The following is a 112,500-nucleotide window of genomic DNA, read 5'->3' as shown; positions in this document are numbered from 1 at the left end:
GCGTCCCAGCCTCGCCCCCGGGACGCTGCGCGACGCGGTCACGGATGGCCGCGACATCGGCGACGACGCGCTGGCCGCGGCCGCGCGCACCACCGGGCTGGACGCCGTCGCCGCCGGGCTGCCGCAGGGCTGGGCCACGCCCGTCGGCCTGGGCGGCACGGGGCTGAGCGTCGGGCAGCGGCAGCGGGTGGCGCTCACGTCGGCGCTGCTCGACGGCGCCACGCCGGAGGGCGCCGCTCCCCCGCCCCTGGTGCTGCTCGACGAGCCCACCGCCCACCTCGACGCCCGCGGCGAGCAGGTCGTCCTCGACACCGTGCGCGCCTGGCGCGACGCCGGCCGCACCGTGGTGGTCGTCGCCCACCGCGCGTCGCTGCTGGCCCTGGCCGACCAGGTGGTGGACGTCGCCGCGCGCGCCGTCGGCCCGGCCGAGGCGGTGGCGTCGTGACGCGCGCCGGGCAGACTGCCGACCCGCTGCGCCGGGTGCTGCCGATGCTCGAGGTGCGCTGGTCCCGCGTGCTGCGGGCGGTGGTGCTGGGCACGCTCGCGCTCGGGTTCTCCGTCGGCCTGGCGGCCGCCGCGGCGTGGCTCATCGCGCGGGCGTCGCAGATGCCGCCGGTGCTGCAGCTGTCGGTGGCCGTCGTCGCCGTGCGCGCGTTCGGCACCGGGCGCGGCGTGCTGCGCTACCTGGAGCGCCTCGCCTCCCACGACGTGGCGCTGCGCGGCATGGCCGCCCTGCGCGCCAACCTCTACGACGCGCTCGCCGCCGGCCCCGTGACCCGCGTGATCGCGCTGCGCCGGGGCGACCTGCTGGCCCGGGTGGGCGCCGACGTGGACACGGTGGGAGACGTCGTCGTGCGCGCGCTGATCCCCGCCGGCGTGTCCGTCGGGGTCGGGCTCGGCTCGGTGGTCCTGGTGGGCGCGTTCCTCCCTGCCGCGGGCCTCACGCTGCTCGGCTGCCTGCTGCTCACGGGCGTGCTCGCGCCGTGGCTGGCGTCGCGGGCCGCGGCGTCCGTCGAGCGCCGCGGGGCGGCCGCCCGCGCCGAGGTCACCGGCCGGGCCCTCGAGCTGCTCGAGGACGGGCAGCAGCTGCGCGTCGCGGGCCGCCTCGACGAACGGCTGGCGGGGCTGCGCGCCGCCGACGCCCGCCTCACGCGCTCCACGCACGACGGCGCGCGCATCTCCGGCACGTCGGCCGCCATCGACGCCGGCGCGCAGACCCTCGCCGTCCTGTGCTCGCTGCTGCTCGGCGTGCCGGCCGTCGCGGCGGGCGCGCTGACGCCCGTCGAGCTGGCCGTCGTCGTGCTCACGCCGCTCGCCGTCTTCGAGGCCACGTCCACGCTCCCGGCCGCCGCCGTCCAGCTGCGCCGTTCCCGCGAGGCCGCTCGCCGGCTCGTCGCCCTCCTCCCCGACGCCGCCCCTGCCGGCCCCGCGCCCGAGCCGCCCCCCGTGGGCGGCGACCTGCTCGAGCTCGACGGCGTCGCCGCCGGCTGGGCCGACCGCACGGTCGTGGCGGGCGTGGACCTCACGCTGCTACCCGGCGCCGTGGTCGCCCTGGCCGGCCCGTCCGGCGTCGGCAAGACGACGCTGCTGCTCACCGCCGCGGGGCTGCTCCCGGAGCGCGGGGGGCACGTGCGCACCGCCGCCGGGGGCACGCTCTTCGTCGCCGAGGACGGCCACCTCTTCGGCACCACCGTGCTGGAGAACCTGCGCGTGGCCCGCCCCGACGTCACCGAGGGCGACGCCCGCGGAGCGCTCGCCGCCGTCGGCCTCGACTCCTGGCTGGCGGGGCTGCCCGACGGCCTCGAGGCGATGCTCGGCCCGGACGGCGCGGACGTCTCCGGCGGCGAGCGCCGCCGCCTGCTGATGGCCCGCGCGCTGCTGGCGCCGGCCCGAGTGCTGCTGGTCGACGAACCCGCCGAGCACCTCGACGCCGCGACCGCCGACGCCCTGGTGGGCACCCTCGCGGCCCACGCCCGCACCACCGGCCGGGCGGTCGTGGTGGCGTCGCACCGGCTCACGCCGCTGGCGTCGGCCGACGAGGTGCTGCTGCTCGGCACGGACCCGGCCGGCGGTCCCGCTCGCGTCGTCGCGCGGGGCCCGCACCACGACCTGCTGCGCGACGACCCCGGCTACGCGTGGGCCGCCACTCAGGAGCGGACGGTCGGGGCCCCCGGCTGAGCGCACGAATCAGGATGACCGGCCGGGCCGGGAGGCTCATGATGGGCCGGGACGCGAAGCACGACCGACGAGGAGACCGCGACGCATGCCCGTTCCCGCTGATCCGACGATCCTGCACCCGATGCCCGGCCAGCCGAGGGTGGTCCAGCTCAAGCCCCTGGTGACGTCCCCGCTGATCGAGGTCGGGGAGTACTCCTACTACGACGACCCCGACGACGCGACCGCCTTCGAGACCCGCAACGTGCTCTACCACTACGGCCCGGAGAAGCTCCGGATCGGCAGGTACTGCGCGCTCGGCACGGGCGTCCGCTTCCTCATGAACGGCGCCAACCACCGGATGGACGGCCCGTCCACGTTCCCGTTCCCCACGCTCGGCGGGTCCTGGGCGGAGCACGTCGACCTCCTCACCGGGCTCCCCGGCCGCGGCGACACGGTGGTCGGCCACGACGTCTGGCTCGGCAACGGCGCCACGGTGCTACCGGGCGTGCGCATCGGGCACGGCGCGATCGTCGGCGCCGGCTCGGTGGTCACCCGCGACGTGCCCGACTACGGCATCGTCGGCGGGAACCCGGCCGACGTCCTCCGCACCCGGTTCGACGCGCGGGACATCGCCCGGCTCCTCGCACTGGCCTGGTGGAACTGGCCCGTCGAGCACGTCACCGAGCACGTGCGCACGATCATGTCGGGGAGCGTCGACGACCTGGAGGCCGTCGCGCCGAAGGCGGTGCGGTCATGACCAGCAGGCTCACCGAGGTGGTCGTGCACTGCCACGACCCGGAGCGGCTCGCCGCCTTCTGGTGCGAGGTGCTGGGGTTCTCCGTCCTCGAGCGGCGCGACGACCAGGTGGAGATCGGCTCGTGGGAGCCGACCGTCGAGGGCGTCCGCGACCGCCAGGAGGCCCCCACCCTGGTCTTCGCGCGGGTGCCGCAGGCCAAGACCGTGCAGAACCGTCTCCACCTGGACGTCAGCCCGATCGACAGGAGCACCGACGACGAGGTCGCGCGGCTGCTCGCGCTCGGCGCCACCCGCGTCGACGTGGGCCAGGACCCCGACGCGAGCTGGGAGGTGCTGGGCGACCCGGAGGGCAACGAGTTCTGCGTCCTGCGCACCCTGGCCCCGCAGGGCTAGCCGCCGAGCGCCGCCATCGCCGCGGCGCGGCCGGGGACGCCGCTCACTCCCCCACCGCGCCGCGCGCCGGCACCCGCCAGCAGCACGCGCGGGTGCACGGTCTCGACGCCCCACGACCCGGGCCGGTCGAGGCCGGCCGCGTCGTCGTCCCGCGTGCCGTCGGCATCGCCGGCAGAGCTGTCCGGGGCCCAGGGCCACGACAGGTCGCGGTGGAAGATGTGGCCGCCGGGCAGCCCGACGTCGCGCTGCAGGTCCACGGGCGTGCGCGCCTCCAGGCACGGGCTGCCGTCCGGGGCGCGCAGCAGCACGTCCTCGATCGGCTCGGCGAGCACGGAGTCGAGCGACGCGAGCGTGGCGGCGAGCGCCCGGTCCCGGGCGGCGTCGTGCGCGGTCGGGCCGTCACCGCGGAACAGCCGCTCGGGCATGTGCAGGCCGAACAGTGTGAGCGTGTGAGCGCCGGTCGCGCGCAGCTCCGAGCCGAGGATGCTCGGGTCGGTGAGCGAGTGGCTGTAGATCTCGCACGGCGGCACCGCGGGGACCTGTCCGGCCGCCGCCTGCGCCTGCGCGTCCTGGAGCTGCGCGAACGACTCGTTGACGTGGAACGTGCCGCTGAACGCGGCGGCCGGGTCGACGCCGTCCCGCAGGCGCGGCAGCCGGCGCAGCAGCATGTTGACCTTGAGCTGCGCACCCTCGGGCGCCCGCGGCCCGGCACGGCCGGAGGGCGCCGCCCCCGCCGCGGCGAGCAGGCGGTCGAGGGTGGCGGGCGCCGCGCCGCACAGCACCGCGCCCGCGGCGACGTCGTGGTCACGACCGTCGTCGTCCGTCCAGGAGACCTGGGCGTCGCCGCCCTCGCCCGGATCGACGGCGGTCACGTCGGCACGCGTCACGACCGTGGCCCCGGCCGCGAGCGCCGCGTCGCGCAGCGCCCCGGACACCGCGCCCATGCCGCCCACCGGCACGTCCCAGTCCCCCGTGCCGCCGCCGACCACGTGGTACAGGTAGCAGCGGTTCTGCACCAGCGCCGGGTCGTCGAGGTCGGCGAACGTGCCGATGAGCCCGTCGGTGGCGACCAAGCCGCGCACGACGTCGGAGGAGAACCCCGCGCGCAGAGCCTCCCCCAGTGGCCGCTCGACGAGCGCGTCCCAAGTGGCGTCGTCGTCGACGAGGGCGCGGGCCTCGGCGCGCGACGGGAGGGGCTCCGTGAGCGTGGGGAACAGGCGCCGCGCGAGGCGGCCGGTGGCGGCGTACCAGCGCCCCCACGCTTCGTGGTCGGTCACGGGCGCGCCGACGGCGGCGAACGACGCCCGGGTGGCGGCGTCGTCGCCGGTGTCGACGAGGAGACCGGCGTCGCCCACCGGCGTGTACGAGGAGTACCGCCGGCGGCGCAGGGTCAGCGGCAGCGCCAGCTCCCGGACGATCCGCCGCGGCAGCAGGGACACCAGGTAGGAGTACCGCGACAGCCGTGCGTCGACGCCCGGGAACACCCGGGCGGAGACCGCGGCCCCGCCGAAGTGGTCGAGCCGCTCCAGGACGAGCACGGCCCGCCCCGCCCGCGCGAGGTACGCGGCGGCGGTGAGCCCGTTGTGCCCGCCGCCCACCACGACCGCGTCGTACCGGGCGGCTGGCACGGCGCTCAGCCCTGGCCGAGCCGGGCGAGGAACAGCGCCTCGCCCACGGCCAGGTTCTCGATCTCGCTCGGGTGCACGCTCTCGTTCGGCGCGTGGATGAGGCAGGCCGGCTCCTCGACGCCGAGCAGCACGATCGACGCGTCCGGGTACTGGCTCGCCAAGATGTTGCACAGCGGGATCGACCCGCCCTGCCCGGCGGTCACGGTGGCCTTGCCGTAGGCGTCCGCGAGCGCCGAGGACAGGGTCTCGAAGACGTGCCCGTCGGTGCGGGCGGCGAACGGCTGCCCGACGGCGTCGCGCTCCACGGTGACGCGCACGCCCCACGGTGCGTGCGCCTCGAGGTGGGCCACGAGCTTGTCCTGCAGCTCGCGGGCGTCCGCGCCGGGCGGCACCCGCAGGTTGAGGCGGGCGGCCGCACGCGGCTGGATCGCGGCCGCGGAGCCCACGACCGACGGCGCGTCGATCCCGAGGATCGTCACCGCCGGGCGCGCCCAGAGCATGTCGGCCACGGCGCCGTCGCCGAGCAGCCGCGTGCCGGGCAGGGCGCCGGCGTCGCCGCGGAACTGGTCGGCGTCGTACCCGACGCCCGGCCAGGTGCCCGACGTGTCCACGCCGTCGATGGTGGTGTTGCCCTCCGCGTCGCGCAGCGACGCCAGGATCGCGACCAGCGCAGCGAGCGCGTCCGGGGCCGCGCCGCCGAACATTCCGGAGTGGATCTCGCCCTCGAGCGCCTCGACCCGCAGCACCACGGTGGTGGCGCCGCGCAGCGACACGGTGAGCGTCGGGAGGCCGAGGCGGGCGTTGCCGGTGTCCTGCACCAGCATCGCGTCGGCGGCGAGCGCCCCGGGGTTGGCCTCGACCCACTGGTCGAGGCCGCCGGTGCCCTGCTCCTCCGAGCCCTCGATCACGATGCGCACGCCCACCGGCAGGTCGTCGCCCACGAGGGAGCGCAGCGCCCGCAGGGCGGTGAGGTGCGTGACGACGTTCCCCTTGCAGTCGGCCGAGCCGCGCCCGTAGTAGCGGCCGTCCCGCTCGGTCAGCTCGAACGGCGGCGTGGTCCACGCGGCGTCGTCGAGCGGGGGCTGCACGTCGTAGTGGGCGTACAGCAGCACGGTCGGCGCGCCGGGCGGGCCGGGGCGGTACCCGACGACGACGTCCGAGCCGTCGGGGGTGCGCTCGCGGCGGGCGTCGTCGATGCCCTCGGCGCGGAACGCGTCGACCACCCACTGCGCCGCGCGCTCGCACTCGGCGCGCGGGTAGAGGCGCTCGTCCGCGACGGACGGGATGGCGACGAGGGTGCGCAGGTCGTCCAGCGCGCGGGGCAGCAGCGGCGCGACCGCGGCGCGGACCGCCTCGACGTCCGGGGCGGCGGTCATGAGCCCTCCTGAGTGGTGGTCGTGTCCAGGTTGAGGGAGTCGACGTACGCGTCGAACTCGTCGAGCTGGTCCGGGCAGTAGGTCTCGATGACGAGGCGGTCGCCCGCCAGGCGCCGCTCGTCCAGCACGGACGGGCGGATGCCCGGCCCCGCGGCGCCGTTGGCGGACCCGAGGTTGGCGGTGGCGTCGACCAGTGCGGCCGGGTCGGTGCAGAACCCCCCGCCGTCGGCGCCCAGCACGCGGGCGATGGTCTCCTCGGAGAAGGCGGTGATCCCGATCTCTGCGAACGCGGCGTGCAGCGTCGCGGCCTTCTGCTCCGCCTCGCGCTGGTCCTGCCGGTCCTGGTGGCCGGCGAACTGGATCATCATCACCGCGCCGAGCAGGAGCAGCAGCACCGCGGCCGCGGTGTACGTGATCCAGCGCTTGCGCCCCTGTGCCCCGCGCTCTGGCTCGTGCGACGTCGTCGTGGTCATCTCACGCCTCCGTCCCGGTCGTGGCCGGGCCCGCCGACTCGTCCGCCGACGGCTGCCGCCACGACGGCTTGCGCAGCTTGAGGAAGAGCCACGGGATCAGCAGCCCGATGACGCCGAGCCCGCCGCCCACGATGAGGATGTAGAGCCCCACGGACCCGCTGGAGAACTGCGCCGGCGGCACGAAGCCGATCACGAGCGCGGCGATCGAGGCGACGAAGCCCACCACGCACAGCAGGCCGAGGGCGGGGGCGCGGTAGCCGCGGGGGTGGTCGGGCGCCGTGCGCCTCAGCCGCATCGCGGCGACGAACAGCAGCAGGTACATGATCAGGTACACCTGCGTGGTGATCACCGACAGGATCCAGTAGGCGCTGGAGACGTCGGGGATGAACGCGTAGAGCAGCGCGATGACCGTGGTGAACACGCCCTGCGCCACGAGGATGTTCTGCTGCACGCCGTGCTTGTTGAGGCGCTGCAGGAAGGGGGGCATGTAGCCCTCCTCGCGCGCGACGGTGAGCAGGCCCTTCGACGGCCCCGCGAGCCAGGTGAGCATGCCGCCGATCGACGCCACGATGAGCATGAGGCCGAGGATCGGCGTCAGCCACGAGACGCCGAAGTTGGCGAAGAACGCGTCGAACGCCTGCATGACGCCCGCCGTGAGGGAGAGCTGGTCGGCCGGGATCACCCAGCTGATCGCCACCGCCGGGAGGATGAAGATCACCAGCACCAGCCCGATCGCGAGGAACATCGCCCGCGGGAACTCCTTGCCGGGCTTGCGCAGCGTGTTCACGTGCACGGAGTTCATCTCCATGCCCGCGTACGACAGGAAGTTGTTGACGATGAGCACCAGCGACGCGATGCCGGTCCACTGCGGCAGCAGGTGCGAGGAGTCCATCGGCGCGGCCGACGCGTGGCCCTGCCCGAGGAACACCATGCCGAGGACCACGAGGATCGCGGCCGGGATGAGCGTGCCGATGATCAGCCCCGCGCTGGACAGGCCCGCGACCGTCTTCGTGCCCTGCGAGGACACCCACACGCCGGCCCAGTAGATGACCATGATGACGATCGCCACGTACACGCCGTTGGACGCCAGCGCCGGGTTGATGACGTACGCGAGCGTGCTGGCCACGTACCCCAGCAGGCTCGGGTAGTAGAAGATCGTCATCGCGAACTGGCACCACACCGCGAGGAAGCCGAGCGGCTTGGAGAGCCCCTCCGCCACCCAGCGGTAGACGCCGCCCGACCAGCCGGACGCGAGCTCCGCCGAGACCAGCGACGTCGGCAGCAGGAACACGATCGCCGGCACCACGTACAGGAACACCGCGGCGAGCCCGTAGACCGCCATCGTCGGCGCCGCCCGCAGGCTCGCCACCGACGACGTGATCATGAAGGCGAGCGTGAGCCACGTGATGTAGTTCCGTGGCGTGCGCGCGGTCATCGCCTGCCGCACCTGCTCGCGGGTCGGCGGTGCCGTCCCCGTCCCTGACGTCGTCATGCCGACCTCCCGACACCCGTGCCTCCCGGCGGACGCCGGACCTCTCGAACGATAAGAGGGCAGGTCACAGGCCGCACGGCGAACGGGACGGAACCACCCCGCGGCCGGGCTGATAGCGTCCCGAGGCGTGAAGATCCTGGTGCCCGGCAACGTCCCCTTCGACCTGACGATCGACGTCCCGGGCGTCGAGGTGGCGCACTACGTCATGCGCGACCCGGTGCCCGAGGAGCACGCCGACGCCGACGCGCTGGTCACGTGGTCCAGCCCCCAGCGCGTCATGGAGGACGCCGCGCGCCGGATGACGCGGCTGCGCTGGGTGCAGACCCTCAACGCCGGCCCCGACCAGGCGCTCGCCGCCGGGTTCGCACCGGACGTGGTGATCGCCTCGGGCCGTTCCCTGCACGACACGACCGTCGCCGAGCACACCCTGGCGCTCGTCCTCGCGTCGGTGCGCCGGCTCGACCGCACGCTCGCGGCGCAGCGCGAGCACGTCTGGGACCGCGACCTCGGCCGCGAGCAGGCCCGCGACGAGGCGCTGTTCACGCTGCGCGGCGCCCGCGTGACCGTGTGGGGCTTCGGCTCCATCGCCGCCGTGCTCGCGCCGCTGCTCGCCGCGCTCGGCGCCCAGGTCACGGGCGTCGCGACGAGCCCGGGCGAGCGCTACGGCTTCCCCGTCGTCGGGTCGATCGACGAGGTGGCGCCCACCACGGACGTGCTGATCTCCCTGCTGCCGGCCACCGACGACACCCACCACGCGCTCGACGCGCGGGTGCTCGGCCTGCTGCCCGCGCACGCGCGGTTCGTCAACGCCGGCCGCGGTGCCACGGTGGACGAGGACGCGCTGGTCGCCGCGCTGCGCGCCGGCACCCTCGCCGGGGCGGCCCTCGACGTCACCGGCACCGAGCCGCTGCCGGAGTCCTCGCCGCTGTGGGACGCGCCGCACCTGATCCTCACCCCGCACGTCGCGGGCGGGCGCCCTCAGGACGCCGCCGCGTTCGTCACCGCGCAGCTGGAGGCCTGGCTGGCCGACGGCGCGGCGGGCCTGCGCAACGTCGTGGCGCGCTGAGGGCGGACGGCGGAGAGGACACCCGTGAGGAGAACCGTCCGGCCGATCGGGCCACGACGCCGAGGGCCTTCGTCAGCGACAGCCTGCTCGACCACCCCCGGATGGACCGGGGCATCGACGCCGTCCTGATCGGGCTGGCCGCGCTCGGGCCCGGCCTCTACCTGGTCGCCCACGACCTGCCGGAGACGTCGAGCTGTCTGGCGCCGATCATGCTCAGCGGGCTACCGACGCGTCTCCCGGGTCGCGGCCGTCCACTACCGCAACGCCGCCACCATCAGGCCGCTGTGGGACCGGGCCGACCTCCACCGCGCCCTCGTCGTCCGTCTCGCGCACCCCTGGACCTGCCGCGAGTGCGGACGAGGCGCGGCGGACCGGCGGGGCCGGGCGGGCGGGCCCGCTACCAGCGGCCGGCGCGGGGCCGCGGCTGGCAGACCGGGCAGGTGTACGACGAGCGGTTCATGAACGCGTCGCGCCGGATCGGCGTGCCGCAGCGCGGGCACGGCTCGCCCTCGCGCCCGTAGGCGGCGAGGCCGCGCGCGAAGTAGCCGGACTCGCCGTTGACGTTGACGTACAGCGCGTCGAAGCTGGTGCCGCCCTGGGCCAGGGACTCCGTCATCACCTCGGTGGCGGCGTCCAGGGCGCGGCGCACCTCCACCGGCCGCAGCCGGTCGGTCGCGCGCGCGAAGTGCAGGCGGGCCCGCCACAGCGCCTCGTCGGCGTAGATGTTCCCGACCCCGGACAGCAGGCCCTGGTCGAGCAGCGCGCGCTTGATCCCGGTGCGGCGGCGACGCACCGCGGCGACCACCGCGTCGGCGTCGAACGCCGGGTCCAGCGGGTCGCGGCCGATGTGCGCCACGGGCTCCGGCACGGCCGGCAGGTCGCTGCCCAGCCCGCCGGCCGCGCCGTCGGGAGTCGGCTCCAGGTCGACGACGGACAGGTGGCCGAACGTGCGCTGGTCGACGAAGTCGAGGTACTCGGCACCCGACGGAGCGCCGCGCAGGTGCAGGCGGACACGCAGGTGCGGGTGCGCCCAGTCCCCCGCCACGCCCGGGTCGCGCACCAGCAGCTGGCCGGACATCCCGAGGTGGGCGAGGAGGGCGGCGCCGTCGCCGGACGCCGCACCGGCCCCGGCGGGCGCGCCCAGGGGCAGCCAGAGGAACTTGCCGCGCCGCACGGCGGCGTCCAGGCGCCGGCCGCGCAGCTGGTCCACGAACCCGGCGGGGCCGCCGTCCTGGCGGCGCACCGAGTAGTCGCGGAACACCTCGACGTCGCGCACGACGGCGCCCACCACGAGGCGGTCGAGGCCGTCGCGGACGGTCTCGACCTCGGGGAGCTCAGGCACCGGCGGAGTCGGGCGCCGCGCCGGGCACCGGCAGCTCCTGGAGGGCGTGGTACGCCTCCTCGGCGGCCGCCTGCTCGGCGTGCTTCTTGGCCGTCCCGGTGCCGAGGCCCAGCACCGGCCCGGCGGCCACCTGCGCGTGGAAGACGCGCGCGTGCTCGGGGCCCTCGCCCGTCACGTCGTAGACGGGGGCGCCGAACCCGCGCTCGGCGGCCGCCTCCTGCAGCGACGTCTTCCAGTCGAGGCCAGCACCGAGGTCCGCGGCGGCGTCGAGGGTGGTGTCCACGAGGCGGTGCACCAGCGCGCGCGCCGGCTCCAGCCCGTGCGACAGGTAGGCCGCGCCGATCAGCGCCTCCACGGTGTCCGACAGGATCGAGTCCTTGTCGAAGCCGCGCGTGCGGATCTCGCCCTTGCCCAGCAGCACGAAGGCGCCGAGGTCGAGGCGGCGGGCGATCGCCGCGAGCGCGCGCTGGGACACGGTCGCCGCGCGCATCTTCGCCAGCTCGCCCTCGGACTGGTCCGGGTGACGCCGGTAGAGCGCCTCCGTGACCACCAGGCCGAGCACGGTGTCGCCCAGGAACTCGAGCCGCTCGTTGGTCGGGATGCCCCCGGCCTCGTGCGCGAACGAGCGGTGCGTCAGGGCAAGCACGAGAAGCTCGGGATCCAGGTGGATCCCGAGCTTCTCGAGAAGAGCGGTCGGCTCCGGCTGCTGCCGGGTGCCGCGTGCAGGCATGTCAGCCCGCGTGCTCGGTGCGCAGCGCCTCGGCGTACTGACGGCCCTTGTAGGCGCCGCAGGTGGGGCACGCGGCGTGGGACAGCTTCTGCCCCTTGCAGCTCGGGCACGTGGTGAGGACGGCCGCGGTGGTCTTCCACTGCGAGCGACGCGCCCGGGTGTTGCTGCGCGACATCTTGCGCTTCGGAACAGCCACGGCTAGCTCTCTTTCGTCTCGTCGGACACGCTCGGATCGTCGAGCATGGTCTGCAGTGCCGACCAGCGAGGGTCGACCAGATCGTGATGGTGGTCAGGATCGTCGGCCAGCCGCGCCCCGCAGACGGAGCACAGGCCAGGGCAGTCCTGACGGCACAGCGGTTGAAATGGTAGTGCAGTCACGAGCGAATCCCGAACCGCCGGCTCGATGTCGGCCAGGTCGTCGACCAGCACCGCCTCGTCCTCGGCCTCGTCGTCGCCCGCGTCCTCCGCCGCCTGCGCCCTCTCGGGGTAGGCGAAGAGCTCCTGCACGCGCACCGTCACCTGCTGGGAGACCGGGTCGAGGCAGCGCACGCACTCCCCCACCGCCGTGCCGCGCACGACGCCGGACACCAGCACCCCCTCCAGGACCGACTCGAGCCGCAGGCCCAGGGTCAGGTCGTCGCCCTCGGGCACGCCGATGACGGCGGTCCCCATGTCCGCGGGGGCGGACACCACGCGGGCGACCTCCTCCATCGTGCCGGGTCGCCGAGACAGCTCGTGCGTGTCGAGCACGAGCGGCGAGGGCTTCGCGGTGGCGATGGCAGGCTCCAGGGACTGACGGGCAGGAAAGGGGGTCGGCCCGACTCGGGCCAGCGACCTAGTCTAGGCCATCCCCGCCGCAGGTGGCAGCACGCCCGGACGTGACCCGTCTCTCATGCGCGGGTCGGGGGCGCGAGATCAGGACTGCGCGCCCTGCGGCCACCGCGGGTCGGCGACGGCGTCCCACCGCACGCGCGGCGCCCCCTGCTCCAGGCGGTCGGCCAGCTTCTCGCGGCCGGCACGCACCTGGTTCGTCAGGGCGTCCAGGTCCTGCTGGAAGTCGGCGAGGCGGCCGTCGCAGTACGCGTCCGCGTCCGTGCGCAGGGCCGCCGCCCGGCGCTCCGCCTCGGCCACGATCTCCGCGGCACGGGACTGCGCCTGCACCACGACCTGCTCCTTCTGCACCAGCTCGATGGCGCGGGCGCGGGCCGACGCCACGATCTCCTCCGCCTGCCGGTGCGCGTCGTCCAGCGTGTCCCGCGCGGAGGCGAGCACTTCGTCGGCGCGCGCCACCTGCGTGGGCAGCGCGTCCCGCAGCTCGTCGACCAGCGCGAGGGCCTGGTCGCGATCCACCTTCACGTTGGCCGACAGCGGGACCGACCGCGCGTTCTCAACCAGCGCCGCCAGGTCCTCGAGGATGTCCAGGAGGCCGCCCGCGGGGTTCTCCTGGTCGTCGTGGCCCCGCACGGCCGGGGTCTCGGTCGTCTCGCTCATCCCTTGCTCCCTCGCTCCAGTGCCTCCCGCACCGCCGCGGCGACGCCGGGCGGCACGAGGTCCTCGATCGGCCCGCCGTACCGTGCCACGTCCTTGACCAGCGACGACGCGACGTGCGCGTAGCGCTGCTCCCCGGGCACGAAGACCGTCTCCACGCCCGTCAGGTGCCGGTTCATCAGGGCCATCGGCAGCTCGGCGTCGAAGTCCGCGCCGCCGCGCAGCCCCTTGACCACGGCGACCGCGCCGACCTCGTGGCAGAAGTCGACCAGCAGGCCCGGCACGACCTCGACCCGCACGTCGGCGGTCTCCGGGTCGGCGGCGAGCGCCGCCCGGGCGAGCTCCACCCGCTGCTCCGGGGCCAGCAGCGCGTTCTTGGACGCGTTGCGCGCCACCCCCACCACGACCTCGTCGAACATCCGGCGCGCGCGCCGGACGATGTCGAGGTGGCCGAGGGTGATCGGGTCGAACGACCCGGGGCAGACGGCGATGCTCACGCCGTCACGCTAGTACAGGGGGTGGGCGATCCCCGGGAGCCCGGCCGGGCCCGTCGCGGGGTGCCGCCGGCGCCCCTCGGGGACACCATGGGGGCATGGCCACCGCCCCCGGTCCGGCGCCCGCCGTCGTCCCCCTCACCACCGACGCCCAGCTCGCGTCGCTGTGGCGCGACGTGCTCGAGCCGTCCTTCCCGCCCGCCGAGCTGATGCCGCTGGAGGACCTGCGCGCCGGCTGTCGCGCCGGGGAGCAGACCGCACTCGGAGTCGAGCGCGACGGCCGCGTGACCGCCGGGATCGTCGCGTCGTGGTCGCCGTCCACCCGGGTGCTGCTGGTCGACTACCTCGCCATCGCCCCCGGCGGGCGCGGCGGCGGCGTCGGCGGCCTGCTGCTGGACCGGTCCGTCGCGGCCTGGCGGGCGGAGCGCTCGCCGGCGCTGGTGCTGGCGGAGGTCGAGCACCCCGCCCACCACCCCGCGCACGCCCAGCACGGGGACCCTGCGGCCCGCCTGCGCTTCTACGCGCGGCACGGCGCGCGGGCCCTGGCGCTCCCCTACTTCCAGCCCGGCATGGGCGGGCCGGGCTCTCCGCGCGTCCCGGCGATGCTGCTCGTCGCGCTGGACGTGGGTGAGGTCCGGGGCGGCGACCCGGTGCCCGGCGACTCGGTGCCCGGCGACTCGGTGCCCGGCGACTCGGTGCCCGGCGACCCGGTCCGCCGGTTCCTCGCCGAGCACCTCGTCGCGTGCGAGGGCTCGCTGGTCGACGACGACGCCACCCGGCGGCTGCTCGGCGCCGCGTCCGCCGACCGCGTCCCGCTGGTCGACCCCGCGGACCCGGACGCGCTGGCCGCCGTCCCCGTAGCGACGCTCGAGGGCGCCGAGCGGTACGCCCCGCCGCGGTCAGCCGGCTGAGCCGCCGCCGCCCTCGGTCGCGACGTCAGGCTCGGTCGCGACGTCGGGCTCTGTCGCGGCGTCGGGCTCTGTCGCGGCGTCGGGCTCGGCGTAGTGCACCGCCGTCTCGCCGTAGTCCTTGCGCGCGAACGCCGCCAGGCCGGCGGGCCAGGCGGGCTCGGGGCTGCGCGCCGAGCGCTCGACCACGACGACGGCACCCGCGGCGAGCACGCCGGGCGCGGCGAGGTGCGCGAGCACGGTCGCGAGCGCGTCCTCGGCCAGGTCGTAGGGCGGGTCGAGGAAGACGACGTCGAACCCGCGACCCGCCGAGCCGCCCGTCGAGCCCTCGGCGGGCGCGGCGCCCGCCGCGAACCGCTCGGCGGCGTCGGCGACGACCCGCACCTCGCGCTGCAGGCCCAGGGTCGCGACGTTGCGGCGGGCGACGTCCGCCGCGCGCCGGTTCGCGTCGACCAGCACCACCTCGGCGGCACCCCGGCTGGCGGCCTCCAGGCCGAGCGCGCCGGAGCCCGCGAACAGGTCCAGCACCCGCGCGCCGTCGAGCACGTCGAGGTGGTCCAGCCGGGAGAAGATCGCCTCGCGGACCCGGTCGCTGGTGGGTCGCGTGCCCTTCGGCGGCACCTGCAGCGAGCGCCCGCCGAACCGGCCGGCCACGATCCTCGTCATGGCGGTGAGCCTAACCAGTCGACGGGTCACGCCCGCTCGAGGAACTCCTCCTGCTCGTCGTCCAGCTGGGCGGCGATCGCGGCGCGCAGCTCCGGGTGGTCGACGAGCTCCAGGTCGGCGCCGACCACCGCGGACGCCTCGCGGCGGGCGTCGGCGATGAGGTCGGCGTCCTGCACCACGCGCAGGAGCCGCAGGGAGCTGGACCGCCCGGACTGGGCGGCGCCGAGCACGTCCCCCTCGGCGCGCAGCTCCAGGTCGAGGGTCGCGAGCCGGAACCCGTCCGTGGTCTCCGCGAGCGCCTCCACGCGCGCCGCGGCGGGCGTGCCCGGCTGCGCCGTCGACACGAGGAGGCACAGGCCGGCCGCGGCGCCGCGCCCCACGCGCCCGCGCAGCTGGTGCAGCTGGGACAGGCCGAACCGGTCGGCGTCGAACACCACCATCACGGTCGCGTCGGGGACGTCGACGCCCACCTCGATCACCGTCGTGGAGACCAGCACCTGCAGCTCGCCGGACGCGAACCGGGCCATCGCGGACTCCTTGTCCGCGGCCGCCATCTGCCCGTGCAGCACCCCGACGTCCAGCCCGGCGAGCGCGGGCGTCTCCCGGAGCATGTCGGCCACCTCGAGCACGGCGCGCAGCGGCGGTCGGTCGTCCGCGCCCTCGGCGTCCATCAGCTCCAGGAGGTCGGGGACGTCGTCGAAGTCCTTGGCGGCTGCTCCGCCGCCGGACGGCAGGTCCGCGTCCGGGTGGATCCGCGGGCACACGACGTACGCCCGGTGCCCCTTGTCGACCTCCTCGCGCACGCGCGCCCAGGTGCGCTCCATCCAGCGCGGGTTGCCGGCGGGCACCACGTGCGACGTGATCCCGGCGCGCCCGGCGGGCACCTCGGTGAGCGAGGACGTCTCGAGGTCGCCGAACACTGTCATCGCGACGGTGCGCGGGATGGGCGTGGCGGTCATGACGAGCACGTGCGGCGCCACGCGCCCCTTGGCGCGCAGGGCGTCGCGCTGCTCGACGCCGAACCGGTGCTGCTCGTCCACGACGACCAGCCCGAGGTCGGCGAACTGCACCTGGTCGCCGAGCAGGGCGTGCGTGCCCACGACGATCCCCGCCTCGCCGCTCGCCGCCTGCAGCAGCGCCTCCTTGCGCGCGGCGGCGCCGAGCGAGCCGGTGAGCAGGGCCACGCGGGTGCCGTGCGCGGCGCCGCCGAGCAGGCCACCTTCGGCGAGCGGCCCCAGCAGCTGGCGCAGGGTGCGGGCGTGCTGCGCGGCGAGCACCTCCGTGGGTGCGAGGAGCGCGGCCTGCCCGCCGGCGTCGACCACCTGCAGCATCGCGCGCAGCGCCACGACCGTCTTGCCGGAGCCCACCTCGCCCTGCAGCAGCCGCTGCATCGGCCGCGCCTGGGCGAGCTCGCGCTCCAGGTCCTCGCCGACGGAGCGCTGCCCGTCGGTGAGCGTGAACGGCAGGGCCGCGTCGAAGTCGGCCAGCAGGCTCGCGGCGCCCGGCCCGGCCAGCGGCCGCGCGGTGGCCTCCTGCTCCGCGGCGTGCGCGCGGCGCTGCGCGAGCGCCGCCTGCAGCACGAACGCCTCCTCGAAGCGGAACCGGTGCCGTGCCCGCTGCCACGCGCGCTGGTCGTCCGGCACGTGGATCGCGCGCAGCGCCTCGAGCCGCCCCGGCAGCCCGGCGCGCTCCCGGACGTCGGCGGGGACCGGGTCCTCGACGTCGGCCTCGGTGAGGGGGTCCAGCACCGTGCGCACGGCGCGCTGGATGCGCCAGCTCGGCACCGACGACGACGCCGGGTAGATCGGGATGGGGCGGCTCGCCTCGAACATGGCGGCCTCGGCGTCGTCCGCGTCCACGCCGACCAGCACGTAGTCCGGGTGCGTGAGCTGCCGGGTGCCGCGGTACTCGCTGACCACCCCGGTGAACAGGCCGACCCGGCCCGGCCGCAGCTTGTCCTCGTGCGGCCGCAGCGCCCCCGCGCGCTTGGCGAAGAACGTCAGGGCGAGCTCGTGCCGCCCGTCCGTCACGACCGCCTGCAGCATCGCGCCCGCCCGCGAGCGCATCGTCCGCACCGTTGCGTGCGCGACGCGGGCCATCACCGTGACGTGCTCGCCCAGCGCGAGCCGGTCCATGTCCGTCAGCGTCCCCGGGTCCCCGTAGCGGCGGGGGTAGTGCCGCAGCAGGTCCCCCGTCGTGACCAGCCCGAGCTTCTCCAGCGGCGCCGCGCTGCGCGCCCCGAGCACCTTCGTCAGGGCCTCGCCCTCGCGCCCGGTCACGACTCGGTCCCGATCGACTCGACCCCGACCGTCTCGACCCCGATCGTTACGCCCGCGCCGGGGCGGCCGGTCGCGAGCACGACCACCTCGGCGTCCGGCGCGCCGGCGGCCGCGGCCCGCACGACGTCGTCCAGCGCCCCGGGCGGCGCGGCCGCGTCCGCCAGGACCGTCACGAGCTCCGCGTCGGGCGCCGCCGCCAGGAGGTCACCGAGCGCGCGTGCCGCCGCCGCACCGTCGCCGGCCCACGTCGTGAGGCGCGCGAGCGCCGCGCGCACGGCCGCGGGAACCCCGCCGTCGCCGTCCATGTCGCCACCGCCGTCGCCGTCCTCGTCCTGACCGACCTCCGCGAGCGCGGCGACCGCGGTCACGACGCTCGCGTCGTCGGGCGCGTCCAGCAGGACGACGGCGGGCTCGGCCGCGCCGGGGTCGCGGTGCGCCGCGAGCGCCCGATCCAGCGCGCCGGCACCGCCGGGCACCGGGCCGGGCAGGACGAGCACACGCTCGGCGGGCACGCCGAGCGCGGCCTGGGCGAGGTCGTCGGGGGTCACGGGCAGGTCCAGGTCGAGCAGGACGACGGCCCCGCCGCGGGCCAGCTCGCCGGCGAGCGCGGGGGCGCTCGTCGCGACCACGGCGCCCCACGGCGCGTCGGGAGCGACGCCCGACCCGGCCCCGTGCTCGCCGAGCACCGCGAGGTGCCGCACGTGCACGCGCGAGACGGCGCCGTCTGCGGCCCAGCGCCGGGCGACGTCGAGCCCGCCCGCGAGGTCGGTCGTGTGCACGTGCGCCTGCCAGAGCGACTCGTCGCCGGGGACCGCCGGCTCGTCCGGGACGTCGAGGTCGTCCGGCTCGTCGGGCTCGTCCGCGCCGCCCACCACGACGACCGACTCGCCGACCGCGTCCAGGTCACGGCGCAGGGCGTCCGCGACGGCCCCGGGGCCGAAGTCCGCCGCGGCGGCGGGGCGGTGCAGCACGAACATCAGCTCGAGCGCGTCGTCGTGCGCGGGCGCGTCGGCGGCGGGGCCCAGCGACTCCGCGTCGCCGTGCCGCGGCTCGCCCTGGCGCAGCTCGACGTCGAGGGTCACGGTGCCGGTCACGGGCGCCATCGTGCCGGGCGCCTCCGACACGGCCCGGTGCGCCTCGGCGAGCGCGCCGAGCACGAGCAGGAGGCCGCCGGCCCCGGCGTCGAGCACGCCCGCGTCCCGCAGGGCAGCGAGCGAGCCGGCGCTGGTGAGCAGGGCCTCGCGCGCACCGGCCCGGGCGGCGTCGAGCACCTCCTGGCGGCGGTGCAGGTCGCTCCCGGTCACGACGGCTCCGGGCCGGCCGTCCGGGGCCGCCGCGCGCGCCGCCACCGCGGCGGCCTCCGCGGCAGTGAGGATCGTGCCCGGCGCCGGACGGGCGACGGCGAGCCGGGCGGTCCGCGCAGCCGTGCCCAGCGCCCGCTCGACCGGCTCGCCGCGGGTCGCCGCGGCGGCCAGGCCGCGCAGCCACTCGCTGAGGATCACTCCCGAGTTGCCGCGTGCGCCGAGGAGGGCGCCGCGCGCCAGCACGCGCAGGAGCCGCGCACCGCCCGCGCCGCCCGGCTCCTCCTGCACGGTGTGCGCGCCCTCGCGCAGCGTGAGGTACAGGTTGGTCCCGGTGTCGCCGTCCGCGACCGGGAAGACGTTCACGCCGTCGAGCGCCGTGCGCGCGCCGCCGAGCGCCTCCACGGCCGTCCGGACCCACAGCCGCACGACGGCCGCGTCCCGCAGGTCCGGGTCCGTCACGTCGCCTCCCGCTGGCTCTCGAGCACCCCGCCATGCTCCCCTGGCCGGGCGGTGTCCGCGGCCCACCGTAGCGGTGAGGCACCCCACGTTGAGGGGCACCCTCAGCATCGGCTATCCTCGTGTGGTTGCCCGGGCGGTTCCGGGCTCCCCCAGACCACTCACTTTCACGTCCTGCTGCCCTGGCGCGGGACGTGTCACGACGATTCAGGAGAGACCGTGGCTGCCAACTGCGACGTCTGCGGCAAGGGCCCGGGCTTCGGGCACAGCATCTCGCACTCCCACATCCGCACGAAGCGCCGCTGGAACCCGAACATCCAGCGCGTCCGTGCCGTGGTCGCGGGTACCCCCAAGCGAGTCAACGTCTGCACCTCCTGCCTCAAGGCGGGCAAGGTGACGCGCCAGGCCTGAGCCTGCGCGCCGGGCACGCGCCCGGTCGTCGACGCTTTTCGCGAGACGCCCGTCGGGATTCTTCCCGACGGGCGTCTTGTCGCCCCCGCCCAGGTCACGGGCTCTCCGTTGCCCGCCGCGACCGGCAAAGAATTCGTGAAGGATTCACCAAACCACCTTGGCCAGGGCGGTGCCGTCGTGGCACCCTGGGCAGATGATCGTGCAGACCGACAGCGACGTGGAGATCCGCCCCGCCGACACGACGGACGCCGGGCGCATCGCCCAGGTGCACGTCACGTCCTGGAAGGGCGCCTACGCCAGCGTGCTGCCGGCCGAGTACCTCGACTCCCTCGACGTCGCCGACCGCGCCGCGCAGTGGCAGCGCATCCTCGACGAGGGCACCCGCACGACGCTCGTCGCCGAGGGCGACGGCCGGCTCCTCGGCTTCGCGTCCTACGGCCCCTCCCGCGACGAGGACGCCGAGGACGGCGACCTCGAGCTCTACGCGATCTACCTCGACCCGGAGTCGTGGGGGCGCGGCGTGGCCCGCGACCTCATGCGCACCGTCCTGGCCGACGTGCCGGACGGCGTGCCGATGTCGCTGTGGGTGCTGACCCAGAACGACCGCGCCCGGCACTTCTACCGCCGCCACGGCTTCCAGCCCGACGGCGTGGAGCGCATGGACGACATCGGCGACACCCCGGTCACCGAGGTCCGCTACCGCCGCGGCTGACCCGCTCCGGTCCTCCCCGACCACCCGGCCTCCAGCTCAGCCCGCGAAGTGGTCCCAGCCCGCGCCGGTCGTGGGCTCGTCGCCGTCCACGGTGACGCCGGGCTCCGAGGCGTCGATCACCCGCCCGATCCGCCGGAACCCCTCAGGCAGCGCGACGTCCGGCGCGAACGCGGCGAGCAGGCCGTGGTCCTCTCCCCCGGACAGCACCCAGCCGAGCGCCGCGCTCCGGTCCGCGCCGTCGTTCAGGCCGAGCGCCCGTGCCGCGGGCACCAGCCGCGCCACGTCGTCCTCGAGGGCGGCGGTCTCCAGGTCGACGCCCACCCCGCCGGCTCGGGCGAGCCGCCCGGCGTCGCGCAGCAGCCCGTCGGACACGTCGAGCATCGCGGTGGCGCCCGCGGCCGCCGCACGCGGCCCCGCGGCGAGCGGCGCCTCGGGGCGCAGGTAGCCCGCCACGCACGGGGCGAGCTCCCCCACCGCTCCCGCTGCTCCCGCCCTGCCCGGTGCGCCGGTCGCCGGGTCGGCGGCGCCCGCGTCGAGCAGCGCCAGGCCCGCGGCGGACAGGCCGCGGTTCCCCGCGTACGCGAGGACGTCGCCCGGCCGCGCCCCGGCACGGGTCACCGGGGCGAGCCCCTGCAGGTCCCCGTGCGCGGTGACCGCGACGACGACGGCGTCGCCCCCCGACAGGTCCCCGCCGACGACGCCCGCCCCTGCCGGCGTCGCGACGTCCGCCAGGCCGCGCGCGAGCCCGGTCACCCAGCCCACCGGCAGGTCGCCGGGCACCACCAGCGAGACCACGAGGGACGTCGGCCGCGCGCCCATCGCCGCGACGTCGGCCAGGTTGGCCGTCGCCGCCCGGAAGCCCACGTCGTACCCCGTCGACCAGCGGCGGCGGAAGTGCCGGTCCTCGACGAGCACGTCGGTCGTGACGACGAACCGGGCGTCGGGGGCCGCGACCACCGCGGCGTCGTCCCCGGGGCCCAGGAGGGTGCCGTCGGCGGCCGGCAGCAGGGGGAAGATCCGGGCGAGGAGCTCCTCCTCGGACAGGTCGCGCACGAGGGGGTGGGTGGCGTCGGTCACGGCACGACTGTAGGCGGTCGCCGGCCCCTGGCCGCCCGGTAGCGTGGGCGTCGTGCCCCGCCGTTCCCCGCTGATCAGCGTCGTCCGCAGCCCTGCCGCCCGTGCCGTCGCGCTGGGCGCGGCCCTCGTCGTCCCGCTCGCGGCCTGCGCGCCCACCATCGGCACCAACCCCCCGGCGCCGGACGCCGCCGACCCGGCGTGCGCACCGGTGATGCTCGCCCTCCCGGACACGCTCGCGGGCGACCTGCCGCAGCGGGACACCAACGCCCAGGCCACCACGGCATGGGGCGACCCGGGCGCGGCCGTCACGCTGCACTGCGGCGTGGAGGCGCCCGGCCCGTCGGCCGACTGCCAGCGCGTCGAGTCCGCCGCGGGCGCGGTCGACTGGATCGTCGAGGCCGGCGAGGACGGCACGTGGCGGTTCACCACCTACGGGCGCCAGCCCGCCGTCGAGGTCGTGGTGCCCCCGTCCGTCACGGCGGACCACTCCACGGCGTTCGTCGGCGACCTCGCGCAGGCCGTGAGCAACGTCCCCGCGACCGCGGAGTGCAGCTGAGTCCGCGGCCGACCCGCCCGCGCCGTCGCGACTGTCGGTCCCTCGTGCCACGGTGGGCGGCATGGACCAGCGCGTGAGCCTCGTCACCCTCGTCGTCGCCGATCTCGCCGCCACCCGCCGCTTCTACGTGGACGGGCTGGGCTGGGAGCCGCTCCTCGAGGCGCCCGGCGAGGTGCTCATGTTCCAGGTGGGTCAGCACCTCGTTCTGTCGCTGTGGGACGAGGCGCACGCCGTCGAGGAGATCGGGCCGGTCGTGCGGGGCGGCACCGCGCCGCTCACGCTCGCGCACAACGTGGGCGCGCCCGCGGCCGTGGACGCCGTGCTGGCGGACGCACGCCGGGCCGGCGCGACGTCCGTGCGCGACGGCCTGCACCGGGAGTGGGGCGGGTACTCGGGCTACTTCACCGACCCGGACGGCTTCCTGTGGGAGGTCGCGCACGCGCCCGGGCCGCTGGGCGACCTCGTCGTCCCGTGACGCGACCGGCGGGGAGGGGTCAGCGCAGCCCGGTGGGTCGCTCGAGGGCGAGCTGGATGAGCTCGTCCACCAGCTCGGGGTAGCTCATCCCGGAGGCCTCCCACATGCGCGGGTACATCGAGAACGGCGTGAACCCGGGCATCGTGTTGATCTCGTTGACCACGACCCGCTCGTCGGGCGTGACGAAGACGTCCACGCGCGAGAGCCCCTCGGCCTCCACGGCCTCGAAGGTGCGCACGGCGACCTCGCGGACCTCCTCGAGCACGTGCGGGGGCAGCTCCGCGGGGCAGCGCAGGTCGACGTGCGCCTCGTCGAGGTACTTGGCCTCGAAGTCGTAGAACGCGTGGCTGTCGTGGTCGACGACGATCTCACCCGGCAGCGACGCACGCGTCGGGGCGCCGGCGCGGCCGCCGAGCACGGCGCACTCGATCTCGCGGCCGTCGATGCCGGCCTCCACGATCACCTTCGGGTCGTGCACGCGCGCGGCCTCGACCGCGGCGGGCAGGTCGGCCAGGTCGTCCACGCGGGTGATGCCGAGCGACGACCCGGCGCGCGCCGGCTTGACGAACAGCGGCAGCCCCAGCGGCTCGACGGCGGCGGTGCACGCCGCGGGATCCTGCTCCCAGTCCCGGGGCCGGATGACGACGTACGGCCCGACGGCGAGCCCCTGGCCCGCCAGCACGAGCTTCATGAAGTGCTTGTCCATGCCGACGGCCGAGGCGAGCACGCCCGCACCGACGTAGTGCACGTCCGACAGCTCCAGCAGGCCCTGCACCGTGCCGTCCTCGCCGAACGGGCCGTGCAGCAGCGGGAAGACGACGTCGACCTCGCCGAGCAGCGCCGGCACCTGGCCGGGCTCCAGGACGCGCAGCGTGCGCTCGCCCTGGGTGAGGGACAGCACCACCTCGGCGCCGGACTCGGCGGTGACCTCGGGGAGGCGGCCGTCGGCGATCTGCCAGCGCTCCGGGTCGTCGGCGGCGATGACCCAGCGGCCCTCGCGCGTGATGCCCACGGGCACGACGTCGTACCGGTCGCGGTCGATCGCGCGCAGCACGCCGCTCGCGGTCGACGCGGAGATGGCGTGCTCGCCCGAACGGCCGCCGAACAGCACGGCGACGCGCGTCTTGCGGGGGGCGTCGCCGCCCGGCGTCGGGACGGCGGGGACGGGGCTCGTGGACGGAGCTGAGGTGGCGTCGGACATCGCCGCCCAACCTACCGGACCGCCGCCCCGTGCTGTGAGCGGGAGACACGCCCTCGACACGCCGTCGGCCGGGGCCAGAATCCCGCTCACAGCATCGCGGCGGCTCAGCGGGCGCGCAGCTCCTTGCGCAGGATCTTGCCCGCCGCCGACTTCGGCACCGCGTCGACGAACTCGACGACCCGCACCTTCTTGTACGGGGCGACCTGCTCGGCGACGAACTCCTGCACGTCGCCGGCCGTGAGCGTGCTGCCCTCCGCCCGCACGACGAACGCCTTCGGCACCTCGCCGGACTCCGGGTCGGGCACGCCGATCACCGCGGCGTCCACGACCTCGGGGTGGGTGAGCAGCAGCGCCTCCAGCTCCGCGGGCGCCACCTGGTAGCCCTTGTGCTTGATGAGCTCCTTGAGCCGGTCCACGACGGTGAACGCGCCGGCGGCGTCGACCGTGACGATGTCGCCGGTGTGCAGGAAGCCGTCCGGCTCGAGGGTGTCGCGGGTGGCCTGCTCGTCCGCCAGGTACCCCACCATGACGTTGGGCCCGGCGCACAGCAGCTCGCCGGGCGCGCTGACCCCCGCGGCGGGCTGCGGGATGGTCTCGCCCGTGGCCGGGTCCACGATCCTGGCCAGCATGTTCGGCACGAGCATCCCGACCGTGCCCGGCGAGACGTCGGTGCGGTCGACCGGCACCACGTGCGAGACGGGCGACATCTCCGACATGCCGTAGCCCTGCAGCACGCGCGCGCCCGGCAGCCGGCGGCCCACCGCCTCGGCCAGGTGCTCGTCGAAGGGCGCCGCTCCGGACATGAGCATCCGCACGCTCGACAGGTCGCGGCCGGCGGCCGCCGGGTGCTTCGCGAGCGCCAGCGCGATGGGCGGCGCGACGAACAGCACGGTGGCGCGGTGCTGCTCGATGACCCGCAGGTACTCCGCCAGGTCGAACCGCGGCAGGGTGACGAGCGTGGAGCGCTGGTAGACCGCCCCGTTCATCAGCACCGTCATGCCGTAGATGTGGAAGAACGGCAGCACCGCCGGGATGACGTCGTCCGCCGCCAGCGGCAGGAACGCCTCCGTCTGCACCACGTTCGCCACGAGGTTGCGGTGGGTGAGCATCACGCCCTTGGGCAGGCCTGTCGTGCCCGACGAGTAGGGCAGCACCGCGAGGTGGGTGCGCGGGTCGAACGTGACGTCGGGCGCCGCGTGGCCGCCCGCGAGGAGCTCGCCGAGCGACGGGTGCCCGTCCGCGCCATCGAGAACGACGACGTCCGCGGCCGCCATCCCGACCGCGTCGGCGCCGGCCTCGGCCGCGGGCAGCAGCGCGGACACGGTCACGAGCGCCTTCGCCCCCGACGACCCGAGCTGCTTGGCGACCTCGCGCCCGGACGCGAGCGCGTTGATCGTCGTCACCGTGACGCCTGCCCGCAGCAGCCCGTGGAACACGGCGACGAACGCCGGCACGTTGGGGCTGTGCAGGGCCACGACGTCGCCGACGCCGAGCCCGCGCGCGGCGAACGCGCCCGCGATCGCGTCGACCTGGGCGCGCAGCTCGGCGTAGGTGGTCGTGGCGCCGCTCGGGCCGTCCACCAGGGCGACGCGGTCGAGGTCGGCGCCCGAGAGGGGAGCGAAGAGGAAGTCGTACAGGCTGACGTCGGGGATCTCGACGTCGGGATGGAGGCTGCGGATGATGCCGTCGTCTGCCGGGCCGGTGGCGGGGCTGGCTGCGGGGCGGGCTGCGCTGGTGTCGGGCATGGCGGTCCCTTCGTGCGGCACGGTCCTCGTCGACCGTGTGCCACCGGAGCGTAGCGCCGGGAACCGATCGCGCGACGCTCGCGTTGGGGCGTTCGTGGACATCACCCTCACGACGGAAGCCGTCACGGCGCCCGCGGCCGACGAGGCCGCCGCGCCCGCCGACGACCCCAGCCATAGTCCGGGCTCCCCGCAGCTCCCTGCCCCCCTCGGGCGTGAGGCGGTGCGCGTCCGATGACCGCCGTCCTCTCGCTCCTCCTCGGCCTCCTGGTGATCCTCGTGATCACCGCGGCGACGGCGTACTTCGTCGCCCAGGAGTTCGCCTACATGACCGTGGACCGCTCCCGGCTCGCCGCCCGCGCGGAGGCCGGTGACGCGACCGCGCAGCGCGCCCTCGCCGTCACGAGACGCACGTCGTTCGTGCTCTCGGGCGCCCAGCTCGGCATCACTGTGACCGGCCTGCTGGTCGGCTACGTCGCCGAGCCGCTGGTGGGCGACGCGCTCGGCACGCTGCTGGGCGGCGTCGGCGTCCCGACCGGTGTCGGCGTGGCCGTCGGGACCGTCGCGGCGCTCGTCGTCTCGACGCTGGTGCAGATGCTGTTCGGCGAGCTGTTCCCGAAGAACCTCGCCATCGCCCGGCCCGAGCCGACGGCGCTGCGCCTGGCGGGTTCGACGACGGCCTACCTCACGGTGCTCGGCTGGCTCATCGCCGTGTTCGACAAGGCGTCGAACGCGTTGCTGAAGCTGCTGCGCATCGAGCCGGTGCACGACGTCGAGCACTCCGCCACGGCCCGCGACCTCGAGCACATCGTCGCGGACTCCCGCGACAGCGGCGACCTGCCCGACGACCTGTCGATGCTGCTGGACCGCATCCTCGACTTCCCGCAGCACGACGCGCGCCACGCGATGATCCCGCGCTCGCGCGTCGGGACCGTCGAGCCCGGGCTCACGGTGGGCGAGCTGCGCACCCTCATGGCCGGCGGCCACTCCCGCTACCCGGTCGTGGACGGCGAGGACCAGGCGATCGGCGTCGTGCAGCTCACCGACCTGCTGCGCACGCCGCTGGCGGACGACGCGCCCGTGACCGAGCTGATGCGCCCGGTCACCGTGCTGCCCACGCTGATGCCGCTGCCCGCGGCCCTGACGGAGCTGACGCGCTCGCGCAACCAGCTCGCCGTCGTCGTCGACGAGTACGGCGGCCTCGCGGGCGTCCTCACCCTCGAGGACCTCGCGGAGGAGCTCGTCGGCGAGATCACCGACGAGCACGACGACGACGAGACGGCCACCGTCACGGCCGAGGCCGACGACACCTGGGTGATGGGCGGCGACGTGCACCTCGACGAGGCGGAGCGGGCCCTCGGGCACGACCTGCCGCGCGGGGACCACGAGACGCTCGCCGGGCTGCTCATCGCACAGCTCGGCTCGCTGCCCCGCGCGGGCGACGCCGTCACGGTGGAGCTGCCGCCCGACCCTGCCGACCTCGCGCACGACGAGCCCGTCTCCCGGCGCATCGAGGCGGAGGTGCTCGCCGTCGAGCGGCACGTGCCGCACCTGGTGCGCGTGCGCCTGGTCGAGGCCACCGGTGATGCTGCGCCGGACGCCGCGACCGCCACCTCGACCCGCACCACGAAGGAGGAGGACCGATGAGCGACCCCTGGGTCGTCCTCGCCGCGACCGTCGTCATCATCGCGCTCAGCGCGTTCTTCGTGGCCGTGGAGTTCGCCCTGCTCGGGGCGCGCCGCCACCGGCTCGAGGACGCCGCGCCCACCAGCCGGTCGGCGCGCGCCGCGCTGCGCAGCTCGTCCGAGCTGACGCTGCTGCTCGCAGGCTCGCAGCTCGGGATCACCGCCTGCACCCTGGCCCTCGGCGCCGTGACCAAGCCGGCGGTGCACCACTGGCTCACCCCGCTCTTCGCGGGCTGGGGCGCGCCGTACTGGGTGGCCGACGTCGCGGGCTTCGTGCTCGCCCTGGTCATCGTCACGTTCCTGCACCTCGTCGTGGGCGAGATGGCGCCCAAGTCGTGGGCCATCGCGCACCCCGAGACGTCGGCCACCCTGCTCGCGCTGCCGATGCGCGGGTTCATGTGGCTCACGCGCCCCGTGCTGCGCTGGCTCAACGCCCTCGCCAACCGGTGCCTGCGTGCCGTCGGCGTGGAGCCGGTCGACCACATCGAGGCCGGGCACGACCCGACCACGCTGCGCCACCTGGTGGAGCACTCCGCGAACGTCGGGGCGCTCGACGCGGCGTACTCCTCGCAGATCTCCGGCGCGCTGGAGCTCCAGGCCCTCACCGTCGACACGCTCGTGGCCCCGGGATCGCGGCCCACGGCGGTGCCCGCCGGTGCCACGGCCGCGGACGTGCGGGCCGCGTCCGTCACGTCGGGCCACCTGCGCATCTTGCTGCGGTCGGGCTCCGGGCACGACGCAGGGGACGACGGCGGGGTGACCGGTGTCGTGCACGTGCGCGACACGCTGCTGCTCGACGACGCCGCCCCCGTCGCGCCCATCGCCCGGGAGCCCTTCGTGCTGGACGCGTCGACCACCGTGCACGCGGCCATCGCGCTGCTGCGCGAGGCGGGCGAGCAGCTCGCCCTGGTCCACCGCGACGGCCGCACGCTCGGCGTGATCACCCTCGCCGACGTGCTGCACCGCCTCCTGCCGGAGCCCGTGCCCGCGGGCGGCTGATCGCGCGCAGCCGGGTGACGGCGCGTCGTACGGTGAGGGCATGCCTGCGCCCTCACCGTCCGACGCGCCGTCGCCGTTCTCGACCCCCCGACAGATCCTCACCGACGAGCTGCTGGAGACCATCCGCGGCCGGGCGGCGACGCACGACCGCGAGAACACGTTCTTCGCCGACGACCTCGCGGACCTCAAGGCCGCGGGCTACCTCGCGGCGATGGTGCCCGAGCACCTCGGCGGCGCCGGGCTCACGCTGCGGGAGGCCGCGCGCGAGCAGGCCCGGCTCGCGGGCGCCGCGCCCGCGACCGCGCTCGCGGTGAACATGCACCACGTGTGGGTGGGCGTCGCCCGGTTCCTGCACGAGCGCGGCGACCGCTCCCTCGACTGGCTGCTCGAGGAGACGGCGCGCGGCGAGGTCTTCGGCTTCGGCTACTCCGAGGCGGGCAACGACCTCGTGCTGCTGGGCTCGCGCACCGAGGCGCGCCCCGACGGCGACGGCGGGTACTCCTTCCACGGCACCAAGATCTTCACGTCCAACTCCCCCGGCTGGACCCGCCTCGGCGTCATGGGGCTGGACGACACGACCGACCCCGACGACCCACGCATCGTGCACGCCTTCGTCACCCGCGACGGCGGCGGCTTCGAGATCAAGGACGACTGGGACACGCTCGGCATGCGCGCGTCGCAGTCCTGCACCACCGTGCTGGACGGCGCCCACGCCCCCGCCGACCGCGTGCTGCGGCGCATCGCGCCCGGCCCGAGCCTGGACCCGTACGTGCTCGGCATCTTCACCAGCTTCGAGATCCTGCTCGCGTCCGTTTACCTCGGCATCGCGGACCGCGCGCTGGCGCTCGCCGTCCAGGCGGTGAACAAGCGCCGGTCGATGAAGACGGGCAAGGCGTACTCGCAGGACCCCGACATCCGCTGGCGCATCGGCACCGCCGCGCTCGCCCTGGACGGCCTGTGGCCGCAGCTGGACATGGTGGCCGGGGAGGTCGACGCCCAGGTCGACGTGCGGTCCGGATCAGGCGCCGGGTTCTTCCGCTCGACGGCGGGGCTCAAGGTGCGCGTCACCGAGACGGCCCGCGAGGTCGTGGACGAGGCCATCCGCTGCTCCGGCGGGTCCACGTACTTCAACCGCTCCGAGTTGGGGCGCCTCTACCGCGACGTGCTGGCCGGCATCTTCCACCCGTCCGACGACGAGTCCGCGCACTCCACCGTCGCGCAGGCGATCCTCGGGCCGCTGGAGGACTGACCCGCCTCCCGAGCTGTCAGGGCCACACGCAGGTATACGTCACCGTGGCCCTGACAGCTCCGGGGTCAGGACGAGGCGCCGTCGAGCCGGGCGAGCTCGTCCGCGGTGAGCTCCAGCGTCATCGAGCGCAGCAGGTCGTCGAGCTGACCGGTGCGGCGAGCGCTGGCGATGGGCGCGACGACGGTGGGCTGCTGGCGCAGCCACGCCAGCGACACGGAGGCGACGGGCACGCCGTGGGCGGCGGCGACGTCGTCGAGGGCGGCCAGCACGCGGCGACCGCGGTCGTCGAGGTAGCGCGCGGCGCCCTGGGCGCGGGGGCTGTCCGGCGTCTCGCCGTCGCGGTACGTGCCGGCGAGGAACCCCGACGCGAGTGCGTAATACGGCAGCACGCCCAGGCCGTGCCGCTCCGCGGCCTGGCGCAGCCCGTCCTCGAAGCCCCGCTCCACGAGGTTGTAGTGCGGCTGCAGCGCGACGGGCCGGTGCAGGCCGCCCTCCTCGACGGCGGCGAACCACTCGTCGACCCGCTCCGGCGTGTAGTTGGAGACGCCGATCTCCCGCACGAGGCCGTCGTCGACGAGCGCGGAGAACGCGGCGGCGGTCTCGGCGATCGGCGTCTCGGCGTCGTCGAAGTGCGCGTAGTACAGGTCGATGCGGTCGGTGCCGAGCCGCTTCAGCGACGCCTCCGCCGCGGCCCGGACGTTCGTCGCGGCCAGCCCGCGGAACTGCGGGTGCGTGGAGACCTTGGTCGCGACCAGCACGTCGTCGCGGCGACCGGCGCGGGCGAGCCAGCGCCCGATCGTCGCCTCGCTCTCGCCACCCGAGTTGCCCGGCACCCACGCCGAGTAGCCGTCCGCGGTGTCGACCATGCGGCCGCCGGCGTCGGCGAACGCGTCGAGCACGGCGAAGGACGCCGCGTCGTCGGCCGTCCAGCCGAACACGTTGCCGCCGAGCACCAGGGGCGCCGCGTCGAGATCGAGGGAGCCGAGCGCGCGGCCGGCCGGGGCGGAGTGAGTCGTCTGGGTCACAGGTCGCACAAGCCCGACGGCGTCCGGATCATTCCCGCGGGAGCGCTACGATCCCCGCTCATGACGCTGCGCAGGGGCACGGTCGCCCGGTATGCCGTCGGGTCCGTCGGCACCGGCGGGTTCGCGACGCTGCCCGGGCTCGTCCTCGTCTTCTACCTCACGGACACCCTCGGCGTGACGGCCGCCCTCGCGGGCCTGCTCGTCACCGCGGCCAAGGTGTGGGACGTGATCATCGACCCTGTGATCGGCGCGGCCAGCGACCGGGAGCGCGCCCGCACCGGTCGCCGTCGCCGGCTCATGGTGGCCGGCGGCGTCGCCCTGCCCGTGTTCTTCGTGCTCACCTTCGCCGTCCCGGCCGGCCTCGCCCCGGCGGCGGGCGCGGTCTGGGTGCTGCTCGCGTTCCTCGCGGCGGCGACGGCCTTCAGCCTGTTCCAGGTGCCGTACATCGCCCTGCCGGCGGAGCTCGCGGACACCTACGACGCCCGCACCCGCCTGCTCACCGCGCGGGTCGTGGTGCTCACCGCCGCCATCCTGCTGTTCGGCGGTGGCGGCCCCGCGCTGCGCGGCCTCGGGGGCGACGACGAGCGGCTCGGCTACCTGGTCATGGCCGTGGCGGCCGGGCTGGTGCTCGGCGCGGCGCTGCTCGTCTCCTCGACCGTCGAGAAGTCCGCCGGCCCGCCCGCGCCGCTGCGCCCGGTCCCGGCCCGTACCCGGCTCGCCGCCCACTACCGCGAGGGGCTCGGGCTGCTGCGCGCCAGCCGCCCGTTCCGCACGCTGCTCGGCACGTTCGTGCTGCAGGCGCTCGCCACCGGCGCGATGCTCGCGGGCGCCCAGTACGTCGCCACCTGGGTGCTGCGCGACACCGCCGCGGTGACCTTCCTGTTCGTGGCCCTGGTCGGGCCGGCGCTGGTCGTGACGCCGGCGTGGGGCGCGCTCGCCCGCCGGGTCGGCAAGGAGCGCACGTTCCGGCTCGCGTCCGGGCTGTTCGCCGTCGCGGCGCTCGCCCTGCTGCCGCTGGCCTGGGCGCCCGGCGCCTGGGTGTACGCGCCGGTGGCGCTCGCCGGCGCCGCGTACGCAGGCATGCAGTCCCTGCCGATGGCGATGCTGCCCGACGTCATCGCGCACGACGCCCGCACCACCGGCGCCGACCGCGCCGGCGCGTTCGGCGGCGTCTGGACGGCGGGCGAGACCACGGGCATGGCGCTCGGCACCACCCTGCTGACCGTCGTCCTCGCCGTCACCGGCTACGTCGAGTCGACCGGCGGCCAGTCGGTCGACCAGCCCGGCGCCGCCGTCCTCGGCATCGTCGCGGCGTTCAGCGTGCTGCCCGCGGCGCTCGTGGCCCTCAGCCTGCTCCCGCTCGCCCGCTACCCGCTGCGCCGCCGTGACATCGACGCCGCCCGCCCCGCCGACCACCTCGGCACCCCCGGCACCCCCGGCACCCCCGATCACCAGGAGACCCCGTGAACCGCCCCGCCCGGCCCGACGCCGCCCTCGACCTGGAGCAGTCCCCGGAGGCGGTGCTCGCCGCCCTGGCCGCGCTGCGGCACCGGGACGCCCCCACCCACGGCGGGCGGGTGCTCAGCTACGTCTACGACCCGGGCGTGCCGGAGCTCGACGAGCTCGCCGCCGGCGCCGTCCGCGCCATGCAGCCGGTCAACGGCCTCGACCCGACGACGTTCGGCTCCGTGGCCGCGCTCGAGCGGGATGTCGTCGGCTTCGCGCGGGACCTGCTGGGCGGCGACGCCGACACCGTAGGCACGGTGACCAGCGGCGGCACGGAGAGCTGCCTGCTCGCCGTCCAGTCGGCGCGCGACACCTGGCTCGCGGCCCGGGGGCTGCGGCCCGGCGAGGCCCGGCCGCGCCTGCTCGCCCCGGTGACGGTGCACGCCGCGTTCCAGAAGGCCGCCCACCTGTACGGGCTGGAGCTCGACCTCGTGCCCGTCGTCGCGGACGAGCCCGGCACCGGGGCGGTCGAGGCGGCCGCGCTGGGCGCCCGCCTGCACGACGGCACCGGCGGGGCCGACGGCGTCGCCCTCGTGGTCGTCTCCGCGCCGTCGTACCCGCACGCCGCGGCCGACCCGGTGGCCGACGTCGCCGCCCTCGCCTCGGCCGCCGGGGTGCCGGTGCACGTCGACGCGTGCATCGGCGGCTTCGCGCTGCCGTTCTGGCCCGGCCTGCCCGCGTGGGACCTGCGCGTGCCGGGCGTGACCAGCCTGAGCGCCGACCTGCACAAGTACGCCTTCGCGCCGAAGGGCGCCTCCGTGCTGCTGCACCGCGACCGCGACCGGCAGCGCGCGCAGTACTTCGCCACCACCCGCTGGCCCGGCTACCCCGTGGTCAACCCGACGCTGCTCGGCTCCCGGTCCGGCGGCCCGCTGGCTGCCGCCTGGGCGATCCTTCAGGCCCTGGGGACGGACGGGCTCGCGACGCTCGCCGGCCGCGCCCGGCGCGCCACGCTCGCCCTGCACGACGCCGTGGGCGAGATCGACGGGCTGCGCGTCGTCGGTTCCCCCGTCGGGCCGCTGCTCGCCGTCGCCGCCGACGACGCCGTCCCCGCGGACCGCCGCGTCGACCCGCACGTCTGGGCGGACGCCGTCGGCGCCCGCGGCTGGACGCTCCAGGCCCAGCCCGGCATGGACCAGGCCGACGGCACCCGCCTGCCGCACACCACCCATCTCACCGTCACCCCCGTCACCGAGGGCGTGCTCGGCGACCTGGTGCCCGTGCTGCGCGCCGCCGCCGACGAGGTCCGCGGCGTCCCCCGGCCCGACGCCGGCGCGCTGCTCGGTGCGCTGCCGCCCGCCCTCCTGCCCGGCGACGCCCCCGCCGCGCCCCTCGACTCCGCGACGGCCGCCGCGCTGCTCGACGCCGTCGGGCTGGGCGCCGTCGGCGGCGACCCCGACGCGGCGCCCGGCGTCGGGCCGATGGCGCCGCTGCTCGCGCTCGTCGAAGCGCTGCCCGCACCACTCGTCGAGCGGCTGCTCGTCGAGCTGCTGGCCCGCCTCGTGGAGCCGCGCCCCGCCGCCTGACACGAGTTGTCAGTGGGACGGGGCGACGGCGGCGCGGGTCGGCGTCGTACCCTGCGGCCATGACGCACGACCCCCAGGGCTCCCTGTCCCCCGCCACGCTCGCCGTCACCGCGGGGCGTCCGCCGCGCACGCAGGGCGGCCCGGTGAACCCGCCGGTCGTGCTGAGCTCCACGTACGTGAACCAGGGCGTCTCCGCCCCGGGCGAGCTGCTGTACACCCGGATGGACACCGAGACGTGGCACCCGTTCGAGGAGGCCCTGGCGGCGCTGGAGGGCGCGACCCACGGCGTCGTCTTCGGCTCCGGCATGGCGGCCGTGATCGCGGCGGTCGGGCACGTGCCCGAGGGCGGAGCCGTCGTCGTCCCGCGGCACGCCTACCAGGTGTCGCTCGGCTACCTGGACGACCTCGCCGCCACGCGCGGCGTCGAGGTGCGGCGCGTGGACGTCGCGGACACGGACCAGGTGGTCGCGGCCCTGGACGGCGCCGCGGTGCTGCTGGCCGAGTCGCCCACCAACCCCATGCTCGAGGTCGCGGACCTGCCCGCGATCCTGGCGGCGGCGCGCGAGCGCGGGGTGCGCTCGGTCGTGGACAACACGTTCGCGACGCCGCTCGGCCAGCGCCCGCTGGACCTCGGCGCGGACGTCGTCGTGCACTCGGTGACCAAGTACCTGGCCGGGCACTCGGACGTGGTGCTCGGCGCGGTCGTGACGCGCGACGACGAGATCGCGGCGGGCGTGCGCGCCTACCGGACGATGCACGGCGCGATCCCGGGGCCGATGGAGGTCTGGCTCGCGCTGCGCGGCCTGCGCACCCTGCACCTGCGGGTGGAGCGCGCGAACGCCAGCGCCGCCGAGCTGGCCCGGCGCCTCGCCGAGCACCCGGGCGTCGCCGAGGTGCGGCACCCCTCGCTGCCCGGCGACCCCGGGCACGAGCGCGCCGCCGGCCTCATGAACGGGTTCGGCGCTGTGCTCGGCCTGCGGCCCCACGGCGGCCCCGCCGCGGCGGACGCCGTCGTCGCGGCGGTCCGGCTCTGGGTCCCGGCCACCTCGCTCGGCGGAGTGGAGTCCACGCTGGAGCGGCGCCGCCGCTTCGCCACCGAGTCGCGCACCGTGCCCGAGGACCTGCTGCGGCTCTCGGTCGGCGTCGAGGACGTCGAGGACCTCTGGGCCGACCTGGACCAGGCCCTGCGCGCGGCCGGCGCCTGAGCGGGGCCTGGCCGGGCGCCGGGCCCGCGCGGGTCAGGCGCCGACGCCCTCGGACTTCTGCGGCCGGGCGAGCAGGCCGCGGGCCATGTCCTCCACCGGCAGCCCGTCGTACAGGACCGCCACGACGCCGGCGGTGATCGGCATGTCGACGCCGTGCTTGCTCGCGAGGTCGAGCACGGACCGGCACGACTTGGCGCCCTCCGCCGTCGTCCCCGTGGCCGCGACCGCCTCCTCGAGCGTGCAGCCCTCGCCGATGCGGCGGCCCACCGTGTGGTTGCGCGACAGCGGCGAGGCGCAGGTGGCGACGAGGTCGCCCATGCCGGCGAGCCCCGCGAACGTCGCCGCGTCGGCCCCGAGCGCGAGCCCGAGCCGCGTGATCTCGACCAGGCCCCGGGTGATGACCGTCGCCGTCGTGTTGTCGCCGAAGCCGCGGCCCTGGGCCATGCCCACGGCCAGCGCGATGACGTTCTTCACGGCGCCGCACAGCTCGACGCCCGTGACGTCGCTGTTGAGGTAGGGGCGGAAGTAGGGCGTGGTGCACGCCTCGGCCACCAGGCGGGTCGCCGCCTCGTCGGTGCCCGCGACCACCGTCGCGGTGGGCTGCTCCGCCGCGATCTCGCGGGCCAGGTTCGGGCCGGACACGACCGTGACGCGCGCCGTCGGGACGCCGAGCGACTCGGCGATCACCTCGCTCATGCGCTGGTCGGTGCTCAGCTCGACGCCCTTCATGAGGGAGACGATCACGGCGTCGGGCTCCACGAGGTCCCGGAGCGCGCCGAGCGTGGCGCGCGCGACCTGCGACGGCACGGCGACCACGACGATCTCCGCCCCGTCCAGCGCGACGGCCGCGTCGGTGGTGCCGAGCATCGCCGGCAGCTCGATGCCGGGCAGGTACTTCTCGTTGCGCCGCGCCGTCGTGACCTCCTGGGCCACGGCGGCGTCCCGCCCCCACAGCCGGACGTCGCACCCGGCGTCGGCGAGCACCTTCGCGAACGTCGTGCCCCACGATCCGGAGCCGAGCACGGCGACGCGCCGACGCGGGGCCGCCGCTCGGGGGACGATGGGCAGCTCGGTGGTCAGGTCGTTGCTCAAGGGCGCTCCACGGGCGGGTAGTGGGTCTGCTTCTTCTCGTACTCGGGGTGCTTGCGCAGGTCGAAGCGGGCGGCCGGCGGCGTCTCGCCGCGGATCACCGCGAGCTGCGCCGTGATCGCGTCCATGACGCGGTTGGTGGCCTCGCGCAGCACCAGCGTGTCGAGCGGACGGTCGTAGAGGTCGGACAGGTCCACGGGCGGCCCGGCGACGATCGTCACGGGCTTGCGCGGCCACGGCCGCAGCAGCCGCCCGTACCGCGGCAGGGTCTTGTGCGCGCCCCACTGGGCGACGGGGATCACCGGCAGGCGGCTCACGAGCGCCAGCCGGGCGAGCCCGGTCTTGCCCTCCATGGGCCACAGGTCCGGGTCCCGGGTGAGGGTGCCCTCCGGCAGGATGGCGACGCACGCGCCGTGCCCGAGCTGCGCGCCCGCGTCCTCGAGCGACCTCGCCGCCGCGGACGTGCCCCGGTCGACGGGGATCATCCGCGTGGCGCGGAGCACGGAGCCGACCAGCGGCGCGGTGAACAACCCGCGCTTGGCCAGGATCCGCGGCTCGAACCCCTTGTCGAAGAGGTAGTGCGCCAGCGTGAGGGCGTCGAACTCCGTGACGTGGTTGGCCGCGGCGATGAAGCCGCCCTCGCGGGGCAGGTTCTCCTCGCCGCCGTCCCAGTCGTAGCGGATCATCGAGGACAGCAGGGGCCGCACGATCCGCGCGACGGCGCGGTAACCACGGGAGTCAGGTCGGGCGATCGGCACGGGCTCAGAGCCTACCCGCCCGTGCCGGCCGGCCGTGTCAGGTCAGCCCCGCGTGACGTCGGCGCCGAGCGAGACCAGCTTCTCCTGGAAGTTCTCGTACCCGCGGTCGATGAGGCTGATGCCACGCACGGTCGAGGAGCCGTTGGCGGTCAGGGCCGCGATGAGGTGGGAGAACCCGCCGCGCAGGTCGGGGACCTCGATGTCGGCCGCGCTCAGCGGCGTCGGGCCGGAGATGACGGCCGAGTGCCGGAAGTTGCGCTGCCCGAACCGGCAGTCCCGCCCGCCCAGGCACTCCTTGTAGACCTGGATGGTGGCGCCCATCTTGCGCAGCGCGTCGGCGAAGCCGAACCGGTTCTCGTACACCGTCTCGTGCACGATCGACAGGCCCTTCGCCTGGGTCAGCGCGACGACGAGCGGCTGCTGCCAGTCCGTCATGAAGCCGGGGTGCACGTCGGTCTCCAGGACGATGGAGTCCAGGTCCCCGCCCGGGTGCCAGAACCGGATGCCGTCCTCGGCCACGTCGAACCGGCCGCCCACCTTCCGGAACGTGTTGAGGAACGTCATCATCTCGGGCTGCGTCGCGCCCTTGATCGTCACGTCGCCGCCCGTGGCCAGCGCCGCGGACGCCCAGGACGCCGTCTCGATCCGGTCGCTCAGCGCAGTGTGCGAGTAGCCCTCGAGGCGGTCCACGCCCTCGATCCGGATCACCCGGTCGGTGTCGACGGAGATGATCGCGCCCATCTTCTGCAGGACGGCGATGAGGTCCATGATCTCGGGCTCGATGGCCGCGCCGGTGAGCTCGGTGATGCCCTCCGCGCGCACGGCCGTGAGCAGGAGCTGCTCGGTGGCGCCGACGGACGGGTACGGCAGCGAGATCTTGGTGCCCTGCAGGCGGCGGGGGGCGCGGAGCTGGATGCCGTTCGGCATCTTGTCCACGACGGCGCCGAACTGCCGCAGGATGTCCAGGTGGTAGTTGATCGGCCGGTCGCCGATCCGGCAGCCGCCCAGGTCGGGGATGAACGCCTCGCCGAGCCGGTGCAGCAGCGGGCCGCAGAACAGGATCGGGATCCGGGACGAGCCCGCGTGGGCGTCGATGTCCGCCACGTGCGCGGACTCCACGTTCGACGGGTCGAGGTCGAGGATGCCCGCGTCGGGGTCCGCCTTGACGTTGACGCCGTGCAGCTCGAGCAGGCCCGTGACCACCGCGACGTCGCGGATCTGCGGGACGTTCCGCAGCACGCTCGCCGACTCTCCCAGCAGGGACGCGACCATCGCCTTGGAGACGAAGTTCTTCGCCCCACGCACCGTGATGGTGCCCTCGAGCGGGGTCCCGCCGTTCACGTGCAGCAGATCGTTCATGTCGTCGTGTTCGTCCCGTCGTTACGAGTGCAGTGGTGCCCGGGGCGTCGTCGGTTGCCGTCGTCCCAGCGCGCCGTCGATCCTGCCCCGCCCGGCCCGGCGGTGCCAACACGCGCCCGGAGAGCCATCCTCACGTTCACCACACCTTCACGCGCCGGGCACCCCCTCGCAGGGCCGCCGATTCCGTATCCCGAGACAAGTGTTCATGATGCGGACTCACGGGCGTACCGTCCCCGACCATGTCCACCTCCGTCACGTCGGGCGCCCCCAGCACGCCGACGCCGGCCGTCAACTCGCGCGGCCGCGTCATCGTCGCGTCGCTCATCGGCACGTCCATCGAGTTCTACGACTTCTACGCGTACGCGACCGCGGCCTCGCTCGTCTTCCCGGCCCTGTTCTTCCCGAACCAGGACGGCACCACGGCCCTGCTCGCGTCGTTCGCCGCGTTCGGCGTCGCGTTCGTCGCGCGGCCGGTCGGGTCCGTCCTCTTCGGCCACTTCGGCGACCGGGTGGGCCGCAAGACGACGCTCGTGGCGTCCCTGCTCACCATGGGCATCGCGACCGTGGTGATCGGCGTCATCCCCGCCGCCACCAACCCGGGCTGGGCCGTGCTCGCGCCCGTCGTGCTGGTGCTGTGCCGCTTCTGCCAGGGCCTCGGTCTGGGCGGCGAGTGGGGCGGCGCCGCCCTGCTGGCCACGGAGAACGCGCCGGCCGGCAAGCGCGCCGTGTGGGGCACGTTCCCGCAGCTGGGCGCCCCGATCGGCTTCATCCTCGCCAACCTGGTGTTCATCGGCCTCTCGCAGACCCTCACCGACGCGCAGTTCACGTCGTGGGGCTGGCGCGTGCCGTTCCTCGCCAGCTCGATCCTCGTGATCGTGGGCCTGTGGGTGCGGCTCAAGCTCATCGAGACGCCCGCCTTCACCAAGGTCGTCGAGGCGGAGGCCGTCGCGAAGGTGCCGGTGGCCGAGGTGTTCCGCACGTCGTGGCGCAAGGTCCTCTCCGGCACGTTCATCATGGTCGCCACGTACGGGCTCTTCTACCTGATGACCACGTTCACGCTGAACTACGGCATCGCCGCGACGGACCCCACGGACGGCTCCCCCGCCGGCCTGGGCTACGAGAAGATCGACTTCCTCTGGATGCTCATCGTGGGCTGCGTCTTCTTCGGCCTGTTCACGCTCGCGTCGGGCCCGCTCGCGGAGAAGTACGGCCGCCGGCCCATGCTGCTGGTCGTCACCGGGGCGATCGCCGTCTTCGGCCTGCTCTTCGTGCCGCTGTTCGCCGGCGGCACCGTGGGCGTCCAGACCCTCCTCATCCTCGGCTTCACGCTCATGGGCCTGACCTTCGGCCCGATGGCGGCGCTGCTGCCCGAGCTGTTCCCGGCGAACGTCCGCTACACGGGCGCGTCGGTGGCGTACAACCTCGCGTCGATCCTCGGCGCCGCCGTGGCGCCGTTCGTCGCGGTGTGGCTCTGGGAGAAGGCCGGCTCCCCGGTCCTCGTGGGCGCCTACCTCGCCGTGATGGCCGCGGTCACCTTCGTGGCGCTGTGGCTGCAGAAGGAGACCAGGGACGTCGACTTCAGCGGGGACATCTCCGCCTGACGACGGCGCTGCCGCCCGGCACGACGACGGCGCCGTCCCTCCGCCGCGGAGGGGCGGCGCCGTCGTCGCACCGGACGAACCGGCGGTCCGTCAGGCCGTCGCCTCGGCCGTCTCGTGCTCGCGGTGCTGCACGGGCGACATCGCCGCCGCGCACACGACGCCGATCACCAGGACGGCGCCCACCAGCAGCAGCGTCTGGCCGGCGGCGGTGGCGAAGCCCGCGAAGAACGCCTGCTGGGCCGCCGCACCGACCTGCTCCGCGACCGAGGACGGGACGCCGTCGGGCAGCTGGACCGAGCCGACCGCCGTCGTGCCGAGGCCGCCGCTGGCCTGCGTGATCCCGTCGACGAACGGCTGCCGGTACTGCTCCGGCAGCTGGGCCGCGACGTCCTGCGCGGCGGCCGGGACGGTGATCGCAAGGCGGGCCGAGAGCACCGCCACCACGACGGCCGACCCGATGACGCCGCCCACCTGGCGGTTGGTGTTGAACGCGCCCGCCCCGGCGCCGGCCGTGCGGGCGTCGAGCCCCGACGTGGCCAGGTTGGACAGGGGCGAGAACGTGAGGCCGGTCCCGACGCCGAACAGCGCCATCGGCCACAGCAGCGCGTACGGGGACAGGTCGGGGTCGAGCACGGCGGAGAGCCAGAGCACCGCCCCCGCGATCGCGGCGAAGCCCGCGGCGACCACCCACTTGGCCGGCACCCGGTCGGACAGCCGACCCGCGAACGGCGCCACCACCCCGGACACGAGCGAGCCCGGCATCATCACCAGCGCCGCGTTGATGGGCGTCAGGCCGAGGATGGACTGCAGGAAGATCGTCAGCGGGAAGAAGATGCCGATCATCGCGAACGTCACGACCATGCCGTCGACGTTGGCGAGCGAGAAGTTGCGCGAGCGGAACAGCCGCAGCGGGAGCAGCGCGCGCGGCCCCTGCTTGTGCTGCCACCAGACGAACCCGGCAAGGACGAGCACGCCCAGCCCCACGACCGTCCACACCGAGAACGGCCCCCAGATGTGGCCCCAGTCGTAGTTCTCGCCCTCCTGCAGGCCGAAGACGACGGCCGCGAGGCCCACCACCGACAGCACCACGCCGAGCGGGTCGATCGTCGTCCCGTGCGACGGGAGGTGCGGCAGCCGCGCGAACGAGAACCAGAGCGCGGCGACACCCACCGGGATGTTGACGTAGAAGATCCACTCCCAGCCGATCGTCTCGACGAAGACGCCGCCGAGCAGCGGGCCGACCAGCGTCGCCACGCCCGCCGTCGCGCCCCACAGGCCCATCGCCGCGCCGCGCTGGGTGGGCGGGAAGACGCGCGTGATCATCGACATCGTCTGCGGGGTCATCATCGCCGCGCCCACGCCCTGCAGGACACGGAAGCCGATGAGCCAGCCGATCTCGGGCTCGGATCCGATGTTGCCGGAGAAGCCGCAGAGGAACGAGAACGTCGTGAACACCACGAGCCCGACGATGAACACCGACTTCTGCCCGTACCGGTCGCCGAGCCGGCCGGCCAGGAGCATCAGCACGGCGTAGGAGAGCAGGTAGGCGCTGTTCACCCAGCCGACCTCGATGAGGGAGGCGGAGAACTGCTCGGTGAGCGTGGGGATGGCGATGTTCACGATCGTGGTGTCGACCATGATCATGAAGAAGCCGAGGATGAGCGGCGGGAGCACGCTCCAGGCCGACCGGCCGTGCAGGTCGACGAGAGGGGTCACCGGGGCGCGCCCGGACGTGGTGGACATGCGACGAGCGTGGCACGGCCCACCGACGCGCGCCTCGTCACGCGGGCGGTGTGCCCGGCGCCCCCTCGAGCGACGCGCGCAGCGCGACGGCGATCTCTCCCGCCGCGGCGAGCTGGTCGTCGCTCAGCGCGTCGACGAACAGGCGCCGCACGTCCCGCAGGTGCCCGACCGACGCCCGGCGGAAGGACGCGGCGCCCTCGTCGGTGAGCGCCACTCCCGCCGCCCTGCTCCCCCGCCGCGCGACGAGCCCGCGGCGCTCCATGCGGCCCACGTGGTGCGAGAGCCGGCTGCGCTCCCAGCCCACCGCCGTCGCGAGCGCCGAGGACCGCAGGCAGCCCCCGTCGGCATCGTGCAGCGCGAGGAGCACCGCGTAGTCGGCCCACGACAGCCCCGACTCGGCCTGCAAGCGAGACGACAGGCGCGAGCGGAGCGCCTCGGTCGTCTCGACGAACTCGCGCCAGGTGCGCAGCTGGTCGAGGGTCGGCGAGCGCCGCGCCCCGTCCCGGCCCTGCGTCATGCCGCCCTCCAGCCCTTCGGGAATTGACACGTCAACTCTGACGTTACCCCCGGCGACCGACACCGTCACGGGGAGGACACCATGACCACGCTCCAGCTCGGGCTCGACTCGTTCGGCGACCGCCCCGTCGGCGCCGACGGGGAGCTCGTCTCGCACGCCGCCGCGATCCGGCAGGTCGTCGACGAGGCCGTCCTGGCCGACCAGGTGGGCGTCGACGTCGTCGCGCTCGGCGAGCACCACCGGCCCGAATACGCCATCTCGACCCCCGAGACCGTGCTCGCCGCGATCGCGTCCCGCACCGAGCGCATCCGGCTGGCGTCGGGCGTGACCGTGCTGTCGTCCGACGACCCCGTGCGGGTGTTCCAGCGCTTCGCCACCCTCGACGCCCTGTCGGACGGGCGCGCCGAGGTGATCCTGGGGCGCGGCTCGTTCACCGAGTCGTTCCCGCTGTTCGGCTACGACCTCCAGGACTACGACCTGCTGTTCGACGAGAAGATCCACCTCTTCACCGAGTTGCTGAAGGAGGAGCCGGTCACCTGGTCCGGCACCACCCGGCCGGCGCTGCGCGACGCTGACGTCTTCCCCAAGACGGAGTCCGGCCGCCTGTCGACGTGGGTCGGCGTGGGCGGCTCCCCGCAGTCCGTGGTCCGCGCCGCGCACTACGGCCTGCCCCTCATGCTCGCGATCATCGGCGGGGAGCCCGCGCGGTTCGCGCCGTACGTGGATCTCTACCGCCGCGCCACCGCCCAGCTCGGCACGACGACGCACCCGGTGGGCATGCACTCGCCCGGGTTCGTCGCCGACACCGACGAGGAGGCCGTCGAGGTCTTCTGGCCCCACTACAAGCTCCAGCGCGACCGCATCGGGGCGTCCCGCGGGTGGCCGCCGATCCGGCGGGAGGAGTACGACGCCGAGATCGCGCACGGCTCCCTGTACATCGGGTCGCCGGAGACCGTCGCGCGCAAGATCGCGACGTCGGTCACCGCCCTCGGGGTGGGCCGGTTCGACATGATCTACACCACCGGCGCCCAGCCCGCCGAGGCCAGACTGCGCAACGTCGAGCTGTACGGCACCCAGGTGGTGCCCCGCGTGCGCGAGCTGGTCGCCGAGCAGACCGCCGCGCAGAACGACGCCGCACAGGACGGTGCCGCGTGACCGCACCGTCGTCCTCACCCGAGGCCACGACGATCGGCATCCTCGGCGCCGGGAAGGTCGGGACGGTCCTGGCGCGACTGGCCGCGGCGGCCAGGTACCGCGTGCTCGTCGCGGGCTCGGGCGACCCGGAGCGGATCGCGCTCACGGTCGAGGTGCTCGCCCCCGGCGCGCAGGCCGTCACCGCCCAGGAGGCCGCGGCGAAGGCCGACGTCGTCGTCCTCGCGCTCCCGCTCGGCCGCTACCGCACGGTCCCGGCGGACGCGCTGGCCGGGAAGCTCGTGCTCGACGCCATGAACTACTGGTGGGAGGTGGACGGGCACCGGGCGGACCTCGCCGAGCCCGCCACCTCGACGAGCGAGCTGGTGCAGGACTTCCTCCCGGCGTCGCGCGTCGTCAAGGCGTTCAACCACATGGGCTACCACGACCTCGACGGCGGGGCCCGGCCGGCCGGTGCGCCGGACCGGCGGGCGATCGCGGTCGCCGGGGACGAGCCCGACGACGTGCGGCAGGTGGCCGACCTCGTCGACCGGCTCGGCTTCGACCCCGTGGTCGCGGGCGCGCTGGCCGCCGGCGCGCGGCTGCAGCCGGGCACCCCGGCGTTCGGCGCCAACGTCGCCCGCGCCGAGCTGCGGGAGCTGGTCGGGGCGCGGGGCTGACGCCCGCCCTCGCGGCCGTCGGCGGCGCCCCCTACGCTGGACGGCAGGGCGGCGCGTCCCGCCCGACCCCCGGTCCGGCGCTCGCGCCGCCGGGACCGCGCGAGCGGTGGGGCAGAGGGGACCTCGAGTGCTCGACGCGGGTCAGGACACCGTGTTCCCGGTGCCTGCCGGCGGGCGCGAGCCGCGGGTGGCGCGCCGAGCGAGCACGCAGGAGTCCCCATGACCACGCAGGAATCGTTCAAGCGCCGCGTCCGCGCGCGCATGACCCGCACCGGCGAGAAGTACGGCGCCGCGCGCCGCGCCCTCCTCGCCCAGGCCGCGCCCGCCACGCCGCCGGGAGCCGCGCCCGGCACGCGCCGCTGGGTCTCGCAGCCCGACGTCGCCGACGACGCCGTCCGCGAGAACACCGGCCACGGCTGGGACGAGTGGGTCGACCTCGTCGACGCGGGCCCCGGTCGCGAGGCCGGCCACACCGCCATCGCCGCGTGGGTGGCCGAGCAGCACGGCGTGCCGGGGTGGTGGGCGCAGTCCGTCACCGTCGGCTACGAGCGCATCACCGGGCTGCGCGTGCCCGGGCAGCGACCCGACGGCACGTTCTCCGTGAGCCGGTCGCGGCTGACCGACCTCGACCCGGACCTCGTGCGCGCCCTGCTCGACGACGAGGCGGCCCGCGCCGACCTCGTTCCCGGCCTGACGCTCACGCCGAGGTCGCGGCCCGGGGTCAAGAGCCCCCGGTTCGGCGTCTCCGACGACGACGGCGCGCACGGCGTCGCGATGTTCTCGCTGGACCCGGCCGGGTCCCGGCTGCGCCTCACCGTCACCCACGAGCGGATCCCGACGGCGGCCGAGGCCGAGCAGTGGAAGGGCTACTGGGCCGACTGGCTGGATGCGCTGGCCGCAGCCGGTGACGGCTGAGCCGGCGCCGGGTCCGGCCTGCACGGCCGGGCCCGGCGCGGGCCGCCCTCAGTCCCGGCGCAGGTGGTCCTCCGTGGCGGTCTCGAACCTGCGCAGCAGGCCCGCGAGCGCCCGGCGGTCGGCGACGTCCCACCCGGCGAGGAGCTCGTCCACGAGGCGGTCGCCGCCCTCGACGAACCGGCGGGCGACGTCGACGCCCGCGGGCGTCAGGTGCACGCGGGAGGCGCGGGCGTCGTCGGGGTCGGCCCTGCGCTCCACGAGCCCGCGCTTCTCCAGCCGGCCGAGGATCTTGCTGACGTTGGAGGCGCCGGTCGACAGGTGCTCGGCGACGTCGGAGGGGCGCCGCGGCCCGTGCCGCCAGAGCACCGTCATGACGACGATCGCGGGGGCGTCGAGGTCGACCCCCGCACGCCGCGCGATCGACGCCATGAGGTCCCCGCCCGTCCACAGCCCCATGACGCGCACCAGCGCGTCGAGCAGGTCCGAGCGATAGCCCGGGACGCCGGCGGGCCCGTCCACGGGAGCGGGGCCTGCGCCCGTCACGCGATCCGCGTGCCGCCGTCGACGGGCAGGACGACGCCCGTGACGAAGGCCGCCTCGTCGGACAGCAGGAACGCGGTGGCGGCGGCGATCTCCTCGGGGCGCCCGAGGCGCCCCATCGGCACGTCGGCGGCGTAGCCGGCGCGCGCGTCCGCGGGCAGCGAGGCGAGGGCGGCGGTCTCGATCGCGCCGGGCGCGACGGCGTTGACGCGGATGCCGTCGCCGACGTACTCCAGCGCCGTGGCGTGGGTCAGCGAGACGACGCCCGCCTTGGCCGCAGAGTACGGCGACAGGCCCGGCGACGCCTTGAGCCCGGCGATCGAGGCGGTGTTGACGATCGACCCGCCGCCGTGGGCGACCATGTGGGCGGTCTCCGCCCGCAGGCACAGGAAGGTGCCCCGCAGGGTGATGTCCTCGGCGCGGTCCCACGCCTCGACGGGCATCTCGTGCACGCGCGTCGGCCGCGTGCCGACGCCCGCGTTGTTCACCGCGAGGTGGAGCCCGCCGAAGGTCTCGACGGCCGTCGCGACCAGCGCCTCGACCGCGGCGGCGTCGCTGACGTCGGCGGCCTGGAACACGGCCCGCCCGCCCGCCGCGGCGATCTGCTCGACGACCCGCGCCCCGGCGTCCGCGTCGACGTCGGAGACGACGACGGCGGCCCCCTCGGCGGCGAGGCGGACGGCGATCGCCGCCCCGATCCCCGCGCCCGAGGCGGTCACGAGCGCGACCTTGTCGGTGAAGCGTGCGGTGGTGGACATAGGTGACCTCCTGAGAATTTTACTGTCCTGACGACAGTAACACCGGATGCTGCGCGACCAGCTCCGCCCCCAGCCGGGCCAGCTCCGCGCGGACCTCCGGCGGGCCGAGCACGCGGGCCTGGGCTCCCCAGCCCGCCAGGTGCCGCGCGACGTCGAGCGGCGTCGGCGCCGCCACGCGGACCCGGACCCAGCCGTCGTCGCCGTCGGCGTCGGCGCCATCCCCGACGGCGTCCTCGACCTGCGTGTGCCGCCCGAACTGGTCGCGGAGCACGGCGACGTGCTCCGGCGCCACGAGCACGGTGGCCCAGGTGGCGGAGCGCTTCTGCTCCACCTCACCGACCACGCGCCGCCACTCGGCCTGCAGGTCGAGGTCGTCGGGGACGGCGGCGGGCTCGTCCGTGACCTCCAGCGCGCCGACCCGGTCCACCCGGTACGTGCGCGGCCCGCGCTCCGTGCCCGCCACGAGGTACCAGACGCCGTCCTTGTCCACGAGGCCCCAGGGGTCGACGACGCGCCGCGAGGAGCGCCCGGTCGCGCCCGTGTAGTCGAGGCGCACCCGCCGCCGCCCGACGACGGCTCGCTGCAGCGCCTCCACCTCCGGCGGGGTCGCGCGGTCCGCGGCGCTCCAGCGCTCCCGGTCGACGACGACGGCCGCCGCGGCCGCCTCTGCCTCGGCGCGGAACGTGGCGGGCAGGGCGCGGACGAGCTTGCGCAGCGCGGACCGGGCGTCGTCGGACGAGCGGGTGCTCGGCCCGGCGAGCAGGAACAGGGCGCGCGCCTCGAGCGCGGTGAGACCGGTGAGGTCGGTGCGGGAGCCGCCCAGCAGCGACCAGCCGCCGCCGCGGCCGGGCTGCGGGTAGACCGGCACGCCCGCGGCCGACAGCGCCTCGAGGTCGCGACGCGCCGTCGCGACCGACACCTCGAGGGCGTCGGCGAGCTCCGCCGCCGTCACGCGCGGCCGCGACTGGAGGTGGAGCAGGACCTGGATGAGCCGGTCGGCGCGCATGACCCGAGACTGGCACAGAAAGTGATCAGTAGATGAGCACTTTGAGCGGAACAGTGGTGCTCATCAGGTCGTCCGGACCTGCACCTCTCGCCCCGAGAGCACGATCGACCCCGAGCACCATCGACCGAGGAGCACCCATGCTGCGTGGACTGACGACCATCACCTACCTCGCCGACGACGTCGCCGCCGCCCGCGACTGGTACGCCGAGGTGCTCGGCGCCGACGCGTACTTCGCCCGCGAGGTCGGCGACCGCCTCGCCTACGCCGAGTTCCGCATCGGCGACTACCAGCACGAGCTCGGCATCGTCGACCGGCGCTTCGCTCCCCCGCAGCCCGACGGCGCCGCCGGGGCCGTCGCCTACTGGGCGGTCGACGACGTGCGCGCCACGCACGCGCGGCTCCTGGAGCTGGGCGCCGCGCCCTACCAGGACGTCGTCGAGCGCGGCCCCGGCTTCGTCACCGCGGCCGTCGTCGACCCGTTCGGCAACGTGCTCGGCGTGATGGAGAACTCCCACTACGACGAGGTGCTCGCAAGCCGCTGAGCCGCGGCCTCCGGGTCACCGCCTCCGCACCACGCGGCCCGTCGCGACCGACTCCTGGGCGTCGAGCACGAGGCGCAGCGTCCGCAGCCCGACCTCGCCGTCGGGCTGCGGAGCCTCGCCGGCCCGCACGGCGCCCAGGAAGTGGTCGAGCATCGCCCGGTCGAGGTCGGCGCCGAGCGGCAGCCAGGCCGCCCCGCCGCCGGCGGTGCCCCCGACGTGCGCCCCGAACGGGTCGATGTCGGCGACGCCCTCGCTGCCGCACACCTGCAGCGTGAGCCCGCCCCAGTTCGCGGCCGCGTCGGGATGGCTCCAGGAGGAGTCGATCGTCAGCACCTGCCCGCCGGGGAAGGTCGCGGTGACCAGGCCCCCGGTCTCGGCGCGCACCCGCGGGTCGTCGGCGTGCAGCACGCGGTTCGCGACGGCCCGGACCGTCGCGGGCTCCGCGCCGTCGAGCAGGTCGTCGACCAGGTCCGCGAGGTGCACCACGTGGTCCACGAGGGCGCCGCCGCCCGCGAGCTCCGGGTCGACGAACCAGCCGCGGCCGCCCACGGGGATCTTGCCGTTGTTCGTCCCGACGAGGGCGAGGACGTCGCCGAGGGCGCCCGCCGCGACCGCCTGGCGCAGCGTCGCGAACTCGGGGCTGAACCGGACCGGGTACGCCATCATGAGGAACACGCCCGCCGCCCGGCACGCGTCCACCATCTCCCGGCCGTCGTCGAGCGTGGTCGCGAGCGGCTTCTCGCACAGCACGTGGGCCCCGGCCCGCGCCGCGGCGACCACCAGGTCGCGGTGCCGCGCGTTCTCGCTGCACACGACCACGGCGTCCGGCCCCCACGCGAGGGCCTCGCCGTACGTGTCGGCGTACGGGACGCCGATCGACTCCGCGAGCGCCCGGCCGCGCGGTGCGGCGTCGGTCGAGGACGAGCCGTCCGGGTCGCTCGTGAGCAGCTCGACGCCCGGCGTCGCCGCGAGCAGGGCGGCGTACCCCTCCGCGTGCGGGTGCGCGAACGACAGCAGCGCCACCTTCAGGGTGCGGTCCCGGACCGCGCCGTGCTGCACGATGCCGGTCATGCGATCCTCCCGACGAGGGTTGCGGTGTCGACGGCGACGGCCTCGCCGGTCGCGACGGACTCGAGGGCGGCCGCGGCGAGCTCCACGGCCACGGCCCCGTCGACGGCGGTCACCCGCGGCTCGGGCCCGCCGGCGAAGGCGCGGGCGAACTCGCGCACCTCCGTCAGGTACGGGCTCTCGCCGCCGACCGAGGCGGGGCGGGGCTCGCCGCCCGGCGGCACCGGGGCCAGGTCGAATCGCACCCCGGGAGCCTCGGCCGAGTCGTAGCGCAGCACACCGCCGTCGCCGGCCACGTGGAAGCCCGTGCGGAACGTCAGGTGCGGCGGACCCCAGACGCCGACGACCAGGCTCGTCGCGCCGTCCGCGTGGGTGAGGGTCACGTGCGCGGACTGCTGGCCGTCGGCGCGCGGCGCGGTGCGGGTCGCGTAGACCTCGACGACCTCCCCCGCGACCCACCGCGCCACGTCCAGGTCGTGGATCATCTGGTCCATCACGATGCCGCCGGACAGCGCCTCGTCGGCGAACCACGGCGACCACGACGGGAAGGTGCCCATCCGCGAGAACCGCAGCACGGCGGGTCGACCGACCCGGCCCGCGGCGACCGCGTCCCGCAGCGCCGCGTACTCCGGGAAGAACCGCACGACGTGCGCCGGGTAGAGGCGTCCCGTGGACCCCTCGGCCGCCCGCACCAGCTCCCACGCCTGCTCCGGCGTGCGCGCGAGCGGCTTCTCGCACACCACGTCCCGCCCCGCCGCCAGGGCGCGCAGCACGAGCGCGTGGTGCGTCGGCGTCGGCGTCAGCACGCCGATCACCGCGCTGCGCTCCAGCAGCTCGTCGAACGACGACGCCGCCGCCGCGCCGTGCCGCGAGGCGAGCGCCTCGGCCCCGCGCTCGCTGAAGATCGCCACGTCCGCACCCAGCTCGTGCCAGGCCGCCGCGTGCGGGACGGCGATGCCGCCCGCCCCGACCAGCCCCACCTGGGTGCCCACCCGGGTGCCCGCGCTCGTCGTCATGCCCGTTCTCCTTCGTCCGGGTCCGTGCGCCGGGGACCGTCGCACGGACCCGTGTATAGACCAGATCGCGACCGTCAGCGCACCGGCGCGCTGCTGCGGCCGTGGGCGCGTCCGCTCAGCTCGGCGTCGAGGGTCTCCTGCGCCACGCGCATCTGCTCCGCGTAGACCGGGTCCTGCAGCCGCTGCCACATGACGTCCTCGGGCACGTCCTCGACCTGGCAGACGACCCACCACACGTTGCCGAACGGGTCCTTGACCCGGCCGCCGCGCTGCCCGAAGGCGCTGTCGGCGAGGTCGGTGACGACCCTCGCCCCGGCCGCGGTGGCCCGCGCGAACGCGGCGTCGGCATCCGGCACGAACACGCGCAGCAGGCTGGGCATGACGGGCCACTCCGGGCGCCGGTCGAAGGCGAGGACGACGGTGTCTCCCACGCGGGTCTCGCCGTGTCCGACCGCGCCGTCCGCGGTGACGACGCGGGCGAGCTCCTCGCCGTCGAACGCCGCGGCGACGAAGTCGAGGAAGGCGCCCGTGTCGTCGGTGACGACCCACGGGGCGACGCTCGTGTATCCGGCGGGCGCGGGGTGCTGCGTGGCGGTCATGGGGGTGTCCTCTCGGGTGGGGTGATCCTGTGCCGACCACGCTAGGAGGCAATGAGGACCGTTCCTGTCCTCGATGGCAGGCAGGATGGGGACATGCCCGGACCCACCTCCCGCCTGCTCTCGCTGCTGTCGCTGCTGCAGACCGCACGCACCTGGCCCGGCGGCGAGCTCGCCGAACGGCTCGGCGTCACGCACCGCACGGTGCGGCGCGACGTCGAGCGGCTGCGCGAGCTCGGCTACCCCGTCGAGGCGACGCTCGGCGCCCACGGCGGGTACCGGCTGGTCGCGGGCACGTCCATGCCTCCACTGCTGCTGGAGGACGACGAGGCCGTCGCCGTCGCGCTCGGCCTGCGCACGGTCGCCGCCCACGGCCTGCCCGGGCTCGACGACGCGGGGGTCCGCGCCCTGACCAAGCTGAGCCGCTCGCTCCCACCCCGCCTGCGGCACCGCGTGCGCACGCTCGGCACGGCGGCCATGCCCGGGGACCGGCCCGCGAGCGCCGTCGACCCCGAGGTCCTCACCGTGCTGGCCGCCGCCGCCGCCAACCGCGAGCGCGTGCGGCTGGAGTACGAGACCCGCGGCGGTCGACGCGGGCCGCGGCACATGGAGCCGCAGCAGCTGGTCGTCGTGCGCCGGCACTGGTACCTCGTCGCGTTCGACCTCGACCGCGACGACTGGCGCACGTTTCGCGCCGACCGGGTCCACGCCCCGCGCGCCACGGGGGCCCGGTCGCGGCACGACCTGCCGCCGGAGGAGGTGCTGACCCACCTCGAGGCGAGCGAGCGCGCGCTGGCGCCCACGGCCCGCGCCGACGTCACGCTGCGCCTGCCCCTCGACGAAGCCCGCGCCCGGCTGCGCGACCACCTCGGGGACGGCGAGCTCGCCGCGGACGGCGAGAGCACCCGCTGGCGCAGCGCGGAGGACACCGTCGAGTGGCTTGCGCTGCGGCTGCTCGCGCTGGGGTGTGAGTTCGAGGTGCACGGGCCGCCCGCGCTGCGCGCCCACCTCGACGCGATCCACGAGCGCACCCGGCCAGCAACGAGCCGTCAGCGCTAGAGCGGACGCCGCAGCAGCACGGAGTGGACGGCGGCGATGCGCCCGTCGACCACCAGCAGCCGGACCACGGCGACGGGCTCGCCGTCCTGCACCGCAAGCACGCCCATGCCGTCCTCCCACCGCAGCGGGGTGAGCGTCCAGCCCGACTCCGGGCCGAGGTAGACCAGCGTGCGGGCCGCCACGCGCGCGGCGCCGACGTCGGACCCGACCCGCTCGCCGTGCCACGTCGCCCAGCCCGCCACGTCCGGGTGCAGCGTGCGGGCGAGGGCGCCCAGGTCGCCGCCGTCGCACGCCGCGACGAAGCGGTCGACGATGTCGCGGAGCTCCGGGTCGCGGGTCTCTGGTCCGCCGTGCCGCGGCACGGGGCCGCCGTCCCGCACCGCCCGGCGGGCGCGGCTCGCGAGCTGCCGGCACGCGACGGTAGTGCGCCCCACCACCTCGGCGACGTCGTCGAAGGGGACGCCGAACACGTCGTGCAGCACGAAGACGGTGCGCTCCCCCGGCGTGAGGCGGTCCAGCACGACGGCGAGGGCCCGACGGACCTCGTCGTCCAACGTGACGCGGTCGGCGGGGTCGGGGACAACGGCGTCCCCGCCGGCGCCGTCGGCGACGGCTAGCCCCGTGGGGTCGCGTGGCTCCGACCGCCGCCCCCGCGCGGACCGCACCCGGTCGAGCGCGAGCCGCCGCACCGCGACGACCAGCCAGGCGCGCAGGTCCCGGATCTGCTCGACGTCCTGCGTCGCCAGCCGCGCGAACGCGTCCTGCACGGCGTCCTCCGCCTCCACCGGGTCGGCCAGGATCCGGTCCGCGACGGCGCGCAGGTACGCCCGGTCGGCCCGCGACGCGGCCGTGACCCGTGCGGAGCTGCTGTGCTCGGGAGTGCTCATGACGACAGGACGATCGTGCACCCGCGAACGTGACGGTGCCACGGGTTGTCACGCACCGTGCCCGCCGCCCGTCCCCTCCCCGCACGGCCGGCGACCCGCCGGCCCGACGGAAGGACCACCATGCTCCCCATCGCCCTGGGCGCCGCACAGACCGTGCTCGCCCTGCTCTTCCTGTTCGCCGGCCTGCCCAAGGTGCTCGGCAGGGGCCTCGACCGCTGGACCGGCTTCGACGCCCTGCCGCGCCCCCTCACCGTCCTGATCGGGGTCGCCGAGATCGCGGGAGCGCTCGCGCTGGCCCTGCCGCCGCTGCTGGGTCGCCTCGAGTGGGTCACGCCGCTGGCCGCCGTCGGCCTCGCCGTCGTCACGCTCATGGCCGCGGGCTTCCACCTGCGCGCCGCCGAGTGGCTCCGCGCCACCGAGACCGCGCTGTGGGCGCTGCTGTGCGGCGCCGTCGCCGTCGGGCGGTGGGACGCGCTGGTCACCGGACCGGACCTGGCGCCGGACCTGGGCACGGGGCTCCTCGCTCCCGCGATCTGGCTGCCCCTGGTCGCCCTGGCGGTCAACCTCGCCGCCATCCTCCGCGCGACCCCCCGACCCGTCGACCGCAGGCGACGGGCGAGGCGGACCTGAGCACGGTCGCCGTGACGTCGGCGACACCCCTGCTCGGGAAGGCGCTGCGCCCGGGCGCGGTGCTCGACCAGCGGGCGACCGGGCCGACGGCGAGCTGGGTGCCGCGATGGGCGCCGCGCTCCGGCACGACGCGACCGTGCTCGGGGAGCTGCGCGCCCTGGGAGGCGCCGTGTCCGACGTCCCGGCCGACGCCACCGCGTGGGCCGGTCGCCACCAGGAGGCGTTCGCGGCCGCCCCGGGCAGCCGCGCAGAGCGCGCGACGGACGCAGGCTCATCCGTCGCCCGCGGTCGGGTAGAACTGCAGCCGGACGTCGGCGTCCGCCGGGACGACCATCACGGCCGACGTGTCCGGGTCCCAGCCCGCACCGTCGGGGACGAGGAACATCCGGCCGCCGCTCTCGTCCAGGAGCCGCAGGCCCGTGTAGCGGTAGTGGAACCGTTGGGCGTCGCACAGCTCGTCGGCGGTCGGGAAGGACCCCTCCGGCACCGAACGGCTCACCTCCACGCGGCAGGGCAGCGCCTCCACGGCGATGCCGGGATAGTCCGCGAGCAGGAGGTCCTTCGTGTCGAGGACGACGGCCGGGAGCCGCCCGGTCCGCCCCGCCTGCGCCTCGGCCTGCCCGCGCCCGTAGGCCGCGGCGAAGCTGTTCGCCGCCCAGAACAGCGCCACCACGACGAACCCGGCGACGAGGTAGGCCGACGCCACCATCGCGACCGGCCGCGGCGCCGCGCGGGAGCGCCGCCTCGCCCGGTCGAGCACGGAGACGCCGTAGGCGATCGCTGCGCTGCCGAACCCCAGGCAGATCGGGGTGGTGGCGATCGCCTCCGTGGCCGCCAGGTCGGGGGTCAGGACGCCGCGCACCCCGCGCACGAGGGCGGCGGCCCCCACCGCGACCAGGACGGACGCCGCCACGACGACGGCCGTGCGGAACCTCGCGTCGCCGACCAGTGCACCGGCCCACGTGTGGAACCACAGGGCGGCGATCGCCAGGACGATCAGCACCAGGAGGGGGACGTAGACGACGGCGACGCTCCGCAGCAGCACCTCCTGGTAGGAGAAGCCCAGTGTGCTCAGGCGGAGACCGAAGTAGCCGAGCTGGGCCGTCAGGGAGACGTAGCCGAAGTAGAACAGCAGCGCCGCGATCACGGTCGTCGGCGCCAGCACGCTGGTCAGGAGGCGGAACCGTCGCTCCCCGACCGGCTCGGACGCCGTCCGCGGTTGCCCCGCCACCCGCTTGCCGCTCACGGCACGCCGCCCTCACCACCGTCGGGCGCGGGGCCGGTCTCCCCGGTCGGCGTCCCGCCCTCGGCCGGGCCGCTCACCTCGTCCGTCGGCTCCGTCGGCTGCGTGGGCTCCGTCGGCTGCGTGGGCTCCGTCGGCTGCGTGGGCTCAGTGGGTTCCGTCGGCTGCGTGGGCTCCGTCGGTTCGGTGGGGCCCGTCGGTTCCGTCGTGCTCGTGCCGCCGCACCCGTCCGACGGCGGCGAGCCCTGGACCTGGCCCGTCGCGCCGCAGAAGCGGTAGCGGACCTGCCGGGTCCAGTCCACGCGCACGGGTGCGGCACGTGTCGGCACCTCGGCGACGACGTCCGGGTCGTCGCAGGGCGGGGCGGCCGTGTCCGTGCACGTGATCCGGACGCGGAAGGTCTGCACCATGCGCGGGTAGTCCTGCGTCGTGTCGGCGCCGGCCGCGATCCTGCGGAAGGCCCCGCACGCCGTATTCGCGGGGAGCGTCGTGCCCGCCACGCACGGCCCCGCGGGCACCGCGCCGGACGACAGCGCGACGCAGTCCCCCTCGTACACCTCCAGGGGGTACTCCGTGGCCGCCGAGACGATCGTCACGTCGTACGCCGTCGAGAACGTGAAGCCGCCGCACCCTGCGGGACGCGGCTGGTAGAGGTTCTCGAAGTACTCCCCGTAGTCCGCGGTCACGGTCGGCCCGGCCACCTCGATCGACTGCGCACCGCCGGAGCCCGTCCCCGTGGCCGGCTTCCGGCCACCGCCGGTGCTCGTCGACCCGCCGTCCGTGGGCACGGACCCACGACGCCGGTCGGGCGAGCCTCCGTCCCCGCCGTCCTGCCGCGTCGTCGCGCCGGCCGACGTCCGGTCCGACGGCGTCCCCTGGGCGCCGCCCGACGGCGGCCCCGAGGCGCACGCGCCGAGCAGCGCGGCCAGGGCGAGCACCACGGGCCCAGCGGACCGGATCGTCGCGACACGAACGGCGCGAAGCATGGCTGCCTCCTCGGCGAGGACCCCGTGCGGGGGGTCATACCGGAAGAGAGCCCACGTCGGCGGGCGGTGATACCGCCCGATCTGCGTCCCGACCTGCAACGACACGGGTTCGCACCGACGCCGGGGCAACAGTCTGCCCGGGCCCCGTCCCGGGACGGGACCGGACCGGGCGCGTGGCTCAGACCCAGAAGTTGCGGATCGCGTACCACCCGAGCTGGATCCGGGAGGTCACGCCGGCCGCGTCCATGAGCGCGCGCACCCGCCGCTGCACCGTCCGTGGCGACGTGCCGACCTGGTTCGCGGTGGCGGCGTCGGTCAGGCCGGACAGCATCAGCTGGAGGATCCGCCGGTCCAGCGGGCTCAGGTCGCCCTCCTCGCGCAGGTAGGGCCGCGAACGCCGCCAGGTCGTCTCGAACAGCTCGCACGCCAGCTGCACGAGCGGCGGCCTCAGGAGCAGCGAGCGGTCCTGGCTGACCTGGATCATCGCCGTCTCCTCATCGGCGATCGCGAGCTTGACGAGGGGCTGGTCGACCACCCGCACCTGGTGTCCCGCCGCCAGTCTGGCGTCCAGGGCGACGATGGCCGCCGGCTCGGTGAGGAACGCGCTGTCGACCAGCACGCGGTACCTGATGCCGACCCGCTCGGTCGCGTCGTCCGCGCTCCCGAACGGACGGGTCGTCACCGGCGCGACCGTGTTCGCCCCGCTCTGGAACGCCCACACCGTCCGGCGTGCGCCGACCTCGAGCTCGTGCACGCGGCGGCCCTGCTCCTCGCGACCGTCGACAACCTCGACCAGCTCCGGTCCGTCCGGCCCCCCGTCGACGCCGCCGCGCCGGAGGAGCCCGCTCACCGTCGCGTCGGCGCGGCGGAGGTCTTCCCGCAGCCGCCGCAGCGTCGCCGCGGTCCCGCCGCCGGCGGGTCGATCGTCCGCGACGTCGTCCCGCGACCGCGCGGGCTCACCATGGATGACCATGGCGCACAGTGTCGCCCACGGCGACACCCTGGCACGACGCCCGGGCACACCGGTCGAGCTCGCCGCCGACCCCTGTCGATGCAGGACCGGCGGCGAGCTCGACCGTCGAGGACCGCGATCAGCGCACGCCGTACGCCCGGATCACCGTCTGCTCGACGGAGCTGCCGTCGGCGTCCGCGGCGGCGATGCGCAGCGAGACGTACCCTGCCTGCGGCGCGGCCGGCGTCGTCACCGTGAACTTGCCGGCGCCGTCGGCCGCGACGACCGCCTGCTCCCACGTCTCGCCGTCGTCGGTGGAGACCTCCGCGGTGAGCTCGGACGCCGTGGGCGACCCGGGCATCCCCGGCTCGGCCGTCCGCACGGAGAACGTGAAGGGCTCGCCGGCCGGCGCCCGGTTCTCCAGGTCCAGCGGCAGGTCGTAGTAGAGCTGGACCAGCGGGATCGGCGCGGTGCCCGACTCGGGCTTCGCCGACGTGAACGTCCACTCCGACCGGGTCCGGGTGGACATCGGCGCCCAGTCCGCCGTCCGCGTGCCGTCCATGACCAGCCGGTACTCGGTGGGCTCGGCGTACGGCGCGGGCCAGGAGCCGATGGCGGTGGTGCGCTTGAGGATCAGCTGGTCGCGGGCGAAGAGCTGGGTGCTGAACTTGTCCGTCTGGTACCAGTACTGGCCCTCGTGCTCGTTGCCGCCGTCCACCCACGGGACGATGCCGAAGTTCATCTGGGTGGCGCTGCGCGTGGGGTTCAGGTCGGGCCGGCCCACGGGGATGGCGGGTCGCAGCGGCGAGCGGTGCCACGACTCCTCGAGGACGTCCCCGGCACGGAACGCGGTGCGCGGGTCCTTCATCACGCTGCCGTAGCTGTCGTCGGAGTAGGCGAACCGTTCCCACTCGACGCCCGTGGTCGAGAGCCACTCGGTGCGGTGCGCCGGCGAGGGCGCGAGCCGCGGCGTCGACCAGGACGTGGCCAGGGTCGCGCCCGTGGGGTAGGCCCAGCGCAGGTCCTTGCCGTAGGGCGCGGGGCTCGGGTTGTGGTAGTCCGCCTCGATCCGGGCGGTGGTGGTCCCGTCGACGGTGAACGACGTGTCCTCCGGGATCTGCCCGTTCCACGGGAGGTACAGGTCGTAGACGTCCTTGCTGCGTGCGACCCCCACGACCTTCAGCCGCAGGTCCCCGGCGTCCGCCTGCCGGGCGAGCGCCGCCCCGGGGCCGGCGTCGAGGGTCATCGCCGGGATCGTGGTCGCCGCCGAGGTCAGGAACCGGCCGGGCTCGGTGGCGTAGACCAGCGCAGCCGCCGCACCGGCCTCGGCCACGGCGGCCACCTGGTCGGCGAGGTCGCTGCCCGCGTCGGCGCGGATCAGGGCCAGCCTGCCGCTGAGGTCGGTGCCTGCGAGGTCGGCCTCGGACGCGCCGCCGACCGGGGCCACCTTGAGCACGCTGGTGCCGTCGAGCTTCGGAGAGCCGACGACGTACTCGGGCGTGGTGACTGCAGCTCCCGTCCTGGGCTCGGTGACCCTGAGCTCGGGGGCGTACATCTGCCACTGCGTGAAGACGCGGAACGGCGACCCCGTCACCTGGTCGGTCGGTACCGCGTAGACGTGGTCGACGTACTGGTCCAGGAAGGCGACCTGCGACAGCCGCTTCGGCCCGGAGCCGCGCTCGTAGCCGAGGATCAGGCCGCGGTGCTCGGCGGGCTTCGGCGTGTCGACGGTGACCTCCTCGGCCTGGGTGCCGTCGAGGGTGATCTCCGTGCTGTGCGCCAGAGTGAGCTCGGGCATCGGCGCGAGCGTGAAGTCCACGACCTGCGTGCCGGGCTCGTCGAGGCTCGCGAGGTAGCCCATCACGCTGTAGGTGCCGGGCTTCACGCTGAAGTACGCCTCGCCCCTCGAGTTGAACGGGTGGGTCTGCGTCGCGCCGGTCTCGAGGTTGTAGAGGCTGACGTCGCTGTTGCGGTACGCCGGCTGCCCGGCGTGGTTGATCCCGTGCACCGTGATCTCGACGACCTGGTCCCCCTTGACAATGCCGAACCCGGTGTGCACCGGGGCCGAGCCGTCCCGCGGCGTCGCGGTCAGGTCACCGGTGATCCGGCCGGTCGGCCCCTGCGCGGGGTCGGCGGTCAGCCGGACGTCGGCGGTGCCGTGCGCGGGGACCGTCACGGTGTCGCTCGACGTGGTGACCATGGCGGCGGGCAGCGCCTCGCCGAGCGTGCTGAGCCCGCGCACCGCGAGGTCGAGGGTCAGCGGGGCGTCGCCGTCGTTGGTGTAGGTCACGGTGCGGGCGACGGGGTCGGTCGCGTCGCCGTACCTGAAGAGGCCGTAGCTCACCGAGCCGGTCGCCGTGAGCGTCTGGGTCACCGCGCGGCCGACGTCCACCCGGCCGGCGCCCTGGTCGAAGCCACCGCCGGCGGGCGCCGTCTTCGACGTGCTCATCAGGGCGTCCTTGAGCCGGGCGGGCGACCAGTCCGGGTGCTGCTGGACGAGGATCGCCGCGGCTCCGGACACGTGCGGCGCCGCCATCGAGGTGCCGCTGAGCGCGGTGTAGTGGGCGTCGACGACGGTGCCGCGGGACGTCCCGGCAGCGCGCGCTGCGACGATGTCGACCCCGGGGGCGGAGACGTCCGGCTTGAGGGTGCCGTTCGCCGTCGGGCCGCGGCTGGAGAAGGACGCGATCCTGTCGCCGCGGTCGACCGCCGCGACCGAGAGCGCCGAGCGGGCCGTCGAGGGGCTCGACGCGGTGCCCGGGGTCGGGCCGTCGTTGCCGGCGGCGACCACGAAGAGGGCGCCGGTCTCCTGGGTGAGGCGGTCGACCGCGAGACTCGCCGGGTCGTCGCCGTCGCTCGGGCCGCTGCCCAGGCTCATGCTCACGATGTCGGCACCGGTGTGCGCGGCCCACTCCATGCCGTCGATGACGGCCGAGGTGCTGCCCCTGCCGGTGGCGTCGAGCACCTTGCCGATGACCAGCTCGGCGCCCGGGGCCACGCCCCTGTACGTGCCGCCCGAGGCGGCCCCCGTGCCCGCGATGGTGCTGGCGACGTGCGTGCCGTGGCCGTTGGTGTCGGTGATCGACTCCTCGGCGGTGAAGTTGCGGGAGTCGATCACCTTGCCGGCGAGGTCCGGGTGGGTGAGGTCGATGCCGCTGTCGAGGACCGCCACCTCGGTGCCGGTGCCGTCGAGCCCGGCCTCCCACGCGGTCGGGGCGCCGATCTGGGCGGTGCTGCGGTCCAGCGTCGCCTCGACCTGGGCGTCCAGCCACACCTGGGAGACGCCGTCGGTCAGCGCGGGCCGCCGCTCGCCCGTTCCCTGGCGCACCAGGTCACGCCAGAACCGCTTCGCCAGCTTCTTCGACTCGCGCACGCCGACCGCGTCGATGCTGGTCAGGCTACGGGTCTGCGAGGAGCCGTCGGGGACGTCGGCGCGTGCCAGCCGCGCCTTCCCGTCGTACCCGAGGATCAGGGGCAGCTGCGCCGTGCTCGCGTCGTCGTAGCCCTGCTCGACGAGGCTCGTGACGTTGAAGAGCTCCTGGTCGACGGCCCCGCTGTTCACGAGGTCCCGCGCCTGCTCCGGGATGACGAACAGCCCCTCCTCCGTCTCGGTGACGAAGGCGTTGTGCCGGACCTGCCCGCGCTCGTCGGGGAGCAGCGCCGCGCCGCGACGTCCGTCGGGCCACTCCTGCAGCAGCACCACGTCGCCGGTGACCAGCGTGACCCGGTGCTCGACGGGCGCGGCATCCCCCGCGGCCGCGGCCTCGGCATCCGCCGCGGCGGGCGGGGACGCCGTGGTGGCGAGCGGGGCCTGGAGCGCGGCGAGGGCGAGCGCCCCCGCGACGACGGACGCGATCGTCGGGCCGGTTCTGGGGGTGGTGCGTCGTGATCCACGGGTCACCGCAGGCCTCCTGGGCAGTCGGGCGAGAGTTGCCTCGGAGCCTGTCGGAGCCGGTTGGCGACGGCAAGGATCTCGGCTGGCGACTGTGCGACAGCTCGCGGCTGTCATGAACTCGCCACGTCGGGGGGAAACCATTGCCCCGGTCGGCACGACCTTGGTTGGATGTTGCCATCCGCGGACGTCACCGTCCGCCGGAAGTCGCCGTCGGACAAGGGAGTTCGCCATGCCGCAGCCGTCCCGCCGTCAGGTCCTCGCCGCAGTGCCCGCAGGCGCGTTCCTCGCGATCGCGGCGCCGCTGCGCGCCCGCGCGGACTCGCCGTCCGACCATGCGCGGCTGCTGGCGAACGCGCGCGGCATCTTTGCGGGGACGGCGGCGTCGAACGCGCGGCCCGAGGCCGCGCCGCGGCTGAGGGCGATCCACGCGGCGGCGCGCGCGAACCTCGCCGCCCTGGACGCCGCGGGCTCCGGCGAGCTGTTCAAGGGCGTCCCGCTCGGCACCAGCGACCCGAACCTCAGCACCTCGTTCCTCAGGCTGTACGAGATCGCGCTGGCCACCTGCACGCCGGGCTTCGCGTCCGCCCTCGTGGGGGACGTCGCCGTCCAGCGTCGGGTGCTCGACGGGCTCGACTGGCTCCACGCCCACTACTACGGCGACCAGGCCGCGGGGTACTACGGCAACTGGTTCACCTGGGAGATCGGCATCCCCGCGAGCGTCAGCAAGACGTTCGCGCTGCTCGCCGACCTCGTCGCGGCGGAGCGCCCCGCCCTCCTGCCCACGTACGTCGCGTCGATGGACGCGTACCTGCGCAACGGCAAGGACGGCGACGTCGACCTCGACTCCCGCTTCCACACCGGCGCCAACCTCGCCGACATCACGACCAACCGCGTGCTGCAGGGCGCGCTCACCGGCGACGACGCCCGCGTGGCCAAGGCGATCGCCGACCAGTCCACCGTGTTCGCGACCATCGACCCGTACGCCATCCAGCACGGCAACACCGACGGCTACTACGCCGACGGCTCGTTCATCCAGCACGACTCGGTCGCCTACACGGGCTCGTACGGGCGCACGCTGCTGACGCGCGTCGTGCAGACGATCAAGCTGCTCGACGGCACGGCCGCGGCCCCCGGCACGGAGCTGGCGGACGTCGTGCACGGCTGGGTCCGCGACGGCTTCGCGCCCGTCATCGTCGACGGCTGGATGATGGAGATCGTCAAGGGCCGTTCGGTGTCACGCACCGGCACCGGGTACGCGGACACCGCGACCGTGCTCGAGGCCGCCGTCGACCTCACCGACTACGCGAGCGGGGCCAACGCGGCCGCCCTCGGCGGGTACGTGCGCCACCTGGCGACGGTGTCGCCCACGCCGCCCGACCCGTCGCGGTTCGTCTCCCCCGTGAGCGCCGTGCGGTACGCCGACCTCGTCGCGGACGCCGGCGCGCCCGCCGCGGACCTCAACCCGCCCGAGCGGTCGGTCGCCCTCAACGCGATGGACCGCACCGTGCACCGCCGCCCCGGGTACACGTTCGCGCTGGCGCGTAGCTCGGAGCGGATCAGCAAGTACGAGTACATGAGCGGCGAGAACCTGATGCCGTGGTTCCAGGGTGACGGCGCCTTCCACCTCTACCTCGCCGGGCAGGACCACACGCAGGCGTTCGGCGTCGACTTCTACACCACCGTCTCCCCGTACCGGCTGCCCGGCACCACCGTGCCCGTCGAGGAGCGGCGCACCGTCCCCGACCTCTACGGGCAGGCCTGGTACGAGAACCCCGGCCACCCGCTCGGCTTCACCTCGTCGTCGGAGTCGCAGAACACGTACGTCTACTTCCCGCGCGCCACGAACGCCTTCTCCGGCGGCGCGACGCTCGGCCCGTTCGGCGCGGCGGGCATGGTCCTGTCCGACGACGTCCCCTACGTCGACGCGCAGGCCGGCGTCCTGCCCGACGACTTCGTCGTCTACGCGAACGCCCGCGCGACCAAGTCGTGGTTCCTCCTCGACGACGAGGTCGTCGTCCTCGCCGCCGGCATCCACGACGAGCACGGCCGCGACGTCGTCACGACGCTCGACTCCCGCATCGCCGCGCCGGGCGACGGCGTCGTCGTCACGGGCCGCCGCGCCGACGGGACAGCGTGGGTGGGGGGCGACGGCGCCGCGTCGCTCGCGTGGCTGCGGTGGGCCAACCCGGGGCAGGGCGTGGCCGTCGGGTACGCGCTGCTCGACGCCGGGCCCGTCACCGTGACCCTGGAGGACGTGACGCGCAGCCGCCGCTCGATCCGGACGTCGAACCCCGACACGGCGGTCACCAAGCGCGTGTTCACGGCCGCCGTCGAGCACGGGAACAGCCCCGCCGCCCTCGCGTACGCGATCGTGCCGGGCGCGACCGAGGAGCGCCTCGCTGCGTTCGGCGCCGGCGGGCCGGTCGTCGTGCTCGCCAACGACGAGCGCGTGCAGGCCGTGCGCCACGCGGGCCTCGGGCTCGTCGCCGCGACCGTGTTCTCCGGCCGCGCCCACGTGCGGAACCTGACGGTCGACGGCCCTGCGTCCGTGCTCGTGCGCGAGGGCGACGACGGCCGCACCTCCGTCGCGCTCTCCGACCCGACGATGACGCGCGACGCCGTGACCCTGACCGTCCGCGGCCGGCACCTCGACGTCGAGGCCGCGGACGACGGCGTCCACGTGCGTCGCGTGCCCGGCGGCACCGAGGTCCGCGCCACCACCCGGCACGCCTACGGCGCGAGCCTCACCGCGGTGCTGCGGCGGCGCTGACGTCACCCGCCGGACACAGGTCGACCGCGAGCGCCACGCCGGGGAGACTCTCACCCATGCCCGACGACGAGACCTCTGGGCGACGGCGCTCGGCTGACGTCGTCGCCGCCGGGCAGGGGGCGTCAGGGCTCGAGGACGGCCTTGACGAAGCCCGGCGGCCGCTCGCGCAGAAGGGCATAGGCCTCGTCGACCGCGCCGAGGCCGAGCCGGTGGGTGACCAGCGCCTCGAGGTCGACGTCTCCGCGGGCGGCCAGCTCCAGCCCGAGGGCCATGGCCTCGCGGGACGCGGGGCGGTCGGGCGTGAAGCCGCCCAGCACGTCGATCCCGCGGTACCACCAGTCGAGGTCGAGCCGGCGCTCCCCCGTCGCGTGGTACCCGCCCACGACGAGCCGCCCCATCGGCCGGGTCAGGCGCCCGGCCAGCTCCAGACCGCCCGCCGACCCGGTGAACTCGAGGACGACGGCGCACCGCGGCCGCGCCGACCCGCGGCGGTCGACGCGGTCGCCCACCAGCGCCGCCACCCGGGCGACCCGCCCGGCGTCGCGGTCGTGCAGCTCGACGGACCCGGCGCCCAGCGCCACCGCGACCTGCGCCGCGATCGCCCCCATGCTGCCCAGCCCCACGACGGCCACCGGCTCGCCCGGGGCGATCCGCGCTCGACGGACCGCGCCGACCACGCAGGCCAGCGGCTCCCCCAGCCCCGCCCACAGCGGGACCCGGTCGGGCAGGGGAAGCACGTCGTCCTGCGCCGCGACGAGGTGCGTGGCGTGCGAGGGGGACCCGAAGCCCGTGACCCGGTCCCCGACGGCCAGGGTCGTGACGGCGTCGCCCAGGGCGGCGACCACCCCGCTGAACTCGTGCCCGTGGCGCACGGGCACGTCGCCGGGCGTCTCCCAGAGGGCGACGTCCGACGCGCACACCCCCGACGCGGCGACCTCGACGAGCACCTCGCCGGGGCCGGGCTCGGGCGTCGGCGCCTCCACCACCGCGGCGTGGCGGCTCCCCCGGATCTCGACGACCCGCATGTCAGCCCACCTCTCCGTCGTGCCGTCGCGCGAGCCGCAGCGCGCCCCGCACCGGCGGTTCGGCCAGGACGCCGACCGCCAGGTCGGGCCGGCGAGCACGCACCAGCTCCCCGACGCGCCGCGCGTACCCCGCCTGCGCGGCGACGACGCCCCCGGCCAGGACCACGTGCCCTCCGGCCGCGCCGCGGTCCACGACGTCGCACGCCATGGCGGCGAGGGCGGCCGCGCCGGACTCGACCACCGCGGCGGCCGCGGCGGACCCCGCCTCGCGCGCGGCGAAGACGGCCGGCGCGTGCCGCCCCCAGGTCTCCACCCCGCCGTCCCAGCTGAGCGCGGACGCCAACGCGTCCAGGTCGGCGGCGCCCACGGAGTCGAGCAGCGCCCGGGCGAGCGTCGGGTCCGCGGCCCCGCGGTCGGCGCCGAGCAGCACGGCCCGCGCCGCCTCACGGACCAGCGCGGAGCCCGAGCCGTCGTCGTGGAGCACCCAGCCCCAGCCGCCGGCGCGCACGAGGCTCCCCGCGGCGTCGCGGCCCACGGCCACGGCGCCGGTCCCGGCGATCACGCCGACGCCGCGCTCGTGCCCGGCCGCGGGGACGACGAGCTCGGCGTCGTTCACCACGCGCACCCTCGCCCCGGGGAGCCTGCGCCGCAGCTCCGCGGCCACGGCGACGCAGTGCTCGTCCGACTCGGCACCGTGCGCCCCCACCGCCACCGACGCTCCCGGCGGGACGACGCCGCCGGGCGCCGCCGCCCGCACGACGCCGACGAGCCACGCCACCGAACCGGGAAGGTCCCGCAACCGCCACCCGTCGCTCGCCACGGTCGTGACCGTCGCGGGCGCCCCTGCGGCCTCGACGGCGACGCTGGTCTTGGTGCCGCCGACGTCGACCCCGACGATCACGGGAGGTCCACGACGGAGCTGAGCGGGGGCACGCTGACGCCGATCTTCGTGTCGACGTTGTCGAAGACGAAGGACTCGATGTCGAGGTTCTTGCGGCCGGCCACCGCCGCCGCCACGGCCTGCGCGAACGCGGCTTCGGCGACGGCACGCTGCGCCGCCGGCAGCGGGGGCAGCGAGACGTGCTCGACGCCGTCGGCCACCTCGCCGGCGGCGTCGGAGGCGAGGATCGTCAGGTGGCCCGCCGCCGCGAGGGACGCGGCCACCGAGACCTCGCGCCCCTGGCCGAACAGCACGTGGGCAGTGTCCCCGGCGGACTCCATCGCGCCGTGGAGGTAGTTCCTGGTCTCGTTCGCCGACGAGGGCACCCGGCCCACCTCGCGCAGCAGCAGGGCGAGGACCTCGGCGGCGGCGACCGAGGCGCCGGACCCGACGGCGTCGACGCCCGCGACCCGGGACAGCCTGCCGGCGAGGCCCTCGGCCGCCCGGCCCAGGTCGTCCTGGAGCCCGGGCAGGACCGCGAAGAGCTCCTGCCAGGCGTGGTCCTCGCGCGGTCCCCCGGTGATCGCCCCCGCCATGAGGTCGAGGGCGAGCACGGTGCCGGTGTAGCCGATCGTCGAGGCGAACGAGTCCGGGCGGCCGCCGAGGCCGACCATCACGTCGGCGTGCCGCTCGAGCGGCGACCCGGTGGCGTTGGCGAGGCCGACCGTGACGACCGACTCCTGCTCGCGCGCCGCGGCCAGCACGTCGACGGTCTCCGGGCTCCTGCCGGACTGCGAGATCCCGACGACCACGGCGCCGGCCGGCCACCGCGCCCCCGCCGGCCGCTCGCTGCTCAGGTGGCGGGAGGCGCTGAGGCCCGCGGCCTGCAGCCCGGGGAGCACCGCGGCCGCGGCGGCATAGCTCGCCCCCATGCCCACGAGGGCCACGTGGCGCGGCGGCGCGAAGCGCCCGAGCCCGCTCAGCTGCTCCAGCACGGTCGCGTGGATCGATCGCAGCGCGTCCGGCTGGACTCGCTGCGCCTCGACGAAGGGGATCCGGGTCGCCACGTACTTGCTCCTCACCTCATGCCACAGCCCCGGAGACCCGTGGGCGCCAGACCAATATACCCCAGAATGTCTCTGGTGGTATCTCTTGGTCTACCGCGTGGTCTCCGGGGCTGCCGGGAGTCAGGAGCGGGTGAACGTGGTCTGGAGCCGGTACCGGTCTCCCCGGTAGCTGATCGTCGTGAGCATGATCGGCCGACGACGGGCGTCGGTGAGGATCTGCCGCATGCGCAGCACGGGCTGGCCCGGCTCGAGCCCGAGCGGCCCGCCCTCCTCCTCGGTCGCGGCCCCCGCCTCGATCAGCGAGACGGCGTGCACCGGGCTGGCGCCGCGCTCGGTGAGCTCCTCGAACAGCGACGCCGACCCGAAGTCGACGAGCTCGATGCCCGGCGCCGCCGACGCGACGATCCGCGAGTCGTCGATCCCGATCGCCACGGTGTCCATGAGGCGCAGGCGCCGCAGGTGGAAGCACGGCGTCCCGGGGGCCACGCCGAGCTCGTCCGCGAGGTCGAGCGAGAACTCGCCCATCGCGGCGGCCAGCACCTCCGAGCGCGACGGGAGGCCCTTGCGCGCGGCGGTCTCCGAGAACGACTCCAACGAGTTCGGCCACGGGGTGCTGCGCGCCGCCTCCCCGTCGTCCGCGCTGACGAACCACCCACGACCACGGGACGCCTGGAGCACGCCGTCGTCGGTGAGCGTCTGCAGCGCCTTGCGCAGCGTCACCCGGCTCACGCCGAGCGTCTCGCAGAGCACGCGCTCCGCGGGCAGCCTGCTCCCCGGCGGGTGCAGCCCCGCGCGGATCTGGTCCGCGATCGTGTCCGCCGTGCGTCTCCACAGCGGGAGCAGCTCGTTCTGGTCCTCGCTCATCGTCAACGTTCCCCGCCGATCATGGTGGCCGAAGGCGCCAGTCTCCCAGATCCTCACGGTCGGGTCCTCCCGGCGCACAGGCGGTCCAGCGCCTCCTCGAGGGACGTCTCCGCAGGTCGCCGGCCCGGGCGGGCGTCGAGCCGGCGCACCGTCTCGGCGAGGCCCTCGGCGAGCCCGACCTGCGGGCGCCACCCCGGGTTCACGGCCAGCAGCCGGGACAGGTCGTAGACCACCGAGTGCCCGAAGTCCTCCGCGCAGACCAGACCCATCCAGTCGATCTCCGCGGCGATGTCCTCGCTCGACCGGTGCACGAGCCACGGGTCGGGCACGCCGGCGGCGGCCGCCGTGAGCCGATGGATCTCGTCCCACGACACCGGGTCGGGCGCGGTGACCTGGAACGTCCGCCCGAACGCCGCGGGGTCGCCCAGCAGCGGCAGCACCCCGGTGGCGAAGTCGCGCGCGTGGAGCAGGTTCCACAGCGACGTCCCGTCGCCGTGCACCACGACCGGCGCGCCGCGGCGGAACCTCTCGACGGCGGTCCAGCCGAGCAGGAGCGGGAGCGTGAGCTCGTCGTACACGTGGGCCGCCCGCACCACGGTCGCCGCGCACGGCGCGCCGGGCTCGAGCCGCCACAGCTCGTCCTCGACGTCGATCTTCCCCGCCGGGTAGTCGAACCGCGGGCTGGACCGCGGGAAGTGCTCCGCGATCGGCAGCGTGCGGGCCGGGCGCTCGTACACCGAGCACGTCGACATCATCACGAGCTGGTCGCAGACCGCGCCGAGGGCGTCGACCTCGCGCCGCACGTCCTCGGCCGAGTAGGCCACGAAGCTCACCGCGACGTCGAAGCGGCGCCCCGCCAGCGCGGACCGCGTGGCCTCGGGGTCGTGGACGTCGGCGACGACGTGCTCGACACCCTCGGGCAGGGGCCGCCCGGACCGCCCGCGGGTCAGCGCGACGACCTCGAGCCCACGCTTCACGGCCTCCCGGGCCACCGCACCGCTGATCACGCCGGTGCCGCCGACGAGGAGGAGCGACGCCGCGCTCATGCGGCGCGCCCCTCGACGACGAGCCCCGTCGCGAGCAGGTTCGCCCGGCTGGTGCTCAGGGCGTCCGTCATCGGCCCCTGGACGCGGTCGAGCTCCACGACCGCCCAGCGCAGGTCCGGGAGGGACTCGAGCGTGTCCAGCACCCCCGGACTCTCGGCCGTGACCGGCGTCATGACGTCCGCCATCCCCGTCGCCGGTCCGTCCTTGAGGTGGACGAGCCTGACCTCGCGCCGGGCCGCCACCGCAGCGGCCGCCGCGGTGGCGGCGTCGGCCCCGACGACGCGCGGCCAGTACACGTCGAGCTCCAGCACGACGCGGGGGTCGAGCTCGCGCTGGAGCAGCTCGTACGACCGGAGGGGCCCGTCGGGGCCGGGGTGCGTGTGCTCGAACTCGGCGAAGTGGTTGTGGTACGCGACCTGCATGCCGAATCCCGCCGCCCGCTCCGCGCCGACGTTGACCCGCTCGACGCCGCGCGCCAACGCCTCGGCCGACGCGAGCTCGTGCGGCTCGAGGCTCCACGCGATCGTGTCGACCCCGAGGGCCGCGTAGGTGGCCAGCTCGGAGTCGGACTCCGGGCCGGCGGGGAACGGGACGTGGGCCGCGCAGACCGTGAGGCCCCGCTCGGCGAGCATCGCCCCGGCGGCGCGCACCCCCACGGCCCCGAACCCCATCGTCTCGACCGCCGTGAACCCGGCGTCGACGACCAGGTCGAGGGCCGCGGGCAGGTCCGCGCGCACCAGGGCGTCCACGCTCCACAGGTGCACCGCGAGCGCCGCGGTCACGACGCGCCGCCCGAGCCCGGTGCGACGACGTGGCGGCCGTTCCCGAGCGGGAAGCGGGTGCTCCACGTGCGGGTCTCCGCGGCAGGGTCGGCGCCGCCGGCCCAGACCACCGCCTGCCGGAGCAGCTGCCGGAACCAGGGGTTGAACCAGGCCCGGCCGTCGTGGCCGAGGGTCGTGCACACGACGCGCCCCTCGCCCTCGGTCCGCGTGACCAGGGCCGGCACCCACCGGCCGTCGGTGAGCCGGTGCTCGGCGACGACGTCGGCGTCCGCGGCGACGGTGGTCACGTAGTACTCGTCCTCCACCTCGAAGTCGTCCAGGGCCGTCGTGATCGGGTGCTCCCCCACCCGGACCGCGATGCGCCCCTCGGACAGCCCCGACGGGTCGTGGCTCGCGTAGCGGCAGCCGATCAGGCGCGACCACGCGTCCTGCTCGCCGTCGAGCACGACGCTGCTGGCGTGCACGGCCACGAGGCCCCGCCCCGAGGCGACCAGGTCGCGCAGCGCGTCCTGCTCGTCGGCGGGCAGGTCGCTGCCGGCGGTGTAGACCACGAAGACGTCCGTCTCGGCGGTCACGGGCATCGGGTCGACGAACCGGCGCAGGCCGACCGCGACCTGCACCGGGAGGCCGCCCTCCGCGACGATGTCGCGGAGGGCGCCGGCGGCGGCGTACAGGTCGTGGTGGGTGTCGGTCCCGGCCACGATCACGGTGACGTTCACCGCGGAACTGCTGACTCGCACGTGCTCCTCGTTCCTCGATCAGTCCACGGAGGCGGACTCGGCCAGCTCGCGGGCGATGGCGTCGCCGCCGCCGGACTTCCAGGCGGCGATGGCGTCCACCAGCTCGCTCGACGACGACCGCCCGACGAAGACGTTGGTGATCGCGTCGTCGACCTTCTGCTGCAGGGACTTGCCCTTGGTGTCGTCGGTCTTGGAGTACAGCCCGCGCGACGGGTCGTCGACGAGGAGGTCCACGACCTTGGTCTGCCACTCGTGGATCGCCTTGTCGACGCCGGGCGCGCCCTGCGGGTTGCACAGGATCTGCGGCGCGCCCGCGATGTACGCGAAGCCGAGGTCCTGCTCGCGCTGGCCCCGCTCGGTGAGGACGGCGACGCCGTCCTTGACGACGTAGTCGTTGTCCTTGCCCTCGACGCCGTACGACTGGATGAACGACTCCTTGGTGCCGAACGGGGCCGCGAGCCAGTCCATCGTCCGCAGGAACATCTCGACGCGCTCCGGGGAGGCCGACTTCTTGATCATCGTCACCGCGTAGGCGCCGGGGCCGTTCCACACCGCCGCCGTGCCGCCGTCGGCGCCGAAGGCCCCCGGCATGCCGAAGACGAGCGCGTTGTCGTCGGCGATGATGCCGAACGCGCGGTTGCCGTCGTAGGTCATCGCGATCTTCGACGAGCGGAACATCGAGTCCCGCTGCGTCTTCTCCAGGGTCGCGGAGTCGGGGTGGAAGTACCCCGCCTTGTACATCTCGGCGGCCTTCTCCACCGCCGTCACGAAGTTCTCGTGCTCGTAGAACGAGGTGAAGCTGCCGTCGGAGTTCTTGACCCACTTGTTGGGCACGCCGTAGGCCTGCAGGAGGTAGTCGGTGATCGGGCCGCCGAACGCGTACACGCCCGCCTTGGCGTCGGTGACCGCCGCGGCCGCCGCGACGAACTCCTCGATGGACCCGGGCTCCTCGGACACCCCGGCCTTCTCGAAGAGGTCGGTCTTGGTGTACATCTGCCCGCCGAAGACCGGGTCGGACTTCGGGACGCCGTAGATCCGCCCGTTGAAGTACCCGTTGCGCCACGCCGACTTCTGGATGCCCGCGAGGTTGGGGTACTTGAGGACCGCGTCGCCGGACAGGTGGTCCGACAGGTCGGTGAACTCCGCGTCGACGAGCGCGGGCAGGCGCGAGACCTTCTGCCACACGGGGATCGACACGATCTCGGGCAGGTCGTCGCCCGCGACGAGCGCGGGGAACTTGGTGCCGAAGTCGGCGAACGGCACCTGGAGCGGCTTGAGCTTCAGGTCGAGCTCGGAGTTCAGCAGCTGCCAGTAGACGTTCTCGTCGAGCGCCGGGGCGGGCTGGCCGTAGGTCATGACCAGGTACTCGAACTCGCTGCCGTCGCCCACCGTGCCCTGCACGGAGACGGGGCCGTCGAGCGGGAACGCCTCGTAGACGTCCATGACGCCGGACTCCGTGCCCGGCAGCACGGGGGTCGGCTTGACCGGCGCCTTGTACGTCGGCCAGGCCGCGGCGCCGCCCGACCCCGGGGCCGCGGCCGTGGGGGCCTTGCTCGAGCAGGCCGCGAGGGTGCCGCCGAGGCCGATGGCGGCGCCGGCCACGAGGGCGCCGCGCAGCACCGCGCGACGGGACGGGTAGAAGGATGCGGACATGAGTGACCTCATTTCGGTTCGGCTCTCGATCAGCCCTTGATCGAGCCGGTGAGCATGCCCTTCGACATGTGTCGGAGGAGGAACGGGTAGGCGAGCAGGATGGGGACGATCGCGATCACGACCAGCGCCATCTGGACCGCCTGCTGGGGCGGGGGCACCGTGCCGGGGATCTGCGCGGCCGCGGAGGTGTCGTTCTGCAGGACGAACGACCGCATGAGGAGCTGCAGCGGCCACATCGACGAGTCGTTGAGGTAGAGCAGCGGGCCGAAGTAGTTGTTCCAGTAGCCGACGGCGATGAAGAGGCCGACGACGGCGATCGACGCCCGCGACAGCGGCAGCGCCAGGTGCCAGAACGTGCGCCACTCGCTCGCGCCGTCGATCCGCGCGGCGTCGAAGATCTCCTGGGGGATCCCCTGGATGAAGCCGCGGATGATGATCACGTTGAAGGCGCTCACGGCGACGGGGATGATCAGCGCCCAGTAGGTGTTGAGCATCCCGAGGCTCTTGACCATCAGGTAGACGGGGATCATGCCGGGCGCGAACAGCAGCGTGACCAGGAAGTACGTGACGAGCCCGCGGTTGAACAGGGTCCCCCGGCGGCTGAGCGCGTACGCCGCGAGGGTGGTGCAGGCGAGGCTGAACGCCGTCCCGACGGCCGTCACGCCGATGCTGACGACGATCGACCGCGTGACCCCTCCCCCGTTGAAGATCTGCACGTAGGCGTCGATGGTCGGCTTGGCCACCCACACCACGTAGCCGCCGTTCGCGTCGATCTCCGCCTGGGTCGCGAGCGACGTCGACACGACGACGGCGAACGGGAAGATCACGAGGAGGCAGATCAGGGCGAGGGCGACGCCCCGCACGGCCGTGGTCAGGGGCCGGGGCCGGCCCTGCCACGCCGGCCGCAGGCTGTCCTTGCGGCGGCGGACGGGCGGGGCGGGAGCGGCCTGCGGCCGCGGGCTGTCGGTCAGGACGCTCATCGCTGGTAGATCCCTTCCTCGCCGAGGCGGTGGGCGAGATGGTTCGCGCCGAGCACGAGCACCAGGCTGACGACGCCCTTGAGCAGGCCGGCGGCTGTCGCCGTGCCCCAGTTCCCGTCGACCATCCCGTTGAAGTAGACGTAGGTGTCCAGCACCTCCGCGGCCTGCGCGCCGACGGCGTCGCGCTGCAGCAGGATCTGCTCGAAGCCGACGGAGAGCGCGTCCCCGAGCCGCAGAATCAGCATCAGCACGATGATCGGGCGCATCCCGGGGAGGGTGATGTGCCAGAACCGGCGGCCGGACCCGGCGCCGTCGATGGTCGCCGCCTCGTACTGGCTGATGTCGATCGCCGCGATCGCGGCGAGGAAGACGATCGTCCCCCAGCCCGCGTCCTTCCAGATCGACTGCGCCGTGAGCAGCAGCTTGAAGGCGGCCGGGTTGGTCATGACGTCCAGGGCGCTCATCCCGTGCTGGGCGAGAAGCCGGCTCAGCACCCCGGCCCCGCCCAGCAGCTGCTGGAAGAGGGCCACGATGATCACCCAGGACAGGAAGTGCGGCAGGTAGATCACCGACTGCACGAACTTGCGCAGGGTGGGGCGCAGCACGGAGCTGAGGAAGACGGCGAGCACGATCGGCACGGGGAAGAACAGGAGGAGCTGCACCGCCGTGATCGCGAGCGTGTTGGTCAGCGCGTGCCAGAACGCGTCGTCCGCGAAGAGGGTGGTGAAGTTGTCCATGCCCACCCAGGTGGACCCGCCGAGGCCGAGGAACGGCACGTAGTCCATGAAGGCGATGACGTTCCCGGCGAGCGGGATGTAGACGAACAGGGCGACGACGATCGCGCCGGGCGCCACCATGAGGAGCACCGGGTAGTCGTTGCGGAGCCGGACGAGGAACGGCACCCGCCGGCGTCCGACCGCGCTCGCGCCTCCGTCGCGCGCCTCGGGCGCGGCTCTCGTGATCACTTCAGCCAACGTGTTGCCACCTCGTCCATGAAGGGCGCGGACCGGACCATTCCGACGCGCAAACCAGTACCTACCACTTGATACCACGGCTGGTACCACAGAGTATAGGGGTCGTTCAGATCCGTACCGCACCATCCCACCCACCGGAGGCCGTCCGATGCTCCCCTTGATCCCCCGCCCCGACCGGCTCGATCTGAAGGCCGGCACCCTGTCGGCGGCCGGCGGGCTCGAGCCGACCGGGGACGTCCCCGCGCCGTGGCTCCGTGCCACGCGGCGCCGGCTCGCCGGCTGGGGAGTGCTCGACCCCGACGGGCCGCCGCTCGAGGTCGTGGCCGACCCGGCGCGCGCGCCCGAGAGCTACCGGCTGGAGGTGACCTCGGACCGCGTCGTGCTCACGGCCGCCGACGAGCCCGGCCTCGCCCACGCGCTCGGCGCCCTGGCCCAGCTGCTGGCGCCGGGCGCCCACGGCCCCGGAGGTCACGACGGGCCCTTCGACCTCCCCTGCCTCGAGCTGGAGTCGACGCCCCGGTTCCCGCACCGCGGCGCCATGCTGGACGTGAGCCGGCACTACTTCGGCGTGCCGGTCCTACGCGACCTCGTCGAGACCCTCGCCCTGTTCGGGTACAACCGCCTCCACCTGCACCTGAGCGACGACCAGGGGTGGCGCGTCGAGTCGTTCGTCGAGCCGCGGCTCGTGCAGGTCGCCACCCACCGCCCGGGCACGACCTTCGGGCCCGACGGGCCGACCGACCCCACCCCGCACGGCGGCTACCTCGCCCTGGCGGACCTGCGCCGGCTCACCGACCACGCGCGGACGCTCGGCATGGAGGTCGTCGCCGAGATCGACCTGCCCGGCCACACCACCGCCCTGCGCGCCGCGCTGCCCGAGCTGGGCCGACCGGGCGAGCAGGTCGACGTGCTGCAGACCGTGGGCGCAGGCGGCAGCTCGGTCGCCCCTCTGCCGCGAACCGTGGAGGTGCTCGACCGGGTCCTCGCGGAGCTGGTCGACGCCACCGGCATCCGGTACGTCCACCTGGGCGGCGACGAGTGCGACATGGGCTGGTGGGAGGACGACCCGGAGGTCGTCGCCCACCGCGAGGCGCTCGGCCTCCGGACCGGCGAGGACCTGCACGCCTGGTTCCTGCGCGAGCTCGCCGCCCGGCTCGAGGCGCGTGGAGTGTCGGTCCTCATGTGGGACGAGGCCTTCGTGACCGGCGGGCTGACCCCCGCCGCGACCGTCACCGCCTGGCGCGGGGACGCCGTCGCCGAGCGCGCGGCCCGCGCCGGCGCCCTCGTCCGCACGCCGCTGTTCCCGACCTACTTCAACTTCGACCAGTCGACGGACCCCGACGAACCGCGCGCCCAGGGCGGGCCGATCACGCTGCGCGACGTGATGCGGTTCGACGTCGCCCCCGCGACCTGGGACGACACGGCACGACGAAACGTCCGCGGCGGCCAGTTCCAGGTGTGGACCGAGTGGATCACCACGCGCGAGGAGCTCGAGTACGCCGTCTTCCCGCGGGCCCTGGCGATGGCCGAGGTGCTCTGGCGGGGCGCGGTGGACGACGAGGACGAGCTCGAGGAGCGGATCCTCCGCGCCCTCGACGTGCTCGACGCCCGCGGCGTCGCCTACCGGCCGCTGGACGGGCCGCGCCCGTGGCAGCGCGGCGGGCTCGGCCGGCGCCGGCGCGCCACCGGGGACGACATCGAGGCGACCAGGCGCTGGGTCGAGTCCGTGTCGGACCGGGCGTGAGGCCCCGTCAGCGGAGGTCCTTCACCATCGTCGAGCCCCAGTCGTGCACCGCGTGCTCGGTGTACCCCATGGCGAGGTAGAAGGCCCTGGCGCCGGGGTTCCCCGACCCCACGCCGAGGTGCACGCCCGGCACCCCGCGGGCCCGCAGCGCCGACCACAGCCGCTCGGTGAGAGCCCGGCCCACGCCCCGGCCCTGCAGCCGGGGCAGCAGGTCGATGTGCAGCTCGGCGGGGTAGGCGTCCAGCACGTCGCCGCCGGGGTCGGTGTCCGACCAGATCTCCGCGATCCGGTCGGACTCCAGCCCCGGGCGGCGGCTGCCGCGCGGGTAGGCGTCCCGCAGCCGCGGGTACCAGACGCTGCGGCGCCACGTGGAGAACGCGCGGGCGTCCGCCGTCGCGACGACGTACCCCGCCACGCCGAGCTCGTCGACGGCCACGAACGTGAGGCCCGGGTCGGCGACGGGGTACGGGCCGCAGTACACGTGCCCCAGCAGGTGCCGGTCGTCGTACAGGGGCGTGGCGTCCCGCCCCGAGTCGCCCGTGCGCAGGCACACGTCGTACATGGCGGGCAGGTCGCTCGGGTGGAAGCCGCGGACGACGACGTCGCGGCGGGCCGCGGTCATCGGGCACCGCTCACGGCGAGCAGGAACCAGGCCGAGTGCGGGATCCACTGCTCCGCCCACCGCCACGACTCCCCCGTCGCCATCGGACCCGGCGGCGCGAAGTCGATGTCGGACTCGTCGTCGAACCCGCCGGTGATCCCGTTGAGGATGCCGCCGGGCAGGTTCGGGAAGTCCTGGGAGTACTCGACGGCGCCGCTGCCCCGCCCCTGGAGCATGCACGCGGCGTACGGGTTGAGCCCGACGACCCAGCCGAGGAGGTGCTCGGCCCAGTCGCGCAGGCGTCCGGCGTCCGCGGCGGGGGCCACGGCCGCGGCGGCGCTCGCGGCGGCGCTCAGCGACGCGACGTTCGCGTTCTCCCCCTGCCACCAGTAGCCGGTCTCGTTCTCGTGCGGGAAGAAGAACTGCTCCATCGTCGAGCCGTCGCCGCGTGCCGCGACGACGTGCCGCGGGTGCTCGAACGGGTTGGGCACCGCCGTCGCCCGGTCGAGCGCGCCGAGCGCCAGGTCGACCGCGGCGCGGCGCGCGTCGTCCGCGAGCTGTGGCCGCTCCGCGTCGACGGCCTCGGCCGCGCGCAGGAGGGCGAGCACGGGGAGGCCTGTCTCCGCCGCGTGGTGGTACGTCCTCCCGTCGGGCGCGGCGACGAGGTACGCGCGTCCCGCCGCGTCGTGGCGGACGGCGGCGAGGAGGTTCGCGACGCGGCGCTCGAGCGGGGCGCGGAAGGGCGCGGTCTCCGCGCCCCGTGCCCGCGCGGCGAGGACCAGCTCGGCCGCGGCCAGCGCGGCGCAGTAGTCGTCGAGGACGGTCTCGACGCCGTTGAACAGGTAGTCCGTGTTGTGCTCGACGAGGTGGGCGTGCCCCCGCACCGCCGCCTCGAGGTAGCGGTCGCGGGAGAACTCGCCGTCGGCGTCGAGGGTCGAGGCGCGGGCGAGGGCGGCGATCGCCACGCCCCCGCCGTGCCGGAAGGCGGCCTGCCAGCGCTGGGTGCGGACGCTGTCCTGCAGCGGCGCGGTCACCACCCGCTCGTCGAGGTCCTTGGTCAGCGCGTCGAAGATCCCCGTGTAGAAGTACCCCTCCGGGGCCTGGAACCGCACCAGGAAGTCGGCCCCGTGCAGGGCCTCGTCGCGCAGGCGCGAGCCCTGCGCCGCGGCGACGCGCGGGTGGGCGCGCGCCAGGTCGTCGCGGGCCGCGGCGAACGCCCACGCGCACAGCGGGATCTGCTGCGGACTCATGAGGTCCGTGTAGGTGAGGTGGCTGAGGAACTTGCTGAAGTCGCCCGACGCGTCCAGCCAGCCGCCGCGCGCGTCGACCGGCGGGCGCGCGGGGTCGTCGTAGAACGCCGCGGCGCGGTCCTTGCGGTCGATCTCGCCGAACGACCGGACCGAGCGGAAGTACGCGAGCACGTCGGACACGGCGACCGCCTGCCAGCGACCCGGCCCCACGCCGACGGTCCGCACCATCTCGGAGCCGTCGCCGCGGACCAGCCGGAGCCGGTGCTCCCCCGCGGGCATGTCGGGCGGCAGCTCGCCCACCCGGTGCCAGCCCACGGACCAGCCCGGGGTGCGGACCGGCGCGGCCAGGGGGACCTCGACCTCCGTGCCGTCCCGCCCCCACCGGAGCGCCACGCGCTCGTCGGGGTCGGCGAGCGCGACGACGACGCGTCGCGCCGGCCCCGCTCCGTAGCCCAGCTCGTTCACCAGGAGCGCGGCGCCCGTCGCCGCGGCGGCTCCCCGCCGTGTCTCTGCGTCCATGCCAGGAAGATACCAGCGCATACCACTTTCTCGGCCACGGCCTGATCTGGCCTCCTCGGGGCCGACGTGTCGTGACGTCCTGCGGTAGACAGACCTCATGGCGGACGCGTGGACCCCCGTACGGGACGAGCTCGACGCGCGGCTGCGCGCGCTGCGCCCCGAGGACGCTCTGGTGCTCCGCGAGCCGCCGCCCCCGGATCCCTTCCTTCCGCCCGAGCGCGGGCTGTTCGGCCGACGACGGCGCGTGCGGGAGCCCGCCACCCGCTACGTCCAGGCGCTGTGCCGGCCGGAGGGGTACGTGGTCGAGTGCGTCAGCGACGCCTTCTGGCCCTCCACGCCGGAGCAGCAGCGCGCGCTCGTCGAGGACGGCTGGCACGCCCCGCACCGGCTCGACGGGTACGCCACGGACAACTTCGCCCAACTCTTCCTCGGGGCGGACCGGGACCGCGCCGCGGACGCCGCCGTCCGCGCCCTCGCGACCCTCGGCTGCGCGCCCGCGACGGCGTGGGTCTGGGACGTCATCACCGACTGAGCCGGACCGGCCGACCGCCGGCGCGCCCCGTCAGCCTCCGGCGCGCTCGGCGAGCTCCTGCAGGAACCGCGGTACCCGACCCGCGCCGAAGTCGTAGTAGCGCGCCCAGCGCGGCCGGATCGCGATGCGCGCCATCCGGTCGTACAGCCCCCGGCAGGCCGCCGCGAACTGCTCGTACTCCTCGCCGGCCATGCCCTTGCGGGCCGCGGCGAGGTACTCGTCCACCACGCCGTCGACGATGCGGACCTCCGCGCGCCCCCGCACCGACAGCGACCGGGCCCCCGCGCCCGGAACGTCCGCGTCCAGGGTCAGCGCGACGTCCGGGCGTTCCGTCAGCGCCGCGACCTTGGGCGCCGTCTCCGCCGTCGAGACGACGAACTCCTCGCCCGTCCAGAAGAACCCGACCGGGACGACGCGCGGCGTGCCGTCCTGCGCGACGTACGCGAGGTGCGCCGCCGACGGCAAGTCGAGCAGCTCCCCCGCCGCGGCGAGCTCGGCGTCGATGTCGCGCTGGTCCATCGGGCGATCCTCCCACCGGGCGTGCCATCATGCCGACGTCGCGGGCGCTCTCGGGCGGACGCGATCACGGTCCACATCGGTGCGCGACGACGGAGATGCCATGGCGTGGGGTAAGTCCGAGCAGGAGAAGGAAGCCCTGCGGCTGGAGAAGGAGGCCCGTCAGCGCGAGCAGCAGGCCGCCGAGGCGGCGCGGGCCGAGGAGCAGCGGCGCGCCGAGTTCGCCGCCAGCCCGCTGGGTCGCGCGACGACGGCGTACCAACGCGGCGACGCGTTCTTCCAGTTCACGGCGACGGTCTCGGCGCTCACGGGGCAGAGCTCGGGGTTCGGCTCGTCCGACAACACGGTGTCCGAGTACTCCGGGGGCGTCGAGGTTCTCGGGCCGATCGAGGCGCTCGGCTGGTCGCTCGAGCACGTGAGCCACGTGTTCGTCCAGACCGGCTCGACGTCGACCGCGCGGGTCATGTCCACCGGCGAGGGCACCGTCACCCGGGGCCTCGTGAACGCGATCTACCTGTTCCGCCGCGCGGGGTAGCCCCTACACCTCCTCGCCCCGCCGCTGCGCGATCGAGACGAGGTGGGCGTGGGCGTACTCGCACACCAGCGCGTGCCGGTAGACGAGCTGCGGGACGTCGACGTTCGTGTCCATCCAGAGGCTCAGCGCGCCCATCTTCCAGTGCTCGAAGGTCTCGTCGTCGGTCAGGACGGCGAGGATGCTCAGGAAGGAGTCGTCGAAGCGCAGCGAGTGGATCGCCCGGCGGAACTCCTCCAGGTTCAGCGCGATGCAGAACGGGATGTTCATCAGGCACAGGGCCGTCTGGATGTCGAGGCGCAGCAGCCGGGGGCGGCGGCGTTCGGGGTCGAGGTCCGGCACGTCGAGCTGGGCGAAGTTCAGGCGCTCGGGCGCCGCGATGTCTATCCCCTCGAGCGCGATGAGCACGTCGTAGACGTTGACGTCGTGCTCGACGACGGCGTTGTCGCCCAGCCCGGCCAGCGTCGTCGGGCGCAGCGTGACCGGCTCGATGGCGGCCGGGGTGTTGCGGATGATGAAGTTCACCAGGTTCGTCTCGACCACGAAGTGGCGGATGAGCAGCTCGACGGCGTCCGGCGCCACGAACCGGCGCAGGAACCACAGGCACAGTGCGTCCATGGTGGTCAGCGTCATCCACCGGCCGGGGAACACCCGCTTGATGACGGAGAGCACGGCCACCAGCACCCGGGAGACGATCCGCGCGATCGGGTACAGCAGACGGCGCGACGGTCGTTGCTGGTCCTCGATGATCATCCGCACCAGCGGCTTGTCGAGCGGCACCGAGGGGTCGGCGTAGATCGCCTCCCACATGCTCGGGTCGGACCTCACGGGCATCAGATCTCGTCCAGCTCGGTCAGCTGCATGACGTAGAGCCGGGCGACCACACGGGCGCAGGTGACGATGGCGTCGGCCGCGTCGTCGTCGATCCGGTCCGAGGTGAGGATGGCGTCCAGCGTGCCGGTGTGCTCGGCGTCGGCGTCCTGGTGGTAGGCCATGAAGTGCACCTGGTTGTCCGCCAGCCCGAGCGCCTCCTGGAAGCGCCGGGCCCACACCCCGGCCTTCTGCGCGCCGAGCCCCTCGATGATGAACATCGCGCCGAGGCACCCGACCGGGTTCGGCCGGCTCGCCTCGTGGAACATGTAGCCGGACAGCGCCTGCGAGCCGAGGTTCTTGCGCCCCGCGCGCAGCGCCTCGAGGGAGCCGCCGACGGCGACGTAGTCGCGTTCGAGGAGCAGGTGGTCGCGGTGCTCCTCCAGCGCGTGCGAGATGGCGGCCGAGCGCAGGTCGAAGTGGTCCATGTCGAAGTTCGACGCCGCCCGCGCGATCCACAACGACCCGTCGACCACCTGCTGGCGCAGGTTGTGCAGCAGCCGCTGGTAGTCGGCGACCGTCACGTCCCCGGCGTCGAGCGCCCGCAGGATCGGCACCTCGGCCAGCCGGGCCTCGAACTCCGTCCAGACGTCGGCGAGCCGGGCGAGCAGCCCGGCCGCCCGGTCCGGCTGCGGCGGGCGGTAGCCCTCGACGGTCACGGTGCTCGTCTCCGTGCTGATCCCGGTGCTGGTCATCTGCTGCTCCCTCGCGGTGCGACGACGGTCAGGTGGGCGAACCCGAACGAGAACCGTCCGGACTCGGGGACGGCGAGGAGGATCGTGTCGCCCGGCGCGAAGCGCCCGGTGCGCCACGCCTCCTCCAGCGCGATGAAGATGCTCGCCGCGCCGGTGTTGCCGCAGGTCTCCAGGTTGGAGAACCAGCGGCTCGTGTCCATGCCGGGCACGCGGGTGCTCAGCGCGTCGAAGACGACGTCGCGGAAGGCGTTGGTGCTGTAGTGGCAGAGCACGTGGTCGAGCTTCTTCAGGTCGATCAGGCCGCGGTCAACGAGCTCCTCGAACTGCGCGAGCCCCGCCGCGGCGAGCTCGTCGAGCACGGCCGTCTCCTGCCGGATCTGCATCAGCCCGGCCTTCTCGGCGGTGGCCACGTCGTCGTAGTCCTGCCAGGTCCGCCCCGCGACGGCGGTGGGCCCGTCGAGGCCCGCGCGCATGCAGACCTCGTGCTCGTGCGCCAGGGAGACCTGCCGGACCCAGTCCACGCGCAGCGACGGCCTGTCGGGGCGGGGCTGGAACTCGACGATCGCCGCGCCCGCGCCGTCGGACAGCATCCACCGCAGGAAGTGCGCGTCCAGGTGGTCCTCGACGCCGTCGAACCGCCGCTGGTGCAGCCACCGGCTGGCCAGCTCCGAGCCCACCACCACCGCCCGCGGGTGGTCGCCGAGCCGCACCTTGCTCACCGCCGCGTCGAGCGCGGCGATGCTCGACGCGCACACGCCGCCCGCCGTCAGCGTCTGCATCGGCCCGCCGCCGAGCCGCCCGTGCACCATCGACGCGAACCCCGGCACCAGCAGGTCACCCTGCGTCGTCGCGCACGCGAGCATGCCCAGGTCGGATGCGGCGATCCCCCGGTCGGCCAGCGCGTCCTCGATCGCGTGGACGGCGAGCTCCTCGTTGAGCTCGGTGGTGCGGCCTTCGTCGTCCAGCGCGTAGTACCGCTGCCGGATGCCGTTGGCGCGCTGGATACGGGCGCGCAGACCGTCCGTGCGCCTGCCGACGCCGCCGAGCCGGCGGGCCACGTCCTCGTTGGCTACCGGTTCGCCGGGAAGGTACCGGCCCAGGCCGGTGACGTACGCGGTCGCTGGCATGGGGGCCATTCAGCCACACATGGGCGCTTGCGTCACCAGGTCGCACCAAGCTGACCCGACCGGATGTCCCGGAAGCGGTCTGTACGTGCCTGGCTTGGCGATTTCCGGTTCTCGCCGAACGGACGCGGCGAGTCGGCCTTCCTGGAGCGGCGGCGGTAAGAAGTTGATCCTCTAGGATCGGTGGCCCAGAATCGTTGACATTCCGCGGTTCTTGTCCTCATTCCTGCATCTCGTGCCCCCTGCGTGCCCCTCTGAGCACGTCGCCAAGCGAGACAGCCCATCTACAGTTCCTGGTGGACCAGCTCGTCCGGACTGGGGGCCGTGCCCGCCAGGCACGACCCCGGGCCGTGACGCGCCGCGGCGCCGCCGTGACTACCGCACCCGAATGGAACCGCCGACCTCAGTCGCCCCAGCCTTCAAGAGCCTCATCCACTGTTCCACGCGGCGAGGAAGGCAGAGGAAGGCGAATCCCCCGCCCACGATGCCCCCTCTGGCGTCGGCGTCCTCCATCGTGCGGCAGTCCGCGCGGCCACGCTATCGCGCGGTGGTTCACACTGTGCACATGGATCTGGACGCCCAGGTGACGGCTGGGGACTTGTTAGCCATTGGGACGACGCTGCTGCTGGCCGTTCTCTCAGGCGTGAGTGTGTTGCGCCAGCGTGATCGGCCAGACGATGAGGTGGTGATGGCGTGGCAGCTACGTTCGCACCGATTCGCCAAGGATGGACGCCGCACTAATGTGGCGCGCGTCTTGGGTCAAAATGTATCGAACCCGCACATCTTTAAGCTAGTTGCCGTAAACACGGGCCACAGAGACATCGAGTTGGACAAACAGTTCTCGCCGTTAAACAAGAGCGGCTTATGCCTGTTCTCAACAGAACTGGTAGGTTGCGAGAAGGTGAGATTCGTTCGACTGCTCGCTAACGGGAAGCATGTCGATGGTGGCGGCGACTTGAATCGCTGGGAATGCGAGCCATTCCAGCTTTCGATCGGACAGGCGCTTGTGATTGAGGGCGTCGCGAGCGGTCGGCCCCGTTCGGCAAAATTTGAGGGAATTCGTCACGCGCACTACGTTCGACGAATCGGCAAAAGTGCGAGATGGTGGTGGACCGTTGGACCCATCGCTGGGGCAACCGGCGTGTGCTGGTTTACGCTGCAGCCTTGGGCACACGACTCGTTCTCAAATTTGACGCAGGCCGCGGCCTGGCTCGTTGCGCTCGTCATGGTGGTAGCGGTGTGGTGGCGCGTTCAGATGACAGACCGCCGCAGAAGCTGGTGGTCCGACCCGTGGGCAAGCGAACAGGTCGCGCTACCAGCGGAAATCGAGCGCCAGCCGTCGGATGCGAGCTTGTCGGTTGCGGTGAAGCAAGGAACATATTCACCGCAGTGGTCTCTAGTCGTTGAAAACGGTGGCCGGACGTCGGCCGAAGATGTCCGGGTAGAGATTTCACGGAATGGCGTAGCGCTTGAGGAACATGGCAGCACAGATATTGATCCGGGATGTGCACTGGAGATCCAGTTCACGCAGTGGCCGGACGGAACTGCTTTCGTCGTAGGGATGCTGATGTGGCGTGAGGGTGGGCGCGATATGTCTGGCCCATTCCATGCGCGCGTTCCGTAGGTTCAGTTTGGTCGCCTCCCGGTTATTCTACTGTGCGAAGTCCACTCTGGGTCTTGAACTGCGCACCCGCTCGTCCGAGGCGATACACTTTCCGGGTCGTCGGGCACCAGGAGGTCATCAGATCCTTAGTAGATGACGCGGGATGCCCGGTACTTACAAGGATGCGGGCTGCATTAATGTCCAGTGCCGCCGAGAGATGCGTGCTTGTAGGCGCTAATTGCTCGCCCTGACGCGCCGTGCCGAGTGCTGGCCAGGGTATCTGTGATATCGACCTCGGCACATTTCGGCGAACCTGCAGGCGCTCGTACCTGGGACGCCATAGCCACTCCTCCACTCAGAGGGTGCCGTGGCCGATGAAGTTGTCCTCGACATGGTCGAGTAGGCCGCCGCACGGATCACAGAGCCCGTGAATAGTCAATATGATACTTTCGTTCGATTCAATGCGCGGCCCCGCGGCGCCGACCGGCCTTGGCGACCAGGAACTCGGCGAGGTGGCCGCGGGCCGCGTTCTCCTTGACGTTAGTGCGTAGGCCCGAGGTCACGGACGGTCGCGTCGATGTCGGTGAAGGCCTCGTAACCGGTGACACGGACGGAGTTGGTCAGGAGCGGAGTTCGGCCGGTGGCCACGACATCGACGAGCACGACCTCACGCCCACCTCATCGAAGTCGCCTCCGGAGCCGACCAGCTCGCGCCAAGGCTCCGCTCGAACGACCACGCGAGCTCCTCCTGAGTGCCGCTGTCGCCGCCGAAGACCGCCGACACCGAAATTCGTGACGCGCCTCTTGCACCCGTGTAAATCGGCTGCGTCGCGTGACGTGATTGGTTGACCGGTATCGGTCCCCGCGCTCGACCCCCGACGACGATGTCCCAGACGTGAACACCTCGACGCCAGAGACGGTCCGGCTGTGCGCCAACATCACCTGCAACGCGCCGATACCCGCAGCCCGACGTTTGACCGCAAGATATCGCTCGCCAGGGTGCGCGAGCGTCTCATCCTCGCGTGACTACATCGCCCGTCGCAAGGGGCTGTCGTCGTGGAAGCCTCCAGTCCCAAAGTCGTGCGCGCGCGACGGCTGCGATCGCGTCGTCGATGTCGAGCGCCTGCGCCGACGGGCGAAATAATGCTCGCCGGGTTGCATGCGCCAAGCCCGCACCGCACCGACCCGCGAGCGCCGATGCGCTCGCTCAGAGTGTGCGCGAGCAGTCCCCGATGAGCGTGCCCGTCACGGGGGCCGGTACTGCTCCGATCAGAGCGCGCGGGCCGCTCGCCGCGAGCGGTCGGCCGAATAATCCAAACGGTCACGTGCGCTCACCCGACAGCGTGCTGCCGCCCGTCGTGACCGCGCGCTCGCCGCCAAGCTCAAGTTGCTCGGCCAGGACGCCACGACGCGCATCCGTGAGCTCGACGCAGGCGAGGCCGCGATCGCTCGCCAGCTCGCCGACCTGGAGGAGATCGTGGTCCTCCACGAGCAGAACGCACAACAGTTGGCCCGCTGGCTGTGGCATCTGGCCGCCGTCTACGGCGATCGCCTCGTGTTCGACGAGGCCGTCCAGACCTTGCTGCGCTACTACCTGCCCGGGCTCGCTGGCCCCACCGGCCACCAGTAGCACCTCGACGACGCCGTGTTTCACCCAGGTTCGATGTTGGCGCGGTGCTGGGGGCATCCGAGGCTGAGGTGTCCGCACCGGGGAGATCGGCGTCGAGGGCCGAACGTGGGGACCGAACCGGTCAACCGGTCACGTCACGCATCTTCGGCGATCTACACGGGTGCAAGAGGTGCGTCAGGAACTTTGGTGACGACGGTCTAGCGGGAGCAGCGGCCGTTGTAGTCTCGCGCGTCAGACTGAGTGTCAGGAGCTCACCTCAAAGTAGAAATTGCCTGCGACGAGCTCGCTCGGGACTGGGTTTCAGCGACTCGATACCGCACAGATCAGCCGCGACCGTGCTTGCGGGCGGGGAGCCAACTGTCACCCATGTCCTCGATCAGCCCTGCGGCCTTAGTCATCGCGTTGAGGCTCACGCCCGGGGGCACACCTGCTTTGTCAAGATGGCCCTGGATGTAGTCGCCCATCACGACGCCCGGGTCGACGCGCGAGACGATCATGTGGACGACTGACTCCGCCTCGACCTCTTCCACGTCGTGCGGGGTTCGCGGACGCGACGGCCAGTTCTTCTCATTCGGCGATCCAAGGTGCCCGCAGTAGATGTGCGCGAGTTCGTGCACGAGCGTCGCGTACTGGTCGCGCCGCCTCAGAGTGCCGTTCACCTCGACGTCGTAACGAAGCGGGAACTTTTCCGGGCGGCCCGCCGCGTCGCGTGCGCGAGACGGCCGGGACAACATGATCCCCGACGAAAGGCGGGACGTCGTCGAACCGCCCGCGTGAGCGCCGTGGTCGACGAGCGAAATGCGGATACCGTCGCGGATCGCGTTGTGCTCGATCCGTGACCACCGAGTTTCGATCTCAGTTTCGGGTGCCCGATAGCCGATGGCGATAGGGTCGGTGGCGCTCGTTGGGACCGGCCTGGGGTTCGGTCCCACGGCCTCAGTATGCCGGACATCGAAGACGATGAGGACCGGCCCCATCGGCTGTAAGACGATGATCGGCCGAGCGCCCGGCGTGATTTCCCGTCCAAACTCTGATCGCCACCGGGCGGCCGTGGCCACGTACTTTGCTCCCGGGTCCTGGATGTGTACGAGCATCCGGTTGAACGGGCTGTACCGAGGCAGCTTACCGACGAACGCCACGAGGTCGCGGTACTCGGAAGGGGTGGAGTAGCGGCTCGCACTCGCGAGCAGCGCGTCCACTGAGGCTTTGGCGGTATCTTCAGTGATCCCGGTCTCGACGGAGTCTTCGAAGTGCTCGAATAGGTCCTGGTCCTCGAAGGCGAGTTGGCCCTGCCCGGGTGAGATAGGGCTCGCCGCGCTCTTCGTATCCTTCGACCCCATCACGGCTCCAACGTGGCAACGAACGAGGTTGACCCCTGGGCCGCCACCCGGGGGGCCATGCTCTCCATTTGCTCCATGACGAGCGTGATGGCGCCAAGCTGCTTGTCCGGTGGGTACCTGTACTTGACGAGCAGCCGCTTGATGGACGAGCGGAGTTTGGCGCGCACGTCGTCGCGCACGGTCCAGTCGGTCTTGATATCGCGGCGCATGACGGCGACAAGCTCGCGCGCAATCTGAGCGAGGACGTCATCGCCCTGGACATCCACCGCGGACTCGTTCGCGGCGACGGCGTCGTAGAACGCAAGCTCGTCGGAGTTGAGAGGCGGGGTGAACTGCTCGCCGCGGGTGGCTTCGGCGGCGACCTCCTTGGCGAGCTCGATGAGCTCGGCGATGACCTCCGCCGAGGTGAGCTGCTGGTTGGTGTAGCGGTTCATCAGCTCCTTGAGCTTCTCGGAGAACGCGCGCTGACGGACGATGCTGTTCTGGGTGACGCGCGCGGACTCCTCGATGAGCAGGTCACGCAGGGCCTCGATCGCCAGGTGCGGGTTGTCAGCCCGCTGGGCACGGTGGACGTACTCCGGGCCCAGGTCGGACAGCGAGGGCTTAGGCAGTCCTGCGGCGTCGTAGATGTCGACGATCTCGCCTGTCGCGGTCGCGGTCGCGACGAGGCCGGCGAGCATGCGGCTGATCTCCTCGGGCACGGGCTCACCGGAGGACTGCCGCTCGTTCGCGTCGAACTTCGCCATCCAGACGCGGACCTCTTCGTAAAACTTCGCGGTCCGGCGCAGGTCGTCGAGCGTCTGCGAGCCGGACGCGAGGGCCCAGGCCCGCGCGAGCTGGTTCGCGAGCCGGCGGAACCGGGCACCGAGCGTCTCGACGCCGTCGGCCGCATGGTTGCCGGCGGTGGCGGGTGACCGCAGGTGGTTGGTGACGCCGACGGCGGCCTTGATCCAACTTTTCGCGTCGGCGCCGATCTGCTGCTGCCACGGGTAGCCGGCGCAGACCGCGTCGAGCGCCTCGATGAGCGCGCGGGCCAGCGCCGCGGCCTCGTCGATGTTGCGGCCGACGGGCTTGGTCGCCTGGTCCTTCTCGGTGTACTCGGCCAGCGCCTTGTTGAGGTTGTCGGCCAGCGGGGCGTACGCGACGAGCAGACCGTCGGGCTTGCCTCGGAAGGTCCGGTTGACGCGGGCGAGGGTCTGCATGAGCAGGGCGCCCTTCAGCGGCCGGTCCAGGTAGAGCGTATGCAGCGGCGGCGCGTCGAAGCCGGTGAGCATCATGTCCTTGACGATGACGATCTGAAGCGGGTCGTCGGCGTCCTTGAGGCGCTTCTGGATGACCTTGTTCTGCGCGTCGCGGCGCACGTGCTTCGCGACGATGCCCTTGTCTGCCGCCGAGCCGGAGTAGACGACCTTGATGGACCCCTTGTCGACGACGTCGTCGTGCCACTGCGGCCGGCGGGCGACGATCTCCTCGTAGAGCTGGGCACAGATCTCCCGGGTCGCACCGACGATGAACGCCTTACCCGGCGACTCCAGGAACGGGCGCATGGCCTGCGAGCGCTTGTCCCAGTGGTCGAGCAGGTCGTCGGCGAGCGCGGAAATGCGCGCGGGCGCCCCGTAGACGGCGTTGATGACCGCCACGGACTTCTCGATCCGCTCCCGCTCGACCTCGTCGAGCCCGGTCGACGCCTCGTCGGCCGCGGTGTCGAGGTCCTCGTCGGAGACGTCGGTAGCGAGCTTGACGGAGATGAGACGCGGCTCGAAGTAGACCGGGACCGTCGCGCCGTCCTCGACAGCGCGTGTGAGGTCGTAGGTGTCGATCACCTCGCCGAACACCTCGGCCGTGTTGCGGTCGACGAACGAGATCGGGGTGCCGGTGAACGCGATAAACGCGGCGTTGGGCAGCGCGTCGCGGATGTGGCGGGCGTAGCCGTCGAGGTCGTCGTAGTGGCTGCGGTGCGCCTCGTCGACGACGACGACGATGTTGCGCCGGTCGGTGAGCAGCGGGTGGTCCGCGCCGGCCTTGCGCTCGTCCTCGGTAAGCCCGAACTTCTGCAGCGTCGTGAAGTAGATCCCGCCGGTCGCCCGGGCCGTCAACGCGTCGCGAAGCTGCCCGCGGGAAGTGACACTCACCGGGCTTTCGGCGAGCAACCTCGACCGGTTGAACGCCTCAAAGAGCTGGCTGTCGAGCTCGGTCCGGTCGGTGACGACGACGAGCGTCGGGTTCTTGAGCTTGGGCTGCAGAGCGACGAGGTGCGCGTATAGCTCCATCTCCATCGACTTGCCTGAGCCCTGCGTGTGCCACACGACGCCGGCCTTGCCGTTGCTCTCGACCGCGGTCACCGTCGACCCGACGGCCTTGGTGACCGCGAAGTACTGGTGCGGCTTGGCGATCCGCTTGTCGTATCCCTCGGCGCCCTCGTCGAACGCGACGAAGTTGCGCTGCAGCTGTAGGAACCGCTCCGGGTTGCAGACCCCATCGATGAGCAGCTCGATCTCCAGTCCGAGGCTGTCGTCGCGCACGTCGGCACCGGGCGTGACGCGGCGGCCGTCGTCGTCGACGTTCCACGGTGAGTAGTGGTTGAGCGGCGTGAACGGCGTGCCGTACCGGGCCGTGATGCCGTCGCTGACGATCGTCAGCACGACGAACCGGAACGCCATCGGGAACTCGCGCAGGTACGTCTCGAGCTGCGCGTGCGCGGCCGACACGTCGGCGCGCTCGGCACCGGCCTTCTTCAGCTCAACGACGACGACGGGCAAGCCGTTTAGGTACAGCACCACGTCGAACCGGCGCTCATGCTCGGCCGAGCGGATCGTCACCTGGTTGACGGTCAGCCACTCGTTGTCCTCGACGCGGTGGCTGACGAAGCGGATCGTCGGGTTCTGCTCGACCCCGTCGGGGTCGACGTACGTGATGCCGCGGTACCCGTGCACGAGCACCTCGTGCAGCCGGAAGTTCTCCGCGATCGGGTCCTGCGACGCCGGCGACAGCACCTCCGCCAGCGCCTGCTCCAGGTACCCCTCCGGCACGAGCGGGTTGAGACGGCGCAGCGCGGCCATCGCCCGGTCGCGCAGCACGATGTCGTCCCACGACGAGCGCCCTAGCTCGGCGCCCGGCGCGACCTGCGCGCCGGCGAGCGGCTCCCAGCCGTGCTCGGACAGCCGCTCGAGCGCGATGTCCTCCCACTCCGCCTCACTCACCATCAGAGCACCTCCTCCACCCTCTTCTCAGCATCGCGGACCCGGACCTTGCCCGACATCATCAGCGGAAGCAGTTCATCTCGCGTCTTCGCCAGAACCGAGTTCTCACGAACGAGTCCCGACACCAGCCCAAGTAGCGGTCGCACGTCTCCCTCGATACCGTTCCACTCGTCGTCGGTCAGGTCGGGGATAAGGACGTGGTCGAATGTCCGCATGGTGATCGTGTCGAATACAGATCCGTGCGCCAACGCTCGAGCTTGGTCCGAGGCGGCCTCCACGACAAATCGCAGGGCTCCCGCGGGTAGCCGCCCTGGGACGAATCCATAACACGACTGGTTGATCGACGCCGCGACATCCAAGCGCGCGACGCGTCCAACCGTTCCGCGCGCAGTCAGTACAACGGAGCCGACGGGAAGCGGGCGAAGACGAGCGACTCTGGTGGCCGATTGTGAAATTCCCTCGGACGTCGCTCTGATGACGCCGTGACTCGCACTGGTCACGTCCTTAGCCGAAACCCACGGCACCGCGCCGTCCCAGAATCGCGAGTCGGACCTGGTGGGCGTCCCGCCGAGCAGTGGAACGAGCACATCGGACATTCGGCTCGTCGGGCGGCTCGCGACGTGCAGGTGATAGCGCGAACGAGCCAGGTCGTCCGCAAGCGCCGATGCGCGGTCGTTGGCGGCGATCTTGTCGTCGAGCGCCCCGAGCACCTCGGCAATCGCCCGCTGCCTCGCCAGTTCCGGGATTTCCACGTGCCACTTCGGCATAGCCGCGAGGCCGATGCGCGAAACCGTTGCGCCGTGGATCGCGTTGGTCGCGATAATGCGCTGGAATCCCGGGCTCAAGTAGTAATAGAGCAGGAATCGAGGGTCGACGATGGACAGGTTCGGGCGGAGGAGCGCCATTCGGCGCCCAAGGCACGCTTCCACTCCGTCGACCATCAGCGCGGCTTCACCCAGACGCGTCTCGTACGAGAAGAGCAGATCGCCCGCACGAGGGGTCACGCGGCGAGTCCACTTCGAGAAGTCTTCTGGCGAAACATGGTCCGACTCGGCAAGATTGAGGCGTCCTGATTGAAGGCTGGAAATGTTCAGGAAGTACGGCCCGGACTGACGGCGTACGGGAGTAGCGTGCGGGCCGTCGAAGAGGTCACCAAGGTCACCGAAGGACATCTCTACCAAGTCAGCCATCGAGGCGCTCCAGGCTGGAGCGGACAACGGCGTCGTGCTGGCTCGACTCGTCCAGCGCGTGTAGAAGCTGACGCGTCAAGCGTTCGACCTTGTCGCCGGCGCTCTCGTCGTCGACCGCGCCGTCGGCCGATCCGACATAGCGACCTGGTGTCAGCGCGTAACCGGCCGCCTCGATCTCCGTAAGCGAGACAGACCGGCAATAGCCCGCAATGTCCTCGTATTCGCCGACCGTCGACGCCGACCCGCGCCACGCGTGGTACGTGCTGCCGATCTTCGTGATGTCTTCGACCGACAGGTCGCGCTCGGCGCGGTCGACCATGTGTCCGAGCTCGCGGGCATCGATGAACAGCACCTGCCCGGTACGGTCGATCGACCCCTGCGTGCCCGCGGTCTTGTCCTTGGCGAAGAACCACAGGCACACGGGGATACCGGTGCTGCGGAACAGCTGCGTCGGCAGGGCGACCATGCAGGCGACAAGGTCGGCCTCGACGATCTGCCGGCGGATGTCGCCCTCGCCGTTCGAGTTCGACGACATCGACCCGTTCGCCATCACGACGCCGGCACGTCCGCCGGGGGCAAGCTTGGACAGGATGTGCTGAATCCAGGCGTAGTTCGCGTTGGTGGCGGGCGGGACCCCGTACCGCCAGCGCGGGTCCTCGACGTTGCGCGCCCAGTCCTTGATGTTGAACGGCGGGTTCGCCATGACGAAGTCCATGAGGACGTCCGGGTGCTGGTCCCGGGCGAACGTATCGCCCCACCGGGCGCCTAGGCCCTTGTTGTCGATGCCGTGGATCGCGAGGTTCATCTTCGCCAGGCGCCATGTCTCCTCGTTGAGCTCCTGGCCGTAGATCGCGACATTCTTCGGATCGCCGTCGTGGTCGTGGACGAACTTCTCGGTCTGCACGAACATGCCGCCGGAGCCGCAGCACGGGTCGTAAACGCGACCCTCATGCGGCTCGAGCACCTCGACGATCACCTTGACCACTGAGGGCGGAGTGAAGAACTCGCCGCCGCGCTTGCCTTCGGCGCGGGCGAACGCGCCAAGGAAGTACTCGTACACCTCGCCCATGAGGTCGCGGGCCTTGTGCTCGCCCTGCCGGCTGAACCGGGTGCTGTTGAACAGGTCGACGAGTTCGCCGAGGCGCCGTTGGTCGATGTTGTCGCGGTTGTAGATCCGCGGCAGCGTGCCGACCAAGCTCGGGTTGGCGCCCATGACGACGTCCATCGCGTCGTTGACGAGCGACCCAATGGTACGCGGCGGCTCGCTGCCGACCGCGGGCTTGCCCTTGGAGTTCTCCGACAGGTACGCCCAGCGCGCCTGCTGCGGCACGACGAACACCCCGTACCCCTGGTACTCGTCGGGGTCGTTGAGCAGCGGTCCGATCTGCGACTCCTCGAAGCCATCGGCCAGCAGGTCCGCGCGGATCGCCTCGTGACGCTCCTCGTAGGCGTCGGAGACGTACTTGAGGAACACCAGGCCGAGGATGACGTCCTTGTACTGCGACGCGGACAGGGAGCCGCGCAGTTTGTCGGCAGCCTTCCACAGGGTGTCCTTGAGCTCCTTCATCGTGGAGGGAGCGCTCGAGACGGTCTTGGTACGGGGTGGCATGTCAGCCGGCCTTCTTCCGTGCGGTGGCGGGGTCGAGCACCAGCGCGCCGATGGCGGCGCCCTGGACGAGGTGGTGGACGAGGTCGTGCATCGCGGCCTCGCGGCGGCGCAGCTCGCGCAGGTGGGCGGCGGCCGCGGTGAGCGTCGCCTCGACCGAGGCGATCTGATCAGGCGGGAGGCGCGGCACGGGCCAGGCGCGCCAATCGGCGGCCGGACTCTGTAGGTGGTCGATCCACGCCGCGAGCGCGTGCGGCCCGATGCCGGCGTGCTCACTGAGCCGGACGACGGCACTCGGGCTGCGTATGAGGGCGCCGCCGACCTCGTCGACGAGCGCGTAGGGCCGCGGGGTCGCGGTGACCACCACGTCGCCCGGCTCGGTGCGCTGCGCGCGGTCGTAGTGCTGCGCCGCGACGAGTGGGTCGATGCGCCGCTCCGGTTCGGTGGGGTCGGCGGACAGGATGCGCGTCGTCCCGGACGGCTCGGTGTGCTCATCGGCGATGCGGGAGCCACGCACGCGGCGGGCGGCGCGTTCGTCGAGCATCTGGCCGAGCGAGCGTGGCGGGGGTGCGGGCTCGTCACGGCCGGGCAGGACGAGGACGTCGAACCCGGGCACAGGGTCGCTGGTCTGCAGCGACGCGGCTGTGAGCGCGTCGCGGTGCCCGAGGTCCGCGCCACGCAGCGGCGCCGGGGCCATGCCGGGCGGGACCAGCGGGTTCCCCGCTGCGACGCGGTCATAGCGCAGGGCGCGCCCGTACCGAAACCGGCGGGCCCGGGACTGTGCGAGCGCACCGAGCACGTCGTCGACCACGTCGCCGACGTTCACGGCCTTCCCGGTGACGTCGGCAACGAGCGGGGACCGCTCCTCGCGGGTGCTCTGCAGCACCCACAGGCCGAGGGCCTGCCGGTGCGCCCCGCGCCACCAGCCGCGCGGCAGTCGCACCGTCGCCACAAGGTTGCCCACGTCGAGCGTGGCGCGGCGCCGGCGCAGGATCTCGCCTCGGACCTCGTCGCAGAGCACCGAGGACGGGCCAAGGACGATCGCCACGCTGCCGCCCGCGAGCCCGTCGGCGATGTCGTCGACGCGATCAAGCACCTCGTCGTCGCCGAGCCCCACCAGCGCGGCGACGTGCACGACGCTCGCAGCCGCCTCGGCCGTCGAGACGCCGCGGATCATGAGGCGACGCCGCAGCTCGCGGTCGTGCGGCGTGACGACGATAGCGTCCTCGCCGAGCGCACCGGCCACGGCGTCGGGCGCGTCGAGCACGACAGCCCCTGCACCGAGGTACTGCGCGCAGGCACGGGCGACCACGCCGAGTAGGTCGACCGCGTCCCGCGTGAGGCCGCGCTCCCCGAGCTCGCGCCCGAGCCTGCTCGACAGGAGGCGGTCCAGGGCATCGCCGGGGCCGAATGCCGACTCCCACAGTCCGTCGACGTACTCACGCAGCGCATGGGACGCGGCCGCCGAGGCCGCCTCCGACGCGAGAACTCGGTCTTGCGGGTCGACGCTCGCGACGAGCGCACCGATCTCGTACCGGGTGAGGTCGGCGAGGTCGTCACCTGACTGGGACCGCAGCGCGAGCAGAGCCACCGCGTCCTCGAGGACGGCATCGTCCGGAGGAGTGAGCGCGGGCGCGTCGAGAGACGCGTCGGAGTTTCGACCCCGGCCTGTCGCGGACAGCCAGGCCATCACCTCGTCGCTGTCGAACCGCTCGACCCCTGCGGTCGACGCGACCGCGGCCGGAAACGGGTGGAGCGCGCCGTGCACGGTCGCGCGTCGGCACCAGTTCGTCACCGCCTGGCGCGTCACGCCAGCGGCGATCGCGATGTCGCGCTTCGTCAGGGTCCCGCCCATGCTTCCCACCTCCTCATCGCACTGACCATATCCCCATCCGGTGTCCGCCATCGCCTCAGCACTGTTTAGTGGGCTACACATAGACAAGCATTGCCAGCAGCGGAACGGGGCATCACCGTTGGTCCCGTCGCCACGTCCGGCGGCCCAACAGGAAGGAGCAAGGCCATGAACCACGTCCCCACCGGTGCCCAGCTCGACGAAACCGGCCGCGTGCTGCTCGTGCACGACCTTTCCATCGACGACAGCGCCGTTGTCCGCGAGGCGCGACGCTGGACAGGCGGTGTCCGCGCGCAGGCCGTCGACGACGAGTCGGCGCTCGCAGGCGCCGACGTCACCGCGTTCGCGACCGAGGCCCTCACCCTCGGCGCCCGTGCGCTCGCCGCGACGGGCCAGACCGTCGAGGCCCGGGCGCTGGAGCGGATGGTGGCCGACGTAGGCACCCAGACCGCCGCCGCGACGACCACCGCCGCCGAGCTCACCGCCCGCGCGGCGAAGACCGCGACCGACAGCATGTCCAAGGCCACCGATGAGGCCCGCAAGGCCATCGTCGAGGCCGACCGCACCACCCGCGATGAACTGACGGCCGCCGTCACCGCCGCCAAGTCCCAGCTCCTCGACGAAACCCGTCGACTGTTCGCGGGCGAAAGCCCCGAACTGCTTGAGCGCCTCCAGCCCGTTCTCACGTCGTTCGGCACACAGCTCGAGAAGCAGGTCAACGACGGCGCCCGGCAACTGCTCCAGCAGGCTGCCAAGCACCTCGACCCCGCTGACCCGACCTCGCCGATCGCCCGGCACGCCGCCGCCCTGACCGAGCAGCATCAGCACCTCGCCACGCGGCTGGAGGCGCAGAACCTCGAGCTCGGCCGCAAGGTCGACGAGCTCGCCAACCAGATCAAGGTGCAGGACGCCCGCACGCGGGTCGCGCAAGTGACACCCATCAAGGGCGGCGCGTTCGAGAGCCGGCTGCACGCGATCATGCACGACGTCGCGGCCGGCCTCGGCGACGCATACGACGACACGACGACCGCCGTCGGCGCTCTGCCGAACAGCAAGAAGGGCGACGGCGTGCTGGCCGTCACCGGTGAGGACGCGAACGTCGTCCTCGAGATGACCGACTCCACGCGCAAGGGCTGGAGCGACTACCTCGAGATGGCCGAGCGCAACCGCCGTGCCCAGGCGTCGCTCGGCATCGTGCGCACCGTCGAGCAGAACGCCGGGCAATCGGTGCGCGTCCTCGGGCCGCGTCGCGTCGTGCTCGCGTTCGACCCCGACGTCGACGAGCCCGACCTGCTGCGCACCGTCGTCCTGCTGCTGCGGACCGTGGCGATCACGTCGGCCCGCAGCACCGGCGGAGGCGCCGAGATCGTGGCGGCGCAGGAGCGGGTCACTGCCGCGATCGAGCACCTTGAGAAGCTCGACGCGATCAAGAAGTCGGCCGCCGCGATCACGAAGCAGGCCGCCTCGATCGAGTCGGGTTGCACGCTCGTCACGGGCGGGATCCGGCGGCTGCTGGACGAGGCGCTCGCCGCCCTCGCCGGCACGGGCACCGACACCCCCGACGCCCCGTCGGTGGAACACGCCGCGTGACCTGCCGGGCACGCGCGAGGATCCCCCTCGCGCGTGCGAGCCGTCGTCCGAGGTAAGAGAGATGCTGGGGCTACGAGACCGTCAGGAATGGCACAGGGGTCAGGCGCAAGCGAAGTCGTGAGGCGAAGGCGGAGGTACCGTCCCTCATCAAGTCATCGAGGCCGAGGTCGTCACCGGGCCCGTCGGCCGGCGGACGCCACGACGGAAGACGCAGGGCGCTCCCTCGCACAACGGCTCCTGACACCCGGCAGGCGGTGACCAGTGGTCGTGGTGACGATCGCGAACGGTGCGCCCGAGCCGCACGCCGACGTCCGCTCGCTCGTGGACGACCTGCGCGGACTCGCAAAGGTCGGCATGATGGCGACGTTCGACGTGTCGTGGGCGTTCTCCTCGCAGGTGCCGCCGCAGACACAGGTCCACGGCAGCGCGTCGCGGGCCAAGCCGACCGACCACGACTGGGTACCCACGCCCCGCACCACGCCGCTGCCGTCCGCACGCCGAGCGTGAACGCGAGCGCGCGACTGACCAGCTCGTCGGCGACGCAATCGCGCGGCTTCCGATTATGCCGGCGCTGGTGAGGACGGTCGGAGGCATGCGCGACGCCTTCTGCGGCTGGTAGAGGTCTGCGGCCACGGCGGCGGCCTCCGTCGCGGCCGGCTCGGCAGGTTCACGACCGAAGAGTGCGACACGCGACCGGTTCTCGGGGCTGCTCGACCGCGGGCCCGGTCACACAGCCCGCTAGGGTATTTCGCATGCGAAGTGACGATCCGACGACGGTGGACTCCGAGGAGCTGCGGATCCAGATCCCGGCGGGCGGCTGGGTCGTCGGCACGGTGCGCAAGCCCACCGACGAGCCGCCGCGCGGCGTCGTGGTGATCCACCCAGCGACGGCGGTGCCCGAGCGTCTGTACAGGGGGTTCGCGGAGTTCCTCGCCGCCCAAGGGTACGTGGCCATCACGTACGACTACCGCGGCACGGGCCGGTCGGGCAGCCCGCGCGAGCATCGCGGCCTGCGCATGCGGGACTGGATGTCCGACGACGTCCCCGCGGTCGCGGCGTGGGCGCGCCCGCGGTTCGGCGACGTGCCGCAGCTGGCGATCGGGCACAGCATCGGCGGGCACGCGCTGGCCCTGGGGAACGGCTCGCGGGGGCTGGCCGGGTTCGTCACGGTCGCGTCGCACGTGGCGGCGACGTCCACGATCCCCGACCGCGCCGAGCGGGCGCGCGTCCGGCTGATCCTGCGGGCGCTCGGCCCCGCGACGGCGCGGGTGCTCGGCTACGTCCCCGGGCGTCGGCTGAGCCTCGGCGAGGACATGCCTTCCGCCGCGATGCTCGAGTGGAGCCGCTGGACGACGATGCCGCACTACTTCTTCGACGACCCGACCATGACCGCCACCGCGGACGCCGCGCGCGTCACCGGCGACGTCCTCGCGGTCGGCTTCACCGACGACCCGTGGGCCACGCCCGCCCAGATCGACGCGATCACCGACCACCTGACGTCCGCCAACATCGAACGCCGCACGTGGAGCCCCGCCGACGGCGGCGTGGACGCGATCGGGCACCTGGGCTTCTTCCGCCGCGGCCTGCGCGACACGCTGTGGCCCGAGCTCCTCGCCTGGCTCGACGCCCGCGCCGACGCCGCGCCGACGCAGGAGGACGGGAACGTCCGCTTCCGCGCCAGGAAGCCGCGCCGATGACGCGCCGCCCGCCGCGGCTGGTGTTCCTCACCACCGCGGCGGAGCGCCAGATGCGGCGCTGGATCGCGCGACGCGGCGGCGCGCACGCCGCCGGGAGCAGCGCCGGGAACGGCGGCCAAGGATTCGGCGCCCCCGCCGCCGGCGTGCTGCTGCACCTCGCCGACCACCCCGGCGCGACGATCGGCGAGGTCACCACCGCCCTGCAGGCCTCCCCCGCCGGCACCAGCGGCTTGCTCGCCCGCATGGAGCGCGCCGACCTCGTGCGCCGCCGCACCGACCCCGACGACCGGCGCACCGTCCGCCTGGACCTCACGCCCACCGGCGCAGAGGCACTGGCCGACGTCCGCGCCGCGCTCGCCGAGCTGAACGACCGCCTGACCGACGGCTTCACCCCCGACGAGCTGGCCGTCGTCGCCCGCTGGCTCGAGCACGCCGCGCGCACGCTCGCCTAGCAGCCGGACCGCCATGACCGCCGGCGGACCGCCCTCAGGCGCGGTCGTGCCCGGCGTCGGTTCCGGCGAGGAGCTTGTCCGCCTGGTCCCGCGACAGGCCCATCGCCAGGGCCGTGTCGCGCAGCATCGCCGGGGTGACGTCGTCCTCGACGAAGTCGTACTCGGACAGGTCCTCGGGGACCTGCCCGATGCGCGGCCAGTCCGGATGTGCTGGCATGCGCAGCCGTGCGGCGGCGAGCTCGACCAGGTCCTGGATCTCACGCACCACCGCGTCCGCGAGCTGCTGGGGGGTCGTGGCCGTGCCGCCACGCGGAGTCCAGCTCGATCTCGACGTCGACGGTCCGCCGCCGTCGCCGCACCCGCACGTCTCCCGAGGGGCGCGGCGTCACGAACGGGTACACCCGGAGGGTCGCGCGGCCGCTGCGCTCCCACCAGGCACGCCAGCCCGCGTCGGCATTGAGGGCCTCGCAGAACGTCAGCTCCGCCCAGGTGCTGGCCGCCGGGTGGGGTACCGCCATGTCGAACCCGTACCCTGCGTCGAGCCAGTCGGTGCTCTCCTCGTCGGTCGGATCGAGCTCGAACACCTCGCCCGTGCGGTCGTCGTACGCCTCCTCGACGAGCGCGAGCAGCAGCTCGCCGTCCGCCATCTGCCACGGTCTCGCGGCGAGCACGGCCGGGTCCGCGACCACGGCCTCCCACGCCGCCCGACCGGCGCCGACCACCGCGCAGCGGTGTAGAGGAACACGTCGTCGGACATCGGGAGCTCTGCGCCCAGCGGGTCGTCGACGTCCCGTACCAGTTGTCCCCGGTGCACGTCGGTGTCCAGGGCCTTCAGCGCCGCGCGGAAGTGGTCGCCGAACGCCGTCATGCGCGCCGGTCGCAGCCTGGTCAGCGCCTCCCCGAGCGGGGCCAACGCGCCCTCGTCGACGCGCCCGTCCGTCAGGGACACGAGCTCCCAGAACGCGTCCGCCGACATCGACGACCGACCTGCGCCTGCCGCACCCAGGGTCCACTTCACCGTTGCTCGTCTCCGTCGTCCGGCCGGCCAGGACCGCGGCACGCGCGCACGGCGGCCCGATCCTCGGGGGAGGACGCTCCCCAGGACAAGCCCGGCGACCCGGCGGCAGAAAGTTCACCCGTGTCCTCGGCAACGACAGACCGCAGCGTCGCCGATGCTGTGAGGATGCTGAATTCGGCCGCCGGGGACGGCGGGGCGACGACGCCCACTTCCCCCTCCGAAGGACGACCTACCGCACACGGCCGGCGGTCGCACGGCTCCGGGAGCGTGCGTCGCGCGGCACGGCTGTCGGCGTCCGGCGCGGCGACCGCGCTGGTGCTCACCAGCCTGGTGGCGGTGGGCCCGACGGCGACGGCGGCTCCCACCCCCGACTGCGCGGCGCCGTTCCCGGTCTCCGACGTGGTGAGCGGGGCTCCGGTCACCGGGCTGACGGTCAGCAAGGGCACCACCCCGCAGTCGTTCACCGGCGAGGTGCTCGGCGTCCTGTCGGACGGCATCGCCCCCGACCTGGACATGATCGTCGCGGAGCTCCACTCCCCGGCGATCGACGCGGCGGGCGGCATCTGGCAGGGCATGTCGGGGTCGCCGGTGTACGCGGAGGACGGGCGGCTGATCGGCGCGGTCGCGTACGGCCTCGCCTTCGGCAGCTCCCCCGTCGCGGGCATCACGCCCTACGAGGACATGCAGGGCTACCTCGGCGCCGCGAAGGCCGCCCCCGAGGTGGCGGTGGGGACCCGCCTGGCGACGCGCATCGCGGCCGAGACCGACGTGACGCGGACGGAGGCCGCCCAGGGCCTGCGGCAGCTGCCGATGCCGATGGGGGTCGGCGGGATCGACCTGACGCGCGCCCGCACAGCGGTCAAGGCAGCCGGCGGCAGCGAGCTGGTGACCCCGGACTCCTACCGGATCGGCCGGTCCAGCAGCGCGACGGCCGCCGGCATCGACACCGTGGTCGCCGGGGGCAACGTCGCCGCGGTGCTGTCGCACGGCGACATCACCCTCGCCGGCGTCGGCACCGCGACCTCGGTGTGCGGCGACCGGGTGGTCGCGTTCGGGCACCCGCTGAACTTCACCGGCAGGGCGCGCCTGGGGCTGGCGGCCGCGGACGCGGTCTACGTCCAGGAGGACCCGTTGGGCGTGCCGTTCAAGGTGGCGAACGTCGGCGAGGTCGGCGGCACCGTCACCGACGACCGCCTGGCCGGGATCGCCGGCACCTTCGGCGCCTCCCCCACACCGACGCCGATCACGTCGAAGGTGACCTACCACGGCAGGTCGCGCACCGGCACGACGCAGGTGCTGGCGCCGTCCGCCCTCGCGGACGTCACGCTCCTCGCCGGGGTGGCGAACCACGACCGGGTGGTGGACGGGACCATCGGCGGGTCGGAGACCCAGGCGTGGACGATCACCGGGACCCGCAGCGGCACCCCGTTCCGGCTGCGGTACGCCGACCGGTACCGGTCGGCGGACGACATCGGCTCCACGGGCGCCTTCGACCTCCCGGCCGTCGTGGCCACGCTCTCGTCCGTTTCGAACGTGAGGCTCACCGGGGTGACCAACGAGGTCAGTGTGAGCGACAACGCGCGCCGGTACCGGGTCGCGAAGATTCAGCAGCGCACCGGCGGCCGCTGGGTCGACGTGACGGGCAAGACGGCCAAGGTCCGCGCCGGCAAGACCCTGGTCCTCCGCACCCAGGTGGTCGGCTCGGAGGGCGTCACGCGGTCGTTCTTCCGCGAGGAATTCACCATCCCGAAGCGCCTCAAGGGCAAGAGCGGCGTGGTCACCGTGGTGGGCGGCAACACCTTCCAGGACGAGTTCTACGACGCCACGTCGTTCGACGGGGTCCAGAAGCTGCTGAAGGGCAACCTGCGCAACGACGAGGCCCGGCTCAGCCTCGTCATCGGCTCCGGCAGGACCGCCTTCGAGCGGACCCGGACGTCCGACATCACGACCCGCGTCGTGTACGGGCAGAAGCAGCTGCGGGTCCGCGTGGTGTCGTGAGCCGCCCTGGCACTCCTCACCCCTGTCGGTCGCTTTCGACCCCTATCCGGAAGGTCGCCCCGAACCCGGTGCCCACGACGCGGAAGGTCCGTTGGTCGGGGCGATCCGGGACGACACCGGCTGCCTGGACCTCGGCCCCGGCCTCTGGTCGGGCGAGCGTACGCAGCGTGCCCTGGTCGGCGGACGAACGGGTTCCCAGATACTTCTCGCCCGTGTGCACGTACAGCTCCCAAGGGTCCCCGGGGAAGACTTGCACGTAGTACTGCTTGCGGAAGACGACGTTGTCTGAGAAGCCGATCCCGTAGGAGTCGCGTTCGCCCACGTAGACGTCGAGCCGGAACACCAGGCCCTGGACGCTCGCTCCCGGGGCGCGATCGCCTACGCCGGTCGTGAAGGCGGCGTCGATCCAGCCCTCCCACACGAGGCGATCGGGTCCGGCCCAGCCGGTCGTCCGGTCGCCGAACTCCGCCAGCGGCTTGCGAAGCTCCCCCTCGAGGTCAGGGAGGTCGTCCATCAGGTCGGCCCGGCGGAACGGCCCGTAGCAGTTCTCGGACTCGGAGTCCTGGTGCATGAGCTCGAAGTCCACGAATCGCGGCTTGATCGACACGCCGAGATAGAACTCGCTCCGGCCGAAGAGGTCGCCTCCACGGCTGATCTCGGCCGCGTCCAGCCAGAGGGACACCTTGTGGGAGCCGTGGAAGAAACGCATCGCGATCTCATAGGCTTCTCGGGACGTCACCAGGGAGTCCGCTCCGCCGTGGCACTTGTGCACGAAGGTGCGGGGCGCTCCGGGCAGCTGGGCGGACGCCTGCTTGACGAGTCCGTCGCTGCGGTTCGTCGCCAGGCTCCCTTCGTCGGTCAACGTGCTCCACCGGTTGGCGGCCGAGGCGACAGCGGGCCCGTAGGTGCGGTAGTTGGTACCGACGACCGTCAGGACACGGGAGACGTCGAAGCAGGTCGCCCAGCGGGTGAACTCGGCCTTCGTCGGGTCGAACGCAGAAAGCTCGTCCTCCGCGCCGGCGACCGGCGGGAGCATTCGCAGCAGCCAGTCCGGCGCACGTTGGAACGCGATCCCGCGGTGCGGAGTGCCCAGCGTGACCACCCGGTGGACCAGGTCGAAGGCCGATCCTTCCCGTGCCTGGTGCATGCGCCTCAGGCCCTCGCGGACCACCAGCCCACCCATGCTGTGAGCGACGATGTCCACGCCGGTGAAGTTCTCGCCATGGCGCCGCGCCGAACGTTCGATCAGCTCCACGAGCCTCCGGAGCCCCTCGCCGTAGCGGGCGAGCGCGCGCGGCCGCAGGTCGTAGTACCTGTAGACCCAGATCGTGCCGCCTACTCCCGAGGCAAGGACCCGCTCCTCCATCTCGGGATGGAGGACCACGGTGCCCCGGACGTCGTCCTCTGTGAGACTTCGCAGCTCGGTCGGGGGGACGACGTCCTCGGGGTAGTAACCCACGACGTTGGTCGCGTCCGTGTATCGATAGGCCGTGGACTTGAGCGCTCGAAGGACGAATCCTTCATAGATGTAGTTGTCGCCGCTGCGCCCCGGATAGACCGAACCGTCGTTGAATCCCTGATAGGGATTGCCCTGCACCTCGGTAAGGTCAGGTCCGCCGAATCCGCGCACGAGTACCAATGGTCGTATCGGCTCCACAGCGACACCCCCAGCGCCATAGGCCCGTGAGGTCACGCGGCCTCTCACGATCGTAGGTCTGCACCGACATTCGATTGGTCGCACAGCGAGGGTGAAGTGTCGACCTGGCACTCTGCCTCATGCTCGAATCACCGGACGACCCGACGTTCCCTGCACGGGAATTCACCCGGCCTCTTGCCCTGAATTCTCTGCAACAACGTTGTGCGAAGCACACGGTCGACCGCACGATCATGAGGGGGCACGTCAGTCGAACTCGCCGAGGGGGCCGACATGCGAAATCTCGTGCTGGACGCCGCGGTGTCGTGCGTCGCCCTGTTGCTCGTGACCTCCGGATCGCCTCCGCCGCAAGCAGTGTGCGCGACGGCCGCGTCGCTCACCGCCGCGGCGCTTCCGGTCCGTGCCGTGGACCACATCAAGTCCAACGAGGATATCGAGCAGTGCGCGACGGAGTATGCAGCCGCCAGGGCCGCCGTCGACACCTCCGCCGCACTCGCGGCCAGGGCTGATGCTCTGCGCGAGAGCGCAGACTGGCCCGCTGCGCTGGCCGCGGCCCACGAGGCGCTGGCGGTCGATGCCGCGAACAAGACTGCCAACGAGGTCGCCGAGGCGGCGTCCGAGCAGATGCTCCCGCCACCACCTGGGCCGCTGGAGCGAATGGCGCAGGCGTGGACGTCGTTCACGGACGTGATGAAGTCCCTCGGGCAGTCGTTCCTCGTCCTGGCCGGAGTCATCGCCGTTCTCCTGCTCGCCGCGCGTGCGCTCACGCCGCTCGGTGACTGGCCCGTGCTCAGCGCCCGACGACGGAGCTTCCTGGCATGCTCAGGGATCGTCTCGATCGTCGTGTCCGCATTGTTGCTGACGTGGGGCCCGGCACTGGCCTTCGACGCAAGCGGCGCCATCACCGAGCCGGTCGGGTCCCGTCTGCTCAGGATTGCGCTCGGAGTGCTCGCCGCATCCACGCTGGTGACCATCGTTGCAGCCGTCCGGCCGTGGTCCCCGGATCGTCGGTTCGTCCGCAAGCTCTTGTCCGACCGGTGGTTGGCGTGGACGTGCTCCGTCGTGTTCGGCGCGCCGCTGGCCCTTCTCATCTGCCTCGTGACTGCCGTCCTTCGGAGCGCGGGATACATCGTGCTGAGCGGCATCGCCGGAGCGATGGTCGGTATGTTCGCCGTGGGAACCTGGCTGGCGACACGTCTCCGGGTCACCATCACCGCGACGCGCAGCGACGGCGCCGTGTCCGCTGTCGACGCCGCGCACGTGGCCGCGCTCGTCTGCGATCTTGGTGCCACGCCTGGTCGCGGGCTGGAAGTACCTCGTGGGAGTGACGTATCAGCTCTCGACAACGCCCTCGACGGAATCCCCGGGGGGAAGGCCGCCACGATCGCGTACCGCTTCCTGCGGACCGTGCTGGGCACCTCCCCGTGGAACGTGCTGGTCGACGCCGCGACGCAGGACAAGATCTCCGTCGTGGTCACGCGGAACGGCAACCAGGTGACGTCCGCCGACGTGGAGAGGGACGCCCTTCGACTGGGCGCGGAGGATCTGAAGGAGTACGACGCTGCCGACGTGACCGTCGACCTGCACCGGTTCGCCGCGGCGACTCTCCTGGTCGCCCTCGCCGAGGCATACCCGGACGACTTCGCCGGGCTCGGGGGCGCCCGCGACTGGCGCAGCCTCGGTCTGCACTACGTGGCGACCACGGACCTTCGCGAGAAGGAGAAGGCTCAACCGTTCGTCCTGGGCAACGCCGTCGACCTCGACCCTCGCAACTGGCTCGCCCAGGTCGCGCACCGTCGGTCGATCTATCGCTGGTCGACGAGCCCCGAAGAGATCCGTCGCTATCGCGACTGGCTCACCTATGCACTCGACAACGCCAGGGAGGCGGGGTTCTTGGCCGTTGCTCCCGGCGAGACCGGGGGCGATCTCGATGCGCACACGCCCTACACGCTCCTCCGGCTCCGCGCGCTGTACACGCGCGTGGCGCTGACGATCAACTACGAGTTCGCGCTCCGGAACGAGAGGCGCGGAGTGTCGGGCCCATCGATTCTCCGCCAGGCACCGGTCGAGTTCACCGCGACCGACAAGCGGTACCTCGATGCCCTCATGGATGCGCTCGACGCGGTAGACGAGCCCAAGGCCAAGAACACGAACAAAGCCAAAGACACGGCCAAGGACACGGCCAACCCTGAGGGCAAGGGCAAGGGCAAGGGCAAGGGCAAGGGCAAGGGCAAGGGCAAGGGCAAGGGCAAGGGCAAGGGCAAGGGCAAGGGCAAGGGCAAGGGCAAGGGTCACGATCGAGGGAAAAGCTCAGATGCCAGCAGGCTCGCAGAAGAACTTCGGGTGCCGGCTTCGGCGATGCAACGACTCATCGACAAATGGCTGAGCAAGCAGGGCGGTCCTCATGTGGACGGCGGGCTCCAGCTCCTCGCCAAGCAGGCCCGTCACGAGCTGGAACATGCACGCGCCGACGACACCGATCTCCTCGCTGCGCTGGGGGCGCTCGAGGAAGATCTGAAGAAGCCCCATCAGACCTGGTCCGGGGCGCAGCGTCGGCTCCAAGGATTCCGCGATCCCGTGGGCGAAGAGGCCGACGACAGAGGCCGCGAACGCCTGATCGCCGATCTGGCCCAGGCGTTCGGGTATGAGCCGGGAATGCGATACACGCTCACCACCCTCGGATCGGACGCACAACCGGTCGAGACGTTGCGACGCTTCGTGACAGAGCGTCTCGGCGAGGTCGACCGGACACGTGTCCTGACACGTGCGGCCCGCGCGCAGATCGGCCGCCGCCGTCGCGCGCTGAAATCGGCGCTGGACACGCTGGATGCGGAGCTGGACCAGCTCGGTCGCGGGGATCACGAGGCTTCCCCGCCATTGTCGGCCGGTCCCGATCCATCCCCCCACGCATCCGTCGCCTGGACCACCTCGGCGCACTACGCCTATGCCTGCTACCTGGCAAGCAGGCCACAACCTGCTCAGGACGCGGCGGTGAGCCGCCTGACCTTTGCGGTCCGGTCCCGACGCGACCTTGCAGCGTGGTACGTGAACGACCCACAGCTCCATGACCTGCTGCAGGTGCCAGAAGTACGGACCAGGCTGCACCACGAGCTCGGCGACGACCCCCGGTCGTCGCTGCTCGACGTCGGGTCGATGGAGCCTTGCCGCTCCGCGCTCAGGAAGGCGGGCCTGACCTCGTCGGAGGCGATGGCGAGCCTGCCCGCCGCCAGCCTCGCGGAACGCCTCTCGCTCACGCCCACCCTCGCCCACCACGTGCGGGGTCTCGCTCAGATGCACATCTCGCTCGCGCACGGCCTTCCGTCTCAGCGCGCCATGGCGGTCGAGATCCTGGACGACCTCGACCGGCGCGGGTTCAGCTCGCTCTCCAGCCTCGGGAACCTCTCGGGCCGGGACCGCAGCACGCTGGCCGAGGAGATCACGGCCCATTTCTCTGGACCCGAGAAGCTGCTGAAAGGGCTCGACGCGGAGGAGCTGCGGACGGAGCTGGCCTCCTGGCTGGCCGGCATGTGCTCCGCTGCCCCAGGAAGACGATGGCCCGGAACCGCGGCAGTCCGCGGTTCCGGGCCATCGACCAGACGATCTGGTCCGACCGGGTGGGTCAGAAGTTGATCATGTGCCCCACGATGCCGTGGATGGACTCCTGCACGGCCTCGGAGAGCGTGGGGTGCGTGTGCACGTTGCGCGCGACCTCGTCGGCGGTGAGGTCCCACTTCTGCGCGAGGGTGAGCTCGGGCAGCATCTCGGAGACGTCCGGGCCGATCATGTGGGCGCCGAGCAGCTCGTTGTACTTGGCGTCGGCGACGATCTTGACGAACCCGGTGGGGTCGCCGAGGCCGTGGGCCTTGCCGTTGGCCATGAACGGGAAGGACGCGACCTTGACGTCGTAGCCCTCGTCCTTGGCCTGCTGCTCGGTGAGGCCGAACGACGCGACCTGCGGGGAGCAGAACGTGGCGCGCGGCATCATGCGGTAGTCGCCCAGAGTCATGGTCTCGGCGCCACCGATGGTCTCGGCGGCGACGACGCCCTGCGCCTCCGCGACGTGCGCCAGCATGAGCTTGGCGGTGACGTCGCCGATGGCGAAGATGTGCGGCACGTTGGTGCGCATGTGATCGTCGATGGCGATGGCGCCGCGCTCGGTGAGCTGCACGCCGGTGTTCTCGAGGCCGAAGCCCTCGACGTTCGGCGCGAAGCCGACGGCGGACAGGACCTTGTCGACGACGAGCTCGCCGGGCTTGTCGTCCTTGACGCCCTTGTAGCTGACGGTGACGGACGAGCCGTTGTCCTTGATGGTCTGGACGGCGGTGGACGTCAGGATCTTGACGCCCATCTTCTTGTACTGCTTCGCGATCTCCTTGGAGACGTCTGCGTCCTCGTTGGGGAGGGCACGGTCGAGGAACTCGATGATCGTGACGTCCACGCCGTAGTTCTTCAGGACGTAGCCGAACTCCATGCCGATGGCGCCGGCGCCGACGATGGCGATCGACTTCGGCAGCTCGCGCGTCATGATCTGCTTCTCGTAGGTCACGACGTTCTCGGAGAGCTCGACGCCCGGCAGCAGGCGCACCTGCGAGCCGGTCGCGATGATGACGTTGTCGAACGTCACCGTCTCGGTGCCGCCCTTGTTGAGCGCGACCTCGATCGTGTGCGCGTCGCGGAAGGTGCCGCGGCCGTCGTACTCGGCGATCTTGTTCTTCTTCATGAGGAAGTGGACGCCCTTGACCCGGCCGTCCGCGACCTCGCGGGACCGGTCGAACGCCTTGCCGAAGTCGAACGTCACGTCACCGGACATGCCGAAGAAGTCGGCCTGGTGCGTGAAGATGTGCGACAGCTCCGCGTTGCGCAGCAGGGCCTTGGAGGGGATGCAGCCCACGTTGAGGCAGACACCACCCCAGTACTTCTCCTCGATGATGGCGACGGACTTGCCGAGCTGGGCCGCGCGGATCGCGGCGACATAGCCGCCGGGGCCAGCCCCGAGGAGGACGACGTCGTAGTGGGAAGCCATGGGCCCAGCCTATTCGCGCGCGCCACCGGTTGCGGCGTGACGTCCGTCGCACCTTCACCGGGGGTCGGGCCACGGGTTCAGCGGACCGTGTCGACCCCGAGGTTCGCGAGCTCGTCGGCCCGCTCGTTGCCGGGGTCTCCGGCGTGCCCCTTGACCCACACCCAGCGCACGTCGTGCTTGGTGACCTCGGCGTCGAGCGCCTGCCAGAGGTCCACGTTCTTCACCGGCTTCTTGGCGGCGGTGGTCCAGCCGTTGCGCTTCCACCCCGCGATCCAGGTGCGCATGCCGTTCATCACGTACGACGAGTCGACGTGGATCACGACGGTGCTGGGCCGCTTCAGGGCGCGCAGCCCCTCGACGACGGCGGTGAGCTCCATCCGGTTGTTCGTCGTGAGCGGGTCGCCGCCGTAGAGCTCCTTGGAGTGCTCGCCCGAGCGCATCAGCGCGCCCCAGCCGCCGAGCCCGGGGTTGCCCTTGCAGGCGCCGTCGGTCCACATCTCGACCAGGGGCTTGTCGTTCTCGTCAGGCACGCGCCCACCCTACGTTCCTGGAGCTCCGGGACGATGTCGGACGGCGCGCGTAGCGTCGGCCGGACATCCCTCGCAGACTTCCGGTGACGATCAAGGAGACGCGCATGAGGTTCGGGTTCGTCGGCAGCTTCGGCTCCCCGCAGCAGATGGTCACGCTCGCGCGCGAGTGCGAGGAGCACGGCTGGGACGGCTTCTTCAGCTGGGACGGCCTGAGCATGGCCGACTGGGGCGGCGAGTCCCTCACGGCGTGGGACCCGTTCGCGATCCTCGCGGGCGCCGCGGCCGTGACGGAGCGGATCTCCCTGGGAGCGATGGTCTTCGCGGTGCCGCGGCACCGGGCGTGGGAGCTGGCGCAGCGCGCTCTCACCGTCGACCACCTCTCGGGCGGGCGGCTCGTGCTGCCGGCGGGCGTCGGCGTGCTCGACGACCGCGGGTTCACGTCCGTCCCCGGGCAGGTCACGGACCTGCGGGAGCGGGCGGCGAAGCTCGACGAGACGCTCGAGTTCCTGCGCCGGTCGTGGTCGGGCGAGCAGCTCGAGGCCGACGGCGAGCACGTGCGCACCGGGCCGTTCCGGTTCGCCGCTCCCCCGGTCCACGGCCACATCCCCGTGTGGCCCGTCGGCGTCTGGGACGCGCAGCGACCGCCGCTGAGGAACCTGCGGCGGACGCTGCGCTGGGACGGCATCGTCGCGCAGGTGCGCGGCGCCACCCCCGAGGAGGCGGAGGCGGGTCCCGACGCCGTCCGCGAGCTCGCCGCGTGGATCGCCGAGCAGCGCGCGACCGACGGCGACCAGGGCGCCGGGACGTTCGACATCGTCGCCTCCGGGCTGCTGCCCGACGACCGCGGCGCAGCCCGCGAGCAGGCGCGGGCGATGGCCGACGCCGGCGCCACCTGGTTCATCGACTCCTGGTGGGACCCGGCCGCAGCCACGCCGGAGGGGCTGCTCGATCGCGCACGGCAGGGACCGCCGCAGCTCTGACCGTCCGGGCGCACGGCCCACCGGTGGACACCGGGCATCGCCAATGATTCAATGCGTTGACTCATTAGTGATAGCCCGCCCGCTCCCGGAGGTTCGGATGTTCGCTGGTGTCCTCGTCGCGGCGCTGGTCGCGGTGGCCCTGCCCGCGGTGCTCGTCGCGTTGGTGCTGTGGCTCGTGACCCGCCGGTCGTCGGACGACGGCGGCCCCGCCCGCGCAGCCCGTCGGCACGAGCTGCTGGTCTCGTCGGTCGCGCTCGGCGCCGCAGTCGTGTGCGCGGTCGTGCTGCTGGCCCAGCCGGTCGTCTGGCCGCAGTGGGCCCCCGCGCCCGGGCTGCTCCAGGCCGTCGCGCCCTTCTCGGTCGCCCTGGTGTTCTGCGCCGTGCGAGCAGTCGGCGAGCGGACGTGGCCCCGGCCGCGCGGCGAGGTCCGCTCGGCCCCGCTGACCCGTCGCACCGTCGGGTCGCTCGGCGGCGCGCGCCTCAAGGCCGTCCTGGCGACCGCCGGGGCGTTCGCCGTCGTCCTGGTGGCCTGCGGCCTGACCGCCGACGGGTCCGGCCGCGCGTTCCCGACCGGCCCGGTGACGATGGCCGGCGGCGGGGTCCTCACCGGTTCCTCGGGCCCCTACCCCGGCTGGCCCTACGGCGCGGCGATGCTGCTGGGCCTCGCTGCCACCCTCGCGGCGACGTGGGCCACGCTCCGCGCGATCGTGCGCCGCCCGCCCCTGCACGGCGTCCCCGCGGCGCACGACGACGCCGTGCGCGCGACGAGCGCCACCCGCCTCCTGGGCGCCGTGCAGCTGTGCCTCGGCGTCGGGCTCGGCGTCACCCTCGCCATGGGCGGGAGCGCCGTCCGCTCCGGGGGCGAGAACCTGTTGCTCAACGGCACCCCCGACCACGGCCTGGTCGCCCTCGGCACGACCGTGACCGTCCTGGGCCTCGCCGCCGCCGTCGCCTCGATCGTCGTCGGGCTGCTTGCCGCGCGGCCCCGCGCGGCGTCCGCAGCGACGGCCGTCGCGGCCCCGGCCGCCGCATGAGCGACATCGTCGTCTCGCTGGCGTCGCCGGTGCCGGTCTACGAGCAGATCCGCGCTCAGGTGGCCGCGGCGGTCGCCGTCGGCACGCTGACGCCGGGCGACCGGCTGCCCGCGTCACGGGACCTCGCCCGCGACCTCGGCATCGCCGTCGGCACCGTGCAGCGCGCGTACCGCGAGCTGGAGGCGGGCGGCGTCGTCGTCTCCCGCCGCCGCACGGGCACGGTCGTCGCACCCGCGGCCCGCGCGGGCGCAGCCGCCGGGACGGGCGGGACCGCTCCCCCGCCCGCCGGGATCGTGGCGGGGGCCCGCGCCCTCGTCGCGGACGCGCGCGCCGCCGGCCTGTCCGACGACGCCGTGCTCGACGTCGTCCGCGGCGCCCTCGCCGCACCCGCCGACCCGCCCGGGAACGCGACCGGAAATGCATCGAGCGTGCCGGCTTGATCCTCAACCAGCTCGGGTGAGGAACAAGTCAGCACGCTCGACGCGGCGGGGCGGTGTCAGCCGACGGGGCGCGCCGGCTCGATCGGGACGCTCGGCAGGTGCTTGGCCGGCAGGGTCTTGGGCCGCCAGGCCGCGCGCTCGGCCTCGAAGGCCGCGATGTCGTCCTCGTGCTGCAGCGTGAGGCCGATGTCGTCGAGGCCCTCCATGAGGCGCCAGCGCGTGTAGTCGTCGATCTGGAACGGCACGGTGACGTCGTCGGCGTGCGCGGTGCGCGCCTCGAGGTCCACGGTCACCTCGGTGCCGGGCTTGGTCTCGAGGATCTTCCAGAGGATCTCGATGTCCTCCTGCGCGACGACGCCGGCCACGAGGCCCTGCTTGCCCGAGTTGCCGCGGAAGATGTCCGCGAACCGGGGCGCGAGCACCACGCGGAAGCCGTAGTCCTTGAGCGCCCAGACGGCGTGCTCGCGGGACGAGCCGGTGCCGAAGTCGGGGCCGGCGACCAGCACCGAGCCGGACTTGTAGGCGTCCTGGTTGAGGACGAACGACGGGTCGCCGCGCCAGGCGGCGAACAGCGCGTCCTCGAAGCCCGTGCGGGTGACGCGCTTGAGGTAGACGGCGGGGATGATCTGGTCGGTGTCGACGTTGCTGCGGCGCAGCGGCACCCCGACGCCCGTGTGGGTGGTGAACTTCTCCATGACGATCTCCTGGACGATCTTCTGCGACGGGGTGGGGTCAGACGAAGGACGGGGCGGACAGCGGCGCCAGCGGGGTGCCGTCGAACGTCGTGAGGTCGACCTCGCCCTCGAACTCGAGGTCGGCGACCGACGACAGCGTGCCGCGCACGGCGGTCGCGGCGGCGACGAGCGGCGACACGAGGTGCGTGCGCCCGCCCTTGCCCTGGCGGCCCTCGAAGTTGCGGTTCGACGTCGACGCGGCGCGCTCGCCCGGGGCGAGCTGGTCCGGGTTCATGCCGAGGCACATCGAGCAGCCGGCGTTGCGCCACTCCGCGCCGAACTCCTTGAAGATGACGTCCAGGCCCTCGGCCTCGGCCTGCAGGCGCACGCGGGCCGACGCGGGCACGACGAGCACGCGCACGTCGTCCGCCTTCTGGCGGCCCTGAAGGACCTTGGCCACCGAGCGCAGGTCCTCGATGCGGCCGTTGGTGCAGGAGCCGATGAAGACGGTGTCGACCTTGATGTCGCGCAGCGGGGTGCCGCCCTCGAGGCCCATGTACTCCAGCGCGCGCTCGGCCGCGACGCGGTCGCCCGCGTCGGCGATCTCGGCCGGCACCGGCACGGACGCCGACAGCGGCAGGCCCTGGCCGGGGTTGGTGCCCCAGGTGACGAACGGCTCGAGGTCGGCCGCCTCCAGCACGACCTCGGCGTCGAACTCGGCGTCGTCGTCGCTGCGCAGCGTGGACCAGTACTCGACGGCGGCGTCCCAGTCCTCGCCCTCGGGGGCGTGCGGACGCCCCTGGAGGTAGTCGAACGTGGTCTGGTCGGGGGCGATCATGCCCGCGCGGGCGCCGGCCTCGATGGACATGTTGCAGATGGTCATCCGCGCCTCCATCGACAGCTTGCGGATGGCCTCGCCGCGGTACTCGAGCACGTAGCCCTGGCCGCCGCCGGTGCCGATCTTGGCGATGATCGCCAGGATGATGTCCTTGCTGGTGGCGCCCGGGGGCAGCTCGCCGTTCACCGTGATCGCCATCGTCTTGAACGGGGCGAGCGGCAGCGTCTGGGTGGCGAGCACGTGCTCGACCTCGGAGGTGCCGATGCCGAACGCCAGCGCGCCGAACGCGCCGTGCGTGGAGGTGTGCGAGTCGCCGCAGACCACGGTGAGGCCGGGCATCGTCAGGCCGAGCTGCGGGCCCACCTGGTGCACGATGCCCTGGTCGGCGTCGCCGAGGGAGTGGATCCGAACGCCGAACTCGCGCGCGTTGTTGCGCAGCGTGTCGATCTGCGTGCGGCTGGTGAGGTCCGCGATCGGCAGGTCGATGTCGAGCGTCGGGGTGTTGTGGTCCTCGGTCGCGATCGTCAGGTCGGGACGACGGACGGGACGCCCGGCGAGGCGCAGGCCCTCGAACGCCTGCGGGCTGGTCACCTCGTGCACGAGGTGCAGGTCGATGTAGAGGAGGTCGGGTGCCCCGTCGCTGCCACGGCGCACCAGGTGCGCCTCCCAGACCTTCTCCGCCAGCGTGCCGGCCATCATGAGCTCCTCGTCCGCCGCGTCCCGCGGCCGTCGTGCGTGTGCGTGTGTCTCGGTCGATACCGCCGCGTCGGACCCGCAAGGCTCGGTCCGCGAGACGGTTCCGTCCAGTGAGATGCGGTCCTCGACTTGCAATCTCAGTGGGCGAGACGCCAATATCGTCCTATGGACGATACTAGCGGAGTCGGCGTACTGGACAAGGCCGCGTCCGTGCTGGGCGCACTGGAGGCGGGCCCCGCCACCCTGGCGCAGCTGGTCTCATCGACCGGGCTCGCCCGCCCCACGGCGCACCGGCTGGCCGTCGCGCTCGAGCACCACCGGCTCGTGGGCCGCGACATGCAGGGGCGCTTCGTGCTCGGGCCGCGCCTCAACGAGCTCGCGACAGCGGCCGGCGAGGACCGCCTCCTCGCCGCGGCCAACCCCGTGCTGACCGCGCTGCGCGACCACACGGGCGAGAGCGCGCAGCTCTACCGGCGCCAGGGCGACCACCGCGTCTGCGTGGCCGCCGCCGAGCGCCCCGTCGGCCTGCGCGACTCGATCCCCGTGGGCGCCACCCTCACGATGCACGCGGGCTCCGCCGCGCAGATCCTCCTCGCCTGGGAGGAGCCGGACCGCCTGCACCGCGGCCTGCGCGAGGCCGTCTTCACCGCGACGATCCTCTCCGGCGTCCGCCGCCGCGGGTGGGCGCAGTCGGTGTCCGAGCGCGAGCTCGGCGTCGCCTCCGTCTCGGCGCCCGTGCGCGGGCCCTCGGGTCGCGTCGTGGCATCCGTGTCCGTCTCCGGCCCGGTCGAGCGGCTCACCCGCCAGCCCGGTCGCCTGCACTCCGCCGCCGTCGTCTCCGCCGCCAACCGCCTGACCGAGGTGCTCCGCCGCGCGGGCGAGTGAGCCCCTCCCCCTCCTGACCTCCACCAGGAGGCCCCGGGCCCGGCCGCCGCGTACCCACG

The 112,500-nt window shown here is 73.6% G+C and carries 100 protein-coding genes and 1 pseudogene (1 of these 101 only partly in view); 38 read left to right on the top strand and 63 right to left on the bottom strand.

The annotated features are described in order from the left end of the window. The 4 genes from cydD to ACFWDO_RS04230 all read left to right on the top strand — a co-directional run. Positions 1 to 445, top strand: the final stretch of a protein-coding gene (cydD, locus tag ACFWDO_RS04245) for a thiol reductant ABC exporter subunit CydD (RefSeq protein ID WP_380314925.1). Its footprint begins 1,316 nt before the window's first position; 445 of the gene's 1,761 nt are visible here — the last part of the coding sequence; its start codon lies beyond the left edge, outside the window; its stop codon occupies positions 443 to 445. Continuing rightward, on the top strand, positions 442 to 2,178 hold the full coding sequence (cydC, locus tag ACFWDO_RS04240) for a thiol reductant ABC exporter subunit CydC (RefSeq protein WP_380314928.1): 1,737 nt from the start codon (positions 442 to 444) through the stop codon (positions 2,176 to 2,178). The genes cydD and cydC overlap by 4 nt, the downstream gene beginning before the upstream one ends. A gap of 85 nt (positions 2,179 to 2,263) precedes the next feature. Beyond that, the gene (locus ACFWDO_RS04235) at positions 2,264 to 2,914 is read left to right on the top strand and encodes a CatB-related O-acetyltransferase (RefSeq protein ID WP_380314932.1); all 651 of its coding nucleotides are present in this window, start codon (positions 2,264 to 2,266) and stop codon (positions 2,912 to 2,914) included. Next, the gene (locus tag ACFWDO_RS04230; RefSeq protein ID WP_380314935.1) at positions 2,911 to 3,306 is read left to right on the top strand and encodes a VOC family protein; all 396 of its coding nucleotides are present in this window, start codon (positions 2,911 to 2,913) and stop codon (positions 3,304 to 3,306) included. The genes ACFWDO_RS04235 and ACFWDO_RS04230 overlap by 4 nt, the downstream gene beginning before the upstream one ends. On the opposite strand, the gene ACFWDO_RS04225 is transcribed toward ACFWDO_RS04230, so the two are convergent. Genes ACFWDO_RS04225 through ACFWDO_RS04210 form a run of 4 tightly spaced genes read right to left on the bottom strand, consistent with a single transcriptional unit; the run spans position 3,303 to position 8,275 of the window. After that, entirely contained in the window at positions 3,303 to 4,943 is a 1,641-nt protein-coding gene (locus ACFWDO_RS04225) for a phytoene desaturase family protein (protein WP_380315085.1), read from the bottom strand. The two genes, ACFWDO_RS04230 and ACFWDO_RS04225, sit on opposite strands and share 4 nt — an antisense overlap. Then, positions 4,940 to 6,310 (bottom strand): dipeptidase, encoded by a 1,371-nt coding sequence (locus ACFWDO_RS04220; protein ID WP_380314939.1) that lies wholly within the window; start codon positions 6,308 to 6,310, stop codon positions 4,940 to 4,942. Before ACFWDO_RS04220 ends, ACFWDO_RS04225 begins: the two co-directional genes overlap by 4 nt. Further along, positions 6,307 to 6,783 carry a hypothetical protein gene (locus ACFWDO_RS04215; RefSeq protein WP_380314942.1) on the bottom strand — a complete coding sequence of 159 codons (477 nt, stop codon included), beginning with the start codon at positions 6,781 to 6,783 and terminating at the stop codon, positions 6,307 to 6,309. Before ACFWDO_RS04215 ends, ACFWDO_RS04220 begins: the two co-directional genes overlap by 4 nt. 1 nt (position 6,784) lies before the next feature. Further along, positions 6,785 to 8,275: an APC family permease gene (locus ACFWDO_RS04210; RefSeq protein ID WP_380314945.1), complete on the bottom strand. Its 1,491-nt coding sequence runs from the start codon at positions 8,273 to 8,275 to the stop codon at positions 6,785 to 6,787. A gap of 127 nt (positions 8,276 to 8,402) precedes the next feature. Here ACFWDO_RS04210 and ACFWDO_RS04205 point away from each other — a divergent pair, with 127 nt between their 5' ends. After that, a complete protein-coding gene (locus ACFWDO_RS04205; RefSeq protein ID WP_380314948.1) occupies positions 8,403 to 9,341 on the top strand; it encodes an NAD(P)-dependent oxidoreductase in 939 nt (312 codons plus the stop codon). Between the two features lie 397 nt (positions 9,342 to 9,738). Here the strand turns inward: ACFWDO_RS04205 and mutM are convergent, their stop codons facing one another. The 6 genes from mutM to coaD form a co-directional block, all read right to left on the bottom strand. Beyond that, positions 9,739 to 10,683 (bottom strand): bifunctional DNA-formamidopyrimidine glycosylase/DNA-(apurinic or apyrimidinic site) lyase, encoded by a 945-nt coding sequence (gene mutM, locus ACFWDO_RS04200; protein WP_380314951.1) that lies wholly within the window; start codon positions 10,681 to 10,683, stop codon positions 9,739 to 9,741. Next, complete coding sequence (gene rnc, locus ACFWDO_RS04195) at positions 10,676 to 11,413, bottom strand: ribonuclease III (protein WP_380314954.1); 738 nt, start codon at positions 11,411 to 11,413, stop codon at positions 10,676 to 10,678. Before rnc ends, mutM begins: the two co-directional genes overlap by 8 nt. A gap of 1 nt (position 11,414) precedes the next feature. Continuing rightward, the gene (gene rpmF / locus ACFWDO_RS04190) at positions 11,415 to 11,609 is read right to left on the bottom strand and encodes a 50S ribosomal protein L32 (RefSeq protein ID WP_079574722.1); all 195 of its coding nucleotides are present in this window, start codon (positions 11,607 to 11,609) and stop codon (positions 11,415 to 11,417) included. Between the two features lie 2 nt (positions 11,610 to 11,611). Then, the gene (locus ACFWDO_RS04185) at positions 11,612 to 12,163 is read right to left on the bottom strand and encodes a YceD family protein (protein WP_380314957.1); all 552 of its coding nucleotides are present in this window, start codon (positions 12,161 to 12,163) and stop codon (positions 11,612 to 11,614) included. Positions 12,164 to 12,328: 165 nt separating this feature from the next. Continuing rightward, positions 12,329 to 12,904, bottom strand: a complete 576-nt coding sequence (locus ACFWDO_RS04180) for a hypothetical protein (protein WP_380314960.1) — start codon at positions 12,902 to 12,904, stop codon at positions 12,329 to 12,331. Continuing rightward, positions 12,901 to 13,398, bottom strand: coding sequence for a pantetheine-phosphate adenylyltransferase (coaD, locus tag ACFWDO_RS04175; RefSeq protein WP_380314963.1), 498 nt, complete (start codon positions 13,396 to 13,398; stop codon positions 12,901 to 12,903). Before coaD ends, ACFWDO_RS04180 begins: the two co-directional genes overlap by 4 nt. A 95-nt stretch (positions 13,399 to 13,493) precedes the next feature. Here coaD and ACFWDO_RS04170 point away from each other — a divergent pair, with 95 nt between their 5' ends. Continuing rightward, positions 13,494 to 14,306, top strand: coding sequence for a GNAT family N-acetyltransferase (locus ACFWDO_RS04170; RefSeq protein ID WP_380314966.1), 813 nt, complete (start codon positions 13,494 to 13,496; stop codon positions 14,304 to 14,306). On the opposite strand, the gene rsmD is transcribed toward ACFWDO_RS04170, so the two are convergent. The 3 genes from rsmD to ACFWDO_RS04155 are packed head-to-tail and all read right to left on the bottom strand — an operon-like array spanning position 14,295 to position 19,011. After that, a complete protein-coding gene (rsmD, locus tag ACFWDO_RS04165) occupies positions 14,295 to 14,969 on the bottom strand; it encodes a 16S rRNA (guanine(966)-N(2))-methyltransferase RsmD (RefSeq protein ID WP_380314969.1) in 675 nt (224 codons plus the stop codon). The two genes, ACFWDO_RS04170 and rsmD, sit on opposite strands and share 12 nt — an antisense overlap. 26 nt (positions 14,970 to 14,995) lie before the next feature. After that, a complete protein-coding gene (locus tag ACFWDO_RS04160; protein ID WP_380314972.1) occupies positions 14,996 to 17,248 on the bottom strand; it encodes an ATP-dependent DNA helicase RecG in 2,253 nt (750 codons plus the stop codon). Beyond that, positions 17,245 to 19,011 (bottom strand): DAK2 domain-containing protein, encoded by a 1,767-nt coding sequence (locus ACFWDO_RS04155; protein WP_380314975.1) that lies wholly within the window; start codon positions 19,009 to 19,011, stop codon positions 17,245 to 17,247. The genes ACFWDO_RS04160 and ACFWDO_RS04155 overlap by 4 nt, the downstream gene beginning before the upstream one ends. A 216-nt stretch (positions 19,012 to 19,227) precedes the next feature. On the opposite strand from ACFWDO_RS04155, the gene rpmB reads away from it, so the two are divergent. Both rpmB and ACFWDO_RS04145 read left to right on the top strand, forming a co-directional pair. Continuing rightward, a complete protein-coding gene (gene rpmB, locus ACFWDO_RS04150; RefSeq protein ID WP_069984843.1) occupies positions 19,228 to 19,419 on the top strand; it encodes a 50S ribosomal protein L28 in 192 nt (63 codons plus the stop codon). Positions 19,420 to 19,612: 193 nt separating this feature from the next. Then, positions 19,613 to 20,131, top strand: a complete 519-nt coding sequence (locus tag ACFWDO_RS04145) for a GNAT family N-acetyltransferase (protein WP_380314979.1) — start codon at positions 19,613 to 19,615, stop codon at positions 20,129 to 20,131. A gap of 36 nt (positions 20,132 to 20,167) precedes the next feature. Here the strand turns inward: ACFWDO_RS04145 and ACFWDO_RS04140 are convergent, their stop codons facing one another. Next, the gene (locus tag ACFWDO_RS04140; protein WP_380314982.1) at positions 20,168 to 21,208 is read right to left on the bottom strand and encodes a thiamine-phosphate kinase; all 1,041 of its coding nucleotides are present in this window, start codon (positions 21,206 to 21,208) and stop codon (positions 20,168 to 20,170) included. 52 nt (positions 21,209 to 21,260) lie between these two features. Between ACFWDO_RS04140 and ACFWDO_RS04135 the strand changes: the two genes are divergently transcribed. Together ACFWDO_RS04135 and ACFWDO_RS04130 are read left to right on the top strand one after the other, a co-directional pair. Then, positions 21,261 to 21,764: a DUF3515 family protein gene (locus ACFWDO_RS04135; protein ID WP_380314985.1), complete on the top strand. Its 504-nt coding sequence runs from the start codon at positions 21,261 to 21,263 to the stop codon at positions 21,762 to 21,764. Between the two features lie 61 nt (positions 21,765 to 21,825). After that, a complete protein-coding gene (locus ACFWDO_RS04130) occupies positions 21,826 to 22,239 on the top strand; it encodes a VOC family protein (protein ID WP_380314988.1) in 414 nt (137 codons plus the stop codon). A gap of 19 nt (positions 22,240 to 22,258) precedes the next feature. Here ACFWDO_RS04130 and ACFWDO_RS04125 read toward each other — a convergent pair whose 3' ends face one another. Both ACFWDO_RS04125 and ACFWDO_RS04120 read right to left on the bottom strand, forming a co-directional pair. Continuing rightward, a complete protein-coding gene (locus ACFWDO_RS04125) occupies positions 22,259 to 23,440 on the bottom strand; it encodes a D-alanine--D-alanine ligase family protein (protein ID WP_380314991.1) in 1,182 nt (393 codons plus the stop codon). A 104-nt stretch (positions 23,441 to 23,544) separates the two neighbouring features. Further along, on the bottom strand, positions 23,545 to 25,122 hold the full coding sequence (locus ACFWDO_RS04120) for an AMP-binding protein (protein ID WP_380315088.1): 1,578 nt from the start codon (positions 25,120 to 25,122) through the stop codon (positions 23,545 to 23,547). Between the two features lie 294 nt (positions 25,123 to 25,416). Here ACFWDO_RS04120 and ACFWDO_RS04115 point away from each other — a divergent pair, with 294 nt between their 5' ends. From ACFWDO_RS04115 to ACFWDO_RS04105, 3 genes are read left to right on the top strand one after another with little or no spacing between them, the layout of a single operon-like run. After that, entirely contained in the window at positions 25,417 to 26,829 is a 1,413-nt protein-coding gene (locus tag ACFWDO_RS04115; protein ID WP_380314994.1) for a hemolysin family protein, read from the top strand. After that, positions 26,826 to 27,866: a hemolysin family protein gene (locus ACFWDO_RS04110; RefSeq protein WP_380314997.1), complete on the top strand. Its 1,041-nt coding sequence runs from the start codon at positions 26,826 to 26,828 to the stop codon at positions 27,864 to 27,866. The genes ACFWDO_RS04115 and ACFWDO_RS04110 overlap by 4 nt, the downstream gene beginning before the upstream one ends. Positions 27,867 to 27,906: 40 nt before the next feature. Further along, entirely contained in the window at positions 27,907 to 29,115 is a 1,209-nt protein-coding gene (locus tag ACFWDO_RS04105; RefSeq protein WP_380315000.1) for an acyl-CoA dehydrogenase family protein, read from the top strand. 65 nt (positions 29,116 to 29,180) lie between these two features. On the opposite strand, the gene ACFWDO_RS04100 is transcribed toward ACFWDO_RS04105, so the two are convergent. After that, positions 29,181 to 30,140: an aldo/keto reductase gene (locus ACFWDO_RS04100; RefSeq protein ID WP_380315003.1), complete on the bottom strand. Its 960-nt coding sequence runs from the start codon at positions 30,138 to 30,140 to the stop codon at positions 29,181 to 29,183. Between the two features lie 60 nt (positions 30,141 to 30,200). Here ACFWDO_RS04100 and ACFWDO_RS04095 point away from each other — a divergent pair, with 60 nt between their 5' ends. Genes ACFWDO_RS04095 through ACFWDO_RS04085 form a run of 3 tightly spaced genes read left to right on the top strand, consistent with a single transcriptional unit; the run spans position 30,201 to position 34,377 of the window. Next, positions 30,201 to 31,607: an MFS transporter gene (locus tag ACFWDO_RS04095; RefSeq protein ID WP_380315006.1), complete on the top strand. Its 1,407-nt coding sequence runs from the start codon at positions 30,201 to 30,203 to the stop codon at positions 31,605 to 31,607. After that, the gene (locus tag ACFWDO_RS04090) at positions 31,604 to 33,172 is read left to right on the top strand and encodes a pyridoxal phosphate-dependent decarboxylase family protein (protein ID WP_380315009.1); all 1,569 of its coding nucleotides are present in this window, start codon (positions 31,604 to 31,606) and stop codon (positions 33,170 to 33,172) included. The genes ACFWDO_RS04095 and ACFWDO_RS04090 overlap by 4 nt, the downstream gene beginning before the upstream one ends. A 59-nt stretch (positions 33,173 to 33,231) precedes the next feature. Next, on the top strand, positions 33,232 to 34,377 hold the full coding sequence (locus tag ACFWDO_RS04085) for a trans-sulfuration enzyme family protein (protein WP_380315012.1): 1,146 nt from the start codon (positions 33,232 to 33,234) through the stop codon (positions 34,375 to 34,377). 33 nt (positions 34,378 to 34,410) lie between these two features. Here the strand turns inward: ACFWDO_RS04085 and ACFWDO_RS04080 are convergent, their stop codons facing one another. From ACFWDO_RS04080 to murA, 3 genes are read right to left on the bottom strand one after another with little or no spacing between them, the layout of a single operon-like run. After that, positions 34,411 to 35,469 (bottom strand): NAD(P)H-dependent glycerol-3-phosphate dehydrogenase, encoded by a 1,059-nt coding sequence (locus tag ACFWDO_RS04080; RefSeq protein WP_380315015.1) that lies wholly within the window; start codon positions 35,467 to 35,469, stop codon positions 34,411 to 34,413. Further along, entirely contained in the window at positions 35,466 to 36,224 is a 759-nt protein-coding gene (locus ACFWDO_RS04075) for a lysophospholipid acyltransferase family protein (RefSeq protein ID WP_380315018.1), read from the bottom strand. Before ACFWDO_RS04075 ends, ACFWDO_RS04080 begins: the two co-directional genes overlap by 4 nt. Positions 36,225 to 36,266: 42 nt before the next feature. After that, the gene (gene murA / locus ACFWDO_RS04070; protein ID WP_380315021.1) at positions 36,267 to 37,583 is read right to left on the bottom strand and encodes a UDP-N-acetylglucosamine 1-carboxyvinyltransferase; all 1,317 of its coding nucleotides are present in this window, start codon (positions 37,581 to 37,583) and stop codon (positions 36,267 to 36,269) included. Between the two features lie 239 nt (positions 37,584 to 37,822). Here murA and ACFWDO_RS04065 point away from each other — a divergent pair, with 239 nt between their 5' ends. Next, positions 37,823 to 39,184, top strand: a complete 1,362-nt coding sequence (locus ACFWDO_RS04065) for an MFS transporter (protein ID WP_380315024.1) — start codon at positions 37,823 to 37,825, stop codon at positions 39,182 to 39,184. A gap of 90 nt (positions 39,185 to 39,274) precedes the next feature. On the opposite strand, the gene ACFWDO_RS04060 is transcribed toward ACFWDO_RS04065, so the two are convergent. Further along, positions 39,275 to 40,927, bottom strand: a complete 1,653-nt coding sequence (locus tag ACFWDO_RS04060) for a DHA2 family efflux MFS transporter permease subunit (protein WP_380315027.1) — start codon at positions 40,925 to 40,927, stop codon at positions 39,275 to 39,277. Positions 40,928 to 40,964: 37 nt separating this feature from the next. Continuing rightward, complete coding sequence (locus ACFWDO_RS04055; protein WP_380315030.1) at positions 40,965 to 41,474, bottom strand: MarR family winged helix-turn-helix transcriptional regulator; 510 nt, start codon at positions 41,472 to 41,474, stop codon at positions 40,965 to 40,967. A 51-nt stretch (positions 41,475 to 41,525) separates the two neighbouring features. Here ACFWDO_RS04055 and ACFWDO_RS04050 point away from each other — a divergent pair, with 51 nt between their 5' ends. The 3 genes from ACFWDO_RS04050 to ACFWDO_RS04040 all read left to right on the top strand — a co-directional run bounded on the left by ACFWDO_RS04050 (position 41,526) and on the right by ACFWDO_RS04040 (position 44,170). Beyond that, positions 41,526 to 42,599, top strand: coding sequence for an LLM class flavin-dependent oxidoreductase (locus tag ACFWDO_RS04050; RefSeq protein WP_380315033.1), 1,074 nt, complete (start codon positions 41,526 to 41,528; stop codon positions 42,597 to 42,599). Then, positions 42,596 to 43,255 (top strand): NADPH-dependent F420 reductase, encoded by a 660-nt coding sequence (locus ACFWDO_RS04045; RefSeq protein ID WP_380315037.1) that lies wholly within the window; start codon positions 42,596 to 42,598, stop codon positions 43,253 to 43,255. The genes ACFWDO_RS04050 and ACFWDO_RS04045 overlap by 4 nt, the downstream gene beginning before the upstream one ends. A 219-nt stretch (positions 43,256 to 43,474) precedes the next feature. Continuing rightward, on the top strand, positions 43,475 to 44,170 hold the full coding sequence (locus ACFWDO_RS04040) for a DUF4287 domain-containing protein (RefSeq protein WP_380315040.1): 696 nt from the start codon (positions 43,475 to 43,477) through the stop codon (positions 44,168 to 44,170). A 48-nt stretch (positions 44,171 to 44,218) separates the two neighbouring features. On the opposite strand, the gene ACFWDO_RS04035 is transcribed toward ACFWDO_RS04040, so the two are convergent. From ACFWDO_RS04035 to ACFWDO_RS04025, 3 genes are read right to left on the bottom strand one after another with little or no spacing between them, the layout of a single operon-like run. Beyond that, positions 44,219 to 44,713: a MarR family winged helix-turn-helix transcriptional regulator gene (locus ACFWDO_RS04035; protein ID WP_380315043.1), complete on the bottom strand. Its 495-nt coding sequence runs from the start codon at positions 44,711 to 44,713 to the stop codon at positions 44,219 to 44,221. Then, complete coding sequence (locus tag ACFWDO_RS04030; RefSeq protein ID WP_380315046.1) at positions 44,710 to 45,468, bottom strand: SDR family NAD(P)-dependent oxidoreductase; 759 nt, start codon at positions 45,466 to 45,468, stop codon at positions 44,710 to 44,712. Before ACFWDO_RS04030 ends, ACFWDO_RS04035 begins: the two co-directional genes overlap by 4 nt. A gap of 19 nt (positions 45,469 to 45,487) precedes the next feature. Further along, the gene (locus ACFWDO_RS04025) at positions 45,488 to 46,474 is read right to left on the bottom strand and encodes a helix-turn-helix transcriptional regulator (RefSeq protein ID WP_380315049.1); all 987 of its coding nucleotides are present in this window, start codon (positions 46,472 to 46,474) and stop codon (positions 45,488 to 45,490) included. A gap of 137 nt (positions 46,475 to 46,611) precedes the next feature. Here ACFWDO_RS04025 and ACFWDO_RS04020 point away from each other — a divergent pair, with 137 nt between their 5' ends. Beyond that, positions 46,612 to 47,016, top strand: coding sequence for a VOC family protein (locus ACFWDO_RS04020; protein ID WP_380315052.1), 405 nt, complete (start codon positions 46,612 to 46,614; stop codon positions 47,014 to 47,016). A 15-nt stretch (positions 47,017 to 47,031) separates the two neighbouring features. Here ACFWDO_RS04020 and ACFWDO_RS04015 read toward each other — a convergent pair whose 3' ends face one another. From ACFWDO_RS04015 to ACFWDO_RS04005, 3 genes are all read right to left on the bottom strand, one after another. Further along, a complete protein-coding gene (locus ACFWDO_RS04015; protein ID WP_380315055.1) occupies positions 47,032 to 48,087 on the bottom strand; it encodes a Gfo/Idh/MocA family protein in 1,056 nt (351 codons plus the stop codon). Beyond that, a complete protein-coding gene (locus ACFWDO_RS04010) occupies positions 48,084 to 49,100 on the bottom strand; it encodes a Gfo/Idh/MocA family protein (RefSeq protein WP_380315058.1) in 1,017 nt (338 codons plus the stop codon). The genes ACFWDO_RS04015 and ACFWDO_RS04010 overlap by 4 nt, the downstream gene beginning before the upstream one ends. Before the next feature lie 74 nt (positions 49,101 to 49,174). Then, positions 49,175 to 49,699: a VOC family protein gene (locus ACFWDO_RS04005; protein WP_380315061.1), complete on the bottom strand. Its 525-nt coding sequence runs from the start codon at positions 49,697 to 49,699 to the stop codon at positions 49,175 to 49,177. A gap of 93 nt (positions 49,700 to 49,792) precedes the next feature. Between ACFWDO_RS04005 and ACFWDO_RS04000 the strand changes: the two genes are divergently transcribed. Then, positions 49,793 to 50,755, top strand: a complete 963-nt coding sequence (locus tag ACFWDO_RS04000; RefSeq protein ID WP_380315064.1) for a helix-turn-helix transcriptional regulator — start codon at positions 49,793 to 49,795, stop codon at positions 50,753 to 50,755. Here ACFWDO_RS04000 and ACFWDO_RS03995 read toward each other — a convergent pair. After that, positions 50,752 to 51,642 (bottom strand): sigma-70 family RNA polymerase sigma factor, encoded by an 891-nt coding sequence (locus tag ACFWDO_RS03995; protein ID WP_380315067.1) that lies wholly within the window; start codon positions 51,640 to 51,642, stop codon positions 50,752 to 50,754. The genes ACFWDO_RS04000 and ACFWDO_RS03995 overlap by 4 nt on opposite strands. A gap of 120 nt (positions 51,643 to 51,762) precedes the next feature. Between ACFWDO_RS03995 and ACFWDO_RS03990 the strand changes: the two genes are divergently transcribed. Then, positions 51,763 to 52,272, top strand: coding sequence for a DoxX family protein (locus ACFWDO_RS03990; RefSeq protein ID WP_380315070.1), 510 nt, complete (start codon positions 51,763 to 51,765; stop codon positions 52,270 to 52,272). Positions 52,273 to 52,543: 271 nt separating this feature from the next. On the opposite strand, the gene ACFWDO_RS03985 is transcribed toward ACFWDO_RS03990, so the two are convergent. The 4 genes from ACFWDO_RS03985 to ACFWDO_RS03970 form a co-directional block, all read right to left on the bottom strand. Beyond that, on the bottom strand, positions 52,544 to 53,518 hold the full coding sequence (locus ACFWDO_RS03985; RefSeq protein ID WP_380315073.1) for a hypothetical protein: 975 nt from the start codon (positions 53,516 to 53,518) through the stop codon (positions 52,544 to 52,546). Beyond that, on the bottom strand, positions 53,515 to 54,501 hold the full coding sequence (locus ACFWDO_RS03980; RefSeq protein ID WP_380315076.1) for a hypothetical protein: 987 nt from the start codon (positions 54,499 to 54,501) through the stop codon (positions 53,515 to 53,517). The genes ACFWDO_RS03985 and ACFWDO_RS03980 overlap by 4 nt, the downstream gene beginning before the upstream one ends. A gap of 178 nt (positions 54,502 to 54,679) precedes the next feature. Further along, positions 54,680 to 55,474, bottom strand: a complete 795-nt coding sequence (locus ACFWDO_RS03975; RefSeq protein WP_380315079.1) for a helix-turn-helix transcriptional regulator — start codon at positions 55,472 to 55,474, stop codon at positions 54,680 to 54,682. Positions 55,475 to 55,592: 118 nt separating this feature from the next. After that, the gene (locus ACFWDO_RS03970; RefSeq protein WP_380346804.1) at positions 55,593 to 59,354 is read right to left on the bottom strand and encodes a S8 family peptidase; all 3,762 of its coding nucleotides are present in this window, start codon (positions 59,352 to 59,354) and stop codon (positions 55,593 to 55,595) included. Positions 59,355 to 59,577: 223 nt separating this feature from the next. On the opposite strand from ACFWDO_RS03970, the gene ACFWDO_RS03965 reads away from it, so the two are divergent. Beyond that, entirely contained in the window at positions 59,578 to 62,118 is a 2,541-nt protein-coding gene (locus ACFWDO_RS03965; RefSeq protein ID WP_380316240.1) for a polysaccharide lyase family 8 super-sandwich domain-containing protein, read from the top strand. A gap of 122 nt (positions 62,119 to 62,240) precedes the next feature. On the opposite strand, the gene ACFWDO_RS03960 is transcribed toward ACFWDO_RS03965, so the two are convergent. The 10 genes from ACFWDO_RS03960 to ACFWDO_RS03915 form a co-directional block, all read right to left on the bottom strand. Next, the gene (locus ACFWDO_RS03960) at positions 62,241 to 63,143 is read right to left on the bottom strand and encodes an alcohol dehydrogenase catalytic domain-containing protein (protein ID WP_380316237.1); all 903 of its coding nucleotides are present in this window, start codon (positions 63,141 to 63,143) and stop codon (positions 62,241 to 62,243) included. 1 nt (position 63,144) lies between these two features. Next, entirely contained in the window at positions 63,145 to 64,044 is a 900-nt protein-coding gene (locus ACFWDO_RS03955) for a BadF/BadG/BcrA/BcrD ATPase family protein (protein ID WP_380316232.1), read from the bottom strand. Further along, the gene (locus tag ACFWDO_RS03950; RefSeq protein WP_380316229.1) at positions 64,041 to 65,090 is read right to left on the bottom strand and encodes an SIS domain-containing protein; all 1,050 of its coding nucleotides are present in this window, start codon (positions 65,088 to 65,090) and stop codon (positions 64,041 to 64,043) included. The genes ACFWDO_RS03955 and ACFWDO_RS03950 overlap by 4 nt, the downstream gene beginning before the upstream one ends. A gap of 120 nt (positions 65,091 to 65,210) precedes the next feature. Next, positions 65,211 to 65,954: a GntR family transcriptional regulator gene (locus ACFWDO_RS03945; protein ID WP_380316226.1), complete on the bottom strand. Its 744-nt coding sequence runs from the start codon at positions 65,952 to 65,954 to the stop codon at positions 65,211 to 65,213. Between the two features lie 53 nt (positions 65,955 to 66,007). Further along, complete coding sequence (locus ACFWDO_RS03940; protein WP_380316223.1) at positions 66,008 to 67,000, bottom strand: NAD-dependent epimerase/dehydratase family protein; 993 nt, start codon at positions 66,998 to 67,000, stop codon at positions 66,008 to 66,010. Then, positions 66,997 to 67,782, bottom strand: coding sequence for a sugar phosphate isomerase/epimerase family protein (locus tag ACFWDO_RS03935; RefSeq protein WP_380316220.1), 786 nt, complete (start codon positions 67,780 to 67,782; stop codon positions 66,997 to 66,999). The genes ACFWDO_RS03940 and ACFWDO_RS03935 overlap by 4 nt, the downstream gene beginning before the upstream one ends. Then, positions 67,779 to 68,522, bottom strand: coding sequence for a ThuA domain-containing protein (locus tag ACFWDO_RS03930; protein ID WP_380346802.1), 744 nt, complete (start codon positions 68,520 to 68,522; stop codon positions 67,779 to 67,781). The genes ACFWDO_RS03935 and ACFWDO_RS03930 overlap by 4 nt, the downstream gene beginning before the upstream one ends. An 18-nt stretch (positions 68,523 to 68,540) precedes the next feature. Further along, on the bottom strand, positions 68,541 to 70,175 hold the full coding sequence (locus tag ACFWDO_RS03925; RefSeq protein WP_380316214.1) for a hypothetical protein: 1,635 nt from the start codon (positions 70,173 to 70,175) through the stop codon (positions 68,541 to 68,543). A 29-nt stretch (positions 70,176 to 70,204) separates the two neighbouring features. Then, positions 70,205 to 71,155 carry a carbohydrate ABC transporter permease gene (locus ACFWDO_RS03920; RefSeq protein WP_380316211.1) on the bottom strand — a complete coding sequence of 317 codons (951 nt, stop codon included), beginning with the start codon at positions 71,153 to 71,155 and terminating at the stop codon, positions 70,205 to 70,207. Continuing rightward, complete coding sequence (locus ACFWDO_RS03915; RefSeq protein WP_380316208.1) at positions 71,152 to 72,120, bottom strand: ABC transporter permease; 969 nt, start codon at positions 72,118 to 72,120, stop codon at positions 71,152 to 71,154. The genes ACFWDO_RS03920 and ACFWDO_RS03915 overlap by 4 nt, the downstream gene beginning before the upstream one ends. Before the next feature lie 157 nt (positions 72,121 to 72,277). On the opposite strand from ACFWDO_RS03915, the gene ACFWDO_RS03910 reads away from it, so the two are divergent. Continuing rightward, on the top strand, positions 72,278 to 73,873 hold the full coding sequence (locus ACFWDO_RS03910; protein WP_380316205.1) for a beta-N-acetylhexosaminidase: 1,596 nt from the start codon (positions 72,278 to 72,280) through the stop codon (positions 73,871 to 73,873). Between the two features lie 7 nt (positions 73,874 to 73,880). Here the strand turns inward: ACFWDO_RS03910 and ACFWDO_RS03905 are convergent, their stop codons facing one another. Then, a complete protein-coding gene (locus ACFWDO_RS03905; protein WP_380316202.1) occupies positions 73,881 to 74,495 on the bottom strand; it encodes a GNAT family N-acetyltransferase in 615 nt (204 codons plus the stop codon). Further along, on the bottom strand, positions 74,492 to 76,243 hold the full coding sequence (locus ACFWDO_RS03900; RefSeq protein ID WP_380316199.1) for a glycoside hydrolase family 9 protein: 1,752 nt from the start codon (positions 76,241 to 76,243) through the stop codon (positions 74,492 to 74,494). Before ACFWDO_RS03900 ends, ACFWDO_RS03905 begins: the two co-directional genes overlap by 4 nt. Positions 76,244 to 76,340: 97 nt before the next feature. On the opposite strand from ACFWDO_RS03900, the gene ACFWDO_RS03895 reads away from it, so the two are divergent. Beyond that, entirely contained in the window at positions 76,341 to 76,775 is a 435-nt protein-coding gene (locus ACFWDO_RS03895; protein WP_380316196.1) for a hypothetical protein, read from the top strand. 30 nt (positions 76,776 to 76,805) lie between these two features. On the opposite strand, the gene ACFWDO_RS03890 is transcribed toward ACFWDO_RS03895, so the two are convergent. Next, positions 76,806 to 77,294, bottom strand: coding sequence for a pyridoxamine 5'-phosphate oxidase family protein (locus ACFWDO_RS03890; protein WP_380316193.1), 489 nt, complete (start codon positions 77,292 to 77,294; stop codon positions 76,806 to 76,808). A gap of 100 nt (positions 77,295 to 77,394) precedes the next feature. Between ACFWDO_RS03890 and ACFWDO_RS03885 the strand changes: the two genes are divergently transcribed. After that, positions 77,395 to 77,826 carry a hypothetical protein gene (locus tag ACFWDO_RS03885; protein WP_380316190.1) on the top strand — a complete coding sequence of 144 codons (432 nt, stop codon included), beginning with the start codon at positions 77,395 to 77,397 and terminating at the stop codon, positions 77,824 to 77,826. A gap of 3 nt (positions 77,827 to 77,829) precedes the next feature. Here ACFWDO_RS03885 and ACFWDO_RS03880 read toward each other — a convergent pair whose 3' ends face one another. The 3 genes from ACFWDO_RS03880 to ACFWDO_RS03870 are packed head-to-tail and all read right to left on the bottom strand — an operon-like array spanning position 77,830 to position 80,515. Further along, positions 77,830 to 78,657, bottom strand: coding sequence for a DUF6999 family protein (locus ACFWDO_RS03880; RefSeq protein WP_380316187.1), 828 nt, complete (start codon positions 78,655 to 78,657; stop codon positions 77,830 to 77,832). Next, the gene (locus tag ACFWDO_RS03875; protein ID WP_380316184.1) at positions 78,657 to 79,388 is read right to left on the bottom strand and encodes an iron-containing redox enzyme family protein; all 732 of its coding nucleotides are present in this window, start codon (positions 79,386 to 79,388) and stop codon (positions 78,657 to 78,659) included. Before ACFWDO_RS03875 ends, ACFWDO_RS03880 begins: the two co-directional genes overlap by 1 nt. Beyond that, positions 79,385 to 80,515 carry a 3-oxoacyl-[acyl-carrier-protein] synthase III C-terminal domain-containing protein gene (locus ACFWDO_RS03870; RefSeq protein WP_380316181.1) on the bottom strand — a complete coding sequence of 377 codons (1,131 nt, stop codon included), beginning with the start codon at positions 80,513 to 80,515 and terminating at the stop codon, positions 79,385 to 79,387. Before ACFWDO_RS03870 ends, ACFWDO_RS03875 begins: the two co-directional genes overlap by 4 nt. Before the next feature lie 562 nt (positions 80,516 to 81,077). Between ACFWDO_RS03870 and ACFWDO_RS03865 the strand changes: the two genes are divergently transcribed. Continuing rightward, the gene (locus ACFWDO_RS03865; protein ID WP_380316178.1) at positions 81,078 to 82,136 is read left to right on the top strand and encodes a hypothetical protein; all 1,059 of its coding nucleotides are present in this window, start codon (positions 81,078 to 81,080) and stop codon (positions 82,134 to 82,136) included. A 1,300-nt stretch (positions 82,137 to 83,436) separates the two neighbouring features. Here the strand turns inward: ACFWDO_RS03865 and ACFWDO_RS03860 are convergent. From ACFWDO_RS03860 to ACFWDO_RS03835, 6 genes are all read right to left on the bottom strand, one after another. Further along, positions 83,437 to 83,769, bottom strand: coding sequence for a hypothetical protein (locus ACFWDO_RS03860; RefSeq protein WP_380316175.1), 333 nt, complete (start codon positions 83,767 to 83,769; stop codon positions 83,437 to 83,439). A 299-nt stretch (positions 83,770 to 84,068) separates the two neighbouring features. Continuing rightward, a complete protein-coding gene (locus ACFWDO_RS03855) occupies positions 84,069 to 85,088 on the bottom strand; it encodes a hypothetical protein (protein ID WP_380316172.1) in 1,020 nt (339 codons plus the stop codon). Continuing rightward, positions 85,085 to 88,288 carry a type I restriction endonuclease subunit R gene (locus tag ACFWDO_RS03850; RefSeq protein ID WP_380316169.1) on the bottom strand — a complete coding sequence of 1,068 codons (3,204 nt, stop codon included), beginning with the start codon at positions 88,286 to 88,288 and terminating at the stop codon, positions 85,085 to 85,087. The genes ACFWDO_RS03855 and ACFWDO_RS03850 overlap by 4 nt, the downstream gene beginning before the upstream one ends. After that, complete coding sequence (locus tag ACFWDO_RS03845) at positions 88,288 to 89,475, bottom strand: restriction endonuclease subunit S (RefSeq protein WP_380316166.1); 1,188 nt, start codon at positions 89,473 to 89,475, stop codon at positions 88,288 to 88,290. The genes ACFWDO_RS03850 and ACFWDO_RS03845 overlap by 1 nt, the downstream gene beginning before the upstream one ends. Continuing rightward, positions 89,468 to 91,084 (bottom strand): type I restriction-modification system subunit M, encoded by a 1,617-nt coding sequence (locus tag ACFWDO_RS03840; protein WP_380316163.1) that lies wholly within the window; start codon positions 91,082 to 91,084, stop codon positions 89,468 to 89,470. Before ACFWDO_RS03840 ends, ACFWDO_RS03845 begins: the two co-directional genes overlap by 8 nt. A 1-nt stretch (position 91,085) precedes the next feature. Beyond that, a complete protein-coding gene (locus tag ACFWDO_RS03835; protein ID WP_380316160.1) occupies positions 91,086 to 93,863 on the bottom strand; it encodes a hypothetical protein in 2,778 nt (925 codons plus the stop codon). Between ACFWDO_RS03835 and ACFWDO_RS03830 the strand changes: the two genes are divergently transcribed. The 4 genes from ACFWDO_RS03830 to ACFWDO_RS03815 all read left to right on the top strand — a co-directional run bounded on the left by ACFWDO_RS03830 (position 93,864) and on the right by ACFWDO_RS03815 (position 96,672). Then, the gene (locus ACFWDO_RS03830) at positions 93,864 to 94,523 is read left to right on the top strand and encodes a hypothetical protein (RefSeq protein WP_380316157.1); all 660 of its coding nucleotides are present in this window, start codon (positions 93,864 to 93,866) and stop codon (positions 94,521 to 94,523) included. It begins immediately after the preceding gene. A 270-nt stretch (positions 94,524 to 94,793) separates the two neighbouring features. Then, on the top strand, positions 94,794 to 95,030 hold the full coding sequence (locus ACFWDO_RS03825; protein WP_380316154.1) for a hypothetical protein: 237 nt from the start codon (positions 94,794 to 94,796) through the stop codon (positions 95,028 to 95,030). Between the two features lie 245 nt (positions 95,031 to 95,275). Continuing rightward, positions 95,276 to 96,220 (top strand): alpha/beta fold hydrolase, encoded by a 945-nt coding sequence (locus ACFWDO_RS03820; RefSeq protein ID WP_380316151.1) that lies wholly within the window; start codon positions 95,276 to 95,278, stop codon positions 96,218 to 96,220. Continuing rightward, the gene (locus ACFWDO_RS03815; protein WP_380316148.1) at positions 96,217 to 96,672 is read left to right on the top strand and encodes a MarR family winged helix-turn-helix transcriptional regulator; all 456 of its coding nucleotides are present in this window, start codon (positions 96,217 to 96,219) and stop codon (positions 96,670 to 96,672) included. Before ACFWDO_RS03820 ends, ACFWDO_RS03815 begins: the two co-directional genes overlap by 4 nt. Positions 96,673 to 96,706: 34 nt before the next feature. Here the strand turns inward: ACFWDO_RS03815 and ACFWDO_RS03810 are convergent, their stop codons facing one another. The 3 genes and pseudogenes from ACFWDO_RS03810 to ACFWDO_RS03800 all read right to left on the bottom strand — a co-directional run. Beyond that, positions 96,707 to 96,937 carry a hypothetical protein gene (locus tag ACFWDO_RS03810; protein WP_380316140.1) on the bottom strand — a complete coding sequence of 77 codons (231 nt, stop codon included), beginning with the start codon at positions 96,935 to 96,937 and terminating at the stop codon, positions 96,707 to 96,709. After that, on the bottom strand, positions 96,930 to 97,394 hold the full coding sequence (locus ACFWDO_RS03805; RefSeq protein WP_380316246.1) for a hypothetical protein: 465 nt from the start codon (positions 97,392 to 97,394) through the stop codon (positions 96,930 to 96,932). The genes ACFWDO_RS03810 and ACFWDO_RS03805 overlap by 8 nt, the downstream gene beginning before the upstream one ends. A gap of 20 nt (positions 97,395 to 97,414) precedes the next feature. Next, a pseudogene (locus ACFWDO_RS03800) lies at positions 97,415 to 97,648 on the bottom strand (DUF4240 domain-containing protein); the annotation flags it as partial. Positions 97,649 to 97,957: 309 nt separating this feature from the next. On the opposite strand from ACFWDO_RS03800, the gene ACFWDO_RS03795 reads away from it, so the two are divergent. Further along, entirely contained in the window at positions 97,958 to 99,688 is a 1,731-nt protein-coding gene (locus ACFWDO_RS03795) for a SpoIVB peptidase S55 domain-containing protein (protein WP_380316137.1), read from the top strand. Positions 99,689 to 99,704: 16 nt separating this feature from the next. Here the strand turns inward: ACFWDO_RS03795 and ACFWDO_RS03790 are convergent, their stop codons facing one another. Further along, positions 99,705 to 101,285 carry an esterase/lipase family protein gene (locus ACFWDO_RS03790; protein ID WP_380316134.1) on the bottom strand — a complete coding sequence of 527 codons (1,581 nt, stop codon included), beginning with the start codon at positions 101,283 to 101,285 and terminating at the stop codon, positions 99,705 to 99,707. Between the two features lie 330 nt (positions 101,286 to 101,615). Between ACFWDO_RS03790 and ACFWDO_RS03785 the strand changes: the two genes are divergently transcribed. Then, positions 101,616 to 104,972 (top strand): hypothetical protein, encoded by a 3,357-nt coding sequence (locus tag ACFWDO_RS03785; RefSeq protein ID WP_380346799.1) that lies wholly within the window; start codon positions 101,616 to 101,618, stop codon positions 104,970 to 104,972. On the opposite strand, the gene lpdA is transcribed toward ACFWDO_RS03785, so the two are convergent. Beyond that, positions 104,962 to 106,365 (bottom strand): dihydrolipoyl dehydrogenase, encoded by a 1,404-nt coding sequence (gene lpdA / locus ACFWDO_RS03780; protein ID WP_380325836.1) that lies wholly within the window; start codon positions 106,363 to 106,365, stop codon positions 104,962 to 104,964. The genes ACFWDO_RS03785 and lpdA overlap by 11 nt on opposite strands. 77 nt (positions 106,366 to 106,442) lie before the next feature. Beyond that, the gene (rnhA, locus tag ACFWDO_RS03775) at positions 106,443 to 106,862 is read right to left on the bottom strand and encodes a ribonuclease HI (RefSeq protein WP_380325854.1); all 420 of its coding nucleotides are present in this window, start codon (positions 106,860 to 106,862) and stop codon (positions 106,443 to 106,445) included. A gap of 137 nt (positions 106,863 to 106,999) precedes the next feature. Between rnhA and ACFWDO_RS03770 the strand changes: the two genes are divergently transcribed. The 3 genes from ACFWDO_RS03770 to ACFWDO_RS03760 all read left to right on the top strand — a co-directional run bounded on the left by ACFWDO_RS03770 (position 107,000) and on the right by ACFWDO_RS03760 (position 109,348). Then, positions 107,000 to 107,875 carry an LLM class flavin-dependent oxidoreductase gene (locus ACFWDO_RS03770; protein WP_380325839.1) on the top strand — a complete coding sequence of 292 codons (876 nt, stop codon included), beginning with the start codon at positions 107,000 to 107,002 and terminating at the stop codon, positions 107,873 to 107,875. Between the two features lie 97 nt (positions 107,876 to 107,972). Then, complete coding sequence (locus tag ACFWDO_RS03765; protein ID WP_380325842.1) at positions 107,973 to 108,908, top strand: hypothetical protein; 936 nt, start codon at positions 107,973 to 107,975, stop codon at positions 108,906 to 108,908. Then, positions 108,905 to 109,348: a GntR family transcriptional regulator gene (locus ACFWDO_RS03760; protein ID WP_380325845.1), complete on the top strand. Its 444-nt coding sequence runs from the start codon at positions 108,905 to 108,907 to the stop codon at positions 109,346 to 109,348. The genes ACFWDO_RS03765 and ACFWDO_RS03760 overlap by 4 nt, the downstream gene beginning before the upstream one ends. Positions 109,349 to 109,404: 56 nt before the next feature. Here the strand turns inward: ACFWDO_RS03760 and leuD are convergent, their stop codons facing one another. Then, positions 109,405 to 110,043 (bottom strand): 3-isopropylmalate dehydratase small subunit, encoded by a 639-nt coding sequence (gene leuD, locus ACFWDO_RS03755; protein WP_380325848.1) that lies wholly within the window; start codon positions 110,041 to 110,043, stop codon positions 109,405 to 109,407. A gap of 37 nt (positions 110,044 to 110,080) precedes the next feature. Next, entirely contained in the window at positions 110,081 to 111,556 is a 1,476-nt protein-coding gene (gene leuC, locus ACFWDO_RS03750) for a 3-isopropylmalate dehydratase large subunit (protein WP_380325851.1), read from the bottom strand. Positions 111,557 to 111,721: 165 nt separating this feature from the next. Here leuC and ACFWDO_RS03745 point away from each other — a divergent pair, with 165 nt between their 5' ends. Continuing rightward, the gene (locus tag ACFWDO_RS03745) at positions 111,722 to 112,441 is read left to right on the top strand and encodes an IclR family transcriptional regulator (RefSeq protein WP_079574616.1); all 720 of its coding nucleotides are present in this window, start codon (positions 111,722 to 111,724) and stop codon (positions 112,439 to 112,441) included. Positions 112,442 to 112,500 lie beyond the last annotated feature (59 nt).

It is taken from the genome of Isoptericola sp. NPDC060185 (genome assembly GCF_042728595.1).
In the GTDB taxonomy this organism is placed as follows: domain Bacteria; phylum Actinomycetota; class Actinomycetes; order Actinomycetales; family Cellulomonadaceae; genus Isoptericola.
The sequence above is the reverse complement of the archived record's forward strand: the minus strand, read 5'-3'. Positions and strand labels throughout refer to the sequence as shown.

What these genes read in the sequence shown, in the direction of transcription:
- ACFWDO_RS03850 (WP_380316169.1), bottom strand. Translation starts at nt 88,288, where the DNA reads ATGGTGAGTGAGGCGGAGTGGGAGGACATCGCGCTCGAGCGGCTGTCC.
- ACFWDO_RS04020 (WP_380315052.1), top strand. Translation starts at nt 46,612, where the DNA reads ATGCTGCGTGGACTGACGACCATCACCTACCTCGCCGACGACGTCGCC.
- leuC (WP_380325851.1), bottom strand. Translation starts at nt 111,556, where the DNA reads ATGGCCGGCACGCTGGCGGAGAAGGTCTGGGAGGCGCACCTGGTGCGC.
- ACFWDO_RS03920 (WP_380316211.1), bottom strand. Translation starts at nt 71,155, where the DNA reads ATGAGCGTCCTGACCGACAGCCCGCGGCCGCAGGCCGCTCCCGCCCCG.
- ACFWDO_RS03875 (WP_380316184.1), bottom strand. Translation starts at nt 79,388, where the DNA reads ATGACCAGCACCGGGATCAGCACGGAGACGAGCACCGTGACCGTCGAG.
- ACFWDO_RS03995 (WP_380315067.1), bottom strand. Translation starts at nt 51,642, where the DNA reads ATGAGCACTCCCGAGCACAGCAGCTCCGCACGGGTCACGGCCGCGTCG.
- ACFWDO_RS04210 (WP_380314945.1), bottom strand. Translation starts at nt 8,275, where the DNA reads ATGACGACGTCAGGGACGGGGACGGCACCGCCGACCCGCGAGCAGGTG.
- ACFWDO_RS03990 (WP_380315070.1), top strand. Translation starts at nt 51,763, where the DNA reads ATGCTCCCCATCGCCCTGGGCGCCGCACAGACCGTGCTCGCCCTGCTC.
- ACFWDO_RS03880 (WP_380316187.1), bottom strand. Translation starts at nt 78,657, where the DNA reads ATGCCCGTGAGGTCCGACCCGAGCATGTGGGAGGCGATCTACGCCGAC.
- ACFWDO_RS04030 (WP_380315046.1), bottom strand. Translation starts at nt 45,468, where the DNA reads ATGTCCACCACCGCACGCTTCACCGACAAGGTCGCGCTCGTGACCGCC.
- ACFWDO_RS04040 (WP_380315040.1), top strand. Translation starts at nt 43,475, where the DNA reads ATGACCACGCAGGAATCGTTCAAGCGCCGCGTCCGCGCGCGCATGACC.
- ACFWDO_RS04220 (WP_380314939.1), bottom strand. Translation starts at nt 6,310, where the DNA reads ATGACCGCCGCCCCGGACGTCGAGGCGGTCCGCGCCGCGGTCGCGCCG.
- ACFWDO_RS04235 (WP_380314932.1), top strand. Translation starts at nt 2,264, where the DNA reads ATGCCCGTTCCCGCTGATCCGACGATCCTGCACCCGATGCCCGGCCAG.
- ACFWDO_RS03865 (WP_380316178.1), top strand. Translation starts at nt 81,078, where the DNA reads ATGGATCTGGACGCCCAGGTGACGGCTGGGGACTTGTTAGCCATTGGG.
- ACFWDO_RS03910 (WP_380316205.1), top strand. Translation starts at nt 72,278, where the DNA reads ATGCTCCCCTTGATCCCCCGCCCCGACCGGCTCGATCTGAAGGCCGGC.
- ACFWDO_RS04010 (WP_380315058.1), bottom strand. Translation starts at nt 49,100, where the DNA reads ATGACGACGAGCGCGGGCACCCGGGTGGGCACCCAGGTGGGGCTGGTC.
- ACFWDO_RS03890 (WP_380316193.1), bottom strand. Translation starts at nt 77,294, where the DNA reads ATGGACCAGCGCGACATCGACGCCGAGCTCGCCGCGGCGGGGGAGCTG.
- ACFWDO_RS04170 (WP_380314966.1), top strand. Translation starts at nt 13,494, where the DNA reads ATGGCCACCGCCCCCGGTCCGGCGCCCGCCGTCGTCCCCCTCACCACC.
- leuD (WP_380325848.1), bottom strand. Translation starts at nt 110,043, where the DNA reads ATGGAGAAGTTCACCACCCACACGGGCGTCGGGGTGCCGCTGCGCCGC.
- ACFWDO_RS03960 (WP_380316237.1), bottom strand. Translation starts at nt 63,143, where the DNA reads ATGCGGGTCGTCGAGATCCGGGGGAGCCGCCACGCCGCGGTGGTGGAG.
- ACFWDO_RS04215 (WP_380314942.1), bottom strand. Translation starts at nt 6,783, where the DNA reads ATGACCACGACGACGTCGCACGAGCCAGAGCGCGGGGCACAGGGGCGC.
- ACFWDO_RS04125 (WP_380314991.1), bottom strand. Translation starts at nt 23,440, where the DNA reads ATGTCCGACGCCACCTCAGCTCCGTCCACGAGCCCCGTCCCCGCCGTC.
- ACFWDO_RS04130 (WP_380314988.1), top strand. Translation starts at nt 21,826, where the DNA reads ATGGACCAGCGCGTGAGCCTCGTCACCCTCGTCGTCGCCGATCTCGCC.
- ACFWDO_RS04110 (WP_380314997.1), top strand. Translation starts at nt 26,826, where the DNA reads ATGAGCGACCCCTGGGTCGTCCTCGCCGCGACCGTCGTCATCATCGCG.
- ACFWDO_RS04180 (WP_380314960.1), bottom strand. Translation starts at nt 12,904, where the DNA reads ATGAGCGAGACGACCGAGACCCCGGCCGTGCGGGGCCACGACGACCAG.
- ACFWDO_RS04115 (WP_380314994.1), top strand. Translation starts at nt 25,417, where the DNA reads ATGACCGCCGTCCTCTCGCTCCTCCTCGGCCTCCTGGTGATCCTCGTG.
- ACFWDO_RS03965 (WP_380316240.1), top strand. Translation starts at nt 59,578, where the DNA reads ATGCCGCAGCCGTCCCGCCGTCAGGTCCTCGCCGCAGTGCCCGCAGGC.
- ACFWDO_RS03760 (WP_380325845.1), top strand. Translation starts at nt 108,905, where the DNA reads ATGAGCGACATCGTCGTCTCGCTGGCGTCGCCGGTGCCGGTCTACGAG.
- ACFWDO_RS04145 (WP_380314979.1), top strand. Translation starts at nt 19,613, where the DNA reads ATGATCGTGCAGACCGACAGCGACGTGGAGATCCGCCCCGCCGACACG.
- rnhA (WP_380325854.1), bottom strand. Translation starts at nt 106,862, where the DNA reads ATGTGGACCGACGGCGCCTGCAAGGGCAACCCCGGGCTCGGCGGCTGG.
- ACFWDO_RS04000 (WP_380315064.1), top strand. Translation starts at nt 49,793, where the DNA reads ATGCCCGGACCCACCTCCCGCCTGCTCTCGCTGCTGTCGCTGCTGCAG.
- ACFWDO_RS03980 (WP_380315076.1), bottom strand. Translation starts at nt 54,501, where the DNA reads ATGCTTCGCGCCGTTCGTGTCGCGACGATCCGGTCCGCTGGGCCCGTG.
- ACFWDO_RS04060 (WP_380315027.1), bottom strand. Translation starts at nt 40,927, where the DNA reads ATGTCCACCACGTCCGGGCGCGCCCCGGTGACCCCTCTCGTCGACCTG.
- ACFWDO_RS04230 (WP_380314935.1), top strand. Translation starts at nt 2,911, where the DNA reads ATGACCAGCAGGCTCACCGAGGTGGTCGTGCACTGCCACGACCCGGAG.
- ACFWDO_RS03840 (WP_380316163.1), bottom strand. Translation starts at nt 91,084, where the DNA reads ATGCCACCCCGTACCAAGACCGTCTCGAGCGCTCCCTCCACGATGAAG.
- rnc (WP_380314954.1), bottom strand. Translation starts at nt 11,413, where the DNA reads ATGCCTGCACGCGGCACCCGGCAGCAGCCGGAGCCGACCGCTCTTCTC.
- ACFWDO_RS03870 (WP_380316181.1), bottom strand. Translation starts at nt 80,515, where the DNA reads ATGCCAGCGACCGCGTACGTCACCGGCCTGGGCCGGTACCTTCCCGGC.
- ACFWDO_RS03820 (WP_380316151.1), top strand. Translation starts at nt 95,276, where the DNA reads ATGCGAAGTGACGATCCGACGACGGTGGACTCCGAGGAGCTGCGGATC.
- ACFWDO_RS03845 (WP_380316166.1), bottom strand. Translation starts at nt 89,475, where the DNA reads ATGGCTGACTTGGTAGAGATGTCCTTCGGTGACCTTGGTGACCTCTTC.
- lpdA (WP_380325836.1), bottom strand. Translation starts at nt 106,365, where the DNA reads ATGGCTTCCCACTACGACGTCGTCCTCCTCGGGGCTGGCCCCGGCGGC.
- ACFWDO_RS03770 (WP_380325839.1), top strand. Translation starts at nt 107,000, where the DNA reads ATGAGGTTCGGGTTCGTCGGCAGCTTCGGCTCCCCGCAGCAGATGGTC.
- ACFWDO_RS04015 (WP_380315055.1), bottom strand. Translation starts at nt 48,087, where the DNA reads ATGACCGGCATCGTGCAGCACGGCGCGGTCCGGGACCGCACCCTGAAG.
- ACFWDO_RS03945 (WP_380316226.1), bottom strand. Translation starts at nt 65,954, where the DNA reads ATGAGCGAGGACCAGAACGAGCTGCTCCCGCTGTGGAGACGCACGGCG.
- ACFWDO_RS04005 (WP_380315061.1), bottom strand. Translation starts at nt 49,699, where the DNA reads ATGACCGCCACGCAGCACCCCGCGCCCGCCGGATACACGAGCGTCGCC.
- ACFWDO_RS03940 (WP_380316223.1), bottom strand. Translation starts at nt 67,000, where the DNA reads ATGAGCGCGGCGTCGCTCCTCCTCGTCGGCGGCACCGGCGTGATCAGC.
- rsmD (WP_380314969.1), bottom strand. Translation starts at nt 14,969, where the DNA reads ATGACGAGGATCGTGGCCGGCCGGTTCGGCGGGCGCTCGCTGCAGGTG.
- ACFWDO_RS03815 (WP_380316148.1), top strand. Translation starts at nt 96,217, where the DNA reads ATGACGCGCCGCCCGCCGCGGCTGGTGTTCCTCACCACCGCGGCGGAG.
- ACFWDO_RS03900 (WP_380316199.1), bottom strand. Translation starts at nt 76,243, where the DNA reads ATGGACGCAGAGACACGGCGGGGAGCCGCCGCGGCGACGGGCGCCGCG.
- ACFWDO_RS04025 (WP_380315049.1), bottom strand. Translation starts at nt 46,474, where the DNA reads ATGCGCGCCGACCGGCTCATCCAGGTCCTGCTCCACCTCCAGTCGCGG.
- ACFWDO_RS03905 (WP_380316202.1), bottom strand. Translation starts at nt 74,495, where the DNA reads ATGACCGCGGCCCGCCGCGACGTCGTCGTCCGCGGCTTCCACCCGAGC.
- ACFWDO_RS03895 (WP_380316196.1), top strand. Translation starts at nt 76,341, where the DNA reads ATGGCGGACGCGTGGACCCCCGTACGGGACGAGCTCGACGCGCGGCTG.
- ACFWDO_RS04050 (WP_380315033.1), top strand. Translation starts at nt 41,526, where the DNA reads ATGACCACGCTCCAGCTCGGGCTCGACTCGTTCGGCGACCGCCCCGTC.
- ACFWDO_RS04095 (WP_380315006.1), top strand. Translation starts at nt 30,201, where the DNA reads ATGACGCTGCGCAGGGGCACGGTCGCCCGGTATGCCGTCGGGTCCGTC.
- ACFWDO_RS04065 (WP_380315024.1), top strand. Translation starts at nt 37,823, where the DNA reads ATGTCCACCTCCGTCACGTCGGGCGCCCCCAGCACGCCGACGCCGGCC.
- ACFWDO_RS03745 (WP_079574616.1), top strand. Translation starts at nt 111,722, where the DNA reads ATGGACGATACTAGCGGAGTCGGCGTACTGGACAAGGCCGCGTCCGTG.
- ACFWDO_RS03885 (WP_380316190.1), top strand. Translation starts at nt 77,395, where the DNA reads ATGGCGTGGGGTAAGTCCGAGCAGGAGAAGGAAGCCCTGCGGCTGGAG.
- ACFWDO_RS03975 (WP_380315079.1), bottom strand. Translation starts at nt 55,474, where the DNA reads ATGGTCATCCATGGTGAGCCCGCGCGGTCGCGGGACGACGTCGCGGAC.
- murA (WP_380315021.1), bottom strand. Translation starts at nt 37,583, where the DNA reads ATGAACGATCTGCTGCACGTGAACGGCGGGACCCCGCTCGAGGGCACC.
- ACFWDO_RS04105 (WP_380315000.1), top strand. Translation starts at nt 27,907, where the DNA reads ATGCCTGCGCCCTCACCGTCCGACGCGCCGTCGCCGTTCTCGACCCCC.
- ACFWDO_RS03785 (WP_380346799.1), top strand. Translation starts at nt 101,616, where the DNA reads ATGCGAAATCTCGTGCTGGACGCCGCGGTGTCGTGCGTCGCCCTGTTG.
- ACFWDO_RS03765 (WP_380325842.1), top strand. Translation starts at nt 107,973, where the DNA reads ATGTTCGCTGGTGTCCTCGTCGCGGCGCTGGTCGCGGTGGCCCTGCCC.
- ACFWDO_RS04085 (WP_380315012.1), top strand. Translation starts at nt 33,232, where the DNA reads ATGACGCACGACCCCCAGGGCTCCCTGTCCCCCGCCACGCTCGCCGTC.
- ACFWDO_RS03925 (WP_380316214.1), bottom strand. Translation starts at nt 70,175, where the DNA reads ATGTCCGCATCCTTCTACCCGTCCCGTCGCGCGGTGCTGCGCGGCGCC.